This window comes from Trinickia violacea (assembly GCF_005280735.1).
In the GTDB taxonomy this organism is placed as follows: domain Bacteria; phylum Pseudomonadota; class Gammaproteobacteria; order Burkholderiales; family Burkholderiaceae; genus Trinickia_A; species Trinickia_A violacea.
Window position 1 is genome coordinate 2,115,605 of the sequence record NZ_CP040077.1, and the last position, 115,343, is coordinate 2,230,947.

Sequence of the window (115,343 nt, forward strand, 5' to 3'; positions counted from 1 at the left end):
TCGAGATTCTCTACAACGAGTACAACTTTTCGGCCGCGTTCGCGGTGGCGTCGCTGCTCGCGCTGCTCGCGCTCGTGACGCTCGGCCTGAAGCTCATCGCCGAACGCGGGATGGCCGCGGCGCGGCCGGGCGCAACCCAGTTGGACCAGTAAAGAGGCGTATCACGCATGGGCATCAACGTTCGCAATCTGCAAAAACGTTTCGGCGATTTCACGGCGCTCGACAACGTGTCGCTCGACTTCCCTCCGGGCGAGCTCGTCGCGCTGCTCGGCCCGTCCGGCTGCGGCAAGACCACGCTCTTGCGCGTCATCGCCGGACTCGAACACGCGGACGCCGGCCAGGTCCTGCTGCAAGGGCAGGACGTCGGCAGCGTCGGCGCGCGCGAGCGGCAAGTGGGCTTCGTGTTCCAGCATTACGCGCTGTTCAGGCACATGACCGTCTTCGAGAACGTCGCGTTCGGGCTGCGCGTGAAGCCGCGCAAGGAGCGCCCGTCCGAGGCCGTGATCCGCGAGAAGGTGCACGAGCTGCTCAAGCTCGTGCAGCTCGACTGGCTGGCGCAACGCTATCCGTCGGAACTGTCGGGCGGTCAGCGCCAGCGGATCGCGCTCGCACGTGCGCTCGCCGTCGAGCCGAAGGTGCTGCTGCTCGACGAGCCGTTCGGCGCACTCGACGCGAAGGTCCGCAAGGAGTTGCGCAGCTGGCTGCGGCGGCTGCACGACGATTTGCACATCTCGACGATCTTCGTCACGCACGACCAGGAAGAAGCGCTCGAAGTGGCCGACCGGATCGTCGTGCTGAACCGCGGGCGCGTCGAGCAAGTCGGCAATCCGCAGGACGTCTACGATCATCCGCAGACTTCGTTCGTCTACGAGTTCCTGGGCGCTGCGAACCGCTTGAGCGGCAGCGTCGGAGCGGGCGGTTTCATGGCGGAGGGCGCCGCGCAGCCGATCGCCGTCACGGCGGGGTTCGCGGGGCCGGCGCTGGCGTATGTGCGGCCGCACGACTTGGCGCTTTATCCTCGCGCCAAGGCGGATGGAAGCACTGACGAGAAGACGCGAGAGGGCATTGTCGTCGACGTGCGACGCGTCGTGACGCTGGGCGGCTCGGTGCGCGTCGAGCTCGAAGGGCGCGGCGGCAACGTGCTCGAAGCGGAGCTCGACCGCGATACGTGGCGTCAACTGCGGCTCGACGTCGGCGACGGCGTGACTGCGGTGCCGCGCTCGCTGCGCGTGTTTCCCGCGCGCTGAGCAGCAAAGGTGAAGCGCGCCTACATTCCAATAATCACTAAATAAACACTCTGGTCGACAGGAGAAGCACACATGAACTTCCAGCAACTGCGCTTCGTACGCGAAGCCGTGCGTCAGAACATGAATCTGACCGAGGTCGCCAACGTCCTCTACACGTCGCAATCGGGCGTGTCCAAGCAGATCAAGGATCTCGAGGACGAGCTCGGCGTCGATATCTTCATCCGGCGCGGCAAGCGGCTCACGGGCCTGACCGAGCCCGGCCGCGCGGTGCATCAGCTGATCGAGCGGATGCTGCTCGATGCGGAGAACCTGCGCCGCGTCGCGCGCCAGTTCGCGGACCAGGACAGCGGCCACCTCGTCGTCGCGACGACCCACACGCAGGCGCGCTACGCCTTGCCGAAGGTGATCCGGCAGTTCACCGAGGTGTTCCCGAAGGTGCATCTCGCGCTGCGCCAAGGCAGCCCGCAGCAGATTGCGCAGATGATCATCAACGGCGAGGCCGACATCGGCATTTCGACCGAGGCGCTCGACCGCTTTCCCGATATCGTGACGTTCCCGTGCTACTCGTGGCATCACATCGTCGTCGTGCCGAAGAACCATCCGCTCGTCGGCCGCGAGAACCTGACACTCGAGGAGATCGCCGAGTATCCGATCGTCACCTACGACCAGGACTTCACGGGCCGCTCGCACGTCGACCAGGCGTTCGCGCAGGCGGGTGCGCTGCCCGACGTCGTGCTGACCGCGATCGATGCGGACGTCATCAAGACTTACGTCGAGCTGGGCATGGGGATCGGCGTGGTGGCCGCGATGGCGTTCGATCCGAAGCGCGATACGGAGCTTGTCGCGCTCGATACGCAGCATCTGTTCGAGGCGAGCACGACGCGCGTGGGGTTGCGCAAGGGGGCGTTTCTGCGGGCTTACGCTTACAAGCTGATCGAGATGTTCGCGCCGCATCTGTCCGAGGCGGAGATTGCGGGGCAGCTGCGGGAAGTGGTCTGAGCCTGCGTCCTGTTGCTTGACGCAAAAAGACGCAACTGGGTTGGGTCGGCGGTCCAACGGGTTGTGCTAGCAGGTATGCCGTGTTCCGTTGCCAATGTTCACGGCATACCCATTGGTTAGCTGCTTAGCGTTTGCGCGGGTCTATACCGTGCTCGTGCAGGATGCGCTTTAGTCGCGAATTCTCGACGAAGAGCCCAACAAGCGTGATAGCGAGTATCGCCACAAACACCCAGTGACCGCCAGCGCGAAACGTAAGCGTAATGATGACTGCCGCAATCAAGCAGAAGGCGACGAGCGCCAACTTATCGAGTGCCCACTTCATTAAGCGGCCTTTTCTGGTGCGTGAGCGCGACTGCCAAATGAACGCGCGAACGGGGATTCGAACGGGTTGAGCACTTCTGGATGGCGCAGGAAAAAGAGCCGCATGGGTTCAGTCATGACAAGCCCGTTGAGCACAAAGAAGCGGCGAGCAGCCGCTTGTGCCTCGGAGCCATTCTTACAGCCTATTGCGGCATCGGTCGCAACGATCAGGCTTCCAATAACTGCGCCCGTGTAGTACGAAGCGTAGATGCCCGCGACCACGCTGAGCTTTTCTAGCATCGTCGTTGCACCGATCATCTCGGCTACGGTCGCGTTCTGTCCAACGTCCTTCAACGCCCTTAGCATTGCCGTGACTGTTGCCATTGCTGACGGGATCGTTGCGAACATGCCCGTAGGTGCGGGAAGACCCAACGCCTCCATGTTTCTTCTAAACGTTTCGGAGAAACCTATACAAGTTGTCTGACTCATTAACGCCCCCTGGTTATTTGATGTCGTCTACTCACAAAGCATGACGCCGACTGACTGTCACGCCGAGCATTGTATTAGACAGCTATTTGTCAGATTCCGTAAAGACAACGGTATACTTCTCCGCTTTTTAAAGGAGAGCCCATGAGCACCTTGCCCGCCTGCCCGCAATGCCAGTCCGAGTTCACCTACGAGGATGGCGGACTGTTTGTCTGTCCGGAGTGTGCTCACGAGTGGTCGTCCGAAGCCAGCACGCTCGCTGAAGCGGCTGTAAAGGTCTATCGGGATTCCGCCGGCAATGTTCTCCAGGATGGCGATACTGTCACCGTCGTCAAGGATCTGAAACTGAAGGGTTCCAGCGGCGTGGTCAAAATGGGAACCAAGGTCAAGAACATTCGACTGGTCGATGGCGACCACGACATCGATTGCAAGATCGACGGCTTCGGTGCCATGAGCCTGAAATCCGAGTTCGTAAGAAAGGTCTGACCCGCCGGTATTGGGTGCGTCTAAAATGGCGCCCATGAATACTCCGACCACTACCTCTTTCCCGCGCGCGCTGCCGCGCATCGCCGTGCTCGCCACCGGCGGCACGATTGCCGGCTCGGCGGCTGACTCGGCGCAGACGGCTGGCTACCAGGCCGGCGTCGTCGGCGTCGACAAGCTGCTCGCCGCGGTGCCCGGCCTCGCGAACGTCGCGCGCATCGATGCCGAGCAAATCGCCAGCATCGACAGCAAGGACATGCCGCTCGTGCTGTGGGCGACGCTCGCCGAGCGCGTCAACGCGTTGCTCGCGAGCGACGACGTCGACGGCGTCGTCATCACGCACGGCACCGATACGCTCGAAGAAACCGCGTACCTGCTCCATCTGACCGTCAAGCACGCGAAGCCCGTCGTGCTGACGGCGGCGATGCGGCCCTCGTCGGCGCTTTCGGCCGACGGTCCGCTCAATCTGCTCGGCGCAGTGACCGTGGCGGCAAGTCCGGCGGCGTGCGGGCAGGGCGTGCTCGTCGCGTTCAACAACCGGATTCACAGCGCGCGCGACATCGTGAAGACCAGCACCTATGCGGTCGATGCGTTCCAGTCGCCGGAGATCGGCGCACTTGGCTGGGTGCAGGATGGGCGTGTCGAATTTCAGCGCGGCGTGGTGCGGCCGCATACGTCGAGCACGCCGTTTTCGATCGGCTCGGTGGCGGCCGAGTGGCCGGTCGTCGAGATCGTCGCGAGCTATGCCGGCGTGGCGCGTGTGATGGTCGATGCGCTGGTGGCGGCGGGCGTGCGCGGCATCGTCGTCGCCGGAACGGGCAACGGCTCGATCCACGCGACGCTGCAAAGCGCGCTGGCCGACGCGGTGAAGAAGGGCATCGCGGTCGTGCGTTCATCGCGCGTGGGCTCGGGCCACGTGATGCGCAACGGCGCGGCGTCCGACGATGCGCTCGGTTTCGTGAGCGCGGGGACCTTGAACCCGTACAAGGCGCGCGTGCTGCTGATGCTGGCGCTGGCCTCGGGCAAGTCGAGCGCTGCGGAGCTGCAGCCGATCTTCGACCAATACTGATACGGATAAAAACGTAGCAATCCGACAGCCGGACACCCGACGACGACGTCTGACCGACCAAGGCTTCCCCGGCGCCGCCGGGTGCCGCTGCGGACCCCACCTGCCGCTCTCAGCCCAGAGCGGCTCGTTTTGCCCGTCCGGCGCGCGTGGCTCGATACCGCATGATTCACGCGCGCCGGACAAGGCGCCCCACATTCCGGGGCCGTGCGAAAAGCTCGGCCCCGCTGTTTCTACAACCTTTGCCTTTCTTAGGCGTTGGCGATTTCGAAGTTCGCCATGATTTCGAGCGCGCGAACCAGCGCCGAGTGATCCCAGGCCTTGCCGCCGTTCGCCGCGCACACGCTGAACAGCTGCTGCGCGCTAGCGGTATGGGGCAGGGCGATGCCGAGCTTGCGCGCGCCGTCGAGCGCAAGGTTCAGGTCCTTCTGATGCAGCTCGATACGGAAGCCCGGGTTGAACGTGCGCTTGGTCATCCGTTCGCCGTGGACTTCGAGAATGCGCGACGACGCGAAACCGCCCATCAACGCTTTGCGCACGCGCTCCGGATCGGCACCGGCACGCGATGCGAACAGCAGCGCTTCCGCCACCGCTTCGATGTTCAGCGCGACGATGATCTGATTGGCCACCTTGGCGGTCTGGCCGTCGCCGTTGCCGCCGACGAGCGTGATGTTCTTGCCCATGGCTTCGAAGAGCGGCTTGGCGCGCTCGAACGCTTGTTCCGGGCCGCCGACCATGATCGAGAGCGTGGCGTCGCGCGCGCCGACTTCGCCGCCCGACACCGGCGCGTCGAGGTAGTCGCAGCCGAGCGCGTTGATCTTCTTCGCGAATTCTTGCGTTTCGAGCGGCGAGATCGAGCTCATGTCGATCACGAGCTTGCCAGCCGAGAGACCCTTCGCGACGCCGTCGTCGGCGAACAGCACGTTCGCGACGTCAGGCGTGTCCGGCACGATCGAGATGACGATGTCCGCGGCTTGCGCGACAGCGGTGGAGCTCGCGACGACGGTCGTCGTCGAGCGCAGGTCGTCCGGCACCGGGTACGCGCCGTTCACGAACAGGGTATGCCCGGCCTTGATGAGATTGCGCGCCATGTGCGCGCCCATGATGCCGAGGCCGATGAAACCGATCTTTGCCATTTCGTTGTCTTCCGTATGTTTGATCTTGGAATGAATGCGCCGCGCGCGACGTGACGTACGCGGGCGGCGCCGTGAATCACGCCGCTTATCGGACCGCTTTCTGTCCCGCGACGCTCTGCCGCCAGCCCAAGCCCTCGACGGTCGTCGTGCGCGGCTTGTACTCGCAGCCGATGTAGCCGTCGTAGCCGAGCGAATCGAGCAGCGCGAAGAGGAACGCGTAGTTGATTTCGCCGGTGCCGGGCTCGTTGCGGCCCGGGTTGTCGGCGAGCTGGATGTGCGCGATCTGCGGCAGGTTCTTCTTGATCGTCGCGGCCAGTTCGCCTTCCATGCGCTGCATGTGATAGATGTCGTACTGCAGGAACAGGTTGTCCGAGCCGACCGCGCGAATCACGTCGAGCCCTTCGGACGAACGGTTCAGCGCGAAGCCGGGAATGTCGTACGCGTTGCACGGCTCGACGAGCAGCTTGATGCCTTCCTTCTTCAGCTCGCCCGCCGCGAAGCGCAGGTTGTCGACGATCGTCGCACGCGCTTTGTCGCGATCGACGCCGGCCGTCGGAATGCCGACGAGGCAGTTCAGTTGCGGGACCTTCAGCGCTTTCGCGTACTGAATCGCGCGGCCCACGCCCTCCTGAAACTCGCCGACACGGTCGGGCAGGCAAGCGATACCGCGCTCGCCGCCTTCCCAGTTGCCCGCAGGCAGGTTGTGCAGCACGAGGCGCAGCTGGTTCGCTTCGAGGCGCTCGGCCAGTTCCGCCGTCGAGAACGGATACGGAAACAGGAATTCGACGGCATTGAAGCCCGCGTCGGCGGCCGCCTTGAAGCGGTCGAGGAACGGCACTTCGTTGAAGAGCATCGTCAGGTTTGCTGCAAATTTCGGCATGGCTATGTGTCTCGTCGGTCGGTCAATGGTGTGTTGCGCGGCGAGCGCTCGGTGGTGATGCGCTAAGCGCTCGCCGGGGCGATCGAGGTTCAGTCGAGCATCGAGATCGCGGTCGGCGCGTCCTGCTTCTTCTCGGCCAGCTCTTCGAACTCGTTGATCGCGTCGATCTCGGTGCCCATCGAAATGTTCGTCACGCGCTCGAGAATCACTTCGACGATGACCGGCACGCTGAACTCGGAGAGCATCGACTGCGCTTTTTCGAGCGCGGGCTTGATGTCTTCCGGCTTGAACACACGGATCGCCTTGCAGCCGAGACCTTCGGCGACCGACACGTGATCGACGCCGTAGCCGTTCACTTCCGGCGCGTTGATGTTCTCGAACGCGAGCTGCACGCAGAAGTCCATGTCGAACGCACGCTGTGCCTGGCGGATCAGGCCGAGGTACGAGTTGTTCACGACGACGTGCACGTACGGCAGCTTGAATTGCGCGCCCACCGCCAGCTCTTCGATCATGAACTGGAAGTCGTAGTCGCCCGAGAGCGCAACGATCGGACGCTGCGGGTCAGCCGCCCGCACGCCGAGCGCTGCCGGAATCGTCCAGCCGAGCGGGCCCGCCTGGCCGCAGTTGATCCAGTTGCGCGCCTTGTAGACGTGCAGGAACTGTGCGGCGGCGATCTGCGAGAGGCCGATCGTGCTCACGTAGCAGGTGTCGCGCCCGAACACGCGGTTCATCTCTTCGTAGACGCGTTGCGGCTTGATCGGCACGTTGTCGAAGTGCGTCTTGCGCAGCATCGTGCGCTTGCGCTCCTGGCACTCCGCGACCCATGCGCCGCGGTCCTTCAGCTTGCCGGCCGCCTTCCATTCCTTGGCGACTTCGACGAACAGTTCGAGCGCGGCCTTGGCATCGGACACGATGCCGAGATCCGGCCCGAACACGCGGCCGATTTGCGTCGGCTCGATATCGACGTGCACGAACTTGCGGCCCTTCGTATAGACGTCGACGCTGCCCGTGTGGCGGTTCGCCCAGCGGTTGCCGATGCCGAGCACGAAGTCGGAGGCGAGCATCGTCGCGTTGCCGTAGCGGTGCGAGGTCTGCAGGCCGACCATGCCGACCATCAGCGGGTGATCGTCGGCGATCGCGCCCCACGACATCAGCGTCGGGACGACCGGCACGCCGACCGTTTCGGCGAACTGCACGAGCAGGTCTTCAGCGGCTGCATTGAGCACGCCGCCGCCGGAAACGATCAACGGCTTCTCGGCATCGTTGAGCAGCGTGAGCGCGGCTTCGATCTGCTTGCGGGTCGCCTTCGGCTTGTAGACCGGCAGCGGTTCGTAGGTGTCGATGTCGAACTCGATTTCGGCGAGCTGCACGTCGATCGGCAAGTCGATCAGCACGGGACCGGGACGGCCCGAACGCATCAGGTGGAACGCTTGCTGGAACGCGCGCGGCACGAGCGCCGGCTCGCGCACGGTGACGGCCCACTTCGTGACGGGCTTCGCGATCGATTCGATATCGACGGCCTGGAAGTCTTCCTTGTACAGACGCGCGCGCGGCGCCTGGCCCGTGATGGCGAGAATAGGAATCGAGTCAGCCTGAGCCGAGTAAAGACCGGTGATCATGTCGGTGCCGGCCGGGCCCGAGGTGCCGATGCACACGCCGATGTTGCCGGGCGCGGCGCGCGTATAGCCTTCGGCCATGTGCGAGGCGCCTTCGACATGGCGGGCGAGCACGTGGCTGATGCCGCCGGCTTTCTTCATCGCCGAATAGAGCGGGTTGATCGCGGCGCCCGGAACGCCGAACGCGGTGTCGATGCCTTCTTTTTCGAGCACGAGCACGGCTGCGTCGACGGCTCTCATCTTGGCCATGGAATGTCTCCTGAATATGGGCTAGGGGTGTTGAGGAGCACTGTAAGGCCGCGTCATAGGTTTGATAAGATCAGTCCGGGTCGTTTATTTCGAAACAAAAAGTATGGAATGTGCTGATGCCAAGTCAGCACCGGCGCCGCGCGCTTTGCCATGTCCAGCATGGCAGCCGCGCCTAGGCGGAAACCCTAGTGGGTGGAGACAAGACGATGGACCGCTTCAAGCAAATCGAAACTTTCGTGCGTGTCGCCGATGCCGGCAGCCTTGCCGCGGCGGCGCTGGAGGAGGGGGTCTCGCCGGTGATCCTCGGGCGGCGCATCGACGCGCTCGAAAAGCGGCTCGGCGTCAAGCTCATGTACCGCTCCACGCGGCGCCTGGTCGTCAGCGAAGAGGGGGCGTCATTCCTGGAGCGCTGCCGGGGGCTGCTCTCCGAATGGGACCAGGCCGAGAACGAACTCGCCGCGGGGCGGGGCTCGGTAGGGGGGCACCTGATCGTGTCGGCGCCGGCCGCTTATGGGCGCAAGCATGTCGCGCCGCTCGCCCCGGCGTTCCTGAAGGACAAGCCCGATCTGCAGATGTCGTTCAACCTGACCGACCGCGTCGTCGATCTGGTGCGCGAAGGCTACGACCTGTCGATCCGGATCGGCGGCGCGGTCGATCCTAATTTCGTCGCGGTGAAGCTCGCGTCGAACCGGCGCGTCGTGTGCGGCACGCCGGGCTACTTCAAGCAGTACGGCCGGCCGAAGTCGCTCGAGGATCTGCCGAGCCACAACTGCCTCGCGTTCAACCTGCAGGGCGGCCAGAACCGCGGCTGGTATTTCCGGCGCAACGGCAAGCTCGTGACGGTGCGCGTCGCCGGCACGCTCGACTGCAACGACGGCGAGTTGCTGCACCGCTGGGTGTCGGAGGGGCTCGGGCTCGGCTGGCGCTCGACCTGGGAAATCAATCAGCAGCTGGAACGAGGCGAGCTCGAAACGGTGCTCGACGAATACGCGCTGCCCGATTACGACATCCTCGCCGTCTATCCGCAGCAGCGGTATGTGCCCGCGAGAGTCCGTTACTTCATCGACTATCTGAAAGAGGCGTACGCGCGCCCAGGGTATTGGAGCGAGAACGAATAGTCTCGAACAGCCCGGGCGCGAGCGGAAGCTTGTCCGGCGTGAACGTGAATTTGCGCGTCTCTCTTGTCCTTCCGAAGCGCGCCGCGTCTTATTCCCGCTTTTTTTCGAGCGACTTCAATGGATGCCGGGGCCATGGGAATAAACTCGATCCGTCACCGGTATTCCAAACGTGGGCCTTTTGGGGACTAAGGGTGGGCGACACCAATCCATGCGCGGCTGATCAGCGCGCGCTCGACGAGCGCAACCGCCGCTTTCAGCAGATGGCGCTGCCGCATCTCGACGCGGCGTACAACCTGGCGCGCTGGCTGTGCGGCAACGCGAACGATGCGGACGACGTCGTGCAGGAGGCGTATCTGCGCGCGTTCCGCTTTTTCGACAATTTCCGCGGCGACAGCATGCGGCCGTGGCTATTCGCGATCGTGCGGCGCACCTGGTATACGGAGTGGCGGCGGCGCGCGTCGTCGCACGAGGTCCAGGCGTTCGAGGACGCCGAACCGGGCGACGAACCCGCCGACGAGACGTTCGAAGGCTGGTCGCGCTCGATCGAGGACCCGCAGACGGTGCTGATCCGCGACGAAGACGTGCGGCTCGTGCACGCGGCGCTCGAAAAGCTGCCGGTCGAGTTTCGCGAGGTGCTGATCCTGCGGGAGCTGGAAGACATGAGCTACCGCGACATCGCGGCGATCGCCGATCTGCCGGTCGGCACGGTGATGTCGCGGCTCGCGCGGGGGCGCAGGAAGCTGGCCGCCGTGCTGCATGCGCTGCAAGCCTCGGGCGCGGGGGCTGGGCAGGGTGCGCCGGCCTCGCGTGCGGCATCGGCGTCGAGGCGCGATGTCCCTCCCGACGCCGGCGCCGATTCGTGGCCGCCTCGGAGCCTGCCCGCCAGCCCCACAGCCGCAAAGGAGAATTCAGATGGACTGTAAAGAAGCGCGGCCGCTGCTCGATGCGAATGCCGACCGCGAACTCTCGGCGCCCGACGCCCAGCGCGTTCAAGGGCATTTGGCCGAGTGCCCCGATTGCCGCAGCGAAAGTGAAAACGTGCGCGCGCTCGGCGACACGTTGCGCGCGGCCGGTTACTACCGCGCGCCCGAATCGTTGCGCTCGCGCATTCTGGCCGGATTGCCGCCGCTGACGGAGCCAGAGGTCGAGCCTGCTGGTCAGCCGGAGGCTCAATTTCGACCCGAGCCCGCACGCTCCAAGCCGCGCGGCCGCCATCCGCTCGACGGCTGGCGCAGCTGGTTCGGCGGCCGCTGGCCGTCGTTCGGGCCGCAGCCGGCGGGCGGGGCCGCCTGGTCGCTGGGGTGGACGGGCGCCCTCGTTCTCGCGATTGCGGCCGCGGCGGCGGGGGTGACGCTCGCGCTCCATCGGCCGGCGGGCGTTGGCCCGATCGCCGACGAGCTGGTGTCGAGCCATGTCCGCGCGCTGATTTCGGACCGCGATATCGACGTGATCTCGACTGACCAGCACACCGTCAAGCCCTGGTTCAACGGCAAGATCGATTACTCGCCCCCGGTCGAGGATTTGGCGGCGAGCGGCTTTCCGCTGGTCGGCGGACGGCTGGACTACGTCGAGCACCGGCGGGTGGCCGTGCTGATCTACCGGTACAAGAAACACCCGCTCGATGTCTACGTCTTTCCCGAGACCGCCGACAGCGCGGGTCGCACTCCCGCGACGCTCGTACGCGACGGCTATTCGCTCTCGCGCTGGCAGGAGGACGGGATGACGTATTGGGCCATCACCGATGCGACGCCGGACGCGCTCGTCGCGTTCAAGGCCGCGCTGCAGGCGCGGCTGCATGGCGGGGGCTCTGGGGAAGCGGGGTAAGGGGGCGCTTCGGTACGCACCGATGCGCCAGCCCCTGAGTGGCTCCTCTCCCTGAGCCGCTCCGGAATCGCCTCCTCTAAATCCTTGAAAACACGGCCGAATCTGCAGAAGACAGTGTCATTTGGCTTGCATTCCGGCCGAAACCCGAGTTACAATCTCCGGCTTCTCACTTGCCACACCGGTTCCGACGCCCGGGTGGCTTTAATCCACAAGGAGTGTGTATGCGTCATTACGAAATCGTCTTCATCGTGCACCCCGATCAAAGCGAGCAAGTGCCCGCGATGATCGAGCGTTACAAGTCCACGATCACCACGCACGGCGGCCAAGTCCACCGTATCGAAGACTGGGGCCGTCGCCAACTGGCCTACATGATCGAGAAACTCGCGAAGGCTCACTACGTCTGCATGAACATCGAATGCGACCAAGCCACGCTCGACGAACTCGAGCACGCATTCAAGTTCAACGACGCCGTGCTGCGTCACCTCATCGTCAAGATGAAGAAGGCCGAAACCGGCCCGTCGCCGATGATGAAGGAAGTGCAGCGCGAAGAAGCCAAGAAGGCGGCTGCATCGTCGCAACCGTCCGAAGCGCAGGCTTAAGGACTCTGGTTTATTAAGCCACCAAGGCTCACTCTGCTCTCGTGAACCGGCTGCAACTCACGGCCAGCGTCGTCGAACGCGAACCGGTGCGGTACACCCCCGCCGGCGTTCCGATCGCAAGCTGCACGTTGCAGCACCGCACGGAAGTCGTCGAAGCGGGCATTGCCCGGCAAATCGAACTGACGATGCCGGCGGTTGCCGCGGGAGCTGCGAGCGGCAAGCTGGAAAGCTGCGAAATGGGCGTCGAGACGCTCTTCACCGGTTTCCTGGCAAAGAAAAACCGCAACGCGCGAACCTTGGTGTTTCACATCACTGAATTGCAGGACATTGGAAAGGACTGAACATGCCCCGCCCGACTGGTAAGAAATTCGACAAGCGTCGTCAGCAACAAAACCCGCTCTTCAAGCGCAAGAAGTTCTGCCGTTTCACGGCCGCCGGCGTCGAATCGATCGACTACAAGGACACCGAAACGCTGAAGGACTTCATCGGCGAAAACGGCAAGATCACGCCGGCTCGTCTGACGGGTACGAAGGCCCACTATCAACGCCAGCTCGACACGGCCATCAAGCGCGCACGTTTCCTCGCGCTGCTGCCGTACACCGATCTGCACAAGGCCTAATCAGACGACGCAATAAGGAGAATCCGAATGCAAATCATTCTTTTGGAAAAAGTCGTCAACCTGGGCAACCTCGGCGACATCGTCAAGGTGAAGGACGGCTACGCACGTAACTTCCTGATCCCGAAAAAGCAAGCGCGCCGCGCAACGAAGGAAGCGATCGCCGAATTCGAAGTCCGCCGTGCGGAACTCGAAAAGGTTGCGGCTGAAAAGCTGGCAGCGGCTCAAGCTCAAGGCGAAAAGCTGGCTGGCCTGACCGTGCAAATCGCGCAGAAGGCCGGCGTCGACGGCCGTCTGTTCGGCTCGGTGACCAATGCCGACATCGCCGAAGCGCTGACGAAGCAAGGTTTCGCTGTGGAAAAGGCGCAAGTGCGCCTGCCGGAAGGCCCGCTGAAGCTGGTCGGCGACCATCCGGTGCACGTTTCGCTGCACACGGACGTCCTGGTCGACGTCACGGTGTCGGTGCTGGGCGAGCACGCCTAAGCCACGCCGCCGCGCATTAGGCACGGCGCGTAGCACGAGCAGTATTGCGCCGAGCCGGTCATCGCCGGTTTGGTGCGCAAGGAAAAGGGCAGGGGCCGGGAAACCGGCCCCTGTCTTTTTTATTGCCATCGCCGCAGCCATTTCGCGATAATTCCTCCCCATGAACGCACCGCCGAAAGATCCCCAACTCGAATCTCTGAAAGTCCCGCCGCATTCGATCGAGGCCGAGCAGTCGGTCCTCGGCGGGTTGTTGCTCGACAACGCGGCATGGGACCGTATCGCCGACTTCCTGTCGCAGAGCGATTTCTACCGCTACGATCACCGGATCATCTTCGAGCACATCGGCAAGCTGATCGCCTCGACGCGGCCGGCCGACGTGATCACCGTCTATGAGGCGCTCGGCACCTCGGGCAAGGCGGAGGAGGTGGGCGGCCTCGCGTACCTGAATGCGCTCGCGCAGAACACGCCGAGCGCGGCCAATATCCGCCGCTATGCGGAAATCGTACGCGACCGCGCGGTGCTGCGCCGGCTCGTGTCGGTGGCCGACGAGATTTCCGCCGATGCGTTCAACCCGCAAGGCAAGGAAGTCCGCCAGCTGCTCGACGAGGCGGAATCGAAGGTGTTTTCGATCGCCGAAGATGGCGCGCGCGGGACGCAGGGCTTCCTCGAAATCGGGCCGCTGCTCACGCAGGTCGTGGAGCGGATCGACACGCTCTACCACACGGCCAATCCGAGCGACGTGACCGGCACGCCGACAGGCTTCGTCGACCTGGACCGGATGACCTCCGGCATGCACGGCGGCGAGCTGATCATCGTGGCGGGACGCCCTTCGATGGGCAAAACGGCCTTCAGCATGAACATCGGCGAATACGTCGCCGTCGAATATGGCTTGCCGGTCGCGGTGTTCTCGATGGAAATGCCGGGCACGCAGCTCACGATGCGTATGCTCGGTTCGGTCGGCCGGCTCGATCAGCACCGGATGCGTACCGGGCGCCTCACCGACGAGGACTGGCCGAAGCTCACGCACGCGGTGCAGAAAATGAGCGAGGCTCAGCTCTTCATCGACGAGACCGGCGGCCTGAATCCGATGGAATTGCGCTCGCGCGCACGGCGGCTCGCGCGCCAGTGCGGCAAGCTCGGCCTCATCATCGTCGACTACCTGCAGCTGATGTCGGGCTCTTCCCAGGGCGAGAACCGCGCCACCGAAATTTCCGAAATCTCGCGCTCGCTGAAAAGCCTCGCGAAAGAACTCGACGTGCCGGTCATTGCGCTATCGCAGCTGAACCGCGGCCTGGAGCAGCGTCCGAACAAGCGTCCGGTGATGTCGGACTTGCGCGAATCGGGTGCTATCGAACAGGACGCGGATGTGATCCTCTTCATCTACCGCGACGAGGTTTACAACCCCGACAGCCCCGACAAGGGCACGGCTGAGATCATCATCGGCAAGCAGCGTAACGGTCCGATCGGGCCGGTTCGGCTGACGTTCATCGGCCAATACACGAAGTTCGACAACTTCGCGGGCGCGCAGAATTTCTACGGCGGCGAATAAAGACGTTAACTAAGGACGTCAACCCGCGCAAAGTCGACAACGACGAGAACGAAGGTCTGCCGCAAAGTAAAGCGCCGCGTGAGAAAACGTTGCTTTCCACGTTTGCGCGGCACTTTGCGGGTTCGGCAGGGAATCCGGAACCGTTACAATGTTGCGGTTTTATGTCAGTCACACTGTGACCACTTTTTGGGATTCCAATGTTCGGCCGATTCATGCCCACCGAGGGCAAGTTCTTTGAAATCTTCAATGCGCACGCGAACTACATCGTGACCGCCAGCCAGGAGCTCGAGCTCCTGATCGACAATCTCGAAGACGCCGAGATTCACAAGCAGAACGTCCAGGCGAACGAAAAGGCAGCCGACAAGGTCACGCACGAAGCCATCGACCTGCTGCACAAGACCTTCATCACGCCGTTCGACCGCGACGAAATCCACAAGCTGATCACCACGATGGACGACATCCTCGATTTGATGGAGGACGTCGCCACCTCGATTTCGCTGTACGACGTGCAGAGCGTGACGTCGGAGGCGCGCGAGCTCGCGCATTTGTGCACGGCGACCGTCAAGCACGTGCAGGCGGCGGTAAGCCTCTTGTCGGACATGAGCCAGGCCGCGCAGATCCTGAAGGCGTGCGAGGAGATCGATCGCTTGGAATCGGACGCCGACCGCGTGCTGCGCTCGGCAATCTCGAAGCTGTTCCGCGAAGAAGACGATGTGAAGACGCTCATCAAGCTGAAGGCGATCTACGAGCTGCTCGAAACGATCACCGACAAGTGCGAGGATGTCGCGAACATCATCGAAGGCATCGTGCTGGAAAACGCGTAAGCGAGCGGACCGTCACCGATGCATTCGATCCAACTCGCCTTCTGGGCGCTTGCGACACTGGTCGTGGTCGCGCTCGTGTTCGACTTCATGAACGGTTTTCACGACGCGGCGAACTCGATCGCCACGGTCGTGTCGACCGGGGTTCTGAAGCCGCAGCAGGCGGTGGCCTTCGCCGCCGCGTTCAACGTCATTGCCTATTTCATCTTCCATCTGAAAGTCGCGCAGACGGTCGGCAAAGGCACGATCGATCCGGACATCGTCGACCACTACGTCGTATTCGGCGCGCTCGTCGGCGCGATCGGCTGGAATATCGTGACCTGGCGTTATGGGATTCCGTCGAGTTCTTCGCATGCGTTGATCGGCGGGCTCGTCGGCGCGGCGCTCGCGAAGTCGGGCTGGGCCGCGCTCAACTGGGACGGGCTCTTGAAGACCGTCGCGTTCATTTTCATCTCGCCGCTGCTCGGCTTTGTGCTCGGCTCGTTCTTCATGCTGGCCGTGTCGTGGATGTACTTCCGCACGCCGCCGAGCAGGGTCGACGGACGCTTCAGGCGCCTGCAGCTGGTGTCGGCCGGGCTCTATAGCCTCGGGCACGGCGGCAACGACGCGCAGAAGACCATCGGCATCATCTGGATGCTCTTGATCGCGACCGGCTACGCGTCGGCGACCGCCGACGCACCGCCGATCTGGGTGATCGGCGCGTGCTATCTGTCGATGGGGCTCGGCACGCTGTTCGGCGGCTGGCGCATCGTCCGCACGATGGGGCAGAAGATCACGAAGCTCAAGCCGGTCGGCGGTTTCTGCGCAGAGGCGGGCGGCGCGATCACGCTGTTCGTTGCGTCTTCGTTGGGTATTCCGGTGTCGACCACGCACACGATCACCGGCGCGATCGTCGGGGTCGGTGCGACGCAGAAGCTCTCCGCGGTGCGTTGGGGCGTGGCCGGCAATATCGTCTGGGCCTGGGTGTTGACGATTCCGGCGTCCGCGTTGCTCGCCGCCATCGGCTGGTGGTTCGGTCACCGGTTTATCTGAGCGCGGCGAACCAGGCGATTTCAGTACGCGCGACGAGGAGTAGGCGTCAGATAAGGGCGGTCGCGCCGCCGTCCATCGGCACGATGGCGCCCGTCACGTAGCTCGCCCGGCGGCTCGCGAGAAAGAGCGCGACGTCCGCGATTTCCTCCGGCTTGGCGTAGCGCCCGAGCGGCACCTGTGCTTCGCCGCGCGCTAGCGCTTCATCGGTGCTGATGCCTTGCCTCGATGCCTCCAGTTGTAACGCTTCTTGGACTCGCTCGGTCAGCGTCGAACCGGGGTTGATGGCGTTGATCCGAATGCCGAGCCGCGCGTAGTAGTGCGCGAGTCCGACGCTCGCGAGCATCAGCGCCGCATTGGCCGCGCCGCCCGCGATATGGATGTCGCTCGCGATCTTGCCGCCCATCCCGATGATGTTCACGACTGCGCCCGGTTCGGGCGCACCGCCCGTTTTCAGGCGCTCGGCCATGCGGCGCAGCACCGCCTGCTGGGTGTGAATGTACGGAAAATATTTGGCGTCCATCGCCGCCTTGAATGCCGCGGCGTCGAGCGTCGCCGGGTCGTAGCGTTTTGCGGCGCCGGCGCTGTTGATGAGGATATCGATAGGGCCGACGGCCGTTGTGGCTTCTTCGACCACGTCTTCGGCGCTGTGGGCTTCGTGCAGGTCGGCGCGGGCGAGGTGGATGTGATGGCCGTCCGCGGCAAGCACCTCGCGCGCTCGCGCGAGATTGGCCGGATCGCGCGAGACGATCGCGACTTTGGCGCCTTCCGCTGCGAACGCCCGCGCGCAAGCCAGTCCGATGCCCTTGCTGCCGCCCGTGATCAACACCACCTTGCCTTCGAGTCCGAGATCCATCGCCGTTCCTCGCCCATGAATGCGTTGTCGCGTAGGGAACGATAGCAGAACGATGTGGGCCGCGCTGTCGATTGGCGGACCAGCGTGGATTGGGCGTGCGGGCCTGGGCTCAATCGCCGCCGTTGGCGAAGCGGGCGATCGGGTCGTCGGAGGTCGAGGTCGGGGCGGGCATGCTCGGCGATGCCGTCGACGCCCGCATGATTCGCACGCTGCTCGTGGCAGCGGGCGAGGCCGGCGCTGCGGCTTGCCGCGCTTGCTGGGCCTGGCGTTCGGCGACGGCCGCTGGCGGTGGGGGCTCGAAGGCGTCGGCAGCCGCATCGATTGCGTCGGGGGCGTTGCGCGCCGGCGCCGCCGTCGTAAGCGATGAAGCCGGCGCACCCGCGGCGCCAGAGGCTTGAGTGGTCGCCGGTGCGATACCGGCTGGCTGCTGCGCAGCCGCCGTGACGGACGGCAATACCGCACCCGCCGCGCGCGCCTGGACTTGCGCCGCGCTCATGCCGGGCGGCGGCGGCTCGAACGGATCGGCCGCCGGGCCGGGTGGAGCAGCAGCCGGCGCGACGGCTACAGCCGTCAGATTGCGGTTCGGCGCTGCCACAGCCGGATTCGAGTCTGCGGGCGCACCCAACGGCGGCGCGGACGCGCTACCCGCCGTCGCATATGCGGTTCCAGCGGTCGTGGGCACTGGCGAACTCGGCGCCGGCGCTTCGCGCGGCGCTGCGAGGTAAGTCGGCGCATCGAGCGGCGCTGGTTTATCGAGCGCGGGCGCCACGCGTCGAATGCCGTCAAAGCGCTTCGCCCAATAGGCGTTCGTCAGATAGTCGAGCCGCACGGTCCCGCCGGTCGACGGCGCGTTGACGAAGCGCAACTTGCCGACATAGATGCCCACATGCGAATGCGGCCGGCCGGTCGTATTGAAGAAGATCAGGTCGCCGGGCGCGATTTCGTCGGGCTCGATCGATTCGCCGCGGCTGCTCATGTCGGCGGTCGTCCGGGGCAAATTGACCGAGGCGGCCCGCAGCACGACATAGCGCACGAGCCCGCTGCAATCGAAGCCGGCGTCGGGGGTATTGCCGCCCCAGCGATACGGCACGCCGACGAGGCCCATCGCCTGAATGGAAATTTCTTCGCGGCCGATGCTGTGATCGACGAAGTTGGGGAGGCCCGCTGTAGGGAATCCGGGCGGCGGTTCGGTCCGGTATGCGCCGCCCGCGCTGCCTGCGGAGCCCGAGCTGCGCGAGTACTGTTGCGGCGCGCTCGAACACGCGGCAAGCAACAGCACGATCAGCAACGGGAACCAAAGTCGGCGCATGGACAGGAGCGACAGGGCGAGAACAAGACTCGCCTATCGTATGGCTAACGGACGATGGGCCGATGGTAGCCCGCCAGACGGGCTTCCGGCAAGGATTCTTCAGAACTTACTTGAGCTTTCGCGGCTAAGTGTTGCTCTGCGAGCACGATGGAATCGCGCATGTCGTCTACTTATTAAGCATAAAAACAATGAAAAAAAACCGCATCCGGTTTCCCGGATGCGGCTTTCGAACTACGAAAAACGCGCTTTAGAGGATGTCTGACGCGTAGTCGGCCAACCGCGAGCGTTCGCCGCGCGCGAGCGTCACATGACCGCTATGCGCCCAGCCCTTGAAACGATCGACGACATACGTGAGGCCCGAACTGCCTTCCGTCAGATAAGGCGTATCGATCTGCGCGATGTTGCCGAGGCAGATGATCTTCGTGCCCGGACCTGCGCGCGTGATCAGCGTCTTCATCTGCTTCGGCGTCAGGTTCTGCGCCTCGTCGATGATCAGGTACTTGTCGACGAAGGTCCGGCCGCGCATGAAGCTCATGCTCTTCACCTTCAAGCGCGAGCGGATCAGCTCCTGAGTGGCCGCGCGGCCCCATTCGCCGGCCGCGTCATCGGTTTTCTGGAGCACTTCGAGGTTGTCGTCGAAAGCGCCCATCCACGGCTGCATCTTCTCTTCCTCGGTGCCCGGCAAAAAGCCGATGTCTTCACCGACCGGCACCGTCGCGCGCGTCACGATGATCTCGTTGTAGCGCTTGTCGTCGAGCACTTGCGCGAGGCCCGCCGCGAGCGCGACGAGCGTCTTGCCGGTGCCGGCCTGGCCGAGCAGGGTGACGAAGTCGATCTCCGGGTTCATCAGAAGGTTCAACGCGAAGTTCTGCTCGCGGTTGCGCGCCGTGATGCCCCACACGTTGTTCTTGTGGTGACCGTAGTCGCGCAGCGTTTGCAGCAGCGCTGTCTTGCCGTTCAGCTCTCGCACGAGCGCGTGGAACGCGGGCTCGCCGTTCTGCGGCTCGAGATAGACGAACTCGTTGACGAGCAGCGAGGGGCACAGCGGACCGGTCACGCGGTAGTACGTCGTGCCCGTCTTCGTGTCCTGCCAGCTCTCCATGCCCTTCGCGTGCTTGGTCCAGAAGTCCTGTGGCAGTGCGCGCACGCCGGCGAAGAGCAGGTCCTTGTCTTCGAGAACCTGGTCGTTGAAGTAGTCTTCGGCGGGCAGGCCGAGCGCGTGCGCCTTGATCCGCATGTTGATGTCTTTCGACACCAGCACGACCTGACGATCGACGCGATCGCGTTGCAGCGCGCGCACGACACCGAGAATCTGGTTGTCGGCCTTGCCTTGCGGCAGGCCCTCGACCGGCTCGATGTCCGTCAGCTTGGTCTGGAAGTACAGGCGTCCGAGCGCTTCGCGGCTGCCGAGACGCGAGAGCGGCAGGCCCTCGGCCATGTCGCCGGCATTGGCGACGAGCGAATCGAGCGTGCGGCTGACTTGACGCGCGTTGCGCGCGACTTCCGACATCCCCTTCTTGTGATTGTCGAGTTCTTCGAGCGTCATCATCGGCAGATAGACGTCGTGTTCCTCGAAGTGGAAGAGGCAGGTTGGGTCATGCATCAGCACGTTCGTATCCAGCACGAACAGCTTGCGGACTTCTGTCTCGCCGGTTTTGCGGGTGCGGGCTTTTTCCGCGCCGCGTGCCTTCGCCGCAGCGGCGGCGGGCGCATCCGCCGGTTTGTCTTTGTCCAGGCGTGCGACAGGCGTATGCACAGGCTGCGATGCCGGAACGGGCTGCAACAGCGCCGCTGTCTGCTTCGATTTTCGGCCGCGCACGACCGGCGCGGTGTCATCGGCTTCGGTGACCGGGGCGGCAGTCTTAACGGGACGCAGGCTCGTGGCGGTGTTGGCTGCGCGCGTCATCGGTTCGGCGACGCTTGCCGGGCCGCTCATCGAGCTGTAGTCGGCCGCTTCTGCTTGCTCCCCAACAGTGTCCTGTTTTTTCGCGTGTTTCGCAGGCCGTGCTTTGGCCTTGTATTCATCCGGTGACAACAGGTTGCCGAGCTTGCTGGGTGGGGTAGGCAAAGGCATGAGTTCCCTCGAAAAAATCGGGTCGCATATCGTGCGCTGCGTGATCGATCCGCACATTCCCCGTCGTGTGACGCACGCGGTTCTGACAAGCAGCGCGCTTTCAATTTCGAAACGCCGGTTCGCCTAGTTTTCGATCGACTCCTTGACAGTAAAAGGTCGCCGGCGTGCCAGGCCGGCTCGGTCCAAATAAAAGTAAAAAAGCCGCTGCCCCGTGACCGGAGCAAGCGGCTCGACTTCAAGTATCGCGCGGCGCCTGGCGACTACGAGATCAACGGCCCCGAGGCCGGCGCGGCAGCGAAAAAAATGGGGTGGACAGGCACTCATTGCAACCCAATATAACGCGCCTCAAAGCGCTTGTACAGCCTCCAACGCCGCGTCGACGTGGCCCGGCACCTTGACGCCGCGCCACTCGCGGCGCAGGACGCCGTCAGCGTCGATGAGGAACGTGGAGCGTTCAATTCCACGTACTTCTTTGCCATACATTTTCTTCATTTTGATGACGTCGAAGAGCCCGCAAAGCGATTCGTCGGCATCCGAGATCAGCGGGAACGGCAGTTCCAGCTTCGCCTTGAAGTTGTCGTGCGAGCGGATGCTGTCGCGCGACACGCCGACGATCTCGGCTCCCGCCTTCTTGAACTTCGGATAGAGGTCGCGGAATTGCAGGCCCTCGGTCGTGCAGCCGGGCGTGTTGTCCTTCGGATAAAAATACAGCACCACCTTCTTGCCCCGCAAACCTGACAGCGAGAGTTCGCCGCCGGTTGCAGCGGCGGTGAAATCGGGGACGGGTTGGTCGACTGCGATGGACACGTGGTTCTCCTGTTGTTATGGGGAGGGCTGCCAATCGATCGATAAGGCGGCCCGAGAGAGCTTGATGCGGAGGAGGCGACCCAGGCTTACGGTACGCGCTTGGCCAGACTGAATTAATCGGGTTGCACGATCAGCTCGCCGGAGCGGCCCGCAATTTCGCCCCATACGACAGGGTACGATGGCAGGGTGTCGCGGTCCAGCGCAGCATGATAGTCGCCCATCGTCGCAAATGTGTGACCTTGCGCGCGCCAGCCTGCCAGCAGTTGCTCGAATACCGGCGCCAGCTTTTGGCCTTCGAGTTCCGCGTGCAGCGTGAAGACCTGATCGTGCGGGTTGTGTTCGGTCTGCCGCAGGATGCGCGCGGCGACGTTGGTCTCGTCGACGCCGTCGATTCCGAGCACTTCGTCGAGGGTCGGCAGCGTGGTGGGCATTTGCACGTGCGTCAGCGTCTTGCCGTCGACGACGGGGAAGTACGGCGTGTGGCCGCGCCCGTCGGACGCGTAGCGCATGCCCCAGGCGTCGATCTGCTTGAACGCGTGGCCGTTCATCTGCCAGCCGGCCGCGCCGTGCGTGACGGGCGGCGTGCCGAAGATGCCGATGAAGCGCTCGTAGCTCTTCTGCATTTCATGCGCGGTCCAGTCGGATTCGCGCGTGCGCACGTTGTCCTGCCAATAGACGTGGTCCCACGTGTGGATGCCGCACTCGAAGCCGGCCTCGTGGATCGCGCGCATTTCGGCGGCCCCCTTGATGCCGATATCGGGCCCGGGCAGCAGCACGCCGTACATCAATTGCTTGACGCCGTAGTGCTCGACCACCGACGTGCGCGACACCTTCTTCAGAAACCCCGGACGCAGCACGCGCCGCATGGCCCAACCGGTGTGGTCGGGCCCGAGGCTGAACAGGTAGGTGGCGCGCGCCTTGAAGCGATCGAGCATGCGCGCAAGATTCGGCACGCCTTCGCGCGTGCCGCGCAGCGTGTCGACGTCGATCTTCAGGACGATGCGGGCCAAGGAGCGGTCCTTATTGCTGCTCGACGAGCGCGCGGGCGTCGGCGACGTGGCCGCGATACGCTTCGAAGATCTTGCGCAGCGCGTCGTCGAACGTGGCCAGCGGCGCCCAGTTCAACTCCTGCATCGTGTTGTCGATCTTCGGCACGCGGTTCTGCACGTCCTGATAGCCGTTGCCGTAGTAGGCGCCCGACGACGTTTCGACGAGCTTCACTTCCTTGGCCGACTCGGCGTACTCGGGGTACTCCGCCGCGAGCGCAAGCATCTTGTGCGCGAGCTCGCGCACGGAGAAGTTGTTCTTCGGGTTGCCGATGTTGTAGATCTTGCCCGACGCGACGCCGCTCGGATTTTCGATGATCTTCATCAGCGCGCTGATGCCGTCGTCGATATCGGTGAACGCACGCTTTTGCGAGCCGCCGTCGACGAGGCTGATGTTCTCGCCGCGCACGATGTGGCCGAGGAACTGCGTGACCACGCGCGAGCTGCCTTCCTTCGGCGTGTAGATCGAGTCGAGGCCCGGGCCGATCCAGTTGAACGGGCGGAACAGCGTGAAGTTCAGGCCCTCCTGCATGCCGTAGCCCCAGATCACGCGGTCCATCAACTGCTTCGAGCACGCGTAGATCCAGCGCGGCTTGTTGATCGGGCCGTAGGTGAGCTGCGAGGCTTCCGGATCGAATTGCTCGTCCGCACACATGCCGTAGACCTCGGAGGTCGACGGGAACACGAGATGCTTCTTGTACTTCACGGCTGAGCGCACGATCGGCAGGTTCGCCTCGAAGTCGAGTTCGAACACGCGCAGCGGCTGCTGCACGTAGGTGGCGGGCGTGGCGATCGCGACGAGCGGCAGGATCACGTCGCACTTCTTGACGTGGTACTCGACCCACTCTTTATTGATCGTGATGTCGCCTTCGAAGAAGTGCATCCGCTCGTGATTCGCGAGGTCGCCGAGACGGTCGGTCTGCATGTCCATGCCGAAGACTTCCCAGTTGGTCGTCTCGAGAATGCGCTTGGACAGGTGGTGGCCGATGAAGCCGTTGACACCCAGAATCAGGACTTTTTTGCCGGAACCTTCGGTTTTCATGAATGACGGGAAGAGTGAATGAGCTGGACGAACTGCGAGGGGGTGACGACCGGCTGGTCGTCGTCGCGCTGGTGCCGCAGTTCGGAAATGGCGACGGCTCGGCCGTCGCCGCAGACGCCAAGAAACGCATTATCGCTTACGTGGAGTCCCGGCGGCAAATCCGCCAGGCTTACCGAATGCGGCGTGCCGGGGCCAGCCAGGCGCGCCTGTGCGACGATGAAGCGCTCGTCGCCGATGTCGGTGAACGCGCCGGGATACGGCGGCGCGACCGCGCGAATCAGGTTGTAGACGCGTTGCGCTGTCTGCGACCAGTCGATGCGGCCGTCTTCGGGCTTGCGTCCGCCGAAGTAGCTGCCGTGCGCGAGGTCGTTGGGCAGATGTGGCGCTTCGCCCTTGAGGAGCGCGGGCAGCACGCGCCAGAGCGTTTGCTCGGCGGCGACGGTGACTTTGTCGAACACTTGCGCGGCCGTGTCATCGGGCAGGATCGGCACCGGCGTCTGCGCAACGATCGCGCCGGCGTCGGGCTTCGCGGCCATCTCGTGCAGCGTCGCGCCGGTTTCGGTTTCGCCGTTGAGCACCGCCCAGTTGGTCGGCACGCGGCCGCGGTACTTCGGCAACAGCGACCCGTGCATGTTGTACGCGCCGCGCGCGGCGATCGCGAGCAGGTCGACCGGCAGCATGTGCCGGTAGTAGAACGAGAAGATGAAGTCGGGCTTCGCGCGGCTCACGGCATCGCGCAGCTCGGCGCTTTTCGGGTCGGCTGGCGTGATCGTCGGGATGCCGTGCTCGGCGGCCACTGCGGCCACGCTGCCGAACCAGATGTTTTCGGTGGCGCTGTCCTCGTGCGTGACGACGAGTGCGACATCGACGCCGCGCGCGAGCAGCACCTGCAGGCAGCGCACGCCGACGTTGTGATAAGCGAAGACGACGGCGCGTGGTTTCATCGGTTGATGCCCTGATCGGCGATGTTGGCGGGCTGCACGGCTTGCACCGGCTGCTGGACGGGCGCGCTCACGACGTGCTCGCCGTTGCGCTCTTCGAGGATCGTCTGCACGAGATAGCGGGGCCGTGCGCGCACTTGCTGATAAATGCGGCCGATGTACTCGCCGAGCAGGCCGAGCGCGAAGATGATCACGCCGAGCATGAAGAACGTGATCGCGAAGAGCGTGAACACGCCTTGAACTTCCGCGCCGATCACGAAGCGGCGAATCAGCAGCAGCACGAACAGGCCCGCCGAGCCCATCGACAGAATCACGCCGATGAACGACAGCCACTGCAGCGGCACGACCGAGAAGCCGGTCACGAGGTCGAAATTCAGGCGGATCAGGCTATAGAGCGAGTACTTCGATTCGCCGGCAAAACGCTCCTCGTGGGCGACTTCCACTTCGATCGGGTTCTGCGCGAACGTGTACGCGAGCGCCGGGATGAACGTGTTGATCTCGCCGCAGCGGTTGATCGTGTCGATGATGTGGCGGCTGTACGCGCGCAGCATGCAGCCCTGGTCGGTCATCTTGATGCGCGTGATGCGCTCGCGCAGGCGGTTCATCGCGCGCGATGCCTTGCGGCGCCACAGGCTGTCCTGCCGCTGCAGGCGAATCGAGCCGACGTAGTCGTAGCCTTCGTGCATCTTCGCGACGAGCTTGCCGATCTCCTCGGGCGGGTTCTGCAGATCGGCATCGAGCGTGATGACGATGTCGCCGCGCGACTGCTCGAAGCCCGCCAGAATCGCCATGTGCTGGCCGTAGTTGCCGTTCAGCAGGATCACGCGCGTCGTATCGGGGCGCGCGCGGAACTGCTCGGCGAGCATCGCCGCGGATTTGTCGCGGCTGCCGTCGTTGATGAAGATGATTTCGTAGGTCGTCCCCATCGCGTCGAGCGCCGGATAAAGGCGCGAGAAGAGCGCGGCGAGCCCCGCCTCCTCGTTGTACACGGGGATGACGACCGAGACTTCCGGCGGCGCGATGCGCTGTTCCGTTTGACTCATTTCCGCTTATTTTCCGTATTGTTCGCAAATTTCATTGACCGCGGCGCACACGCGCGCCACGTCGCCTTCGGTCATCTGCGTGAAGAGCGGCAGCGTGACCGTGGTCGCCCCGAAGCGCTCCGCGTGCGGGAACATGCCCGGCTTGAAGCCGCGTTCGCGGTACAGCGTGAAGAGGTGGATTGCCGGGTAGTGCACGCCCGATCCGATCCCGCGCAGCTTCAGCTGCTCCATGAAGCCCGCGCGGTCGAGCTTCAAGCGCTCGAGCGGCAGCGTGATCTGGAACATGTGCCAGTTGGAGTTCTCGAAGTCGGCGACCGGCAGACCGATGCCGAGCTTCACCGCCGCGCCGCCTTCGAGGCGCTCGAAATACGCGCGCACGAGCTGGCGGCGCTGCGCGTTGAAGCGCTCGATATGCGCGATCTGGCCGAGGCCGACGCGCGCGGCGACGTCCGTCAGGTTGTACTTGCCGCCGAGCACGTCGCAGTCCATGCCGTCGAAGCCGGTGCGCGTGATGCCCTGCAGACGGTACTTCGTCGCGAGCGTCGCTTCTTCCTCGTTGTTCAAGACCAGCGCGCCGCCTTCGATCGACGTCAGGTTCTTGTTCGGATGGAAGCTGAACGAAACGATGTCGCCGAAGGCGCCGATGCGCTTGCCTTTCCAGGTCGAGCCGATGGCTTGCGCGGCGTCTTCGATCACGCGCAGCTGGTGGGCGCGGGCGATCTCGTAGAGCCGGTCCATGTCGACGGGCAGCCCTGCGAGATAGACCGGGATGATGGCCTTGGTGCGCGGCGTGATCGCTTTTTCGACGAGATCGAGATCGATGTTGCGCGTGACCGGATCGATGTCCGCGAACACCGGTGTCGCGCCCACTTCATAGATGACGTTGCTCGTCGCGACCCACGACGCCGGCGTCGTGATCACTTCGTCTCCCGGGCCCACGCCGGCGATGCGCAGACCGATTTCGAGCGTCGCGGTGCCGGAGTTGTACGCGCGCACCGGACGGCCGCCGAAGTACTCGGACAGCGCCGCTTCGAACTTCTGGTTCTGCGGGCCGGTCGTGATCCAGCCGGAGCGCAGCACGTCGGCGACGCCCTGAATCGTTTCCTCATCGATCTCGGGCTTCACGAACGGCAAAAAGGGGAGAGATTCCTGACTCATGGATGCGTGGCTCGTGTAAGGGTTGGCAAGCTGTTCGCGTCGCTCGTGACGTCGCGGCAGCCGTTTATGCATTTGCTTAAAGCACTGATAACGGCATCAGCGCTCGGGCTTTCGTCTCAATCTACGCGTGAATCGGCTTCGAAACGCGCAAGTCTCGAACCATCCGGCACGGTCCGGCGCGCTCAACTGCGCGCCAGCACGAACACGCCGATCAGGATGATGCCGATGCCGACGAGTCGCTGCACCGTCAGCACCTCGCCGAACAAATACCAGGCGGCGAACGCGTTGACGACGTAGCCGAGCGAGAGCATCGGATACGCAATCGACACGTCCACCCGCGATAGCCCGACGATCCACACGCCCACGCTCACCACGTAGCAAGCGAGGCCGCCGATGATCGGCAATTGCGTGGCGAGCTTGAACCCGATGGGCAGAATGTTCGCACGGGTGAAATCGAAGTGTCCAACGGCATTCACCCCCGCTTTGAGAAGCAATTGCGCGCCGGCGTTCAGCGCCACGCCGGTCAGGATGCAAAAGAGCGAGATCGGATTCATCGATAATCTGGGGTCGAGCGGGTTGGGATCAAGGTTGCGTCGAGGCGACGGGTTTTTCGGCGGCGGGCTTACCGACGATGACGCGCCGCGTGTCCTGAGCGATCACCTGCATCGGCAGATGATCGGCGGCGAGCGCTTTATAGCGGTCCATCGGAATCAGCGCAAGTGCATATTTGTCGGCCTTCCAGCGCGTTTCCCATTCGGCGATGGTCGGCACCCATTTCTGCGGTTCTTCCGTGACGCCAAAGCGCAGTTCGTCGGCATTCTCGACCATGATCATCGTATGGCCGACGTAGAACGGCACCGTATGGTCGAGCACGCCAACCGAATAGAACGGTGTGTCGGGCGGCAGCTTCGCGAGCGCCGCCTTGGCCGCCAGTGCGAGATCCACGCCCGAGCTCTGGCGGCCGAACACCTCGTGGCCGGTGCCGGCGATCGTGCCGAGCATGAGCCAGGCCGCGCCGAACGCGATCGCCGCCGGCATCACGCCGGATGGCTTGCGCCGCGTCAGCGCGATCGCGGCGAGCGTCAGCACGAACGCGACGCCGATCGCTGCCCAGACCCACACCTGATACTCGCGATAGAGCGCATTCGGCGTGCGCGCGTCGCCCTGCGTGCCGAGGAAGATCGTCCCGAGCGCGGCGATCACGAGGAAGACCGCGTAGCCGATCCAGTGTCGGCGCAACGTGTCGCGATCGAGCGACGTCAGGTACATCCCGAGCATCAGCGCGAGCGCCGGCGCGATCGGCAGCACGTACGAAATCAGCTTCGAATGCGATGCGCTGAAGAACAGGAAGATGAAACCCGACCAGATGAGCAGCATCGTCGCCGGGGCAAAGCCGTTGGGTTGCCGCGGCAGCCGCAGTGCGTGGCGCAGGCTCTGCCAGCCGATCGACAGCCACGGCAGGAAGCCCACCAGAATCACGACGGCGAAGTAGTAGAACGGGCCGGGACGGTTCTGCTCGGGCGTCAGGTAGCGCGCGAACTGCTGCACGATGAAGAAGAAGTTGAAGAACTCCGGGTTGCGCATCTGCACGAGCACGAACCACGGGGTCGTGATTGCAAAGAAGAGGATGAGACCGCTTCCCAGATACAGACGTTTCCAGATCGCCCAATCGCGCGCGATCAGCGTGTAGAGAACGAGCACCGCGCCCGGCAGGATCAGGCCGATGAGCCCCTTGGAGAGCACCGCGAGCGCCATCGACGCCCAGCACGCCCACATCCAAAGTCTTACCTGGCCTTTCGGCAGCCCCGGCCGCTGCGCGAGCAGGAGCGAGCACAGCGAGAGCGCCATCCAGAACGACAGGGCCATGTCGAGCGTATTGAAGTGGCCCATCAGGTTCCAGTACGGCGAGCACGCGAGAATGACGGCGGCGGCGAGGCCGGCGGCCGCGTTGAAGACGCGCGCGCCCGTGTAGCCGACGAGCAGCACGCCCGCAAAGCCGGTCAGCGCGGTGTAGAGCCGCGCCTGCCATTCGCCGAGGCCGAACCACGCGAACGTGAGCGCGTTGGCCCAGGTTTGCAGCGGCGGCTTCTCGAAATACTTGTAGCCGTTGTAGCGGGGCGTGATCCAGTCGCCGGTAACGAGCATTTCGCGCGCCATTTCGGCGTAGCGGCCTTCGTCGCTCGGGACGAGATGGCGCCAGCCGAGCGGGACGAACCACACGAGGGCGAGCGCGAGAATGAGGAACAGCAGGGCGGTGCGATTGAGCGGTAGCCGGGTAGGCGTATCGTTCATTTTTGTTGAGCCTGTCAGTCGATGCCGCACGAAGGCAGCGTGGTGAGCATGGGTGAAGCGCGGGTGTTCCCGCAATCCGGCCGGTGCCGTCGGCGAACCAAGCGGGTTCGCGCAAATCCGGCGGCGCACGAGCCGAGGGCCGTGCCGCAGGCGCTTGAACCTCAAGCGTCGACCGGCGGCGCGGATAATACACGCCCCAACTTAGCGGCGGCTTATGCTTCGATCAGCAGCGCGGCAGCGACCTTGCGGCCTTCGGCCATCAAGATGTTGTAAGTCCGGCAGGCCGCCATGAAATCCATGCTCTCGACGCCGATGCGCTTGGCCGCCAGCGCGGCCGTCAGGCGCGGATGCGGAAAACGCAGGCGCGAGCCGCTGCCGAACACGACGACTTCCGGCGCCGGCGCGATCAGGTACTCGAAATGCTCGAGCGTGAGCGCGTCGAACGACGACACGGGCCAGGGGATGACGGGACCTTCGGGCATCACGATGATGCTGCCTTCGTAACGCTGCAGATTGATTTCGACGTAGCCGGCGCCGTAACCGGTCACGGTATTGAGGGCGCCGCTCGAATCCTGATGTAATTTCAAATTGATTTTCCGTTGTGCCGGTGGATTTCGCGCTTGCCGCACGCCATTGGTGCATTGCGGAAGTCGGCCAAAATCCGCTAAATTATAACTTTTTAGCCGCCCCACTGCGGCTGCCGCCTCGTGCGCCGCCATAAGCCGCGCATCCAGCCGCGCGCAACCTTCTTCGGATAAGTCCGACATCTCATCAGACAAGTCCTTCGTGAGCGTGCTCGGACCGGCCGCTCGCGAGCGCCGCCGAGTACTATCGAGCATCACCCAGCGTCACCCAGCACCACCGAGCGCCGCCCGGTGCCAGGCTTCCCCGTCTTCAGGCTTTCCCAGGAATAGTGCCCGCCGTGAAACCGATTCTGAAATCGAACAAGCTGCTAAACGTCTGCTACGACATCCGCGGGCCCGTGCTCGAGCACGCCAAGCGTCTCGAGGAGGACGGCCACCGCATCATCAAGCTGAATATCGGCAACCTCGCGCCGTTCGGCTTTGACGCGCCGGACGAGATCATTCAGGACATGATCCGCAATCTGCCGGTTTCGTCGGGCTATTCGGATTCGAAGGGCGTGTTCGCGGCGCGCAAGGCGATCATGCACTACACGCAGCAAAAGGGCGTGCAGGGCGTCGAGCTCGACGACATCTACATCGGCAATGGCGCGTCCGAGCTGATCGTGATGGCCACCCAGGGCCTCTTGAACGACGGCGACGAAGTGCTGCTGCCGGCGCCCGACTACCCGCTGTGGACGGCCGCCGTGAGCCTGTCGGGCGGCACGCCCGTGCATTATCTGTGCGACGAGTCGAACGCCTGGATGCCCGATCTCGACGACATCCGCGCGAAGATCACGCCGAACACGCGCGCGCTCGTCATCATCAACCCGAACAATCCGACCGGCGCGCTGTATTCCGACGAGCTGCTGCTCGACCTGATCGAAGCCGCGCGCCAGCACGGCCTCGTGATCTTCGCCGACGAGGTCTACGACAAGATCGTCTACGACGGGAAGAAGCACACGTCGGTAGCGGCGCTGTCGGAAGACGTGCTGACGGTCACCTTCAATAGCCTGTCGAAAAGCTACCGCTCGTGCGGTTACCGCGCCGGCTGGATGTTCGTCTCGGGGCTGACCGGCGACAACCGCCGCCGCGCGAAAGACTATTTCGAGGGCCTCGGCATCCTTGCGTCGATGCGCCTGTGCCCGAACGTGCCGGGACAGTACGCGATCCAGACGGCGCTCGGCGGCTATCAGAGCATCAACGATCTGATCGTGCCCACGGGCCGCCTCTATAAGCAGCGCCAGATCGCGTACGACATGCTGACGTCGATCCCGGGCGTGACCTGCGTGAAGCCGGAAGCCGCGCTGTATATGTTCCCGCGCCTCGATCCGAAGATGTATCCGATCGAAAACGACCAGCAGTTCATCCTCGATTTGCTGCTCGAGGAGCGCGTGCTGCTCGTGCAGGGCACGGGCTTCAACTGGCCGAAGCCGGATCATTTCCGCGTCGTGTTCCTGCCGAACGCGGACGATCTCGCCGATTCGATCAACCGCATCGCCCGGTTCCTCGATGGCTACCGGAAACGGCATGCCGTTTGACGTGCTTCATTGACGCGCAACAGGCAATTTTCGGGTTTGCCGATGCCCTGGCTCGGGGGCGCCTTACCGGTCCTTTATCATTAACGCTTCACTCACATAGAACACACACGCTGCATGGAACCGATCAAAGTTGGCCTGTTGGGCTTCGGCACGGTGGGCAGCGGCACCTTTACGGTACTGCGCCGCAACCAGGAAGAAATCAAACGTCGCGCGGGCCGCGGCATCGAGGTTGCGCGCATTGCCGTGCGCAATCCGGCCAAGGCGCGCGCCGCGTTGAACGATGATGCGCTGTCCGCGCTCGTCACCGACAACTTCGAGGCCGTCGTCGACGATCCGTCGATCGGCATCGTCGCCGAAATGATCGGCGGCACGACGATCGCGCGCGATCTCGTGCTGCGCGCGATTGCGAACGGCAAGCACGTCGTGACGGCCAACAAGGCGCTCCTCGCCGTGCACGGCACCGAGATCTTCGAGGCGGCGCGCGCGAAGGGCGTGATGGTGGCGTTCGAAGCGGCGGTGGCGGGCGGCATTCCGATCATCAAGGCGCTGCGCGAAGGGCTCACGGCCAACCGCATTCAGTACATCGCGGGCATCATCAACGGCACGACAAACTACATCCTGTCGGAGATGCGCGAGCGCGGGCTCGATTTCGCCACCGCATTGAAGGGCGCGCAGGAGCTGGGCTACGCGGAAGCCGATCCGACCTTCGATATCGAAGGCGTCGACGCCGCGCATAAGGTCACGATCATGAGCGCGATCGCGTTCGGCGTGCCGGTGCAGTTCGACCGCGCGTATATCGAAGGCATCAGCAAGCTGGCCGCGATCGATATCAAATATGCCGAAGACCTCGGCTATCGCATCAAGCTGCTCGGCATCACGCGCCGCACCGAGCGCGGCATCGAGCTGCGCGTGCATCCCACGCTGATTCCGGCCAAGCGCCTGCTCGCGAACGTCGAAGGCGCGATGAACGCGGTCGTCGTGCACGGCGACGCCGTCGGTTCGACGCTGTACTACGGCAAGGGCGCGGGTGCGGAGCCGACGGCGTCCGCCGTCGTCGCCGATCTCGTCGACGTGACGCGCCTGCATACGGCGGATCCGGAACATCGCGTGCCGCATCTCGCGTTCCAGCCCGATAGCCTGTCGAACACGCCGATCCTGCCGATCGACGAAGTGACGAGCGGCTACTACCTGCGTCTGCGCGTGGCCGACGTGACCGGGGTACTCGCCGACATCACGCGCATCCTCGCCACTTCGGGCATCTCGATCGATGCGCTGCTCCAGAAGGAGTCGCAAGAGGTGGACGGCGGCGGCGAGACCGACATCATCATCATCACGCACGAAACGCTCGAGAAGAACGTGAACGCGGCGATCGACCAGATCGAAGCGCTCTCGACGGTCATCTCGAAGGTCACCAAGCTGCGCATGGAAGCGCTGAACTAGGTCTCCTCAATCACCCCCACGCTCCCAGTGGCCGCTGCCTCTCCCGACGGGGCAGCACCCTTGGAGCAGCCCGGCGAGTACTGACATGAATTACATCTCCACGCGCGGCGCCGGCATCGGCGAGCGCCATACGTTCTCCGACATTCTCCTCGGCGGTCTCGCGAAGGATGGCGGCCTGTATCTGCCCGCCGAATATCCGCGCGTATCGGCCGACGAACTCGCGCGCTGGCGCACGCTCTCGTACGCGGATCTGGCGTTCGAGGTGTTGTCGAAATTCAGCGACGACATCCCGGCCGAAGATCTGCGGGCGCTCACGCGCCGCACCTATACCGCCGAGGTCTATTGCAACGTGCGCAGCAGCGAGAGCGCTGCGCAGATCACGCCGCTCAAGCCGCTCGGCGTCGAGTCGGGCGCGCAGTTGTCCTTGCTGGAGCTGTCGAACGGTCCGACGCTCGCGTTCAAGGACATGGCGATGCAGCTGCTCGGCAACCTGTTCGAGTACACGCTCGGCAAGACCCGCCAGACGCTGAACATCCTCGGCGCGACTTCGGGCGATACCGGCAGCGCCGCCGAGTACGCGATGCGCGGCAAGAAGGGCGTCCGCGTCTTCATGCTGTCGCCGAACCAGAAGATGAGCGCGTTTCAGACCGCGCAGATGTACAGCCTGCAAGACCCGAACATCTTCAACATCGCAGTGGAAGGCGTGTTCGACGACTGCCAGGACATCGTGAAGGCCGTCTCGAACGACCACGCGTTCAAGGCGAACTACAAGATCGGCACGGTCAATTCGATCAACTGGGCGCGCGTCGTCGCGCAGGTCGTCTATTACTTCAAGGGCTATTTCGCGGCCACCCAGAGCAACGACGAGCGCGTGTCGTTCACGGTGCCGTCGGGCAATTTCGGCAACGTCTGCGCGGGCCACATCGCGCGCATGATGGGCCTGCCGATCGAAAAGCTCGTCGTCGCGACCAACGAGAACGACGTGCTCGACGAGTTCTTCACGAGCGGCATCTACCGCGTGCGCGGTTCGGCCGAGACCTATCACACGAGCAGCCCGAGCATGGATATTTCGAAGGCGTCGAACTTCGAGCGCTTCGTGTTCGATCTGCTCGGCCGCGATCCGAAGCGCGTCCTGCAACTGTTCCGCGATGTCGAGGAGAAGGGCGGCTTCGATCTCGCGGCGAGCGGCGATTTCGCGCGCGTGCGGGAGTTCGGCTTCGTATCGGGCAGCAGCACGCACGCGGACCGCGTCGAGGCGATCCGCGACGTCTATCAGCGCTACAACACGATGATCGACACGCATACCGCCGACGGTCTGAAGGTCGCGCGCGAGCATCTGCAAGCGGGCATTCCGATGATCGTGCTCGAGACGGCGCAGCCGCTCAAATTCGGCGAAACGATCCGCGAGGCGCTGGCGCGCGAGCCGGAGCGGCCCGCCGCGTTTGCCGGGCTGGAAGCGTTGCCGCAGCGGTTCGAAGTGCTGCCGGCCGATGCCCAGCAGATCAAAGAGTTCATCGCCGCGAACGTGCGCGACTGAACGGCGCCGATCCGAGTATCGAAGCGATCCGTCGCAACGGGCGAGAGAGGCGCAGCTTCGCTATAAGCGGCGCCTTGCACGGCCTCTTCATGAGGCCGCTACAATGGCCTTTTAAGACTCGCCCGTCACTGATCGATGTCCACGCCTTCTTCCCCGGCGCCTCGTGCGCCGATGCTGTCGACCGCCGAGGCGCTCGCCACGCTCCTTGCCGCAGCACGTCCCCTCGCCGAAACGGAAACCGTCGCCACGCTCGACGCGCTGAATCGCGTGCTGGCCTCCGACGTCGTGTCGCCACTCGACGTGCCGCCGATGCACACGAGCGCGATGGACGGCTACGCGGTGCGTGTCGGGGATCTCTCGCATGGCGATCGGCGTCTGCCGGTATCGCAGCGCATCCCCGCGGGCCATGCGCCGGAGCCGCTTGCGGCGGGCACGGCGGCGCGCATTTTCACGGGCGCCACGCTGCCTCCGGGTGCGGACGCTGTCGTGATGCAGGAGCAAACCCAGGCTGCCGGCGACGAGGTCGAGATTCTTCACACGCCCAAAGCGGGTGAGTGGATCACCGCACAAGGCGCCGACATCCGGCGCGATTCCGTGATCCTGCCGGCCGGCACGCGGCTCACGCCGCAGGCGCTCGGCCTGGCCGCGTCGATCGGATGCGCGCAATTGACGGTCACGCGGCGCGTGAAGGTCGCCGTGTTCTTCACGGGCGACGAATTGACGATGCCCGGCGAGCCGCTCAAACCGGGCGCGATCTATAACTCGAGCCGCTTCACGTTGCGCGGCCTGCTCGAGCGGCTCGATTGCGAGGTCACCGATTACGGCATCGTCCCGGACCAGCGCGAGGCGACGCGCGCCACGCTGCGCGAAGCGGCACGCGAACACGATTTGATCCTGACCTCGGGTGGCGTTTCGGTGGGCGAGGAAGACCATGTGCGGCCCGCCGTGGAGGCCGAGGGGCGGCTCGCGATGTGGCAGATCGCGATGAAGCCGGGTAAACCGCTCGCGTTCGGTGCGGTTCGCCGCGCCGACGAAGAGGGGCACCCGGGCGGCAACGCGAACGAGGCGTATTTCATCGGCTTGCCCGGTAACCCGGTCTCGAGCTTCGTCACCTTTCTGCTGTTCGTGCGGCCGTTCGTGCTGCGCGTCGCGGGCGTGCAGCACGTCGCGCCGCACACGCTGTCGCTGCGTGCGGACTTCACGCAGACGAAGGGGGATCGCCGCAACGAATTCCTGCGAGCGCGCGTGAATGCGGCCGGCGGTCTCGATCTGTTCCCGAACCAGAGCTCGGCGGTGTTGACGTCGACGGTATGGGGCGATGGCTTGATCGATAACCCGCCCAATCACGCAATCAGCGCAGGCGAAACCGTGCGTTTCATTCCTTTTTCCGAATTACTGAGCTGACGATGCGTGCGGCGCTTGTGCTAGCGAACCGAGAGGCACGGCGCCGCAACATCGAGGCACCCCGGCAAGATGAAGATTCAACTGAGATATTTCGCAAGCGTGCGCGAGGCGGTGGGTCTCGCGGACGAATCGGTAGAGCTGCCGGACGGCATCGCAACGGTCGGCGACGTACGCGCGTGGCTGCGCGTGCGCGGCGGCGTGTGGGCCGAGGCGCTCGCGGAGGGCCGCGCGTTGCGCATGGCCTGCAATCACACGATGACGGATGCGGCCACGCGCATCACCGACGGCTGCGAAGTCGCGTTCTTCCCGCCCGTCACGGGCGGCTGATACGCGTGGATGACAAGCGCGCCGCATCGCACGTTCCGATGAACACAGCAAGAGGTCCACGATGACAGTCCGCGTTCAAACCACCGATTTCGACTTGACCGCCGAGGTGGCGGCATTGCGCGCGGACAATCCGAAAGTCGGTGCGGTGGCGTGCTTCGTCGGCACGGTGCGCGACTTGAACGACAGCGAGCGTGTCGAGGCGATGGAGCTCGAGCACTATCCGGGCATGACCGAAAAGGCGCTCGAAGCGATCGCGGCCGATGCGCGCCGCCGCTGGCCGGGTTCCGACGTGCTGATCGTCCATCGGGTCGGCAAGCTCTATCCGCTCGATCAGATCGTGCTCGTCGCGACGACGGCAGCGCATCGCGGCGACGCGTTTGCTTCGTGCGAGTTCGTCATGGACTATCTGAAGACCCAGGCGCCGTTCTGGAAGAAGGAAACGACGGAAGCCGGCGAGCGCTGGGTCGATGCGCGCGTGACCGATGACGCGGCGCTCGCGCGCTGGGGCGTCGATTCGGGCAACGTGGGTGGATCGGCAGCGTCGGCGGCCCGCAGCAATGCGGATCGCGCCGAGTACGACGAATAGGGCGCCGGCCGGCGATTCGGCGGCGTTGAGGTGGGCGCCCGGAGGCGTCAGCGAGCCGGCGTGTCGCCGTCGTCGGCGGTTCGGCCGATGATCTTCGCCGGAAACGGCTCGCCGCGACGCTCGGGCACGTGCGCGTCTCGCGCCTCGTCTTTGCCTTGGCGCTTCGGCGCGACCAGATCGAGCAGCGCCTGCTGCTCGGCCGGAATCACATAATCCCAGCCGAAACGGCTCAACTGCAGGCTTTGCGCGATCCGCAGCGCCGGTTCCATGAAGCGCACGGCCGCGGCCGGCTCATAGCGGCTTTCGACCGTATCCAGAAAGAGATGCAGCCACCGGCTGAAATGGCGCGGCTCGACGCCGTCGAGCGGCGCATGCGCCTGCTGCACGTTGCCGCGGTATTGCTTCGCGCCCAGCACGAGACTGCCCCAGAACGTACACATCTTCGGGAGATGATCGTCCCAGCGGCCTGCGAGCACCGCGTCGAAGACCGGGCCGAGCAACGCGTCGGCGCGCACGCGGTCATAGAATGCGTAGACCAGTTCACGGATGTTCGCCTCGGTGGGCTCGGCATATCGGGAACTCGGCGGGACGTCCGGAGACAGCGGCGTGGAATCTGAATTCATCTGATGAAGGGCGCGAATTGAGATGATTCGGCGCGGGCAAAAAAAAGTGATAAAAAAGGTGAAGCGAATATCTGTTTGGTAAAACGTTAAATTGTTATACCAATTGCTCGACTAGGCGAAATATGAAGCACAATGGCGTTCTAGTAATCGTCTAACGTGTATTTAAAATGCATGTTATGGCGAAGTCAGATCGTCCGCAACCCTTTGGCCAGCACGGTTTTTGCCGAATGTTAATGGCGCGCGTCGCAATGTGCGCCTGTCACCATTGCACTCATGAGACTAACCGACTATACCGATTACGCATTGCGCGTAATGCTGTACCTCGCGGTGCGAGGAGACGGATTGGCGACGATTCAGGATATTTCGGATGCCTACGGCATTTCGAAAAATCATCTGATGAAAGTCGTGCAGCGGCTCGGCGAATTGGGCTGGATCGAAACGATTCGCGGCCGCAATGGCGGATTGCGGCTTTTCGAGCAATCGCGGCAGTTGAGCGTCGGCGAAGTGGTGCGCGCCACCGAGAGCGATTTCGCACTCGTCGGCTGTTTCAGCGGTGAGGGTGTTGCCCCTCGCGCGTGCGTCATCGAGCCGCAATGCCGTCTCAAGCATGTCTTCCACGAGGCGCGCAACGCGTTTCTCGCGGAGCTCGACCGCCACACGATCGAGGAGCTGACCCAACCGGCCGCACCGCTTGCCGCGCTGCTCGGTTTCCGGCAGCCCGTGGTGCCGATCGCCGTCAACGACACAGCGCCGCCCGACTGAGCGAGCAACGCTGACTCGGTTTGTCGTATCTCAATAGAAGCCGCCCATCTGCGCAAAAAATCGGAAAAAAGTGCTTGAAACACGCGGGAGACGCCTCATTTTGGTGATATTCGAAAATTGGAGGTCTCTTGATGAGAATCGACAAACTCACCACCAAATTCCAAGAGGCGCTGGCTGATGCGCAGAGCCTGGCCGTCGGCCAAGGCAATCAGTACATGGAGCCGGTCCACCTGCTGGCCGCGCTCGTCGCGCAGGAAGACGGTTCCGCGCGCTCGCTGCTCTCGCGTGCCGGCGTGCACGTGCAGGCGCTGCAAACGGCGCTGAAAGACGCGATCTCGCGCTTGCCGCAAGTGCAGGGCACCGACGGCAACGTGCAAGTGAGCCGTGAACTGAACGGCCTTCTGAACCAGGCCGACAAGGAAGCGCAGCAGCTCAACGACACCTACATCGCGAGCGAGATGTTCCTGCTCGCCGCCGCCGACGACAAAGGCGAGGCGGGCAAGCTCGCGCGCCAATACGGCCTCACGCGCAAGGCGCTGGAGTCGGCGATCGTCGCGGTGCGAGGCGGGGCGCAAGTGCACAGCCAGGACGCCGAGAGCCAGCGCGAGGCGCTCAAGAAATACACGATCGACCTGACCGAGCGCGCCCGCGCGGGCAAGCTCGATCCGGTGATCGGCCGCGACGACGAAATTCGCCGCTCGATCCAGATCCTGCAGCGCCGCACGAAGAACAATCCGGTGCTGATCGGCGAGCCGGGCGTCGGCAAGACGGCGATCGTCGAAGGGCTCGCGCAGCGCATCGTCAACGGCGAAGTGCCGGATTCGCTCAAGAGCAAGCGCGTGCTGTCGCTCGATATGGCGGGGCTGCTCGCCGGCGCGAAGTATCGCGGCGAGTTCGAGGAGCGCCTGAAAGCGGTGCTGCACGACATCGCGAAGGACGAAGGCCAGACCATCGTCTTCATCGACGAAATCCACACGATGGTCGGCGCGGGCAAGGCCGAGGGTGCGATGGATGCGGGCAACATGCTGAAGCCGGCGCTCTCGCGCGGCGAGCTGCATTGCATCGGCGCGACCACGCTCGACGAATACCGCAAGTACATCGAGAAGGACGCGGCGCTCGAGCGCCGGTTCCAGAAGGTGCTCGTCGACGAACCGTCGGTCGAGGCGACGATTGCGATCCTGCGCGGCTTGCAGGAGAAGTACGAGCTGCACCACGGCGTCGAGATCACCGACCCGGCGATCGTCGCGGCCGCCGAGCTGTCGCATCGCTACATCACCGATCGCTTCCTGCCGGACAAGGCCATCGACCTGATCGACGAAGCCGCTTCGAAGATCAAGATGGAAATCGATTCGAAGCCGGAAGAGATGGACAAGCTCGACCGCCGTCTCATTCAGTTGAAGATCGAGCGCGAAGCCGTCAAGAAGGAAAAGGACGAAGCGTCGCAAAAGCGCCTGCAGCTGATCGAGGAAGAGATCGAGCGTCTGAACCGCGAGTATTCGGATCTCGAAGAGATCTGGACCGCCGAGAAAGCGACGGTGCAGGGCAGTGCGCAGCTGAAGGAAGACATCGAACGGACGCGCGCGGAAATCACGCGCCTGCAGCGCGAAGGCAAGCTCGAGAAGGTCGCCGAGCTGCAGTACGGCAAGCTGCCCGAACTCGAGGCGCGTCTGAAGCAGGTGACGCAGGCCGAGGCGCGGGAGCAGAACAACCCGACGCGCCCGCGTCTGTTGCGCACGCAAGTGGGCGCGGAAGAAATCGCGGAAGTCGTGTCGCGTTCGACCGGCATTCCGGTGTCGCGGATGATGCAGGGCGAGCGCGAAAAGCTGCTGCAGATCGAAGAGAAGCTGCATGAGCGCGTGATCGGCCAGGACGAGGCGATCAACGCGGTGGCCGACGCGATCCGCCGCTCGCGTGCGGGTCTGTCCGATCCGAACCGTCCGTATGGCTCGTTTCTGTTCCTCGGGCCGACGGGCGTCGGCAAGACGGAACTGTGCAAGGCGCTCGCCGCGTTCCTGTTCGATTCGGAAGATCACCTGATCCGGATCGACATGAGCGAGTTCATGGAGAAGCACAGCGTTGCGCGCTTGATCGGCGCGCCGCCGGGCTATGTCGGCTACGAGGAAGGCGGGTATCTGACCGAGGCCGTGCGTCGCAAGCCCTACAGCGTGATCCTGCTCGACGAGGTCGAGAAGGCGCACCCGGACGTCTTCAACGTGCTGCTGCAGGTGCTGGACGACGGCCGGATGACCGATGGCCAGGGGCGCACCGTCGACTTCAAGAACACGGTGATCGTGATGACGTCGAACCTCGGCTCGCAGGTGATTCAGCAGATGGTCGGCGAGCCGCAGGAAGCCGTGAAGGACGCGGTCTGGGAGGAAGTGAAGCTGCAATTCAGGCCCGAGTTCCTGAACCGGATCGATGACGTCGTCGTGTTCCATTCGCTCGATCGTTCGAACATCGAATCGATTGCGAAGATCCAGCTGCAGCGCCTGCACGATCGCCTCGCGAAGCTCGACATGCAGCTCGTCGTGTCGGATGCGGCGCTCGAGCAGATCGCGAAGGTCGGCTACGACCCGCTGTTCGGCGCGCGGCCGTTGAAGCGCGCGATCCAGCAGGAGATCGAAAATCCGGTCGCGAAGCTGATTCTGGCCGGCAAATTCGGTCCGAAGGACGTCATTCCGGTCGAGGCGGACAACGGCAAGCTCGTGTTCGAGCGGGTCGTTCACTGACACTGAACGAGCGCGGCAACCTGCATCCGGCAGCGACTTGGCTCGGGTGGTTCGAGCGCCGCGCGCAAGCGCTGGAAAAACAAACACCCCGCCTTGGCGGGGTGTTTGTTTATGTGCGCGTTGAATGGGAGAGCCGGTGCCGTCGTCTGATTTGTTGGTCCGCACTTGATTGGCTTATAAACGAGTCATATTATGTAAAAACGACCTATTTATGAGTCATATATCGTGAGTAAGCCCGTCACCCGCAGCTATTCCCGCTACAACCAGGAAGCCGTCGAACTGTTGGCCCTTACCCTGCGCAGCGCACGTATTGAGAAAAAAATGACCGTAGCCAACTTGGCCGAACGGGCAGGGATGTCGCGCAGCCTCATCCAGCGTATTGAAAGTGGCGACATGGGGTGTGCTATCGGCGCGGTGTTTGAGGTCGCCGCAATTCTAGGGGTCCGCCTGTTCGATGCCGAGCCCAATGCGTTGACACGTCACTTGGTCCAGGCCCGCGAGAAGCTGACCTTGCTGCCCAAAGCCGTCCATACCCCCGCCAGGGAGGTGAACGATGAATTCTAAGCCTATGGGGGCGCCCAAGGGGGCTTTCGTATGGATCTGGTTGCCCGGGGCAACTGAGCCCGTCGTGGCTGGCAACTTGGTACGGGTGAACGACCAGTTGCTCTTCAACTACGGACAAAGCTATTTGGGCAGGGACAATGCCATCCCCATTTATCTGCCGGAGCTGCCTTTGCAGCGTGGCGCCATCGCTCCTGAACCTGGCAAGGAGATGGCAGGTTGCTTGCGTGATGCAGCGCCGGATGCATGGGGACGTCGCGTGATTCTGAACCACCTCATAGGCACGAGGGGGCGAGATGCAGGGGTCAACACCCTGGACGAGTTGACTTACTTGCTGGAATCCGGCTCCGATCGCATAGGCGCTTTGGATTTCCAGCTATCGGCCAAGAACTACGCGCCGCGCATGGCAAAAACGGCGTCGCTTGAAGAGCTCTTGAGCGCTGCCGAGATGGTCGAGAAAGGAATTCCTTTGACTCCGGAGCTGGAGCAGGCGCTGTTTCATGGGACCTCGCTCGGTGGTGCGCGTCCCAAGGCCATGATTGAAGAGGGCGACCGCAAATTCATCGCCAAGTTTTCTTCCTCTACCGACACAACCAACGTCGTCAAGGCCGAATTTGTCGCGATGCGGCTTGCTGCTTTAGTCGGTCTGAATGTCGCGCCGGTCAGCTTGGTGCGTGCCGCAGGGAAGGATGTGCTGCTGGTCGAACGATTCGACCGTGTTCGTGCGGACCAGGGATGGCAGCGCAAAGCCATGGTGTCTGCGCTGACTTTATTCGGTCTGGATGAAATGCAGGCGAGATACGCCAGCTATCAGGACCTCGCTGAAATCATCCGGCGTCGCTTTACCGAGCCGCGAAAAACGCTGCACGAGCTCTTTGGCAGACTGGTCTTCAACATCCTCTGTGGAAACACGGATGACCATGCGCGCAACCATGCCGCTTTTTGGGGGGGTGACATGCTCACGTGACGAAGGCATACGACATCTGCCCGCAGATGCGTGTCGGCAACGAAGCCAGTCAAGCGATGCTTATCCTCGGACAGGACCGCATGAGTCGGCTCGCCACGTGCCTGGAAGCCGCCGTGCATTTTCAGTTGGACGCGGCATCGGCTGAGAGCCTGATTGCGAAGCAAATCGAGGGCATCAGAGCGTATTGGGCATCTGTTGCTCAAGAGGCAGGGCTGTCCGAGATAGAACAAGGCATCCTGAGAGGGCGGGTATTTTTTAATCCTTATATTTTCGAGGATGCGCCGGAACGCTTGCAGGCCATGCAACCTGACTGAGACGTAAAAGTCCCGTTAGCACTGCGGATTGACGGCTTCGAGCCAAACGCGAAATGGCTGCGGACTCTAACTGCGGCACACGCAGATGACTGCCGCTGAAATGACAATGCCCCAGTCGTAAGGACTGGGGCATGAGGTTTGTTGACGGGCTTGGCGACTCATTCAGCGAACCGGCCGCGCGTTGGCTTGTGTGTGCCTTCAGGCGTCCTTCTTGCCGAACAACCCGCCCGCGAGCGATGCCAGGCCGCCGGCGCCGCCGAGCGCACCGAGCACGCTCGACACATCGAGCTGGCCGCCGGCCGGCACTTCGCCGTCAGGCGTTGCGTGATTGACGACGTGCGGCAGCACCTGCGCGAGCAGCCCGGACACCTGATCGGGCGACACGCCGGCCTTCTGCGCGATGCCGGAGAGCGCGTCGGAGCCAAGCACGTTCTGCAGCGTTTCCGGCGAGATCGCCTGGTTCGCGCCGTTGCTGATCCACGAGTTGACGATGTCGCCGGCGCCTTTATCGTTGAACTGCTGGACCAGGCCGCTCAAGCCGCCCGGCTGGTTGTTGACGAACTCCAAGGCGGCCTGGATCAGATTCTGGCTGCCTTCGGGCGACGAATTGTTGCCTAGCAGGGACGAGACGGTGTCGAGCAAGCTCATGACGGACTCTCTTTGCGAACGGCATCGCATTGGGTGCTTGATGCCGGTGGTAAATGGCGCCGCGCGCGAGGCGCGGCGGACGGGGGGATGCGGATGGCGGCGATCAGCCGCCCGATGCGGCGGCGGCCGACGCCGCCTTGCCTTTCTTCGACTTCTTCGATGCCTTGCCGCCCGATGCGGCCATCGGCGCGCTCGCGGCGGTGCTCGAGGAGGCCGCGGCCATCGTAGACGGCGCGGCGTTCTTCGACATGGCCTTGGCGGCCGGTGCCGAAGCGGCGGGGCTCATCGCGCCATTGGCGCTCTTCGTGCTCTTGCTGCCGGCGCCCGTCGGCGGCGCCGACGATCCGCCGATCGTCAGGCCCTCGGACTCGAGCTTCGTCACCGATTTCGTGCCGAGGCCCTTGACGCGATTCGCGAGGTCGTCGGCGTCCTTGAACGGACCGTTCTTGGTGCGCTCGTCGATGATGGCTTTCGACTTGACGGGACCGAGCCCCTTCAAGCTCTCGAGCGTGGTTTGGTCGGCGGTGTTGACGTCGACGGACGCCGCGAACGCCGCGGACATCGTCAGGAAGCAAGCAACGCACAGCAGTAACAGCTTCTTCAGCATGGCAACGACTCCATTGAGGGCAAAGGGAAACAGCCGGGAACGGACGACGCATTGCAGCAGGCGCTGCGGTTAAGCATAGGACAATTTGCGCGCCCTTTTTATGACCCGCGCAGAGTTTGCCGGGGCCGCCCGAGCGATGTAAAGCGCGTCTGACCTTATTTGACGATTCACTCTGGAACTAGTGGCGCGACGTTTCGCGAGTGCCGCCGCGCGCGGCGGCACGCTTCGCGCTGGCGCCGCGCACTTCGAAGCGCACGGTGTCGGCGACGTTGCCGCGCGCGTCGACGAGTTCGAGCACGTGCGTCCCGGGCCACGGCAGCCAGGCGACGCGCGCTGCGCTGCCGAATGGCTTGCCGTCGAGCCGCCAGGTGCTGCGCGCGGATGAGCCCGGCGCGCGCTCGAACCAGACGCGCTGGCGTGCGGGCGGGATGTCGGGGTCGAGCGCGAAGATCGTGCCGTCTGTCGGTCCGGCGATTTGCGGCGCGGCGGGTTGCGCACTTGTCGTGGCATTCATCGTGGCGTTCGCGGAGGCGGCGGTATTCGCGGCCAAGCCGACGAACGGCGTTTGCGTGCCGGCCATGAACCAATCGTCGCGCGCGGGCTCTAGCGCGTTCTCGAAGACGACGCGCGTCCTCACGACCCCCGGCGGCGCGGCGGGCGCGACGCTCGGCGTGTTCCGATGCAAATAGCCGGCGATCGCCGCCCACACGGGCGACGCCCCGGAGACGCCGGACACGTCCCACATCGGCGTGCCATCGGCATTGCCGACCCACACGCCGATCGTGTAGCGCGACGTGAAGCCGACGGTCCAGTTGTCGCGCATGTCTTTGCTGGTGCCGGTCTTCACGGCCGAGAAAAAGCGCGTCGCGAGCGGGCTGTCGAAACCGAACGTGCGCGTGCGGGCGTTGTTGTCCGACAGGACCGTCGTCACGATGAAGCTTGCATCGCGGCTGAAAACGCGGGTTTCCTTGACGGCCGATGCCGATGCCGATGCCGATGCCGATGCCGATGCCGATGCCGATGCCGATGCCGATGCCGATGCCGACGCCGATGCTGCTGCGGCGGACGAGTCGCGCGGAAGATCGAACGTCGGCCGCAGCACGCCGCCGTTCGCGAGCGCGCGATACGAGTTGGTCAGCGTGAGCAGGTTCACGTCCGCGCTGCCGAGTGCGAGGCTGTAGCCGTAGTAATCGCCTTCCTGCGTGAGCGGCAGGCCGAGCGCGGTGAGCGTCTTGGCGAAGCGGTGCGGCGTGACCATCACGAGCGTGCGCACCGCAGGCACGTTCAGCGACGACCCGAGCGCCGTGCGCACGCTGACCCAGCCCTTGAAGCCCTTGTCGTAGTTCTGCGGCATGTAGAGGCCGCCGCCGGCCGCGAGGTCGAGCGGGGCGTCGTCGAGAAGCGACGCGGTCGTCACGCGCCGCTCGTCGATCGCTTCGGCGTAGAGGAACGGCTTGAGCGTCGAGCCGGCCTGACGCAGCGCGAGAATCGCATCGACATCGCGCGCCTTCGACAACGCGCCCGACGAGCCGACGTAAGCAAGGATCTCGCCCGTTGCATTGTCGATGACGATGGCCGCGCCGTCCTGGACGTTGCGCCGATGGGCCGGCGCGTTCAGTTCGATCAGCGTGCGCGTGAGGGTGTCGCGCGCGAAGCGCTGCAGGCGCGCGTCGAGTGTCGAGCGCACGCGCATGCCCGCACTTGGGCGGACTTCGTTGGCGATGCGCCGCGCGAAGTGGGGCGCTAGCGCATCCGAATCGGTGGACGCGCTCGCAACGGTGGTCACCGAGGTGGTCACTGCAGCCAGCGCTGGACGCGCAAACGCAAGCTGCACAAAGCCATCGAGATTCGCGCAGCCGCTTGCCGAATTCATGTCGCGCAGGATGCGGCAGGCGCGATCCGCCACTTTGCGATAGGGCGCGTTCGGCGCGCGGATCAACGCGGCGGCCACCGCCGATTCGCGCTCGTCGAGCCCGGACGGCGCCTTGCCGAAGAGCGTTTGCGAGAGCGCCGAGAGGCCGACGGTCTCGCCGCGAAACGGCACGAGGTTCAAGTACGCTTCGAGGATCTGGTCCTTGCGCCAGGTCCGTTCGAGCCAGAGCGCGCTCGCGGCCTGCGTGGCCTTTTGCGCGATCGATCGTTGTCCAGAGCGTTTCGGATCGTCGTCGAGCAGGCCTGTGAGCTGCATCGTGACCGTCGACGCGCCGCGCGTGCGCGTATTCCACAGGTTGCCCCAGGCCGCGCCCGCGGCGCCGCGCCAGTCCACGCCGCTGTGCGCGTAGAAGCGCTTGTCCTCGGAAATGACGATCGCCTGCCGCAGCGCGGGCGACACGTCGGCGAGCGCGACCCAGTCGCCGCGCCGCTCGCTGCGGTCGATGCGCGTGCGTTCGAGCGGCTCGCCGTCGCGTGAGAGTAGTACCCAATCGGAGCTGCGCCAATCGCTTTTGACGGTGTCGAACGTGGGCAGCGCGAGGGCGTGGAGCGGGAGCAGCGCGAGCATCACGGCGGCGGCTGTAGCTATAGACAGCTTCGCCCGCGCCGCCGTTCGCCGTCCGACACGGCACGACGGCACATCGTCGTGCGCCGGGAGTCGTGGAGCGAACGTCACGATCGTCATCGCAGACTCACTTCGCCGCCGGGGCAGGCTGCACGACCAGTTGCGCATTCGGCAGCACGCCGAACGTCGACGGCGCATAGAGCGCCTCGACGCGCGTCGGCGGCAGCCCGAACGTGCCGACGTTGTTCAGGCGCACCGTGTATTCGACCGAGAATTTGCCCTTCGGCACGTACTCGTAGTACGCGCGATAGCCGTCGAAGCCGCGCTCGACGAACGCGGGCCAGGTGTCGCCGCGCTGCTTTTCGCCTTGCGTCGCGGCTTCCGAGTCGCGCCCGAGCCCCGAGCCGAGGATCGTCGCGCCGGCGGGAATCGGATCGTTGACGACGACCCAGGTCATGTCCGTCTGCGCGTCGATGTCGAGATGCACACGCACGATGTCGCCGCGAGCGAAGGTGCCTTGGGGGGCGCCTTTGACGGCGGGTTCGACCGGCGTCATGGTCTTCGTGATCCGGTAGCCGGCGGCGAAGGGGGCTTTCAATGCGACGGCTGCGAGGCTTTCGATCGTCGCCCATGGCTTGCCGCTGCCTTCCTGCGTCAATGTGAGCCGCGCCGTGGTTGAGGCAGCGGGCCAGGGCAGCAATTCGCTGTGCACGTTGCGGGTGCGCGTGACGGGCGATGCGTTGACGCTCGATGCGGCCTGTGCGGGCGTAGCCGCGGCCGGCGTCGCCGCGCTCCAGCCGATCGTTTTCGTCACGCCGTCGAGCTGAATCTTCGTCTGCCCCGTGACCGGCGTGCTCTCGAACACGCGCGAGAACCGCTCGACCGCAAGCGATCCATAGACGTTGGCGGTCGTCGTCTGCCATGCGCCGCGGCTCTGCAGCGCGAGCATGCCGGCCACGAGCCGCGGCATCTCGTCTTTCCAGCCAGGGTTGTCGACGAAGGCGAGCGCCGTGCGTGCGGCGTTCACTTCGGGATCGGTCATGAGCCACCAGAGGGTGTCGTCGGCTTCGGTCGAGAACGTGAGGCGCGTGCCCTGGTACGTGAGCCGCGCGCGCAGGATCTGCTCGGCTTGCGCGAGCTTCTCGTCGCCCTGCGGAACGCCCTTCATGCGCGAGAGGATCTGGTAGTAGTCGAGCACCGCCGAGGTCGGCCACTGGTTCGGCGCGATCTCGATCGAGCCGAGCATGCGCGCGTTGCCCGCGCCGTAGCGCGACAGCGCCTCGATCGCCGCGAGCTTGCGCAAGTCGAGATCTTTACGCGGCGCCCAGAAATTGCGCGCGATGCGGCCTTCGACAAAGCTCGTGAGGCCGGCTTCGAGCTTGCTGCGCAACTCGTCGGGGAGGGCGAAGCGCGGATCGAGCTTCGACGCTTCGTCGGTGACGGCGAGCAGATAGGCGGAGAGCGTGGGGCTGCCGTGGCTCGGGTCGTCGTCGCTCGGCGGGAAGTAGTTGGCGAGGCCGTCGCGATCGAGATAGACCGGCATGCGCGCGATCACCGATTGCCACTGCGCCGGGTCGCGCAGGCCGATCGCGCGCGAGGTCTGCTGTTCGAGGCAGCTATATGGGTAGCGCTCGAACCAGCGCGTGACGCCCGGCATGCCGTCGGAGAGCTTCGGCTGCAGCGAGACCGCGATGCCGCCGCGCAGGACGCCGGCTTGCGTCGATGTCGCGTTGGCGGGCGCAGCCACCGGGATCGACAGCGTGCCGTCCACCTGCGCGAGCGTGGCCTGCTGGACCGTGACGGGCACGGCGGCAGCCACGCGCTGCGAGAGCTTCACCGCATCGGCCGCATGCGCGCCGCCTTGCTCGGCGGCGTTCACGGTCCACGTGAGGGCGGGCGTCGGAGCGTCTGCCATGCCGTCGGGCGTGGTGACGGTCCACGCGATTTCCTGCGCCGAATTGGGGGCGAGGTCGATCGTCTGGGGCGCGAGCGTCAACGGCGCCGCGCTCGGCGTCACGACGACCTTCATCGTGCGCGCCGTCGTGTTGCGCACGGTGAACTGCGCGCGGAACTGATCGCCTTCGCGCACGAGCGGCGGCAGGCCCGAGATCAGCTGCAAATCCTGCGTGCTGCGGATCGATGCGCTGCCGCTGCCGAACTGGCCCGAGCCGACTGCCGCAATCGCGACGATCCTGAAGCTCGTCAGCGAATCGTTGAGCGGCACCTCGACGCTCGCTTGTCCGTTCGCATCGAGCGTCACGCGCGGGTTCCACAGGAGCAGCGTGTCGAACAGCTCGCGCGTGGCGCTATGTCCGCCGCCACCGCCCGCGGGCACCGCCTTGCGGCCGAAGTGACGGCGTCCGACGATTTCCATCTGCGCGGTCGAAGTCTCCACGCCGTAGGCACGCCGCTGCAGCATTGCATCGAGCACGTCCCAGCTTTGATTCGGCATCAGTTCGAGCAGCGCTTCGTCGACGGCGGCCACGGCGATCTGCGTGCCTGCCGGAACCGGCTTGCCGCCGGGCAATTGCACGCGCACGGTGACGTGCGACTTGCCGCGCACGGGATAGGACTTGGCATCGGGCGTGACCGTCACCGCGAGCCGATGCGACGCGGTGCCGACCTTGATCTCCGCGAGCCCATAGCGGAACGCGGGCTTCGAGAGATCGACGAGCGGCGTCGGCGCCTCGTATTGGCGGCCCTCGTACCAGAACGCGCGCACCCATTCGAGCGGCGCCTTCCAGCCCCAGGTGAAGAACGAGTACCACGGCACTTCGTGGATGCGCCCGCGCAGCGCGAGCACCGACACATACACGTTCGGCCCCCACGCTTCGTTGACCTTGAGCTCGATGGTCGGGTCCTTGCCGTCGAGCTGCACGACGTGCGTCTCGATGACGCCTTCGCGCTCGACCGCGACGAGCGCGGTCGCAAAACGGAACGGCATGCGCACCTGGAAGCGGGCGGTCTCGCCCGGCTCGTAGCTGGTCTTTTCCGGAAGCACATCGATGCGGTCGGTGTTTTCGCCGCCGAACCACAGCTCGTCTTCGCGCGTGACCCACACGGAGGTGCTGGCGGTCGAAGTGTGGCCGTCGCCGTCCTTCGCGACCGCGATCAGATCGATGTTGCCCGCGTCGCGCAGCTTGGCGTCGCACGAGAGGAGGCCGTGGTCGTCGCTCGTGCCGCTGCACAGCGTGCCGAGGTCGCGTGTTTCGGTGTGATTGTCGTAGGCATAGAAGCCGCCCACCATGCGCTTGCGCGAGGTCGTCATGATGCGCGCGACGCCGCGCACTTCGAGCGCGACGCCCGCGCGCGGCTTACCTTGAAGATCGACGGCGAGTGCCTTGACCGGCACCGTGTTGCCGACCGACACCCAGCGTCCCGATTTGATGCCCGCGACGACGGCCGCGGGCCACAGCGTCGCCTTGCCGCTGATCGTCTGCACCTCGCCGTTCGGATCGGCGAATGTGGCTTCGAGGGCGAGACGCTTCGGCGCATCGACGCTGGGCAGGTTCTTCAGCACGAGCGCGCCCGAGCCGTTGCGATCGAGCGTGACGGGCTCCTTGTCGGCGACGAGCTTCGCGACCTCCTCGGCCTCTTGCGTGTCGCTGTCTTCGTCGGATGAAGCGTTTTCGTCGCCTGCGTTGCTGTCGTCCGCGTGACGGCGGTACGGCGCGAAACTAAAGTCGGGGAAACGGTCGGTGAAGGAGGGCGTGGTCGGCTTCACGAGCGCCGACACCTGCACCGGCAGATTCGACGCCGGACCACCGGAGACGTAATCGATTTGCAGCGAAACGGGTGCTTCCTTGGCGGCGACGAGCGGGCTCGTTGTCTCGTTGCGTACGGCAATCGTGCCTTTGAATACGGGCAGGCGGAATTCTTCGACGCGAAAGCTCCCGCTGTCGTAACTCACGCGCGGGGAATCGCCGGCGTCGCCGCTGGTGTCGCTGTTGTCGTCGTCGCTTTGACTATCGCCGCTCGTGCTCTTGCTGGCGCCCGCGCCCGCGTCGCCGTCGTCGAGCGACACGCTGTACTCGCCGAGTTTCGCCGACGCCGGAATCGTGAACGTCGAATCCGCCGTGTGATCGGCTGCCCAGGTGAGCGGCAGATGATAGGTCTGGCCACTGCCGAGGTGGCGGATCGTGACGCGCGTCGGATACTGCTTCGGAAACGCGAAACCTTGCAGCGTTTCTACGCGGATCATGTGCTTCATCGACACCGATTCGCCCGCGCGCAACAGCGTCCGGTCGAAGACGGTATGGGCACGCACGGTTTGCTCGTTGCTGAGATCGGTCGGCACGTTGAAGCGCCACGATTCGATGCCGCGATTCCAGTCCGATTGGACGAAGGCCATGTCCGGGCCGGTCTTCGGATCGTCGATGCGCGCCGAGACGAAGAAGCCGTTGAAGCGATCGTCGTCGCAGCGCCGCTTGGCTTCGAGCGGGCCGTCGATGGTCAGGAGACCGCGCGCATCGGTCTTGCCCGAGGCGATCTCGTCGCCGTTGCAATCGGACACGTGCACGTTCGCGTTCGGCACGGGCTGCCCTTTGTCGAGCGTCGTGACCCACACGACGCTGTTCTCGCGCCCTTGCTTGAAATGCACGCCGAGGTTCGTGACGAGCACCGCCGTGCGCACGTACATCGGCGCCGGCTTGCCGAGCAGCGACGCGCCGAGCGCGGGCGACGCCAGCTCGATCACATAGAAGCCCGGCTTGCCGACCGGAACGCCGACGACTTCGAACGGCCGCAGCGCCTTCGGATCGGCCTTCGGCAAGTTCAGCGTTTCGACGCCCTGTTGCCCGGCGAGCAGCGAGAGCGAACGGACATCGATGAGCGGGTCTTTGCGGCTTGCGCTGTCGGCCTCATTGTCGTCGCCGGACGAATCTCGAGGTGGCGGCACGATCACCGCATTGGGGTTGCGCGCGAGCAAGCCCGGCGCGAGCTTGTCGATCGACGACTTGCTCATGCCGTACTCGTCGAAGCGCTCGACAAGCTGCATCCAGCGTCGGATATCGCTGTCCGCGCCGACTTGCAGTTTCGTGAACTGCGCGCTGCCCGCGTTGAGGCCGGCGATGTGCAGATCCGCTTCGACGTTGCGCAGCGTGACGGGCACGAGCGGCGGCATATCGGGCTCGGCGTAGCGCTCGATGATGCCGAACGTCGACGAAGAGAACTTCGCGAGCGGCGGCATCGGCGCAGTGCGCGTTTTGAGCGGGAAGAGGTCGGCGTTCGAGAGCGATCTGCCGCTCGCGTCTTTGAGCGGCTTGGGCACGTCGATCGTGAGTTCCGCGCGCTCGGGCAACGGCGCCGCGAATTCGACGGTGGCGGTTTCCGGGTCTTTGTCGTCAGGCGCGAAAGTCGGCGCGATGGCGCCGTTCGGGCCTTGCACGCGGATCTTTTCGGCATCGGCGCGCTTGATCGGCGCGTTGAATTGCAGGCGGATCGGCCGCAGCGGCGTGCACGGCGCCTTCGCGTTTTCGCGCTCGCACGAAAAGCTCGCGGCGAACGGCTCGCGCACCGTGTAGTCGAAGCGCCGCTCGACATCGTTCGCGATGCCGCTCGGGCTCGCGACCCCCTTGCCGTAGACGAGCTGCATCTTCGCGCTCGATGGCAGCGTCTGCTGGCAGGCCAGCGTCAGCACGCGCGCGCTTTCTTTCTTCAGGCGGAAGTGATCGAGGAGCGCGTTGCGCGTTGCGGCGTCGGCGTACTGCACGGGAATGCGATTGCCCAGGCCGTTCGATTCGCACCAGACATGGTCGCGCACCGACGCTTCGGTCGCCGGACCATTGAGCTTCACGACGAAAACCTGGTTCTCTTCGATTTCCCCGCCGCCCGGCATGACGTCGGTGGGGAACGGGCCGCCGGTTTCGAACGTGAACCGGCGCGTGCCCGTCACGGCGTTGCCGGCACTGGACTTCAAGCCGCCATTCAAGTCGAGCGTGCAGCGCACGCCCGGAGGGAGGTCGTTCGTGAAGTCGTAGGCCCAGGTCTTTTCGTCGATCCAGCGGCCTTGGCCGCTCGTCGCGGCGGCATCGTTGCAGTGAAGCTGCGCGGGATTGGGCAGATCGGGCGCACCGAACGGCACCATCGCTTCATCGAATTTGACGACGGCCTGCCGCACCTGAGCGACCTTGCCTTGCGGCGACACGCTGATGGTGCGCGCAGCGTCGGCTCGCCACGCCGTCATGCCGACGATACCGATGACCGCAGCCGTCGCGACGGCCCAAATGCATGATTGTTTTGTTTTGCCGCTTCGCATCGACCGCGCTCCTGATGGCTTTCAGAGTGCTGGCGATTCTACCTGAGCGCCGTAAGCGGTTGTAAGCAAAACGGCGCCCAAGCTGACAAGCATCGGCGCTTGACTTAGAGTGCACTCGAACTTCTAACCTTGGTGCTGTCATGTCAAACGCACTCACGATCGGCCAGATGGCCGCAGCCACCGGCGTCTCGACGCACACGCTGCGTTATTACGAACAGGCGGGCCTGATCCGGGCTGTCGCACGGACGGAGGCGGGGCACCGCCTCTACTCGGGCGCCGACCGCGACTGGCTCCTGTTTTTGATGCGGCTGAAAGCGACCGGCATGCCGATCGCCGGGATGCAGGCGTTTGCGGAGCTGCGTGCGCGCGGCAATGCGACGGTGGGCGAGCGGCGCGAGATGCTGGCCGCGCATCGCGATGCGGTGCGCGCGCAAATCGAGCAGCTGCGGACGAACCTCGCGGCGATCGACGAGAAGATCGTGTACTACGCGACACTCGAAGCGGACATGACAGGTCAGCATGAACACCACTCTCAACCTGCCAAGGACACGCCATGGAAAACACGAACGCACACGCTCAAGCCGACCGCTACGCACGAGGATGGGCAAGCTGAAGGAGATCGACGGCGAGGCCGGTCAGCGCGTCGTCGATGCGCTCGCACCGATCGCGCCGGATTTCGCGCGTCTTCTGATCGAGTTTCCGTTCGGCGATGTCTACAGCCGGCCGCAGCTTGACTTGAAATCGCGTGAGATCGCGACGATCGCGGCGCTGGCCGCGCTCGGCAACGCGCAACCGCAGTTGAAGGTGCACATCGAAGGGGCGCTGAACGTCGGCTGCACGCGTGAGGAGATCGTCGAGGTGTTCATTCAGATGGCCGTCTATGCCGGGTTCCCGGCGGCGCTGAACGCGCTCTTCGCGGCGCGCGAGGTGTTCGAGCAGCGCGACGCACTCGAGGCGGCGTGACGCGTGCCTAGCGCGGGGCCGGACGCCGGGGATGCGCCAAGCACGGCTGCGCAGCGCTCAGACGGCGTCCGTCGATGCCGTCTGAGCGGCATAGAGGCGCCGTGAACTCACGTGGCGCCAATACAGGAACAGCCCGCAACCCGCCACCGCGAGGCTCGCGGCGTTGGCTGACCAGAAGCCGCGCGCGCCGGTGAGCCAGGCTGGCGCGAAGCCGCCGACGTCGAAGCCGAGCCAGTAGCCGCCGCCGAGCCCGACGCCCCACAGCGCGACCGCATAGATGACGGTCGGCACGACGACAACCTTGTACGCGCGCAGCACGAACGCCGTGCTGACCTGCAGCGCGTCGAATACGTGGTAGATGGTCACGATCAGGACGAGCGGCATCGCTGCCGTCGCGACGTTCGCATTCGGCGTATAGCCGGCGATGATCAAAGGCCGCAGCACCGCCACGGCAAGACCGAAACAACACGCGATCGAGCACGCCATCATGATGCCGTGCCGCGACAGCGTGCGCGCGGCCTCCGGCCGATTCGCGCCGAGCGCCTGCGCGACGAGCGTCGAAGCGGCGATGCCGATCGACAGCGGCGTCATGTACAGCACGGCGCCGATGTTGCCCGCGATCTGATGCCCGGCGAGCGTCGTCGTGCCGAAACGCGCGATGAAGAGCGCCATGAACGTATAGGACGTCACTTCGATCAGATACGACAGACCCATCGGCAAGCCGAGCTTGAGCAGCTCGGCCTGACGCCGCCAGACCGGCCAGCAAAAGCGCGAGAAGATCGCGAACGGTTGGAACACGTCGAGCTTGGCGAGGAGCGCGAGGCCGGTCGCGGCGAGCGCCCAGTTGATTGCGATGCTCGCGAGCGCGCAGCCTGGTCCGCCGAGCGCCGGCACACCGAGCCCGCCGAAGATGAACCACGTATTGAGCGGAAACTTGACGATGAGCGCCGCGACTTGCAGGAACATGACGAGCCGCGGCTTGCCGACCGCGTTCGTGAGCGAGTTGTAGACGCGAAACACGAGTGCAGCCGGCAAGCCGAACGCAAGGATGCGCAGATAGGCGACGGTGCGATCGTGCAGCGCTTCCGGCGCCCGCGCGATGCTCAGGAGTGGTTCGGGCGAGAACAGAAACCAGAAGCCGACGACTGCGAGTGCCGCCGCGAGCCAGAGCGCTTGCCGGACTTCCTCGCCGATCTCCCGCTCGCGCTGCGCGCCGAAGAGCTGCGCCGCCACCGGCTGCAGCGCGACGAGAATGCCCGTCAGGCCGATATACACCGAGACATAGATCGAGGCACCGAGCCCCAGCGCGGCGAGATCGGTTGCGGAATAGCGGCCGACCATCGCCGTATCGATCACGCCGAACGCGATGATCGCAAGCTGCCCGATCAGCACCGGCCAGGCAAGGCTCGTGATTTTTCGCACGTCGGCGAACATGGCCTTAGCCCTTCGGGTGGCGATAGAGGGGGCGTTTGACGGCGGGCGGCGGCTTCGGACGGTCGACGCGCACATACAGACGGAAGCGCTCGTCGCGGTCGGCCGCGCGACGGCCTTCCCAGACCAGCTTCCACACGTAGCTCAGCATCGGGCTTGGCGCGCTGAAGTCTTGTGAATCCTGACGCAGGATCACGTCGCAGTCGTCGGCGAACGAGAACTGCATGTCGCCGAAGTACGCGAAGGTGGCGATCTGCGCGTCGCCCAAGCGGATCGGCGAGATGCACGTGTAATCGTCAGGCAGGTGCGCGGCGATTTGCTGGGCGACGTCGCGATAGGTCCGGCTGTAGTTGACCATCGGTAGCCACAGCGTCATCAGGAGCACCCACATCAGCGTCGTGCCGGCGCTCGAGAGCACCACGCTGCGCCAGAGCACCTTCGGGTGCCGCGCGAGACGCCAGCGCACGAGCGCGAACCAGCTCAGCGTCACGACTACGGCGCAGACGAAGCTGATCGCGCTGAATTGCCCGACGTAGCCCGGCACGATCCGCGAGAGATTGCGAGCGAGCTGGTGCGGCACACCCGTCAAGCTCGCGAGCCACACGAGCCAGACGAACGTGCCGAGGATCGTGAAGGAGAGGAGCGCGAACCAGTCGATCGCGTTGATTGCGCCGCGCTTCAACGTGGGCAGCGCGAAGGCCGCCAGCGTCGCGAGCGGCGGCAACAGCAGGATGTAGAGGAGGTTGCTCTGATGGCTTTGCAGCACGACCAGCACGAGCAGCGGCGCGAGCACGAGCAGCGGAATCGCGATGTGCGGCTTGCGGCGCAGGCCGCCCCAGCTGAACCACGCCCAGATCGCGAGCGGCCAGGCGGGCCACGTGAAAAGCGGCAGGTTCTTTAGCGCGTAGATCAGCACATAGCTCGGCGGCGCGGAAAAGCGGTTGAAGCTGCCGTTCGCCCATTGGCTGAGGAACCACGCGGCGTCATCGGGATAGGTGAGCAGCGCGGCGACCGGCCACGAGAACGCGAGCGCGACAGCGAACGGCAGGCCGATCAGAGGCCGCCAGACCGAACGCACTTCGGGAACGATGACGATCATCGCGATCGTGCCGGCGAGCACCGCGGCGACGACGAGCGGATTGCTCGCCATCGCGATCAGCCCGAGCGCGAGCCCCCACCACAGCGCGCCTTGCACGGGCTTGTCGATGCCGCGCACGAGCCCGTAGACGAGCATGCCGATGCAGACGAACTGCGCGAGCTGCGGCGTCGTTTCGTGGCCGCGCTCGGCCAAGCCGAAGCACGCGAGCAGGATCAAGAGCGCGCCGTCGGCGAGCGTGCGGCCATAGTCGCGCGGCTCGGGTTCGCCGCCGAACGCGTACTTGAACGGCTGCACCTCGGGGCGGCGGCCGAGCAGATAGGCCGTGTACCAGACGAACGCGCAAGCCGCGCAGAAGAGCAGGCCGGTGAAGAGTCGCGACGCGTTGCTCGCGTCGACCCACGGGCTGAGCGCGCGGATCGACGCCGCGCCGAGCCAGTAGCCGAGCGGGCCGTTGTCAGTGATGTACTTGCCGACGAGATTCGGCAGCAGCCAGTCGTGCGTGCCGCCGTTGGCCATCGTCCACATCACGCCGAAGCCCGCCGCGTCCTCGTTCTTCCATGGATCACGGCCGAAGAGACCGAACGCCGCATAGACAATGGTCAGCGTGAGCAGGAGCCAGCGCGGCAGCGCGCGGGTGGCGGAGGCGGTGAGGCGGACAACGGGTCTCATGCAGATTGAGCGGATATCGGTGAGCGGTTCATCCCGCTTAGGCGTTACGCGAGCGGGCTTTTTTGAGCATCCGGCATTGTAGACGGGGTGGACGCCGCGGGACAGCGCACCTTACAGCCGGCAACGATAAGCCGCGATTGGCAATGAGCCGAAAGTTCTGGAAACAGCTTCGCGGGTCCGCGTGCGGGCGTGGAGGTTCGCCAAGCGCGTCGCACGCCAACGGCCAAGCGCCCACGACAAAAAAGGGCAGCCGAAGCTGCCCTTTCTCGTTTCGTGCCGGCTTGCCGTCGACTGAGCGCCGACGCCCGAACCCGGGGTATTACTTCGCTGCCTTGGCGGTAGCGCGCATACCGAACTTCTTGTTGAACTTCTCGACACGGCCGGCCGTGTCCATGATCTTTTGCTGACCCGTGTAGAACGGATGCGATTCCGACGACACTTCGATCTTCGCGAGCGGGTAGGTCTTGCCGTTGTACTCGGCGGTTTCCTTCGTCTGGATGGTCGAGCGCGTCACGAACTTGAAGTCGATCGACAAATCGACGAACAGGACTTCGCGGTAATTCGGGTGAATGCCTTCTTTCATGGTCTTTCCTTTAGTCTGGCGGTAGCCAACCCGCTGCGGTCGTCCGCATTGCCGTGGACGTTCCCAGGCGCGAGCCACTTGCCTAAGGTCGAAAAACGGCGATTATGCCAGAAAATCAGTCGGTTGACGAATTTTTGGCGCCCCCGTCGATTTCGCCGCCTGCGCCTGCCAGCACGCCCGTGCGGGCGGGGTCCTGCCGGTAATAGCGCGCGAGCAGCCGGTACAGCTCGGGGTATTCGGCTTCGAAAGCGTGCGGCTTCACGAACAGGGCCTCCGTGCATACGGCAAAAAATTCCGATGGATGGTCGGCTGCATAGGGATCGATCAGCGATTCGCGCTCGAAGCGCGCCCAGCGCCGCTCGGGCACGGCGTCGACGCGCGCGCAGAACTGGTCGTAGGCATGATCGAACACGTCGGCCCAGCCGGCGGCGTCGAGCGGGGCGTGCCAGCGCCTGAAGAGCGGCGGATGGCCGTCGGTTTCGCCCGTCAGCATGTCGATCTTGTGCGCGAACTCGTGGATGACGACGTTGTAGGCGTCCTGGCCGTCGGTCATCTGCGCATCCTCCCAGGAGAGGATCACCGGGCCGCCTTCCCATGCCTCGCCGCTCGCGTCGTGCTCGACTTCGTGCACGACGCCGTCCTCGTCCTCGACGGTCTTGCGGATGATGAACTCACCCGGATACACGATCACGCCGACCCAGCCGCGGTATAAGTCGAGGCTCAGATTCAGCACCGGCAGGCATGCCTGCGCGGCGATCGCGACGGTCATCGCGTAGGTCAGCTCGAGCTCGTGCGCGGTGGAGAACTCCTTTTGCGCGATGAAGAGGCTCGTCAAGTCGCGCAGGCGGGCGACGTCGGCCGCGTCGAGGTGCGCGAGAAACGGCAGGCCGTCGAGCGTCGCCTGCCAGATATCGTCGGCGATCGCATGCTCGCGCAGTGCGCGGTCGCGCCGCCGGTTATCGAACCACTGAGTGAATTTGGAAAGCATCGTCGGAGAGGGTGCGGTGCACGCGGCAATCGGGCGCGCCGCATCGCATGAATCAGTCGGTGAAGGAAACGTAACTCAATCGATCTGCTTTTGCCACGCCGCAAATATACCGCCGCAGATGGCCACCCCCATCAGAAAGTAAAAGCCGTCGAGCGAACTCAGGAAGCTCGCCTGCTGCGACACCGTCTTGCTCACCTCGACGATCGCTAGCGAATGCGCCTGGCCAAGCGTATGGCCCGCTGCGGCGAAGCTCTGTGTCAGCGCGGCGACCGTGTTTTGAAATTCAGGGTTGTACGGATTCGCCGCTTCGGCGAGCCGCGACTGGTGCAGCGCCTGCCGATGCTGCTCGACGATGATGACGATGGCGGTCGCGGACGAGGTCGTGAGCTGCCGGACGATGTTCTTGATCCGGTAGCTGTGCGTGAACTCCTCGATCGCAAAGATGCTGAACGTTACGTTGGCAACCGGCAACACGATGAAGAGCAGCAGCAGGCCACGCATCAAGAGCGGAACCATCAGTGCCGGCTGCCCGACATCGGGTGTGAGGCGGGTCATCAGAAAGGCGGCGACGCCGGCGAGCGCGAACCCCGGCACGATGATCCATTTCTTGCGTGTGACGTACTTCGCAAAGCGCAGATAGGCGAAGAGGGCGGTCGCCGAAATCAGCGACGTAAGGCCGACGATACGTCCAGCATTCTCGACCGGATAGTCGAGCCCCTGTTCGAGAAAACGCGCGACGAGGTAGCTGAAGGCGGTCGTCTCGAAGTAGTAGAACATGTACAGCACGAGCCCGACCTGGAACGTCGCCTTGCCGAGCCCGTGCATACGCACGAGCGGCGCGGGATGGTGCCATTGGTGATAGGCAAACCAGCCGAGCGCGCCAATGCCGGCGACGGTCAGCAGGATCAGCATAGGGGAGCCGCTGAACAACTGGAAGCGCACTTGCTGAATGACGATTTGCAGCGCGCCTTGGGCGAAAGCGAAGACGATGTAAGGCCAGATATGGAAATCGCCTCGCGCCTCGGTGGCGACGTCGCCCGTGTTCGGCAGTGTCAAGAGCGCGAGTGCGGCGAATGCAAGGGCGGCGGGTGCGGTGCACATGAACACCATGCGCCAGTCGAATTGCGAGACGAGCAGGCCGCCGACGAGCGGCGCGAGCGCGGTGCCCGATACGATCAGCGTCAGGAACGCACGTGTTGCCTTGGGGCGCTCCTTCGGTGTGAAGCTGAGCTGTATCAGGATGCGGCAGGTCCCCATCATCGGTCCGATGAAGTAGCCCTGAAAGCCGCGTGCGAATGCCAGTTCGACCGATGTCTCGCTGGCCGCGGCCGCCAGCGCGCCGCAAGCGTAGAGCAGCATGCAGCCGGCGACATAGCGGCGATAGCCGAACCGCTCGACCCACCATTGCTGCTGCAGGATGCCGAGCACGGCGGCCACGGCGTAAGCGCTCGACGACCAAACGAGTTCGTCGGGCGACGCATCGACGCCGCCCGCGATGTAGCTCGTAAAGAAGGAAAAGATCGAGTTGTCGAAATAGTCGAGGCCGGTGACGAGGGCGAGCACCCACGGGAATGCGTCGCCGCACAGACGCTCGGAGAGGAAGGCGGATCTGCGGCTGGCAGTGGTGGTGCTCATGCGCGGCGGCCTCGTGTCGGCGCCTTTGTCGGGGGCGTATCGCCGCTTTTCTTGCCGGCGCCCTGTGCGCGGCGCTCTTCGATTAGCGCGTCGGCGTTCTCGCCGGCGAGACGCCGCTCGATGTAGTCGAGATCGCGGCCGAGTTCGGACTTGAGCGCCTGCGCTTCCTTCAATTCGCGCCGCACGCTTTCGATGCGCGCGTCCAGCGCCCGCACTTGCTCGGCCAGGCCGTCGCGGATTTGCTGCAAAGAGTCGGTCGAATAGCGCTTGCGCCCGCCTTCGGCAGATTCCAGCGGACGCTTGAGCATTTCGACGATCCCGCTGAGCGAAAACCCAAGCGAACGCAGGCGCAGGATACGTCCGAAGCGTTCGAGATCCTGCTCGTCGTAAAGCCGATAGCGTCCCTCGCTGCGCGAGGGCGTGACGAGCCCGCGCTCCTCGTAATACTTGAGCGTTCGGGGCGTTACGCCAAGCCGCTCGGCGGCATCTCGAACGGTCAGCAGGTCGGCGGATTCCTTGGTCATGGAGGGCTTGCAGGGGGCTGATCGAATGCGCGCAGTATAGCAAAACGTGAACGTTCACGTACAGGTTTGGGGGATCGTCCTGATCGAATAGTCCATCGTAGGGGCGAAAAAAAACCGTCCGCAGGGCGGACGGTTTTTCTGGGGCGGTGGGCTGTGCGTATCAGCCGCCGCGGCGCATCAGATCGAAGAACTCGGAATTGCCCTTCGTCTGGCGGATCTTGTCGAGCAGGAATTCCATTGCCTCGACTTCGTCCATATCGTGGATGAACTTGCGCAGCACCCAGATCTTCTGTAGGACTTCCGGTTTGATCAGCAATTCTTCGCGGCGTGTGCCCGACTTGTTCAAGTTGATCGACGGGTACACGCGCTTTTCCGCGAGACGCCGCTCGAGGTGCACTTCCATGTTGCCGGTGCCCTTGAACTCTTCATAGATCACGTCGTCCATGCGGCTGCCGGTTTCGATCAGCGCGGTGCCGATGATCGTGAGCGAGCCGCCTTCCTCGATGTTGCGCGCAGCGCCAAAGAAGCGCTTCGGACGCTGCAGCGCGTTCGCATCGACACCGCCCGTCAGCACCTTGCCCGACGCCGGAATGACCGTGTTGTAAGCACGTGCGAGACGCGTGATCGAGTCGAGCAGAATCACGACATCGTGCTTCATTTCGACGAGGCGCTTGGCCTTCTCGATCACCATTTCGGCGACTTGCACGTGACGCGTGGCCGGTTCGTCGAACGTCGACGCGATCACTTCGCCCGCCACCGAGCGCTGCATTTCCGTCACTTCTTCCGGACGCTCGTCGATGAGCAGCACGAACAGGACGACATCGGGATGGTTCTGCTTGATCGCGTGCGCGATGTGCTGAAGCATCACGGTCTTGCCCGACTTCGGCGAAGCGACGAGCAGGCCGCGCTGGCCTTTGCCGATCGGCGCGATCATGTCGATGATGCGGCCGGTGACGTTCTCTTCGCCGCGCATTTCGCGCTCGAGCAACAGCGGCTTGTTCGGGTGCAGCGGCGTGAGGTTCTCGAACATGATCTTGTGTTTCGAGGCCTCGGGCGGCTGCCCGTTGACTTTGTCGACCTTCACCAGCGCGAAGTAGCGCTCGCCGTCCTTCGGCGTGCGGACTTCGCCTTCGATGGTGTCGCCGGTGTGCAGGTTGAAGCGGCGGATCTGCGACGGGCTGATGTAGATGTCGTCGGTGCTCGCGAGGTACGACATTTCAGGCGAGCGCAGGAAGCCGAAGCCGTCGGGCAGCACTTCGAGCGTGCCGTCGCCGAAAATGGTTTCGCCGGTCTTGGCGCGCTTCTTGAGAATGGCGAACATGAGTTCCTGCTTGCGCAGGCGGTTCGCGTTTTCGATCTCGAGGCCGTTTGCCATCTCGATCAATTGCGACACGTGCTGAGACTTAAGCTCGGATAAATGCATACGGAGATCCCGTCGGGGAGAGAAGGTGCGACGAAATGAATTCTGGGAGGAGGAATCGAGCGGAACCGCTCAGGGACTTACACGTCTTCTTGAAGTCTTATGATTCTAGCATAGCACACGCGAAAACCCGCCCGGGCGGCGGATCGGCACGCATGGGCCGCGCGTGTTGTCCACTGACAACACGCGCGGAGAACAACGATTAAAGGTTGCTGTCGAGGAACGCCGTCAATTGCGACTTCGACAACGCGCCGACTTTCTGTGCAGCGACCGCGCCGTTCTTGAACAGGATCAGCGTGGGAATGCCGCGCACGCCGAACTTGACCGGCGTCGACTGATGTTCGTCCACATTGATCTTTGCGATTTGCAGGCGGTCGCCGTAATCCTTCGCGACTTCGTCGAGGATCGGGGCAATCATCTTGCAGGGACCGCACCACTCGGCCCAGAAGTCGAGCAGGACGGGTTTATCGGATTTCACGACGTCCTGTTCGAACGATGCGTCGCTAATGTGCTTGATTTGTTCGCTCATGTATGAATACCTCTTTCGGTTCGAGGCCCGCCTGAAAATTGCTCGCCACGATACACCAAAACTGGGAAAAGTTCCGTTCGCGCTACCGCTCGATGAGTCCCGGCAAAACGCGTTGGAGCATGGCTTCGAAGCGTTTTCACGTACCGGAAACCGCGGTTTGCGGGTCATCCGAGCGTCATATTAGCCTAAATTGCTATGCGTTGCCGGTAGCGATAGTACTCATTCGCACAGTAGGGTTGTCGGGGCTCCCATGCATCATCGGGCCTTCGTTCAGCTTGCGTCTCGGCTCGAAAATGGAGGTGCCGCGAACGAATGCAATAGGCGTGCTGCGCGATAATCTCGCGATTTAGATTCGCGCTGCGCGGTGACCGATGATAGAATGCGCCGTGACGGGCCTCCTCGCATGGAGGGGCGGTCAACCTGGTCAGGTCGGGAACGAAGCAGCCACAGCCGTTTTCCACCAGTGCCGAGGGTCGGGCTCGTCACCTTCCGCTTTATCTTCCGTTGTTCCTCATCTTCCGCTTTCCATTCCCTTTTTGCCTTTCGGCTTTTCAGCCTTTTAAAATCGTTGCTGGCCGACATTGGCGTGTCGCGTCTGTGTGTCGTTGTGTCCTGATACAATTTCCGGATGACCTATCAAGTTCTCGCACGCAAGTGGCGACCGAAGGATTTCGCTTCGCTCGTCGGACAAGAACACGTCGTGCGCGCGCTCACGCACGCGCTTGACGGCGGGCGTCTGCACCACGCCTATCTGTTCACCGGAACCCGCGGCGTCGGCAAGACGACGCTTTCGCGCATCTTCGCCAAAGCGCTCAATTGCGAAACCGGCGTGACCTCGACGCCGTGCGGCGTGTGCCGCGCGTGCCGCGAGATCGACGAAGGGCGCTTTGTCGACTACGTCGAGATGGATGCGGCAAGCAACCGCGGCGTCGATGAAATGGCGGCGCTGCTCGAGCGGGCGGTGTATGCGCCGGTCGATGCGCGCTTCAAGGTCTACATGATCGACGAAGTGCACATGCTGACCAACCACGCGTTCAATGCGATGTTGAAGACGCTGGAGGAGCCGCCCGCGCACGTCAAATTCATTCTCGCGACCACCGACCCGCAAAAAATTCCGGTCACGGTTCTCTCGCGCTGCTTGCAGTTCAATCTGAAGCAGATGCCGGCCGGGCATATCGTGTCGCACCTCGAGCGGATCCTCGGCGAAGAGCAGGTTGTGTTCGAGCCGCAGGCGCTGCGTCTGTTGGCGCGCTCGGCCGAGGGCAGCATGCGCGATGCGCTATCGCTGACGGATCAGGCGATCGCCTACTCGGCGAATCAGGTCACCGAGGAAGCGGTGCGCGGCATGCTCGGCGCGCTCGATCAGAGCTATTTGATTCGTTTGCTCGATGCGCTCGTCGCCGGCGACGGTCCGCAAGTGCTGGCGGTCGCGGACGAGATGTCGTTGCGCAGCTTGTCGTTTTCCAATGCGCTGCAGGATCTCGCGGGCTTGCTGCATCGGATCGCGTGGGCGCAGTTTGCGCCGACGTCGGTGCTCGACGAGTGGCCCGAGGCGAACGACCTGCGACGTTTCGCGGACGCGCTGACGCCCGAACACGTGCAGCTCTTCTATCAGATCGCGACGCTTGGCCGTAGCGAGTTGGGTCTCGCGCCCGACGAATTTGCGGGCTTCACGATGACGCTGCTGCGCATGCTGGCGTTCGAGCCGGCCGCACCGGGCGGTGGGGGCGCCGCGCCCGCGCCGCGAGCGGCGGCACCGGCTGTCGGCGGCGGAGCGGGCCGTCGGCCGTCCACCGCGCCGACGGTTGCCGCGCAGTCGGCTGCGCCTGTAGAGCGGCCAGTTGCTTCGCCGTCGGCCGCAGAGCCTTCGCGTGATGCGTCGCCAGCGCAAGCGTCGGCGGATCAGCAAGCTGCCGCCGCGCCACAGGCTGTTGAACTCGATCGCGGGGCCGTCAAGCCCGAGGCGGCTTCAGAAATAGCGGACGTGCCTCCAGAGGAGACCGTCAGGCGCGTGGAGCCGATCGCAATCCCGCCGGCAGCTGTAGCGGCGGAGCCGGCATCTCCGCCACCACCGCCGGACGCCGCGCCACGTTCTCGCGCGGGTGGCGCAAGCGCGGCGCTCGATGTGCTGCGTAACGCCGGCATGCGCGTGTCGGCGGATCGCGGCCGCGCAGCGGCTGCCGCAACAGGTGCGAAGCCCGCGCCGGCCGTCGCGCCCAAAGCGAGTGCACCCCAAGTCAAGGTGCCCACGCCGCGTGCCGTGACGCGAGACGAGCCGGCAAGCCCGTCGGCTTCGAATGCCGCGCCGACTCCCCCTTGGGACGACATCCCGCTCGACGACTACGTCCCGGCATCCGCCGAAGACGCGTACTTCGCGCAGCCCGACGACGGTTTTGTCCCTGCCTTCGACAGCGCTCGTGACGACATGCGGATCGAGCCGAAAGCCCCTCAAGCCACAGCGCCGGTCGACACGCGTCCGTTGCCGCCGGCGATTCCGCTCGACGCGATCGGTTTCGACGGCGACTGGCCGGCGCTCGCCGCCGGCCTGCCGCTGAAAGGGATTTCTTATCAGCTCGCGTTCAACAGCGAACTGACGGCACTGGAAGGGGCTACCTTGAAGCTGAGCGTTCCCGTGCCGCAATACGCGGAAAGCTCACAGGTCGCGAAGCTCAAGGCCGCGCTCGCCGAGAAGCTCGGCAAACCGGTCGACGTGCAAGTCGAGGTCGGGCCGGCGCGCCGCACGGCGGCGGCGCTCGATGCCGCCGCGCGCGCCGAGCGTCAACGCGAAGCCGAACGCGAGATCGGCGCCGACCCGTTCGTGCAATCGCTGATCCGCGAATTCGGCGCGAGCATCGTGCCGGGGTCGATCCGGCCGATTACGCCCGATGTGTCGGCGGGCGCCGGCAGCGCCGCGCGCTGAGCTGAAGCATCGACATCACTTCCCAACATTCGTGGCGCGCTGCCAACAGACAACGCGCCGCATTGAAAACCCAAACGAACACGAAGGAGCAAGTCCATGATGAAAGGCCAACTCGCGGGGCTGATGAAGCAAGCCCAGCAGATGCAGGAAAACATGAAGAAGATGCAGGAGCAGCTCGCCCAGATCGAAGTCGAGGGGCAGTCGGGCGCCGGTCTCGTCAAGGTGACGATGACCTGCAAGAACGACGTGCGTCGCGTCCAGATCGACCCGAGCCTGCTCGCTGACGACAAGGACATGCTCGAAGACCTCGTCGCTGCCGCGTTCAACGATGCCGTGCGCAAGGCCGAGGCCACCGCGCAGGAAAAGATGGGCGGCATGACGGCCGGCCTGCCGCTTCCGCCGGGCTTCAAGCTGCCGTTCTAAGCAGCCGCTATTTGATCGACAGCGCCGATTTGCATGAAACAACCCTCCGCCTTGTCGGCGCTCGTCGAAGCGCTGCGTGTGCTGCCCGGTGTCGGACCGAAGTCCGCGCAACGGATGGCGTACCACCTGATGCAGCACGATCGCGAAGGCGCCGAGAAGCTCGGACAGGCGCTGCTCTTCGCGACCGAGCATCTGCAGCACTGCGAGAAGTGCAACACGTTCACCGAAGCGCAGATCTGCGAGGTCTGCAGCGACGAGGAACGCGATCCGACGCTGTTGTGCGTCGTCGAGACGCCCGCCGATCAGATCATGCTCGAACAGACGCTGACCTATCGCGGGCTCTATTTCGTGCTGATGGGGCGGTTGAGCCCGCTCGACGGCATCGGCCCCAAGGAAATCCATTTCGACCGGCTCGTGAAGCGCGCGTCGGACGGCATCGTCAAGGAAGTTGTGCTGGCAACCAACTTCACAAATGAAGGCGAGGCGACCGCGCATTACCTCGGGCAGACGCTGAAGGCGCGCGGCCTTTCGGTGACCCGTCTTGCGCGCGGTGTGCCGGTGGGCGGCGAACTCGAATACGTCGACGCCGGCACGATCGCGCGTGCGATGCTCGACCGACGCGCGCTCTAGCCCGTTCTGCAGGAATCCCATGACCGCGACCACCACCGGCCCTCTGGCGGGCATCAAAGTCCTCGAACTCGGCACGCTGATCGCCGGGCCGTTTGCCGCGCGTTTTCTCGGCGAATTCGGCGCCGACGTCATCAAGATCGAAGACCCGAACGGCGGCGATCCATTGCGCAAATGGCGCAAGCTCTATCCGGAAGTCGGCGGCACCTCGCTGTGGTGGGCTGTCCAGGCGCGCAACAAGAAGTCGGTGACCGTCAACCTGAAAGCGGAAGAGGGCAAGGAGATCGTACGGCGGCTCGCGAAGGAAGCCGATATCGTCGTCGAGAATTTCCGCCCGGGGCTCCTCGAAAAGCTCGAGCTCGGCTACGACGTGCTGTCGGCTGAGAACCCCGGCCTCGTGATGGTCCGTTTGTCGGGCTACGGGCAAACGGGGCCGTACTGTGACCGCCCAGGCTTCGGTGCGATCGCCGAGTCGATGGGCGGGCTGCGCCATATCACCGGTTATCCGGATCTGCCGCCGCCGCGCATCGGCATTTCGATCGGGGACTCGATCGCGGCGCTGCACGGCGTGATCGGCGCGCTGATGGCGCTGCATCACAAGCAGGTGAACGGCGGCAAAGGGCAGGTCGTCGACGTTGCGTTGTATGAGGCCGTCTTCAACATGATGGAGAGCGTCGTGCCCGAGTACGGCGTGTACGGGATGGTGCGGGAGCGCACCGGCGCGTCGCTGCCGGGCATCGTGCCGTCGAATACCTACCCGTGCAAGGACGGCAGCATCGTGATCGGCGGCAACAGCGATCCGATCTTCAAGCGCCTGATGACGGCGATCGACCGCGCCGATCTCGCGGACGATCCCGGACTCGCGCACAACGACGGCCGCGTGCCGCGCACTCAGGAAATCGACGGTGCGATCGCGGCGTGGCTTTCGACCCGCACGATCGAAGAAGCGCTCGACGTGCTCAACGCGGCGGACGTGCCGGTCGGACGCATTTACAGCGTCGCCGATATGTTCACCGATCCGCAATACCTCGCGCGGCAGATGATCCAGCAGTTCAAATGGCAGGACGGGCGCGAGATCGCGCTGCCGAACGTGACGCCGAAGCTCTCGGAGACGCCCGGTGAGACGCGCTGGCTCGGGCCGGCGCTCGGCGAGCATACGGACGAAGTCCTGCAATCGCTGGGTTACGACGCGGACCGGATCGCCGCGTTGCGCGAGCGGAACATTATCTGAGCCGATCGCGCGCGTTTGTAACGCGTTGCTCGTCGCATGACGTTGCGGCGGACATCGAGGCCGGACGAATCGCGCGCGCGGCTTCCCCGGCACGCGCGACTCGCGAATGACCGCGCCGAGCGCTTACGGCACGATGACGATTTTGCCGGTCACGCGGCGCTCGGCCATGTCACGCAACGCGCGCGGTGCGTCCTCGAGCGCGTAGCGCGCCGAGATATGCGGGCGCAGCTTGCCTTCCTGCATCCACCCGATCATCTGCCTGAACGCGGCCGCATTGCGCTGAGGCTCACGCTTGGCGAAGTCGCCCCAGAACACGCCGACCAGACTGGCGCCTTTGAGCAGAGCGAGATTCAGCGGCAGTTTCGGAATCTCGCCGTTCGCGAACCCGACTATCAGATACCGCCCGCGCCAGCCGATGCTGCGAAACGCGGGCTCCGCATAGACGCCTCCGACAGGGTCGTAGATCACGTCCGGACCTTTGCCGTCGGTGAGCGCCTTGATGCGCTCGCGCAGGTCATCACGCGTGTAGTTGATTGTCGCGTCGGCGCCGTGCTCGACGCATACCGCGAGTTTCTCGTCGCTGGACGCGGCGGCGATCACGCGCGCGCCGAGCGCTTTGCCGATTTCGACGGCGGCCAGGCCGACACCGCCCGCCGCGCCCAGCACGAGCATCGTTTCGCCGGCCTGCAACGCGGCGCGATCGACGACCGCATGGTGCGACGTGCCATACGCGAGCGTGAACGCGGCGGCGACCGCGAGATCGGCTTCGTCGGGCAGCGGCACGCAGGCTCCGGCAGGCGCTGCCGCCTGCTCGGCGAACCCGCCCAGCGCCGTGTACGCCACGACGGGCATACCCGGCCGCACATGCTCGACGCCGGCCCCCACCGCGCGCACGATCCCGGCCACTTCGGCGCCTGGCGTGAACGGCAATTCCGGTTTGAGCTGGTACTTGTTCTCGATGATCAGCACGTCGGGGAAGTTGACGCTGGCAGCCTTGACGTCGATCACGACCTGACCGGCTTGCGGTTGTAGATCGGGCAGTGTCTCGACCGTCAGGTTTTCCGGCGGTCCGTATTGATTGCAGCGGATGGCGCGCATCATGTCTCCTTCGGTGCATGGCGAGTAGAAAGCGTAGCGAATCGGGGTGTCGGAATTCGGCTTGAGCCAGTGTAAACCACCGCGAACGACCGTCCGTTTTCCGACCGGCGCGACATACCCCGAAGCACCAGCCAGCCTGTCGTTCGCGTGCCTTCTTTCCTCGGTTACAATCGCCGCATGCGAATCCTACTGAGTAACGACGACGGTTATCTGGCGCCCGGGCTCGCCGCGCTTTACGACGCGCTCAAGCCGCTGGCCGATATCACAGTGATGGCGCCCGAGCAGAATTGCAGCGGCGCATCGAACTCGCTTACGCTGTCGCGGCCGCTGTCCGTGCTGCGTTCGGCGAACGGCTTCTACTACGTGAACGGCACGCCGACCGACTCCGTGCACATCGCCCTGACCGGCATGCTCGATCACAAGCCCGATCTCGTCGTTTCAGGCATCAACAACGGCCAGAATATCGGCGAGGACACCCTGTACTCGGGGACGGTCGCCGCCGCGACGGAAGGCGTGATGTTCGGCGTGCCGTCGATCGCTTTTTCGCTCGTCGACAAAGACTGGGTGCATCTGCAAGACGCGGCGCGCGTGGCGGTCGATATCGTCAAGCATTTCCTCGAGAATCCATTGCCGGGCCATCCGCTTTTGAACGTCAACATCCCGAACCTGCCGTATGAGCAGTTGAGCGATTGGCAAGTGACGCGGCTCGGCAAGCGTCATCCCTCGCAGCCGGTAATCCGCCAGACCAATCCGCGCGGCGAGCCGATCTACTGGATCGGACCGTCGGGTGCCGCGCTCGACGCGAGCGAAGGTACCGATTTCCACGCGGTCGCCAATGGCCGGGTGTCGATCACGCCGCTGCAACTCGATCTCACGCATACGCACATGCTGGCCGCGACGCGCGAATGGGCGCGCGCCGGGCGTCACGCTTCATGACGAGCGAGCGCGCCAAGCGTTTTCCCCTGGAACTCGCCGATCTCAAGCGCGAGTCGCGCAAGCCGCAAGGCCACGCGGGGGAGTCGCGCAAACCGGCAACGGTGCGGACCGAGCCGTCGCGCGCCGTCGCGCGCGGGCATGACGCTCGCGTCGAACGCCATCCAGCCAAAACGGCCGATAAGAGCAGCGCGCCGAATGTCGCTTTGAACGGCACGCTTGCGCTGACATCGGAACGCGTGCGCGAACGGATGGTCGAACGCCTTCGAGCAAACGGCGTGACCGATCCGCGCGTCTTGAACGCGATGTCGGTCGTGCCGCGCCACATGTTCGTCGATCCCGGCCTCGCAACTCAGGCATACGAGGATGCGGCGCTGCCGATCGGCCACCACCAGACGATTTCGAAGCCATCTGTCGTCGCGCGGATGATCGAACTCGCGGCGGCCGGCCGCAAGCTCGAACGCGTGCTCGAAATCGGCACGGGCTGCGGCTATCAGGCAGCCGTGCTGAGCCAGGTGGCGCGCGATGTGTATTCGATTGAACGAATCAGGCCGCTTTACGAGCGCGCGAAGACCAACTTGCGGCCGCTGCGCGTGCCGAACATCCGCTTGCATTACGGCGACGGGCGCGTCGGCCTGCCGTCGGTGGCGCCGTTCGATGCGATCGTGATCGCCGCTGCGGGGCTCGACGTCCCGCAGGCGCTGCTCGAGCAGCTTGCCGTGGGCGGACGCCTGGTCGCACCGGTCGGCGCGCAAAGCGGACAGGCTCAGGTGCTCACGCTCGTCGAGCGTCTCGGGCCCAGCCAGTGGCGCGAGTCGCGGCTTGATCGCGTTTTCTTTGTCCCCTTAAAATCCGGAGTGATTTGACACCGATGAGTATGTTGCGCGCGATGCATAGTAATAGTTCAAATGTCCGGTTCACCGTAGCTCAGCGTGCCTTCTGCGTAGTGGTGCTCTCGGCGCTGACGGCTTGCGCGACGCGGCTCGATAACGCGCCGGTCGTCGACCGCTCGTCTTCCGGTCAGGCGGGGGCCGCCGCCGCTCTGGCTCCCGTGCCGCTCGGCCCGCCACCTCCTGGCTACTACCGTGTGAAGCCGGGCGATACGCTTTACCGGATCGCGCTCGAGAACGGCCAAAATTATCGCGACATCGCGACGTGGAACAATCTCGCGAATCCGAACCAAATCGAAGTCGACCAATTGCTGCGCGTCGCGCCGCCGGGGGCGAACGTTGCGGCGGTTACGCCGGGCGTTGCGACCGCGCCGATCGGCGGCGGCGCCGTGCAGAGCGCACCGCTTGCGAACAACGCACCGGCCGGTGCATCGGGCGTGAGCGCGGCTCAGCCGCCGATGTACGGCTCCGCACCCGCCGTGACGACGATTCCGCCGCAACCCGCCGCAAGCGATGCGGCCGCGGCGGTCGGCAACATCGCTTTCGCGTGGCCGGCGCGCGGGCCGATCCTCGGCACGTTCGACGATGCGAACAACAAGGGCATCAATATTGGCGGGGCAGCGGGTACGGCGGTGCAGGCCGCGGCGGATGGACGTGTCGTTTACGCTGGAAATGGGCTGCGCGGCTACGGCAATCTCATTATCATCAAGCATGACGCAACTTATCTCACCGCGTATGCACACAACCGCGCTTTGATGGTAAAAGAGGGGGACGCGGTGACCAAAGGGCAGAAGATCGCCGAAATGGGCAATAGCGATTCGGACCGCGTGATGTTGCATTTCGAAGTTCGCCGGCAGGGCAAACCTGTCGACCCGCTGAAGTACTTGCCGCCGCAATAAGCGAAACGACCATGCCGAAATCGAAGCGCCGCCCGCAGCAAGATGAGACCGAAACGCTCAGCCGCGTCGCGCGCGCCTCGGAGTCGGACTCCGGCGCTTCGACGAGCGAGCCCGAGGAGGAGCTCGTCGAGAACGAGCCCGAGCTCGAAGAGCGTCACAACGGTGCGGACGATTCCGGCGACGCGGCCGATTCAGCAAGCGAACCCGCACCCGATCCCGACGACTTCCGGGCGCTGCTGCAGGCCGAGCTGACTGCTGACACGATTCAGCACTATCTGAACCGCATCAGCGTGAAGCCGCTCCTGACCGTCGAGGAAGAGCAGCGCTATTCGCGGCTCGCCAAAGCGGGCGAGTTCGAGGCACGACAGGTGATGATCGAGCGCAACCTGCGGCTTGTCGTCAGCATCGCGAAGGGCTATCTGAACCGTGGTGTGCCGTTGCTCGATCTGATCGAAGAAGGCAACCTGGGCCTCATGCACGCGATCGAGAAATTCGACCCGACGCGCGGCTTCCGTTTTTCGACGTATGCGACCTGGTGGATTCGCCAGAGCATCGAGCGCGCGATCATGAACCAGGCGCGCACGGTGCGGCTGCCCGTGCACGTGATCCGCGAGCTCAATCAGGTGCTGCGCGCCAAGCGTCACCTGGAAAAGAATTCGATGAATTCCGGCGAAGCGGCAGACCGGCGCGACGCGAGCATCGACGATATCGCCTACCTGACCGGCAAGACGACCGACGAAGTGACCGATATCCTCGCACTGAACGAGCACACGGCGTCGCTCGACGCGCCGCTCGATCTCGATCCCGCAAGCAGCCTGCTCGATCTGCTGTCGGACGACCAGAGCCAGTCGCCCGATGCCGAAGTCCAGCACCGCGAACTCGAAACGCTCACGCGCGCGTGGCTGTCGCGTTTGTCGGACAAGCACCGGCACGTGATCGAACGCCGCTTCGGGCTGAATCACATCGAGCCCGCGACGCTCGAAGAGCTTGCCGATGAAATGGGCCTCACGCGCGAGCGCGTGCGGCAAATCCAGCAAGAAGCGCTCGTGCGGTTGAAGCGCTTCTTTGCGTCCAACGGCGTGCGCAAGGACGCTGTTCTCTAATCGATGACCCCCATTCTCGTTTTCGACATCGAGACGATTCCCGATGTCGCCGGCATTCGCCGTCTTGAAGATCTTCCCGCCACGCTGACCGATGCCGAAGTCGCCGAGCACGCCTTCGCGGCGCGCCGCGAAAAGACCGGCAGCGATTTTCTGCCGCACCATCTCCAGCGCATCGCCGCGATCTCGTGCGTGTTTCGCGACCGCACGGGTTTGCGCGTGCGCTCGCTCGGCACCCCCGAGGACTCGGAAGCGACGCTGATCCAGTCGTTCTATCGCGTGATCGAAAAGTACACGCCGCAACTCGTTTCCTGGAACGGCGGCGGATTCGATTTGCCGGTGCTGCACTATCGCGCGCTGGTCCACGGCGTTGCCGCGTCGCGCTATTGGGATCTCGGCGAGGACGATCGCGAATTCAAGTGGAACAACTACATCAGCCGCTACCACTCGCGCCACACGGATTTGATGGACGTGCTCGCGATGTATCAGGCGCGCGCGAACGCGCCGCTCGATGCGCTCGCGAAGCTGTGCGGCTTTCCCGGCAAGCTCGGGATGGACGGCGGCCAGGTGTGGACGGCGTTTCAGGAAGGGCGCATCGAAGAAATCCGCAACTACTGCGAAACGGATGTCGTCAACACGTACTTGTTGTACTGCCGCTTTCAATTGATGCGCGGGGCGTTTTCGCAAGACGAATACACCGATGAGATCGCGTTCGTCAAAAATGCGCTCGCGCAGGAGCCGGCGTCGCACTGGGCCGAATATCTCGAAGCCTTCGAGAGTTGAGAAGCGGCGGCGGCTGGCAACGTTTCAGTCGAGTTCGAGTAATACCGGCTGGTGATCCGAGGCGCGCGTCGCGCTATCGATTTCGCAACGTTTGAGGCGCGGCCGCAAATCCTCGGTGACGAACACGAAATCGCACGCCATCGGCCCGGACGACCACTGTACTGTGTCGTAGACGCCAGCCGTCATCGGCGGCGTCTTGCCGGGGTGCAGCGTCGTCCAGGCGTCGATAAAGGCTGGGGCGTCGTGCGGATTCTCCGTGAGCGGAGCGACGAAGCGCTGGTACGCCTCGCTCTCGAACGCGCTGTTGAAATCGCCGCAGACGATCGCGCTGACGGGGCGAGCGGTTGCGGCAAACGGTCCGGCCGCGTTTTCGGCAGGCGCCGGGCGGGCCGCATGCGCGGCAGCTTCCAGATGTAGCCGGCGCAGCTCGTCGACTTGCGCGAGGCGCTGCTTCAGCGAATAGAACTCCAGATGCGTGGTCACGACCCGGACCGATCCGCCCGGCGCGCGCAACACCGCTTCCAGCGCCACGCGCTGCATCGATGGCGCGTCGGGGTCGGCCGGCCAGGGCAGCGTATGCCGGAACACTTGCTCGACCGGCAGCCGCGTCACGATCGCATTGCCGAATTGCCGTCTCGGCGCGTTCGCTTCGAGCGGCGGCAGATCGACGCCGATCGCGTCGAGCACCGTGAAGCCGGGCAGTGCGCCTTCGAGTTCGGCGAATTGATCGCCGGACGGCCGGCCCGGCAGCGCGCCGAAGCCGCGCGTGATCTCCTGCAGGCAGAGCACGTCGAAATCGGCAATCCGCTTCGCTTCGGCGAGCGTTCGCGGAAGATCGACGTCGCCGCTCGCGTCGCGTCCCCACTGGACATTCCAACAGATCAGTCGCATCGTCAAATCTCCGTTGCGGTTTGCCGTTCGTCTACAATCTCGCCTTTCATAAACGTCTGTCAGGAATCCGCAGGTGTCCGAATCCCCCAACCGTAGCGTGCGCAAGCTGAAAAGCGCGCCGGCGCCGTCCGCCGCTCCCGTTAGTGCCCCGATTATCGAGATCGAATCGCTCGATATGGAAGCGCGCGGCGTGGGTCGCCTCGTGACGGAAACCGGCGAGCCCGGCAAGGTAATCTTCGTCGAAGGCGCGCTGCCTGGCGAGCGTGTCAGCTATTCGAGTTATCGCAAGAAGCCGAGTTTCGAGCAGGCGCAGGTTGTCGACGTGTTGCGTGAAAGCGTGCTCCGCACCAAACCGCAATGCCGTTTTTTCGGCACCTGCGGCGGTTGTTCGATGCAGCATCTGGACGTGCGCGCGCAGGTCGCCGTCAAGCAGCGCGTGCTCGAAGACAATCTCCAGCATCTCGCGAAGTTGCGCGCCGAAACGGTGTTTAGGCCGATTCACGGGCCCTCGTGGGGCTACCGCTATCGTGCGCGCCTGACTGTGCGCAACGTGGCGAAAAAGGGCGGTGTGCTGGTCGGCTTTCACGAGCGCAAAAGCAGCTACGTCGCCGATATGACGAGCTGCGAAGTGCTGCCGCCGCATGTGTCGGCGATGCTCGTGCCGTTGCGCCGGCTCGTCGAGGGGCTGTCGATTCGCGATCGGATGCCGCAGATCGAGCTGGCGGTCGGCTCGCAAGTCACGGCACTGGTGCTGCGCGTGCTCGAGCCGATCAACGCCGCCGACGAGGCGCTGCTGCGCGAGTTCGCGGATGCCCATCAGGTGCAATTCTGGCTGCAGCCGAAGGGCCCTGACACGGTCGTGCCGTTCTATCCGCTCGACGTCCCGCTCGACTACACGCTGCCGGAATTCAACATCCGGATGCCGTTCAAGCCGACCGATTTCACGCAGGTCAATCACCCGATCAACCGCGTGCTGGTGGGCCGGGCATTGCGGCTGCTGGCGCCTGCGCGTGGGGACCGCGTGCTCGATCTCTTTTGCGGAATCGGCAACTTCACGCTGCCGCTGGCGCGCCTTGCACGCGAGGTCGTGGGGATCGAAGGCAGCGAAGCGCTGACGACCCGCGCGCTCGCGAACGCCAAAGAAAACGGTGTCGACGGGCATACCTCGTTCGCCTGCCGTAATTTATTCGAGGTCACGGCCGACGACCTGCGCGCGCTTGGCGCATTCGACAAGTTTCTCGTCGATCCGCCGCGCGAAGGCGCGCTGGCTGTCTCAAAGGCGCTCGCCGAGATCGCCCAGAGCGGCGACGGGCCGCTGCCGGCGCGCATCGTCTACGTGTCCTGCAACCCGGCAACGCTGGCGCGCGACGCGGGCCTGCTCGTCCACGAGGCGGGCTACCGGCTGAAAGGCGCGGGCGTGGTCAATATGTTCCCGCACACGTCCCACGTCGAATCGATCGCGCTGTTCGAACGCGACTAAGCCGGCGATTCGAAAATCTTTCGTGCATGAAAAAACCGGCCCGAAGGCCTGGCCCGAAGGCCGGTTTTTTTACGCTGCAACAGCGTTCGAAATCAGTTGCGGTTGCCGCCGAAGATGCCCAGCAGCGCCAGCAGGTTCACGAACACGTTATACAGATCCAGATAGATCGCCAGCGTGGCCGTGATGTAGTTGGTTTCACCGCCATTCACGACGCGCTGCACGTCGAACAGCATGTACGCCGAGAAGATCGCGATCGCCAGGACCGAAACCGTCAGCATCAGCGCCGGCAGTTGCAGGAACATGTTGGCGACCATCGCGAGCAGCAGCACGATCACGCCCATGAAGAGCCACTTGCCAAGGCCGGAGAAGTCGCGCTTGCTGACCGTGGCAACGGTTGCCATCGTCGCGAAGATCACACCAGTGCCACCGAATGCGAGCATGATGAGCGACGGCCCGTTCGTGAAGCCGAGGATGAAGCTCAGCAGGCGCGAGAGCATCAGGCCCATGAAGAACGTGAAACCGAGCAGCACGACGACGCCCATGCCGCTGTTCTTCGTGCGCTCGATCGCGAACATGAAGCCGAAGGCAATGGCGAAGAACGCAAGCATGCTCATCGCCGGGCTGGTGGCGGCGAACAGCGAGAAGCCGGTCGCGACACCCACCCACGCGCCGAGCACGGTCGGCACCATCGACAGCGCGAGCAGCCAATAGGTGTTCCGTAGTACGCGGTTGCGGGTTTCGGCCGTGATGACGCTGCCGCCGCGGCCAAAGTTATAGGGGTACTCGTTCATGGTTTCTCCTTGCGTCAAACGCAGTGATGCTCTGTGATTATGCCGCGGCGCCTGCACGATGCGGCGCCGCGTGGATAGAGCCGTACCACTCCATAAGATATGCGCGGCAGCCTAGAGTTTCAACGGCCGCGGCCAGTGGAAGAGCGATGCGGAATACATCCTTTGAACCTTACGGTCGTGTAAGGGTTCAATCGCAATAATACACGGGATCATGCTACAATTGCGGATTCATTTGAATCTGTAACCTATTAATTTTCTGGAGTTTTTATGGCGATCGAACGCACCCTGTCGATTATCAAGCCGGACGCAGTGGCCAAGAACGTGATCGGCCAGATCTACAGCCGTTTCGAAAACGCTGGCCTGAAGATCGTGGCGTCCCGCATGGTGCACCTGTCGCGCGCCGACGCGGAGAAGTTCTACGCGGTTCACGCCGCGCGTCCGTTCTTCAAGGATCTGGTTGAATTCATGATTTCGGGCCCGGTGATGATTCAAGTTCTCGAAGGCGAGAACGCGATCCTGAAGAACCGCGATCTGATGGGCGCGACCGATCCGAAGAAGGCAGAAAAGGGCACGATCCGCGCCGATTTCGCCGACAGCATCGACGCCAACGCCGTGCACGGCTCGGACGCAGCGGAAACGGCTGCTGTCGAAGTGGCGTTCTTCTTCCCGGCGCTCAACGTTTATTCGCGCTAATCGTCCAACGGAAGCGCTAAAGTAGAACTCGCAGGAACTGGCGCGAACGGCACCGTGCATGCGGTCCAGTGTCCAATCAGCAGTTGAATGGGCACGGCGGCACGCACGGTTTTTCGCACTGAAATGGCAGGAATCGATATGACGAGCAGTTCAACCGTCAACCTTCTCGACCTCGACGCCGCGGGCCTCGTCGCGTATTGCGACAGCCTCGGCGAGAAGCCGTTTCGCGCCAAGCAATTGCAGCGCTGGATTCACCAATACAATGCTGCCGATTTCGACGGCATGACCGACCTCGCCAAGTCGCTGCGCGAAAAGCTCAAGGGCCGCGCGACGATCACGATGCCGGGCATCGCCAGCGACCACACTTCCGCCGACGGCACCCGCAAGTGGCTGATCGACGTCGGCAATGGGAATGCGGTCGAAACCGTGTACATCCCCGAGGAAACGCGCGGCACGCTGTGTGTGTCGTCGCAGGCGGGGTGCGCGGTCAACTGCCGGTTCTGTTCGACCGGCAAGCAAGGTTTTTCCCGCAATTTGACGACCGGCGAAATCATCGGCCAGTTGCGGATGGCGGAGTTTGCGCTGCGCGCCATGCGGCGCGAGGCGAACGGGCTCGACGCCGCCGAGGAAGGCAAGGGCGAGCGCGTCATCACGAACGTCGTGATGATGGGCATGGGCGAGCCGCTGCTGAATTACGATGCCGTCGTGCCGGCCATGCGGCTGATGCTCGACGACAATGCTTATGGGCTGTCGCGCCGCCGCGTCACGCTCTCCACGTCGGGCGTCGTGCCGATGATGGACCGTCTCGGCGCCGATCTTCCCGTGGCGCTGGCGGTGTCGCTGCACGCGTCGAACGACGCGCTGCGCGACGAACTGGTGCCCCTCAACAAGAAATATCCGCTGCGCGAGCTGATGGCTGCCTGTGAGCGCTATCTGAAAGTCGCGCCGCGCGATTTCATTACCTTCGAATATTGCATGCTCGACGGCGTCAACGACAGTGAGGCGCATGCGCGCGAGCTACTGGCGGTGACGCGCGACGTCCCGTGCAAATTCAATCTGATTCCGTTCAATCCGTTTCCGGAGTCGGGGCTGATTCGCTCGAAGCCGGAACAGATCAAGCGTTTCGCGCACGTGCTGATCGACGCGGGTGTCGTGACGACCGTGCGCAAGACGCGAGGCGACGATATCGACGCGGCGTGTGGCCAGCTCGCCGGCGCGGTGAAGGATCGCACTCGCCTTGCCGAGCGCATGGGGCGCCCGGGCAAGGTGATCAAAGTGCGGCAGGTGCATTAATCGGTGTGGATGGTGGCGCAGCTCTGGCTGACGCAGCGCTCGCTGAAAACGGGGCAGCGGGCAGTAAGGCAGGCAGCAAATCGATCGGAAGCGGCTTTCAAGCCGCACATTTTGTGATAAACGGTCTGCGAATCCGGGCTTTGACATTCCGGAGCGCACAGGTCAAAAAGAGAATCGACGCGAGGATTTGGGATGAGTGAGCCGCAGCATCCGCAGCCACACGATAACGATACGAGCGCTGGGCCGTCTGAGCCGGCCTCCGGACAAGGCGTCACGCCAATTGCGTCGCAGCCCGCGAGCGCCCAGGCGGCGCCTGACTCGCTGGCGGCGGTAGGAGCCCGCCTTGCGCAGCTTCGGGAGGCCAAGGGCTGGTCGATCGACGACGTTTCTGCCCGGCTCAAGGTGGCCTCGCAGAAAATACGTGCGCTTGAATCAGGTGATATCAGCCAGCTCCCCGACACGACATTCGCTGTCGGCGTCGTGCGCAGCTACGCGAAAATGCTCGGTGTCGATCCGGCACCGTTTACCCAGGCGCTGCGCCGGGAAAAGGGCGTGCCGGAGCCCGATCTTTCTATGCCGGCTTCGGCGGGCACGGGCTTGCCGCGCGGGAAGGTGTCGGTGTCGCTCGGCGGCGGTCCGAAGCATCGGTCGTGGCTGTGGGGCGTGGCGGCAGTCATCGTCGCCGTGATCGCGCTTGCGATGTGGCACACGGGCGGCGGCGATTCGTCGGCGTGGCTTGCGCGCCTGCGGGCCGGCGCCAATGGCGCGACCGGCGGCGCGAACGGGGCATCGGCGTCCGTGGTCGAAGGGCGGACGGCTGCTTCGGCTGCGGGGGCGGTCGAAAACGGCGCATCGGCTGATGCCGCGGCATCGGCCGCGCCGGCACCCAACGAAGCGAGTGACCCGGCGGCTGCCGCCAGCGCGGCCGAGCAAGTCCCGGCGTCGGTGCCTGTGGCGGCACCCGCGCCGGCAACGCCCGCCGCGGCCTCGTCCAGCGCTCCCGTGGTCGCTCCGAGCGCAAGCGCGCCGCAAGCGGCTGCGCCGGCCGCCAAGGCGGCATCGGCTGCCGTTGCGGCTTCGTCGGCCGCAGATGCGGCGTCTGCCGCTGCCGACGCGCCAGCCGGCGAATCGATCGTCGCGCTGCGCGTGACGCAGGACAGCTGGTTCAACGTGCGCGACAAGAGCGGGAAAGAGGTATTCTCCGGTCTCGTTCACGCCGGCGATGCGAAGGAAATTTCCGGTGAGCCGCCGTTCAAGGTGACGGTCGGCAACAAAGCGGGGCTCGATTCGTTGACGCTCGACGGTCAGCCGGTCGATTCCGCGAAGTATTCGGCAGCAAAGGGCAACGTGGCTCGCTTCTCGCTGCCTTGACGGCAGGCGCCCCGGCCGGCGGCCAGGGCGCTTTTTCAATTTAGGCGGCGCGCTTTCGGGCGCGCCGCATCCGGTGTCAATGGGTCTTTCGATGCACTCCGAAGCACATTCCGAAAGCAGCAGTCAGATTTGTTCCTCCGAGCCGATTTTCGGCGGTCATGCGCCGCGCCGCGTGTCGCACGCAGTCGATGTCCGCTGGGGTGGCCAGCTCGTGACGATCGGCGGCGACGCGCCGGTGCGCGTGCAGTCGATGACGAACACCGATACCGCTGACGCGATCGGCACCGCCATCCAGATCAAGGAACTGGCGCAAGCGGGCTCCGAACTCGTGCGCATCACGGTCAACACGCCGGAAGCGGCGGCGGCCGTGCCGGCGATCCGCGATCAGCTCGATCGCATGGGCGTGTCGGTGCCGCTCGTCGGCGATTTTCACTACAACGGCCATTTGCTGCTGCGCGACCATCCGGCTTGCGCCGAGGCGCTGTCGAAGTACCGGATCAATCCGGGCAACGTCGGCCAGGGCGCGAAGCGCGACACGCAGTTCGCGCAGATGATCGAAGCGGCGATCAAGTACGACAAGCCGGTACGTATCGGCGTGAACTGGGGCAGTCTCGACCAGGACCTGCTTGCGCGGATGATGGACGAGAACGCCTCGCGCGCCGAGCCGTGGGAAGCGCAGAGCGTGATGTATGAAGCGCTGATTCAATCGGCGATCGGCTCTGCCGAACGTGCGGTCGAACTGGGCCTCGCGCGCAACAAGATCATTCTGTCGTGCAAGGTGAGCGGCGTGCAGGACCTGATCGCCGTCTACCGCGAGCTCGCGCGCCGCTGCACGTTCGCGCTGCACCTCGGGCTGACCGAGGCCGGAATGGGCTCGAAGGGCATCGTTGCGTCGACGGCGGCGCTTGGCGTGCTGCTGCAACAGGGCATCGGCGACACGATCCGTATTTCGCTGACGCCGGAACCGGGTGCGTCGCGCACTGGCGAAGTGATCGTCGGCCAGGAAATCCTGCAGACGATGGGCCTTCGCTCGTTCACCCCGATGGTGATCGCGTGTCCGGGCTGCGGGCGCACGACGAGCACGCTGTTCCAGGAACTCGCGTCGCAGATCCAGACCTACCTGCGCACGCAGATGCCCGTCTGGCGTGACCAGTACCCCGGCGTCGAGAAAATGCACGTCGCCGTGATGGGGTGCATCGTCAACGGTCCGGGCGAGTCGAAGCAGGCGAACATCGGCATCAGCTTGCCGGGCTCGGGCGAGAATCCGGCCGCGCCGGTGTTCATCGACGGGGAAAAGGTCAAGACGCTGCGCGGCGAGCGCATCGCCGAAGAATTCCAGCAAATCGTGAGCGACTACGTCGAGCGCCGCTATGGCCGCGCGACCGCCACCCATTAATTCGTCAACCGAAACCAGATGACTGAACAGAAGAGAAAGCTCGAGAAGCTGACTGGCGTAAAAGGCATGAACGACATCCTCCCGCAGGATGCCGGGTTGTGGGAATTCTTCGAAACGACGGTGAAGTCGATGCTTCGCTCGTACGGGTATCAGAACATCCGTACGCCGATCGTCGAGCACACGCAGCTCTTTACGCGCGGCATCGGTGAAGTGACCGACATCGTCGAGAAGGAGATGTACAGCTTCACCGACGCGCTGAACGGTGAAAACCTGACGATGCGTCCGGAGAACACCGCGGCCGTCGTGCGTGCCGCCATCGAGCACAATCTTCTGTATGAAGGCCCGAAACGCCTGTGGTACGTCGGGCCGATGTTCCGGCACGAGCGTCCGCAGCGCGGCCGTTATCGACAGTTCCATCAGGTCGGCGTCGAGGCGCTCGGCTTCGCGGGGCCGGATGCCGACGCGGAAATCATCCTGATGTGCCAGCGTTTGTGGGACGACCTGGGGCTGATGGGCATCCGCCTCGAAATCAACTCGCTGGGTCTCGCCGAGGAGCGCGCCGCACACCGTGTCGAGCTGATCGCCTACCTCGAGAAGCACGTCGATGCGCTTGACGACGACGCCAAGCGCCGCCTGTATACGAACCCGCTGCGCGTGCTCGATACGAAGAACCCGGCGCTCCAGCAGATCGCCGAGAACGCGCCGAAGCTGATCGATTTTCTCGGCGACGAGTCGCGCGCGCACTTCGAAGGGCTGCAGCGCATCCTGAAGTCGAACAACATTCCGTTCACGATCAACCCGCGGCTCGTGCGCGGTCTCGACTATTACAACCTGACCGTGTTCGAGTGGGTCACGGATAAACTCGGCGCGCAAGGCACGGTCGCGGCGGGCGGCCGTTACGATCCGCTGATCGAGCAGCTTGGCGGCAAGCCGACGGCGGCGTGCGGCTGGGCGATGGGCGTCGAGCGGATTCTCGAGTTGCTGAAGGAAGACGATCTCGTTCCGGAAGACGAGGGTTGCGACGTCTATGTCGTCCATCAAGGCGATGCGGCGCGCGAGCAGGCATTCATCATCGCCGAGCGTCTGCGCGACACGGGGCTCGACGTGATCCTGCATTGCAGTGCGGACGGCGCATCGGCGAGCTTCAAATCGCAGATGAAGCGTGCCGACGCGAGCGGCGCGGCATTCGCGATTGTCCTCGGCGAAGACGAAGTCGCGAATGGCACAGTCGGCGTCAAACCGTTGCGTGACGCGGCGCAAAGTGGTGAAAAGAACGAACAACAGAACGTGCCGGTCGAAGACTTGACCGAATTTCTGATCAATGCGATGGTTGCAACCGCCGATGACGGCGACGACTGAATAGCGCCCGTCGCTCGATAAACACCAGGCACGTAGAAGAAGGAATCGCTTAGCGATGAGTTACCACGACGAACAAGAATCGATAGAAAGTTTCAAGGCATGGTGGGCACAGTGGGGCAATGCCGCCACTTGGATCGTGCTCATCGCGCTCGTCGCCGCAGCAGGCTGGAACGGCTGGAATTTCTGGCAGCGGCGCCAGGCGGCGCAGGCCGCCGTGCTCTACGAACAGGTCCAGCAGGCCGTCGCATCGGGCGACAAGGCGAAGGTCAGCCGCGTCGCCGCCGATATGGAAGATCGGTACGGCAGCACGGCCTATGGGCAGATGACGGCGCTTGCGGCGGCAAAGGCCCTCTACGACGCGGGCGACGAAGCCGCGGCGAAGGCGCAGCTGCAATGGGCCGTCGACCATGCCAAGGATGACGAGTACAAGGAAATTGCCAAGCTGCGCTTGGCGGGGCTGTTGCTCGACGAGAAGGCTTATGACCAGGGCCTCGCGCTCCTGGGCGATACGCCGCCGGACGCGTTCAAGGCTCTCGTGGCAGACCGCCGTGGCGATTTGCTGGCGGCTCAAGGCAAGCGCGACGACGCCCGCACGGCCTATCAGCTCGCACTCGACACGGTGGCGAAAAACGATACGTCAGCGCGCCAACTGATCCAGTTCAAGCTGGACGCGCTGGGTAGCTGACCGGGGCCGTATGCGCCGCGCGTCGCTCCCATTCCATTGACCAACCTTACCTAGCTTGCCCACCGATGAATTTGCTGAAACGTTACGCTGCGCCCGTTGTCTGTGCGATGACCGTCCTCGCTCTGGCGGCTTGCTCATCCACGAAAGACGAGCGCCGCGTGCCGACGCCGCTGACCGACTTCAAGCCCGTGCTCAACGTGCAGCAGGCTTGGAAGGCGAGCGTCGGCAAGGGCGGGCGCTATTTGTTCTCGCCGGTCGCGGTCGGTGACGCGGTCTACGCCGCGGGCACGAACGGCTCGGTCGAGAAGATCGATGCGAAGACCGGCCAGGAAGTGTGGCGCACGAAGGTGGGCGTGGACCTGACGGCGGGCGTCGGCAGCGACGGCACGCTGACGGCCGTTGGCGCGGAAAAGGGCGGCGTCTATGTGCTGGGCGCGGACGGCAAGCTGCTGTGGAAGGCGACGGCGCAAGGCGAGATCATTTCGCCGCCGCTCGTCGGCAACGGCCTCGTGATCGTGCGGACGATCGACGGCGCAATCAGTGCATTCAATGCGGACACGGGCGAGCTGAAGTGGGTGTATCGCAATCGTGCCGTGCCGCTCAATCTGCGCGTGTCGGCCGGCATGATCTTCGCGGGCAATGCCGCGGTGCTCGCCGGCTTCCCGGGCGGCGGCCTCTCGGCGATCAACCTGCAAACCGGCGACGAGTACTGGGAAGCGCCGGTCTCGTATCCGAAGGGCGTGACCGAAGTCGAGCGGATCAACGACGTGACGGGCGCGCCGACGCTGATCGGTGCCGAAACCTGCGCCGTGACGTTCCAAGGGCAAATCGGCTGCTTCGACGCGAACTCGGGCCGTCCGGTGTGGCAGAAGGCGTTCTCGAGCGCGCGCGGCGTGGCGCAGGACGATGCGATCGTCGCGGCGCCTGACGACTGGTCGGTGATCAGCGCGTTCGACGTTCAAAGCGGCAAGAAGCTCTGGAGCAACGACAAGCTCAAGAGCCGCGATCTCGGCGTGCCGTTCCTGCTGGGGCCGTCGGTGGTGGTCGGCGACTACGAGGGCTATGTGCATTTCCTGTCGCGGGACGACGGTTCGTTCGTCGCGCGGATGAAGACGGACGGCAGCCCGATCATTTCGGCGCCGGTAATGGCGGGCGACACGCTCGTCGTGCAAACGACCGACGGCGACCTGTACGGTTTCCGGCCGCGCTAAACGCGGCGGCTTGTCACGGTTCGCAACCGTTTTCTGTGCGTACGCGTACAGGCCGGCCCATGCCGGCCTGTATGCTTTTTTATCGGCAGTGCGAAGGCATGGGGCGCCGGCCCGCCGTACCTTCGGCCGAACTATCGCCCGCTTGAGACACGGCGGCCGGCCAGTGCTGGGCCGCGATGATTTCGTGATAATTTTTGTCACACGCAGCGTGTCGGTTGCCGGGCGGCCTCGCCGCGGCAGCAAGGGGACGACGCCTCTGCGTTTCACTTTAGACAACATCAGATGAAACCCGTAATTGCCCTCGTCGGGCGCCCCAACGTGGGGAAATCCACTCTGTTCAACCGCTTGACGCGCTCACGAGATGCGCTCGTCGCGGACCTGCCGGGTCTCACGCGCGACCGCCACTATGGCGAAGGGCGCGTGGGCGACCGGCCGTATCTGGTGGTCGACACCGGCGGCTTCGAGCCGGTCGCGAAAGACGGCATCCTGCACGAGATGGCGCGCCAGACCCGTCAGGCGGTCGAAGAGTCGGACATCGTCGTGTTCATCGTCGACGGTCGCAACGGCCTCGCGCCGCAGGACAAATCGATCGCGGACTATCTGCGCAAGACTGGCCGGCCGATTTTCCTCGTCGTCAACAAGGCCGAGGGGATGAAGTACACGTCGGTCGCGGCCGATTTCTACGAGCTCGGTCTCGGCGATCCGCGCGCGATTTCCGCCGCTCACGGCGATGGTGTCGCGGAGATGATCAACGAGGCGCTCGGCGTCGCCTACGCCGGTCATCCGGAGGAAAGCGAAGAGGAAAAGGCGCATCGCGGCGTGAAGATTGCGATTGTCGGGCGGCCGAATGTCGGCAAATCGACGCTCGTCAATACGTTGATCGGCGAGGACCGTGTCATTGCATTCGACATGCCTGGCACGACGCGCGATTCGATCTACGTCGATTTCGAGCGGCAGGGCAAGAAGTACACGCTGATCGACACGGCGGGCCTGCGCCGCCGCGGCAAGGTGTTCGAGGCGATCGAGAAATTCTCGGTCGTGAAGACACTGCAATCGATCGCGGACGCGAACGTCGTGATTCTATTGCTCGACGCGCAACAGGACATTTCGGATCAGGACGCGCACATCGCCGGCTTCGTCGTCGAGCAGGGCCGTGCGCTCGTCGTCGGCGTGAACAAGTGGGACGGGCTCGATTCGCATGTGCGCGAGCGCACGAAATCCGACCTGACGCGCAAGCTCAAATTCCTTGAATTTGCGAAATTCCACTACATATCGGCAGTGGAGAAGACGGGGATCGGCGCGCTCATGCGCTCGGTCGACGACGCGTATGCCGCGGCGATGGCGAAGCTGCCGACGCCGAAGCTCACGCGCGCGCTGATCGAGGCGGTCGAGTTCCAGCAGCCGCGGCGCCGCGGTCCGGTGCGTCCGAAGCTGCGCTATGCGCACCAGGGCGGACAGAATCCGCCGATCATCGTCATTCACGGTAATGCGCTCGACGCGGTGACGGAAACCTACAAGCGCTACCTCGAGAACCGCTTTCGAGAAACTTTCTCGCTGACTGGGACTCCATTGCGCATAGAGTTTCGTTCGTCGACGAACCCTTACGCGGAAAAAGGCTGAAACCCGCGTGCATCAAGGGTTTGGCCGAATGGCTAGCCCGCTGGTGCGATAACGAAAATCGGCTATAGTGTAGCGATTGACGGGGAATTTCTTTTTCTTCGCCGCTCAATCACGATCAACCTGCAAAAAAATGACGGAGTTTGCTATGAGCAACAAAGGGCAATTGTTACAAGACCCGTTTTTGAACGCGCTGCGTAAAGAGCATGTGCCGGTGTCAATCTATCTGGTCAACGGCATCAAGCTCCAGGGGAACATCGAATCGTTCGACCAGTACGTCGTGTTGCTCCGGAATACCGTGACCCAGATGGTCTACAAGCACGCTATTTCGACTGTCGTGCCTGCTCGTCCGGTCAATTTCCACCCGGATACCGAACAGTCCTAAAACCCATCGTCGCGGCCGGCATTGCGTCGCCGTCGGCGATACATGCCGGTCGCTTTATTTTGACATCCACCAATTTGATCAACGCTGCACTCGTCGGCATCGACTTTGGAAAGATCGATTTCCAAGCCAGTCTAGAAGAACTCAGCCTGCTCGCGCAGAGCGCGGGCGCCCATCCCGCCGTCACGCTCACCGGACGACGTTCCAGCCCCGATGCCGCGATGTTCGTCGGCAGCGGCAAGGCCGAAGAGCTGCGCCTTGCCTGCGAGGCGAACGACATCGAAATCGTCATTTTCAATCACGCGTTGGCTCCCGCGCAGCAGCGCAATCTGGAGCGTGCGCTTAACAGGCGCGTCGTCGACCGTACCAGCCTGATTCTCGACATCTTTGCGCAGCGCGCCCGAAGCCATGAAGGCAAGCTGCAGGTCGAGCTCGCGCAGCTGCAGTATTTGTCGACGCGGCTGATTCGCGCGTGGACCCACCTCGAGCGGCAAAAAGGCGGTATCGGCCTGCGCGGTCCCGGCGAAACCCAGCTCGAAACCGACCGCCGGCTGATTGGCGAACGCATCAAGATGCTGAAGTCGCGGCTCGATAAACTGCGGCGCCAGCACGGCACGCAGCGGCGCCAGCGCGAACGCAACCGGACAATGTCGGTGTCGCTCGTCGGCTATACCAACGCCGGTAAATCGACGCTCTTCAACGCATTGACGAAGGCGCAAGCCTACGCGGCCGATCAGCTGTTCGCGACGCTCGACACCACCTCGCGTCGCGTCTATCTCGGCGACGAAGCCGGGCAGGTAGTCGTGTCCGATACCGTCGGCTTTATCCGCGAATTGCCGCACCAGCTCGTCGCGGCATTTCGCGCGACGCTCGAAGAAACGATTCATGCCGACTTGCTGCTGCATGTGGTCGATGCGTCGAGTGCGGTGCGCCTCGATCAGATCGATCAGGTGAACGACGTGCTGCACGAGATCGGCGCCGACTCGATTCGCCAGATTCTCGTCTTCAACAAGATCGACGCGGTGCCCGAGTTGGCGGCGCGCGGCGAGGCGGTCGAAAGGGACGAGTATGGTAATATTTCGCGCGTCTTTTTGAGCGCGCGCACGGGCCAAGGATTAGATACGCTGCGCGCCGCGATCGCCGAAATCGCGACTTCAGAAAATCTTCCAGACACTGGGCGAGCACTGCCGGAAGACGACCGGTTGGCAGAACAACACGAAGAACTCAAGGTCACGCTGGACGCCGGAAACGAGGTGCTGACCCGTTCTAATTTGCTTTGACGACCCTCCCAAGAAAACGCCGGGCTGCGCCAGGTTTTCCGCCCTTGTAGGAAGTCCCCTTGGGGGATTGTCCCCCTCGGGTCGAATGGCGCGTAGCGGCAGGTCTGGGGGCCCTCACTACTCTAGTGAACGAACACTGGTGAACGAATACAAAGAGCGGAGTACCTGGCTGCGTTTGCGCGCCATTCTTTCGATCAACGATCCTCGATGGGGGCGTAGCGAAGGCAATGGCGACAAGCAGCGCCCGAATGAGCCCAAGCGCCCGCAAGGCGACGGCGAAGGGCCGCCCGATCTCGACGAGATGTGGCGTGACTTCAATCGCCGTCTGAGCAGCTTGTTCGGCGGCAAGGGTAAAGGCAAAGGTCTGGGGCCGGGCGATCGCCGTCCGGATAACGGCCGCGCGGCGCGCGTCGGCGTCGGTATCGTGATCGGCGTGCTCGTCGCGATTTATCTCGGCAGCGGCATTTTCATCGTGCAGGACGGCCAAGCCGGCGTCGTGCTGCAATTCGGCAAGTACCGCGGAACCGTCGAGCAAGGCGTGCACTGGCGCCTGCCCTATCCGTTCGAAACGCAGGAAATCGTCAACGTCAGCCAGGTGCGCGCGGTGGAAATCGGGCGCAACAACGCCGTTGCCGGCGCCAACGTGAAAGACTCGTCGATGCTTACGCGCGACGGCGATATTCTCGACGTGCGCTTTGCGGTCCAATACCAAGTCAAGACGCCCATCGACTATCTGTTTCGCACGACCGATCCCGATCAGAGCGTGACGCAGGCCGCGCAGGCCTCGGTGCGCGAGATCGTCGGCACGCGCAGCACGGAAGACATGCTTTATCAGGACCGCGAAGCAATGCGCCAGCAGTTGCAGGACGCGATTCAGCGCAAGCTCGATCAATATAAGACCGGTCTTGCCGTTACGGGCGTCACGATCGAGAGCGTGGCGCCGCCCGAGCAAGTGCAAAGCGCGTTTGACGATGCCGCCAAGGCCCGCCAGGACCGTGAGCGCGCCAAGCACGATGCGCAAGCCTACGCGAGCGATCTGGTGCCGCGTGCGCAAGGCGACGCCGCGCGCATGATCGACGACGCGAAGTCCTACTCGGATCGCGTCGTGGCCGAAGCGCAGGGCGATGCCGAGCGCTTCGAGCAAGTGTATGCGCAATATTCGAAAGCACCTGCGGTGATCCGCCAGCGCATGTACCTCGAAACGATGCAGCAAATCTACTCGAACGCGACGAAGGTCTACATCGGCGGCAAGACCGCCGCCAACGTGATCTTGCCGCTCGACAAGATCGTCGAGGAGAGCCGTCAGCGTGCAAGCGAAGCGGCACGCGGCGCTTCCGCGCCTGCTGCAGCGGGCGCGAGCGAAGCGGCCAGCGCGGCTGCCGCCACGTCGTCCGCCGCGGTCTCTGCGCCGAGCGCCGCAAGTCAGGCGGCGGCGGCAAGCGACGTCCTGCGTTCGCGCGATGCGTTCCGCAGCCGCGGCCGCGAAGACGATCTGCCGCAATAAGGAGCGCAAAGACATGAACCGAATCATTGCGCTCGTCGTGGTTGTCGTGGCCGTCCTGTTTGCAGGGTCGTCGATGATTTATGTCGTCGATCAGCAGCAAATGGCCGTCGTTTCATCGCATGGCGGGGAGAACCCGCTGGTCGAAGGTCCGGGGCTGCACTTCAAGCTGCCTTCACCGCTGCAGACGGCGGTGCTCGTGGATACGCGCATCCAGACGCTCAATTCGCCCGATGCCGACCGTTACGCGACGTCCGACAAAATCGATCTTCTCGTGAACCCGGTGCTCAAATTCCGTGTTTCCGATCCGCTGAAACTGTTCGTCGAAACGAAGGGCGATCCGCAAAGCGTGTCCGAGCAGCTCGTCACGCGATTGCGCGGCGCGCTTGGCGATGCGTTCGCGAAATACGCGCTTGCCGATGCGCTCGGAAAGCAGCAGGCGATCGCCGGCGAGGCACGCGAGGCGATGCAGAAGCAGGCGAGCCCGCTCGGCATCGATATCGTCGACATCGAACTGACGCGTGTCGATTTTCCGGCTGCGATGGCGGACACCGTCTATAAGCGAATGATTGCCGCGCGCCAACAGGCGGCGGATCAGGAGCGCGCGCAGGGCGCGGCGGAAGCCGAGCAGATCAAGGCCGACGCCGAGCGCAAGCAGCAAGCGGTGCTGGCCGATGCGTACAAGCAAGCTCAGTCGATCAAGGGCGAGGGCGACGGCAAGGCTGCGGTGATCGCCGCGGATGCGTTCAGCCGCGATCCGCAGTTCTATCAGTTCTACCAAAGCCTGCAGGCGTACCGGAGCATTTTCAAGCCGAACGACGTGATCGTCGTCGATCCGGACAGCGACTTCTTCCGCTTCATGCGCAGCCCCGACGGCAGTGCTCCCGCGCCCGCAACGGCCTCACGCAAACACTGATTCAGGAGCGCCGCACACGTGTTGCGGCGCTGGCATTCGAATGAATATGGCCGGCTCGTTACTGCTTGCGATCGCACTGATGCTCATCATCGAGGGCATGTTTCCCTTCGTGTTTCCCACCGCGTGGCGGGAGACGTTTCGTAGAATAGCGGATCGGCCGATCAACCACATCCGGATCGGCGGGCTGATCATCATGGCGCTCGGGCTGTTGCTGCTGCTCGCGGCGACCTGAGCGCTTCGGCGCCGCGCACGACCTGCGCAGCGCCATCGCGCCGGCGTGGGGGTGCCATCACACGCGACCCACGCTTTGCGCCGAATTTGGCCCCTTTGGGTTTGGACCGCCTCTGGCGGCCCCGTCTTGGGCGGGCGCGTTTTGCCGCCTGATCGGCGGTTTCATCGAATCTTCATATCGTGGCATGCGCTGGCATGCCGCTCATTTACGCCGTAGGACTGTACCGATGTCGACCTGGTTGCTTCCTGAAAATATCGCCGACGTGCTTCCGTCGGAGGCGCGCAAGATCGAGGAGTTGCGACGCGCGTTGCTCGATCGCTTTCGAGCCTACGGCTACGAAATGGTGATGCCGCCGTTGCTCGAATACCTGGAGTCGCTTCTGACGAGCGGCGGCAGCGACCTGAGCCTGCGCACATTCAAGCTCGTCGATCAACTGTCGGGCCGCACGCTCGGACTGCGCGCGGATACGACGCCGCAAGTGGCGCGTATCGACGCGCACCTGCTCAACCGCCAAGGCGTGACGCGTCTGTGCTACGCGGGCAACGTGCTGCATACGCGTCCGCGCGGTCTGCACGCCACGCGCGAACAGATTCAGGTCGGCGCGGAAATCTATGGTCATGCGGGACTCGAAGCGGACCTCGAAATTCAGCAGTTGATGCTCGACGTGCTGCGGCTGACGGGTCTCACGACGATTCGACTCGACTTGTGCCACGCGGGCGTGTTGTCCGCGATCTTTGCTCAGGACCCGGCCGCCGCCGCCGCGGGTGAAGCGCTTTACGAGGCGCTCGCAGCGAAAGACGTCGCACGCCTGGACGAGTTGACGCAAGGGTTGAGCGACGTGGCGCGCGACGCGCTGCGCGCGCTGCCCGCGCTATACGGCGACGCGTCGGTGCTCGCGCTCGCGCGGCAGCGCTTGCCGAATCTGCCGGAGATCGCGAACGCACTCGACGATCTCGAGTTTTTGGCCGCACAGGTGGAGAGCGCCGAGGTCACGATCGATCTGGCCGATTTGCGTGGCTATGCGTATCACAGCGGCGTGATGTTTTCGGCCTATGTCGATGGCGTGCCGAACGCGGTCGCGCGCGGCGGCCGTTATGACCACGTCGGGCAAGCGTACGGCCGCGCGCGTCCTGCGACGGGCTTTTCGCTCGACCTGCGCGAAGTCGCGCGCATTTCGCCGATCGAGGCACGCAGCAGCGCGATCCTCGCGCCCTGGAAGCACGACGAAGCGCTGCGCGCGAGTGTCGCATTGCTGCGCGACGCGGGCGAAGTCGTCATCCAGGCGCTGCCCGGTCACGATCACGCATTGGATGAATTCGCCTGCGACCGTGTGCTCGTCGAGCGCAACGGCGTGTGGGTCGTCGAGGCCCGCTAGCCGCGCGTAGGAAGCCGCGAGAGGCGAGCGGCAGCGGGGATGTGCCGTCCTCGGCACCATCCCCGCAGGCGTCGCGAAAATGACCCATATCGTTGAGCCGAAACGGAAAAACTCGGAACCTTCAGCGAACATGGGTAGAATACGTTTTTAACCAGCTAACGAATCAACATGTCTGCCAGCGCTGTGAATGTGACCCCCGGCCGCAACGTCGTCGTCGTGGGAACTCAATGGGGTGATGAGGGCAAGGGCAAGATCGTAGACTGGCTGACGGACCACGCTCAGGGCGTCGTGCGTTTCCAGGGCGGTCACAACGCCGGTCACACGCTCATCATCGGCGGCAAGAAAACCATCTTGCGCCTCATTCCTTCGGGCATCATGCGTGCGGGCGTTGCCTGCTACATCGGCAACGGCGTCGTGCTGTCGCCCGAGGCGCTCTTCAAGGAAATCGGCGAGCTCGAAGCCGCTGGTCTCGACGTTCAAAAGCGTCTGTTCATTTCCGAAGCGACCACGCTGATCCTCCCGTATCACATCGCGATCGATCAGGCGCGCGAAGCCCGTCGCGGCGCCGGCAAGATCGGCACGACCGGCCGCGGCATCGGTCCGGCGTACGAGGACAAGGTCGGCCGCCGCGCGTTGCGCGTGCAGGATCTGTTCGAGCCGGAGGCATTCGCCGAGCGTCTGCGCGACAACCTCGATTTCCATAACTTCGTGCTGACCCAGTACCTGGGCGCCGCGCCTGTCGATTTTCAGCAGACGCTGGATACGATGCTGAGCTATGCGGATCGCCTCGCGCCGATGGTCACCGACGTTTCGCGCCGGTTGTACGACGAAAACGCAGCCGGCCGCAATTTCCTGTTCGAAGGCGCGCAAGGCACGCTGCTCGACATCGATCACGGCACGTACCCGTTCGTCACGTCGAGCAACTGCGTCGCCGGTGCGGCGGCTGCAGGCGCAGGCGTCGGTCCGCAGAAGCTCAACTACATCCTCGGCATCACGAAGGCGTACTGCACGCGCGTGGGCGCGGGTCCGTTCCCGAGCGAGCTGTACGACAACGACAACCCGGCCCGTCAGGACCAGATCGGCGTGACGCTCGCGAACGTTGGCAAGGAATTCGGCTCGGTCACGGGCCGTCCGCGCCGCACCGGCTGGCTCGATGCCGCCGCGCTGCGCCGCTCGATTCAGATCAACGGCGTGTCGGGCCTCTGCATTACGAAGCTCGACGTGCTCGACGGCCTCGACGAAGTCAGGCTGTGCGTCGGCTACAAGATCGACGGCAAGGACGCCGACATCCTCCCGCGCGGCGCATCCGAAGTCGCGCGCTGCGAGCCGGTGTACGAGACGTTCGGCGGCTGGAAGGAAAGCACGATCGGCATCACGCAATGGGACAGGCTGCCCGCGAACGCGCAAGCTTATCTGACGCGCGTGCAGGAAGTGGCGGGCGTGCCGATCGACATGGTGTCGACCGGCCCGGATCGTGACGAGACGATTCTGCTTCGCCATCCGTTCAAGGTTTAACGATGACGCAGAGCATGACCATGATCGCGATGACGGATCCGCGCAACGACGACAAGAACCTCTGGGTCGGCTGGGACGAGTATCACCGGCTGATCGAGTTGCTCGCCCTGGCCGTGCACGAATCCGGCTGGAAGTTCGACAAGATCCTGTGTCTCGCGCGCGGCGGGCTTCGCGTTGGCGACCAGCTGTCGCGTATCTACGACCTGCCGCTTGCGATCCTCGCGACGAGTTCCTATCGCGAAGCCGCCGGCACGGAGCAGGGCGACCTCGATATCGCCCAATACATCACGATGACGCGCGGCGAGCTGTCGGGCAACGTGCTGCTCGTGGACGACCTCGTCGATTCGGGCGTGACGCTGTCGCGCGTGCAGCAGCATTTGAAGGACCGCTATCCGGCGATTACCGCCGTGCGTTCCGCGGTGCTTTGGTACAAGGGCTGCTCGAAGGTCAAGCCCGACTACCACGTGCAATTCCTGCCGACGAACCCATGGATTCACCAGCCGTTCGAGGAATGGGATACGGTGCGTCCGCACAATCTCGGTGCATGGATCAAGCGCGGCCTGGCACGAAATTCGACGCCGAACGAGTGACCTTTCGCATGGCCCAGCCGTGCGGTCGTTGGTGTCAAGATAATCAAGCGGAGTCTCACGACTCCGCTTTTTTTATGTGCAAGTGCTTTCGCCAGACCGTTAACCGCGGTTATGCTGCAATGCGCAAAACTTACCTGACTCCGACGCGCTGCGATGCTAAACTTCGGCGGCTGCCGCTCGTAGCGTATGCACAACACGCACTGCGGCACGTCTGCGTGCCCCGCTAGAATTGCGCTCGTTTCTTCAGCCCAATCCGAGAACGGATTTACCCCGCGTTTATGACAGACAACAACCAGGCACATACGCATAAGCAGCCTTTGCATTCACTTGCCATTGCGGCGATCGGCGTGGTTTTCGGCGATATCGGAACCAGTCCTCTTTATTCGTTGAAGGAAGCATTCAGCCCGGCGCACGGAATTGCGCTCACGAATAACTCGATTCTCGGCGTGATTTCGCTGCTGTTTTGGGCGATCGTGATCGTGGTCGGGATCAAATATGTGCTTTTCGTGATGCGCGCCGACAATAACGGTGAAGGCGGCGTGCTCGCGTTAATGGCGCTTTCGCTGCGTTCCTTCGATACGAAAAGCAAGGCGGCTGCGACATTAATGGCGCTGGGGATCTTCGGTTCCTGCATGTTTTATGGCGACGCGGTCATCACGCCGGCGATTTCGGTGATATCGGCTGTCGAGGGGTTGGAGATTGCGACGCCGCAGCTATCGCATCTCGTCCTGCCCATTACGATCGTCATTCTGATCGCGCTGTTCTGGATTCAACGGCATGGCACGGCGCTCGTGGGCAAGCTGTTCGGGCCGATCATGATTCTCTGGTTCATCACGATCGGTCTTCTGGGTCTTTATCACATCATCCGCGCGCCGGGCGTCATTGCCGCGCTCAATCCTTATTACGCAGCGTCGTTCATGTCGGCGCACGTGCTGCAGGCCTACGTCGTGCTCGGTTCGGTCGTGCTGGTGCTGACCGGCGCCGAAGCGCTCTACGCGGATATGGGCCACTTCGGCGCCAAGCCGATCCGGATGGCCTGGTATGTGCTCGTGATGCCGTCGCTCGTGCTGAATTACTTCGGCCAGGGCGCATTGCTGATGCAGGACCCGAAGGCGATCGAAAATCCGTTCTTCCTGCTCGCGCCCGACTGGGCGCTGCTGCCGCTCGTCGTGCTGTCGACGGTGGCAACCGTCATCGCATCGCAGGCCGTGATTTCGGGCGCGTATTCGCTGACCGCGCAAGCGATCCAGCTCGGCTACGTGCCGCGGATGAAGGTGCTGCACACGTCGGAGTTGGCGATCGGCCAAATCTACGTGCCGGTCGTGAACTGGATGCTGCTCTTCATCATCTTGTGCATCGTGATCGGCTTCAAGAGCTCCGACAATCTCGCCGCGGCGTACGGCATTGCGGTGACGGCCACGATGGTCATCACGACGATCCTCCTGTGCGTCTCGATGGTGAAGGTTTGGAAGTGGAACAAGGCGCTGGTGGCCCTCATCATCGGCGCTTTCATGATCGTCGACGTCGGCTTTTTCGGCGCGAATCTGCTGAAGGTCGAGGAGGGTGGCTGGCTGCCGCTCGGCATCGGCGCGGTGCTGTTCTTCCTTTTGATGACCTGGCACAAGGGGCGCATGATCGTGAAGGAACGCACGGCTGCCGACGGCATTCCGCTTGCGCCGTTCCTACAAGGCTTGCTCGCGCATCCGCCGCATCGCGTCTCGGGTACCGCGATCTATTTGACGGGCAGCGATACGCTCGTGCCGGTGAGTCTCCTGCACAACCTGAAGCACAACAAAGTGCTGCATGAGCGAACCATTTTCCTGACTTTCGTCACGCGCGATATTCCGTATGTGAATGACGAAGACCGCGTGACGGTGCGTGATGTCGGCGGCGGGCTCTATGTCGTGAGGGCGGCATACGGCTTCAACGAAACGCCGGACGTCAAGGCGACGCTGCTCGAAGTCGGCCGCATGTACGACTTGACCTTCGAGCTGATGGATACGTCGTTCTTCCTCGCGCGTGAAACGGTCGTGCCGACGCAGTTGCCCGGTATGTCGGTGTGGCGCGAGCGCGTGTTCGCATGGATGCATCAGAATGCCGCGAAACCGACTGACTTCTTCGCGATTCCGGCGAATCGCGTGGTCGAACTCGGGACGAAGATCGAGATTTGATCGTGTTGAGATAGCACTGCGCAGCGGGAACACTTCCGTTGCGCACGCAACAAAAAGCCCACGCTGTGACGCGTGGGCTTTTTGTTGTCAGCTGGCAGGGCGCTGCCAGCCCCTACGTTGCTTAGCGCTGCTTGAGCTTCGCAAACGCCGCTGCCATTGCGCCGGCCGGTTCCGGATCGCGCGAGCGCTGGGGGCGTGCACCGCCGCCCGGGCGGCCGCCGCGGTCCTGCTGAGCACCGCTGCCACCGCCGCCGCCACCGCCGCGCGACGGCGAGCCTGCGGCGGCATCGTCGTCGAGGCGCATCGTCAGCGCGATGCGCTGACGCTTCACATCGACTTCGAGCACCTTCACCTTCACGACCTGGCCAGCCTTGACGACTTCGTGCGGGTCCTTGATGAACTTGGTCGACATCGCCGACACGTGCACGAGGCCGTCCTGATGCACGCCGACGTCGACGAACGCGCCGAACGCCGCGACGTTCGTCACGACGCCTTCGAGCACCATGCCCGGGATGAGGTCGGAGACCTTTTCGACGCCTTCGCGGAACGTCGCCGTCTTGAACTCGGGGCGCGGGTCGCGGCCGGGCTTCTCGAGTTCGGTCAGGATGTCGCGCACGGTCGGCAGACCGAAGCGCTCATCGACGAATTCCGCCGGCGACAAACCGGAGAGCGCGTCGCGATTGCCAAGCACATCGCCGATCTGCTTCTTGATCTTCGCGAGCATCCGTTCGACGACCGGATACGCCTCGGGGTGAACGGACGAGCGATCGAGCGGGTTCTCGCCCCCGTTGATGCGCAGGAAGCCTGCGGCCTGCTCGTAAGTCTTGTCGCCAAGACGCGGGACCTTGCGCAGATGGTCGCGTGACGGGAACGGGCCGTTTGCGTCGCGATACTCGACGATGTTGCGCGCGAGGGTCGAATTCAAGCCGGACACGCGCGCAAGCAAGGCGACGGAAGCCGTGTTCGCATCGACGCCGACTGCGTTCACGCAATCCTCGACGACCGCGTCGAGCGAGCGCGCGAGTTCGCGCTGGTTCACGTCGTGCTGATACTGGCCGACGCCGATCGCCTTCGGCTCGATCTTCACGAGTTCGGCGAGCGGGTCTTGCAGCCGGCGCGCGATCGACACCGCGCCGCGCAGCGATACGTCGAGTTCCGGAAACTCCTTGGCAGCGAGTTCGGACGCCGAATAGACCGATGCGCCGGCTTCGGACACGACGATCTTCTGCAGCTTCAGCTCTGGATGGCGAGAGATCAGCTCGCTCGCGAGCTTGTCGGTTTCGCGCGAGGCCGTGCCGTTGCCGATGCTGATGAGCTCGGCCTGCGTCTGCGCGGCGATGCGCGCGAGCTTCGCGAGCGAGCCGTCCCAATCGCGGCGCGGCTCATGCGGATAGATCGTGTCGGTGGCGAGCACCTTGCCGGTGCGGTCGACCACGGCCACTTTCACACCCGTGCGCAGGCCCGGATCAAGCCCGATCACGGCCTTCGGGCCAGCGGGAGCCGCGAGCAGCAGATCCTTGAGATTGCGCGCGAACACGCGAATCGCCTCGTGCTCGGCTTCGTCGCGCAATTGCGTGAGCAATTCGTTTTCGAGGTGCGGCTGCACCTTGACGCGCCAGCACCAGCGGCACACGTCGGAGAGCCATTTGTCGGCGGGACGGTTCTGATTCGCAATGCCGAAATGGCGCGCGATCATGGCTTCGCCCGGATGCGGCACCTGGGCGTCGAGTTCCTCGCCCAAGCCGAGCTTCACCATCAGCACGCCGGCGTTGCGGCCGCGGAAGAGGGCGAGCGCGCGGTGCGACGGCACGGTCTTGATGGTCTCCGAGTAGTCGTAGTAGTCGCGGAATTTCTCGCCTTCTTCGCCTTCCTTACCCTCGACGACGGTCGACGACACGACGCCCTGGCTGTGCAGGTAATCGCGCAGCTTGCCCAGCAGCTCGGCGGTTTCGCCGAATTGCTCGGAAAGGATGTCGCGCGCGCCGTCGAGCGCCGCCTTCACATCGGCGACGCCCTTTTCGGCGTCCACGTAGGCGGCGGCTTCTGTCTGCGGGTCGAGCAGCGGGTTCGCGAGCAGCGCCTGCGCGAGCGGCTCCAGGCCCGCTTCGCGCGCGATCTGCGCGCGCGTGCGGCGCTTCGGCTTATAGGGCAGGTACAGGTCTTCCAGCACCTGCTTGCTGTCGGCGGCTTCGATTGCCGTGCGCAGTTCGTCGGTGAGCTTGCCTTGTTCCTCGATGCTCGCGAGGATCGAGGCGCGCCGGTCTTCCAGCTCGCGCAGATACAGGAGTCGTTCTTCGAGCTGGCGCAGTTGCGTGTCGTCGAGATTGCCGGTCACTTCCTTGCGGTAGCGGGCGATGAACGGAACAGTCGCCCCTTCGTCGAGAAGCTGAACCGCCGCCGCGACTTGGCGCGGCTGGACGGTCAATTCAGTGGCGATGCGCTGTACGATCTTGAGTGCTACGGTATCCGTCATGTGAAGTACGTCTGCCTGCGAGGCTCAATCGGGGTCCCAACCTGGAGATCCGCAGCCGGGGATGGCGCGGGAGGCGGGAGCCAGGGTTGTCGGAGCGGGGCATTTTGCCATAAATGCCCGAGCGCTCAAGCGCGGGGTGTTAGAATTTCGAGCATGTTCCGATGCCTCCCTACGACGTTGCCAACCTCCCGTTTTTTGCTTGCTTCGCCCGCTGCGTGGGTTACCGCGGCTGCGTTTGCGTTGCCGCTCGGACTGCCGTCCGCGGCCTTCTCGCAAGATCTGCCGGCCTCGGCGGCAAAGGCCGTCACGCTTGGTGCAGCGGCCCCGCAAGGCGCTTCCGACACGGCTTCTCCTGCTGCGCCCAATGATTTCGACGTACGCCAAAAGGCGCTCGATCGCCGCACCGAGCAGAACGACTACGAGTACGGCGTGGCAGTTCACAATTGCTACAGCACGTTCTTCGTGAACCATTGCCTCGGCAATGCGCGCGACAAAATGCGCGATGTCCGCGAGCAGATCCGCAAAGAGCAATTGGCGCTCAATGACGAGCAGCGCGTCGTGCGCGCGCAGCAACGCGACGATCAGGCGGCGATCAAGCGTGCGCAGGACGAAGCCAACGCGCCTCAGCGCGCCGCGAACGAGGCGCAGAGCCAGCAGCAGTTCGAAGACAAACAGCGTCAGCACGAACTCGATCAGGCGAAGCGCAATGCGGAAGGCCCGCAGCGCGCGGCTAACGAGGCGACGTACAACCAGAAGCAGGCCGACTACCAGCGCAAGCTCGACGAAGCGCACGCGCAAGCCGCGCAGAAGGCTCAGGAGCGCGCGGAAAACGCGCAGCGCTATCAGCAGAAACAGACCGATGCCGCGCAGCACAAGGCGGACGTCGAGACGCGCCAGAAGCAGGCCGCCGACAAGCAGAAACAGCAGCAAGAGCAGCAGTTGCAGGAGCAACAGCAGCAGGAGCAGCTCAAGCAACAACAGCAGCAAAGCGAATAACGCGTTTTTTGCCGTACAGCAACCTCAGACGCCGGGGCCGCGACGAGCGGTACGACGCCTAATCGACCGAGGAGGCCAGCATGCGCGAGCAGCAAGCGATCAAACCGGATGTGCTTCGTGACCGGATTTTGCAATTGCAGTCGGAGCACAGTGAGCTCGATCGCATGATCGACCAACTGGCGACCTCGTCGGATATCACCGACCTCGAGCTGCAGCGCCTCAAAAAGCGCAAGCTCAAGGTCAAAGACAACATTCTCTTGCTGCAATTGCAGCTCGAACCGGATACGCACGCGTAAGCTGCGGCCTGGCAAGCGCTGGTGTCGCGCCGGGTGCACCGGTCTTTGCAGGAACCGCTTGCCTTGAACTCACCGCACGATGCTTCTTCTGACAAGCCGCGCGCCGGCGCTTCCGACGTGCGGACATCCGCGCGCGAGCCGCTTGCGCTGAATCCGAAACGCGGCACCGAACTCGACGCGATCTTCGCCGCCGATGGCCTGCTCGCGCAGCGCATCGACGGCTACCGGCCGCGTGCTTCGCAGATCGAAATGGCGCGCGCCGTGGCGGCCGCGATGGAGGCGTCGGGGCGCGCGATGCCTGAGCCGGCGATGTTCGAGGCGCACGCGCGTCCGGCGCGCCGCCTGCAAAAGAGCGGCGAATCGGGCGACCGAGGTGGCACCGATACGGCTGAGATCGCGCGCGAGGTCGCGGAAGACACCGGCGACAACACGCTGATCGTCGAGGCCGGCACCGGCACGGGCAAGACCTATGCGTACCTCGTCCCGGCGATGCTGTGGGGCGGCAAGGTCGTCGTCTCGACCGGCACCAAGCACTTGCAGGATCAGCTGTTCCAGCGTGACATCCCCACCGTGCGCGACGCGCTTGCCGTGCCGGTTACGGTCGCCATGCTGAAGGGGCGCGCGAACTACCTGTGCCATTACTACCTGCAGCGCACGGCCGACAACGGCCGCATGCCGACGCGTCAAGACACCGTCTATCTGCAGGAAATCGTCCGCTTCGCGAAGATCACGCGCACCGGCGACAAGGCGGAACTCGCCAGCGTGCCGGAGACGGCGCCGGTCTGGTCGATGGTCACGTCGACGCGCGACAACTGCTTAGGTCAAGAGTGCCCGCACTACAAGGAATGCTTCGTGATGCAGGCGCGCCGCGAAGCGCAGCAGGCCGATATCGTCGTCGTCAATCACCACCTCTTTTTCGCGGACATCATGTTGCGCGACACGGGGATGGCGGAGCTGCTGCCGTCGGCGAACACGATCGTCTTCGACGAAGCGCACCAGTTGCCCGAGACCGCCACGCTCTTTTTCGGCGAGACGCTGTCGACCGCGCAGATCCTCGAACTCGCCCGCGATTCCGTCGCGGAGGGCTTGAGCCATGCGCGCGACGCCGTCGAGTGGGTGAAGCTCGGCGCCGCGCTGGAGCGGGCGGCGCGCGACGTGCGGCTCGCGTTCAAAGAGGATTCGGTGCGGCTGTCGCTCAGCCAGATGCACGGCGACCATCCGCTCTTCGCCGCGCTCGATGCCTTGGAAACCGAACTGAATGCGCTCGCGGTGGCGCTGGCGGGACAGGCCGAGCGCGCGGAGTCGATCGCCGCTTGCCAGCGGCGCGCGCGCGAACTGCAGGATTTGCTCAAGGGCTGGACGGTGCTGCCGGAGGCGGAGGCGCCGAGCGCCGAATCGGATACGAAGAAAGACTCAGCCGACGATCCGAACGAAAAGGTGCGCTGGATCGAAGTGTTTTCGCACACGGTGCAGTTGCACGAAACGCCGCTGTCGGTCGCACCGATCTTCGCGAAGCAGCGCGCGGGCGTGCCGCGTGCGTGGATTTTCACCTCGGCGACGCTGTCGGTGCGCGGCGACTTCACGCACTACGCCGCACAAATGGGCCTGAGCGCGCGGCGTTCGATGACGCTGCCGAGCCCGTTCGACTACGGCACGCAAGGTCTGCTCTACGTGCCGCGCAACCTGCCGCAGCCATCGTCGCCGATGTTCACCGACGCCGTATTCGACGCTGCGCTGCCGGCGATCGAAGCATCCGGGGGCGGCGTATTCATGCTTTGCACCACGCTGCGGGCCGTCGACCGGATCGCCGCCAAGTTGCGCGACGTGATCGAATCCCGCGGTTGGAAGACGCCTCTGCTCGTGCAGGGCGATGCGAGCCGCACCGAGCTGCTCGACCGCTTCCGCGCCTACGGCAACGCGATCCTGGTGGGCAGCCAGAGCTTCTGGGAAGGCGTGGATGTACGCGGCGACGCGTTGTCGCTCGTCGTGATCGACAAGCTTCCGTTTGCGCCGCCGGACGACCCGGTGCTGTCCGCGCGGCTCGACGCACTGGCGAAGAAGGGCTTGAGCCCGTTTGCAGTCCATCAATTGCCGCAGGCGGTGATTACGCTCAAGCAGGGCGCCGGGCGTCTGATCCGCGCGGAGACCGATCGCGGCGTGCTGATGATCTGCGATACGCGTCTCGTCGATAAACCCTATGGCAAGCGCATCTGGCAGAGTCTCCCGCCGTTCAAGCGAACGCGCGAGATCGACGTCGTGCGGGAGTTCTTCGAGGAGCGCACGGCAGAGGGCGAGTGATCGGGCCAGATAGGCCGGCCCATTTGGGCCGGACCACTCAATCAAGCGCACTGACGCGCGAAAAAGCAGGTCATAAAAAAACCCGGCATCAGCCGTAATGCCGTTCAGTTAAGCGACTGAACGGCATTTTTGTTGGTGGAGCAAACCTGTTGTAAACAGGGCGTGGCGATGTTAACTTTCGTCGCCATGCTGGTTGACGACCTTCCTCTTCTTGTCGATTCACACCCACCGTTCGAATGGGACCGGCTGGGCGAGCATCTGCCGTACGAATGGATCGAGCAGGCAGTTCAGGCCAGCGGCAGTGCCAGCCTGCGCCGTCGTCGTCTGCCAGCGCAGCAGGTGGTGTGGCTGGTGATCGCACTGGCGTTGTACCGGCATCAGTCAATCAGCGAGGTCGTTGACGGGCTGGAACTTGCGCTTCCCGCGCCCGATGCGTCGTTTGTCAGCAAGAGCGCCATCACCCAGGCACGGCAACGCACCGGCGCCGCGCCGCTGGCGTGGCTCTTTCACGAGTCCGCCAGGAACTGGGTTGCCCAGGATCAGGCGCAATACCTCTTCAAGGGATTCTCGCTGTTCGCCATGGACGGCACCACGCTGCGCACGGCCGACAGTGCCGCCAACCGCAGGCACTTCGGGGCATCCGCGGCCGTGCATGACCGGGTGGGCAGCTATCCCCAGTTGCGTGCCGTTACGCTCACCGCCATTCCCACGCATCTGGTACGCGATGTCGAATTCGGCCCTTATGACGTCAACGAGATGATCTCGGCGCGTGAACTCATGCCGCGTGTGCCGGAGAACTCCATTACGGTGTTCGATAAAGGGTTCCTGTCCGCCCAGCTGCTGTGCAGCCTGGTCGCGGGCGGGGAGAACCGGCATTTCATCATTCCGGCCAAGTCCAATACACGCTGGGAGGTGCTCAGTGGTGAGTCCGGCGATCAGATGGTGCGCATGCGCGTGTCGCCGCAGGCGCGAAAGGCGTGTCCGGAGCTGCCCGAGTCCTGGCAGGCCCGTGCCGTGCTCGCCGTCGATGCCGGTGGCCGGCAGCGGGTATTGCTGACTTCCCTGAGCGATCGGCAGCGGTTTAAGGCCGGTGACATCGTGTCCTGCTACGAACGTCGCTGGCAAATCGAGACCAGCTACCGTGAATTGAAGCAATCGATGCTGGGCATGGAGTTGACCCTTCGCAGTCAGACCGTGGAAGGCGTCTACCAGGAGTTCTGGGGCGCTTTGATCGCCTACAACCTGATTCGCCTGGAGATGGCGAAGGCTGCCCTGGAGGCCGGCCGCACACCCGAGGAGCTGAGCTTCATCAGGGCGTTTCACACGATCCAGTACGAAATGACGTGGGCGGCCGTCACGCGCTCGTACGGCAAACTCCCTGCGCTACTCGCGCGCCTGCGCGAGCGCCTCAAGCAGCTTCCCAACGAAAAACGGCCCGGGCGCTCATGCGCTCGGGCCGTCAAGTCCAGACCTTTCCGTTACACCGTCCGGTACCTGAAGCGGGACCTTAACTGAACGGCATTACGGCATCAGCCGGGTTTTTTATGTGCGGGTCGCCGCTATCGGAGCAGTCAGATCACCAGATCTGCCACCACGACTTCGACGCGCCGGAGCGCGAATGCCCCGTGATGTACGGGCTATCGGGGAAGGTGGCGGCGAGCACGCGCTTCGTATCTTCGGCCAGCTGCGGCTCGTTCAATTGCGTGTACGACAGCATCATGATGTGCAGCGCATCTTCGATCGCCGGCGCGTTCTTGTATTCCTTGATCGCGAGCTGGGCACGGTTGATCGCTGCCACGTAAGCGCCGCGGCGATAGTAGTAGTCGGCGGCGTGCACTTCGTGCGACGCGAGCGCGTTCACGATATAGCGCATGCGGGCGGCCGCATCCGGCGCGTACTTGCTGTTCGGGTACTTGTCGACCACGACCTTGAACGCGTCATACGACTCGCGCAGCGACTTCGGATCGCGCTCGCTCATGTCCTGACCGGAGAAGCGGCCGAAGAGACCGAGGTCGTCGTTGAAGTGGATCATCCCCTTCAGATAGTACGCGTAGGCGATATCGGGGTGATCCGGGTGCAGCTGGATGAAACGGTCGATGGCGGTGTCGGCGGCGGCCGTTTCGCTGTCTTTCCAGTTGCAGTAGGCAACGTTGATCTGCGCCTGCTGAGCGAAGTGGCCGAACGGGTCGCGGCCCTCGAGCGCTTCGAAGTACTTCGCGCACTTGCCCCAATCCCCGCCGGTCAAGGCGTCTTGGGCCTCCGAGTATAATTTGTTGTTCGACCAGGTCGCCGTCTCATCGGTCTTTTGCGGCAGGCCGTGGCAAGCTGCCACGAGCGCAACGACTGCGCCCAGTGCCAAATAGGTGCTAGCGGGTTTGATTGCGCGCTTTGCCGCATGGGCGGCCGCGCCGAGGGCCGATTTGATGATGGTGTTCAGGGCTCGCATTTCCTAGCAATAAGTCTCAGTGACCCAGTCTAAATGACCCGCTCAAGTGCTTCAGGCGCCAATTCGCGAAACAAATCCGGCCCCAAAGATCGCGACAAAGATTATAGCCCAAGCGCCGCCCCCGCCGACGCGCCGGCAGGGGAACCCCTAAATGATGATTTTTCGGCCGACACGTCCGGGTCCCTAGCCGCGTCCGGGGATGACGCACCCGTCGCCGCGGGGCGCCATGCCGGCGACACCGCACCGCGAGTCGCGCATGTCCCTCCCGAGCTCTCCGGCGAGCGGCTCGACAAGGTGCTCGCGAAGGTGTTTCCCGAGTTCTCGCGCAGCCGCTTGCAAAGCTGGATCGAAGCGGAGCGCGTGCTTGTCGACGGGGTGCCCGCGAAAGTGCGCCAGCCGGTGCCGCTCGGCGCGACCATCGAACTGACGCCCGATTTGCTGCCCGAGCAGCTCGCGTTCGCGCCCGAGCCTGTGCCGCTCGACATCGTCTACGAAGACGACACGCTCGTCGTCATCAACAAGCCCGCGGGGCTCGTCGTGCATCCGGCTGCGGGCAACTGGAGCGGCACGATCCTCAACGGCCTCTTGCATCGCTACGGCGACGCGGCGGCCGGCCTGCCGCGCGCGGGCATCGTGCACCGGCTCGACAAGGAGACCTCGGGACTCATGGTCGTCGCGCGCACGCTCGAAGCACAGACCGATCTCGTGCGCCAGTTGCAGGCGCGCACGGTCAAGCGCCGCTATCTCGCGCTCGTGTGGGGCAACATGCCGTCCGAAGGCACGATCGACGCGCCGATCGGCCGCGATCCCCGCGAACGCACGCGGATGGCCGTCGTGACCGGCGCTTCGGGCAAGCGGGCGCGGACGCATTTTCGTACGGTCGACGAAACAATTTGGGAGCGCCAGCCTGTGTCGGCGATTCATTGCGATCTGGAGACCGGCCGCACGCATCAGATCCGTGTGCACTGTGCGCACATCGGCCACCCGCTGCTCGGGGACCCCGTCTATGGACGCGCGCGCGGCAAGCGTTCGGTGACGCCGCTGCCGGGCGGCTTCGCGCGCCAGGCGCTGCACGCATGGCGGCTTGGCCTGATCCATCCGCAGACCGGACGCCCGATGCAATGGCGTGCCGACCCGCCCGAGGACATGGTCGCGCTGGCTGAGGCGCTGGGCCTCGGCGGCGGCGAGCCCGAACTCGACGACGACTATGATGTCTACGACGACGAGTTCGACGGCGCGGGCGAAGGCTACGAATCGTCCTACGACGAAGACGAGAACGAATAAGTCTCACGACGCGTCGGCGCTCATCAAGCCCGCCGCCGACAACGATAACGAGGATCGATCCGCATGACCTTGCCGAACCTGACGTTCGCTGACTGCCTGCAACCCGAATGGCGCGTGTCGCCGCGCGTGCGCGCGCTCGTGACGACGCGCAACGGCGGCGTGAGCGAACCGCCTTACGGCCGCTGGACTGCGGGAGCCGATCAGGCTGGCGGCTTGAACCTCGGCCTGCACACGGGTGACGACCCGGTCGCGGTCGTCGCCAATCGCGCGCGCTTGCTGTCGCTTGCCGACACGCGCGCCGCGTGGCTCGAACAAGTCCATGGCAACGAAGTCGTGCTCGCCGACGACGTGATCGCCGCTGCCGCAAACGGTGCGGCGCCGACCCGCGCCGATGCCAGCGTCACCGCGACACCCGGCGTGGCGTGCCTCGTGATGGTCGCGGATTGCATGCCGGTGCTGCTGTGCGATGAAGCGGGGCGCGCCGTTGGCGCCGCGCACGCGGGATGGCGCGGGCTTGCCGCCGGCATCATCGAGAGGACGGCACAGCGCGTGGCGGACCTGGCCGGCACGCATCTCGAAAACGTCTGTGCTTATCTCGGGCCTGCCATCGGTCCCGACACATTCGAAGTCGGAGCAGACGTGCGTGACGCCTTCATGACCGAGGCCCGCGCCGACGAGCGCGATCTCGTCGCTCGAGCGTTCGTCGATCATCCGTCGACGCCCGGCAAGTCCCTCGCCGATCTCTATGCGCTAGCCCGCGTGCGACTCGCGCGCCTCGGCATCGCGCGGATCGACGGCGGCGGCGCATGTACGGTGACCGAGCGCGAACGTTTCTATTCCTATCGCCGCGACCGCGTGACCGGCCGCATGGCCGGAATGATCTGGCTAGCCGACTGAGAACGATTTCGTGGTGCCAAATGTTTGTGCGCTATGCAAAATGCATCGCCGCCGCATAACGCCGCAGACGCTTGAAATCGGGCAATAGTCTGACAGTCGCCAGCGTTTTTTGCTGCGACGCGCCGCGCCAAATCATGCCTATGCGGCGTTGCTTCGGTTGTCGCAATTGCCGGCAGCAGCGACCGGCGAATCAAGCGCGAGCCACGCCTGGATTGCCTCATTGGCTAAACCGTGAGGACCACGACGGACACGCCGCAAAACAAGGCAAGAACGCATCAATCGACATGGGGAAAACGATAATTAAAAAACTATCGCACTGCGGCAAAATCGGAATGAAGCATTGACACGCCTTGCGGCGGGGAGCAAGAATGACCCCTCGCCAGGGCGAGCGTGTCGTAGGTTGCGAGAATTCGCCCGCGTGCGCGAACGCCCGCCTCTCAATCAGTCTTCCGAGACTCACAGGTCAAAAGCGGGTATGACTGCATCAAAAAATTCTTCGACTTCCTCTCACCCGGGGACTTCGTCGGGTAGCGCGCCGCAGCAAGCCGGAGCAGGCGCCGCCGACATGCAGCAAATGTTTGACGCCTGGATGAACAACTGGCGTTCGCTCGCGAATCCCGCAAACTGGCAGCAAGCCGGCCAACAGGCGGCAGCTCAGATGAGCGCCGTGGGCAACGGCGGGTCGTTTCCGTTCTCGGTGCCGCAGATGCCGTCGATGCCCTCGATCCCAGGGATGCCGAATTTCGGTCCTGCGGCCTTCGGTCAGGCGGCATCGCAAGCGCTCGCTGGCCTGAAAGTTCCCACCGCAGCCGTTCCTCCGGCCCGTCTGCAGCAATTGCAGGCGGACTACTCGCGCGATTGTCTCGAACTCCTCAAGCAAGCCAGCGGCGCAAGCAGCACGGTGCCTGAGTTGAAGGACCGGCGCTTCAGCGCGGACGCGTGGAGGTCCACGCCGGCTTATGCGTACACCGCGGCGTGGTACCTGCTCAATGCGCGCTATCTGCAGGAACTGGCCGACGCGATCGAGACCGATCCGAAAACGCGCGAACGCATCCGCTTCGCCGTTCAGCAATGGACGGCAGCCGCGGCCCCCAGCAATTTCTTTGCGCTGAATCCCGAGGCGCAGAAAACCTTGCTCGAGAGCCAAGGCGAGAGCTTGCGGCAGGGCGTGCTGAACCTGCTCGCCGATTTGCAGCGCGGAAAGATTTCGCAGAGCGACGAAACGCGCTTCATCGTCGGCAAGAATTTGGCGACGACCGAAGGCGCTGTCGTCTTCGAAAACGATTTGATCCAGTTGATTCAGTACAAGCCGCGCACGGGGACCGTCTTCGAGCGGCCGCTTCTGATCGTGCCGCCTTGCATCAACAAGTACTACATCCTCGATCTGCAGCCCGAAAGTTCGCTCGTGGCGTATGCCCTGGAAAGCGGGCATCCGGTGTATTTGATTTCGTGGCGCAATGCCGACGCATCGATCGCCGGCAAGACGTGGGACGACTACATGGAAGACGGCGTGCTTGCCGCCATCGACGTCGTCAAGCGAGTGAGCGGGCGCGAGCAGATCAACACGCTCGGCTTTTGCGTCGGCGGCACGATGCTCGCGACGGCGCTCGCGGTGCTGGCCTCGCGCGGCGAGCATCCGGCGGCGTCGATGACGCTCCTGACCGCGATGCTCGACTTCTCCGATACCGGCGTGCTCGACGTCTTCGTCGACGAGCCGCACGTGCAGATGCGCGAGCAGACCATCGGGGGCAAGAATGGCACGCCTCCCGGCTTGATGCGCGGTGTCGAATTCGCCAATACGTTTTCGTTCCTGCGTCCGAACGACCTAGTGTGGAACTACGTCGTCGACAACTATCTAAAGGGCCGCACGCCTGCGCCGTTCGATCTGCTGTTCTGGAACAGCGACTCGACGAATCTGCCGGGGCCGATGTATGCGTGGTACCTGCGGCATACGTATCTGGAGAATCGCCTGCGCGAGCCCGGTGCGTTGACCGTCTGCGGTGAAGCCGTCGATCTGTCGCGCATCGACGTGCCGACCTTCATCTACGGTTCACGCGAGGACCATATCGTGCCGTGGCAAACGGCCTATGCGTCGGCGCCGCTGCTCACCGGGCCCCTGCGCTTCGTGCTGGGCGCGTCGGGGCATATCGCGGGCGTTATCAATCCGCCCGTCAAGAACAAGCGTAGCTACTGGGTGGTCGAAGACTTAGAGAAGACGCTGCCGGAAGATCCCGACGACTGGTTTGGCGAAGCGACCGAAAAGCCGGGCAGTTGGTGGCCGGAATGGACCAGTTGGCTCGATCAATACGGCGGCAAGAAGGTGAAGCCGCCGGCGCAGCTCGGTTCCGCGGAGTATCCCGTGGTCGAGGCGGCGCCGGGGCGCTATGTGCAGCAGCGCGACTGAACTCGCAGCCGGCAGAAAAGCGCCGTCGGCCGGCCCCCGGAAGCATGGTTTCGGAGCGCCGGCCTCCAACGAGTCGCGCAGAATGGGTTTTTAACTGTACGAGTTGCGGCGCCATGCGCCGCTTTGCTCGGAGGACTTGGAAATGACTGACGTAGTGATCGTATCGGCCGCCCGTACCGGGGTTGGCAAATTCGGCGGTTCTCTCGCCAAGATCGCGGCGCCCGAACTCGGCGCAACGGTGATCCGCGCGGTGCTCGAGCGTTCGGGCATCAAGCCTGAGCAAGTGAGCGAAGTCATCATGGGGCAGGTGCTGGCGGCCGGTTCCGGTCAGAACCCGGCGCGCCAGTCGCTGATCAAGGCCGGGCTGCCGAGCGCGGTGCCGGGCATGACGATCAACAAGGTGTGCGGCTCGGGCCTAAAGGCCGTGATGCTGGCCGCCAACGCGATCATCGCGGGCGATGCGGACATCGTCCTCGCCGGCGGTCAGGAAAACATGAGCGCGGCGCCGCACGTGCTGCTCGGTTCGCGCGACGGCTTCCGCATGGGCGACGCGAAACTGACCGACACGATGATCGTCGACGGCCTGTGGGACGTCTACAACCAGTACCACATGGGCATCACCGCGGAAAACGTCGCCAAGGAATACGGCATCACGCGCGAAGACCAGGACAAGTTCGCGGCGCTGTCGCAGAACAAGGCGGAAGCCGCGCAGAAGGCCGGGCGTTTCGACGACGAAATCGTGCCGGTCGAGATTCCGCAGAGGAAAGGCGAGCCGCTGCGCTTCGCCACCGACGAATTCGTGCGCCATGGCGTGACGGCCGAATCGCTCGCGGGCCTGAAGCCCGCGTTCACGAAGGAAGGCACGGTGACGGCGGCTAACGCGTCGGGCCTCAACGATGGCGCTGCGGCGGTTGTCGTGATGTCGGCGAAGAAGGCCGAGGCGCTGGGCCTCACGCCACTCGCGCGCATCAAGGCGTACGCGAGCGCGGGCGTCGATCCGAAGGTGATGGGCATGGGCCCGGTGCCGGCGTCCAAGCGCTGTCTCGAGCGCGCGGGCTGGTCGGCCTCGGATCTCGACCTGATGGAGATCAATGAGGCGTTCGCGGCACAGGCGCTCGCCGTGCACAAGCAAATGGGCTGGGATACGTCGAAGGTCAACGTAAATGGCGGTGCGATCGCGATCGGCCACCCGATCGGCGCGTCCGGCTGCCGGATTCTCGTCACGCTGCTGCATGAAATGCAAAAGCGCGACGCCAAGCGCGGTCTCGCGTCGCTGTGCATCGGCGGCGGGATGGGCGTGGCGCTCGCAGTGGAACGCGCCTGATTCTTCGGGCCGCTGCGCCCGGCGCCGGCAGGCGCAACGGGCGCGGGTTCAGGCAGGGCAGACTAGGTGGGGCAAGGAGCGGCCCCTAGCCGCTTCCGATAACGATAATGGAGTGTGATTCATGACTCAGCGTATTGCGTACGTAACTGGCGGCATGGGCGGCATCGGTACGAGCATCAGCCAGCGCCTGCACAAACAGGGCTTCAAGGTCGTCGTGGGCTGCGGCCCGAATTCGCCGCGCCGGGTGAAGTGGCTCGAACAGCAGAAGGCGCTGGGCTATGACTTCATCGCGTCGGAAGGCAACGTCGGCGATTGGGAGTCGACCAAGCTGGCGTTCGACAAGGTAAAATCCGAAGTCGGCGAAGTCGACGTGCTGGTCAACAATGCGGGCATCACGCGCGACGTCGTGTTCCGCAAGATGACGCACGAAGACTGGACGGCCGTGATCGACACGAACCTGACGAGCCTCTTCAACGTGACGAAGCAGGTGATCGACGGGATGGTCGAGCGCGGGTTTGGCCGCGTCATCAACATTTCGTCGGTGAACGGCCAGAAGGGCCAGTTCGGTCAGACCAATTATTCGACCGCCAAGGCCGGCATCCACGGCTTCACGATGGCGCTCGCGCAGGAAGTGGCGACCAAGGGCGTGACGGTCAATACGGTGTCGCCGGGCTATATCGGCACGGATATGGTCAAGTCCATCCGCCCGGATGTTCTGGAAAAGATCGTCGCGACGATTCCGGTGCGCCGTCTGGGCTCGCCGGACGAAATCGCGTCGATCGTGGCGTGGCTCGCTTCGGACGAATCGGGGTTCTCGACGGGCGCCGATTTCTCGCTGAACGGCGGGTTGCATATGGGCTGATTCGTGTTGCGCCGCCCGGTTTTTCCGGGTGACGCAGCCGCGTCAGAGGGTTAGGGGGCGCTTGGCCGGTCGCGAGCGCCGCCACTGCGCTTCGTTTGCGCTCAAAGGCGTTACATGTCCACCACTACAAAGAAAACAGCCGAACGACTGATCAAGAAATATCCGAACCGTCGGCTCTATGACACTGAGACGAGCACCTACATCACGTTGAGCGACGTGAAGCAGCTTGTGCTCGAGCAGGAGGACTTCAAGGTCATCGATGCGAAGAGCAACGAGGACCTGACGCGCAGCATCCTGTTGCAGATCATTCTCGAAGAGGAGAGCGGCGGCGTGCCGATGTTCTCCTCTTCGATGCTGTCGCAAATCATCCGTTTCTACGGCCATGCGATGCAGGGAATGATGGGGACGTACCTGGAAAAGAACATCCAGGCGTTCATCGAGATCCAGAACAAGCTCGCCGATCAGTCGAAGAACCTGTATGAAGGCAATGCGCTGAACCCGGAAGTGTGGTCTCAGTTCATGAACATGCAGGCGCCGATGATGCAGGGCATGATGACGAGCTACATCGAGCAGTCGAAGAACATGTTCGTGCAGATGCAGGAGCAGATGCAGAACCAGGCGAAGAATATGTTCAGCACGTTCCCGTTCAAGCCGAATCCGGAGCCGGAGAAGAAGTAACGGCTTTTGAGGCGATTGGCGAAAGAGCCGGCCTGATGGCCGGCTCTTGTTTTGTGCGCACGGTAGGGCGCACTCACTCAACGATGCGGCGTGGATCCGACAAGCGTAAGCGCATCAAGCCGGTCGGTCTTTGCACGCCGCCTGTGACGCTGTACCCGAATCTTGCTCGCCGGTATCAGGCTGATGCATACGATCGCCAATGGACAGATGCAGTGTTCTCGCGGAGCCCATCGGTCCACCGCCGATCAATTCTACGATCTAGCAATATAAGCACTACTTCACATATCGATCTCCCTCGCCACCTTCGGCAAAACGGACGGCGTGTGCGCACCGGTTTGGACGGTCAGTCGTGCCAACTTCACGGTTCGGTGATCCGGAAGCCCACCTTTGCAATTCACGAATAGCTGTCCGGCCACGTCTGCGCGAAAGTTACCCCACCCGGGTCAAAAAGGGGCGGCATAGCCCTGTCGCACAGAGATAAACGTGGAGATCGTATGGAAGTCAAGTCCAATGAGCCGCTCGCAACGGGCGAATCAGGCGTTACCGCGCGCGGCAACAAGGCCAGCAACCGCATCTGGATAGTGGTGTTCGTGTTCGCGTTCCTCGGCATGATGGTCGATGGCGCGGACCTCATGGTGCTGTCCTACACCCTGTCGAGCCTGAAGGAGGAGTTCGGTCTCACCCACGTCGAAGCCGGGATGTTCGGCACCATCACGATGGCCGGCATGGCCATCGGCGGGATCTATGGCGGCTGGGCGGCCGACCGCTTCGGTCGGGTGCGTACCGTCGTCGGCACCATCCTCGTGTTTTCGGTCGGCACCGCCATACTTGGCCTGACACAGAACTTCTGGCAGTTCGCCATTGTCCGTTTCATTGCATCGATGGGCCTCGGCGCCGAATATGTGGTCTGCAATACGTTGATGGCCGAGTATGCGCCTACTAAGCGACGCACGACGATCCTCGGCACGCTGCAGGCGTCGTACTCGGTTGGCTATATCATGGCGACGCTCTTGGCGGGCGCCATCCTGCCGGCGTACGGGTGGCGCTGGCTCTACTACATCGCCATCGTACCCGTGGTGCTGGCCGTGCTGACGTACCGCTACGTGCCGGAGCCTGCAAGCTGGCTGGCGGCAAAGGCGAAGGGCTTGGCCGGCAAGTCGGTACAAACCGCCAAAGAGAGTGCCTGGAGGCGGATCGGCTCCAATCCCGGCGCACGTCGCATGTTCCTGCTCTGGTCAATCACCGCGTGCGCACTGCAGTTCGGCCACTTCGGCGTGAATACTTGGATGCCGACCTATCTCGAAAAAGAGCTTCAGATGAAGTTCAGTTCGATGACGGGCTACATGGTCGGCGCCTACACGGCGATGATTCTGGGCAAGATCGCGGCCGGCTGGCTTGCCGATCGCTTCGGCCGGCGCGTGGTCTTTTCGCTGGGTGCGCTGGGTGCGGCAGTGTTCCTGCCAGTCCTCGTGTTGCACCACACGCCGGGCAACATCGTCTACCTAATGACGATCTTCGGCTTCCTTTATGGCATTCCGTACGGCGTGAATGCCACTTACATGACCGAGAGCTTTGAAACGCACATTCGTGGCACTGCGGTGGGCGGCGCGTATAACGTGGGTCGCATCGGCGCTGCCGTGGCGCCGGCGGCGATCGGATTCCTCGCCACGAACGGCTCCATCGGCGCGGGGTTCCTCATGATGGGCTGTGCGTATTTCGTGTGCGGGTTGATCCCGGCGCTCTGTATCAAGGAAAAACTGTACGATCCGCTGGAATGACGCATGACAGAAATCACCCGCTGTGGCGGGAGTGGAAAGTCGTGCGGGCGCTCGAAAATTAGGACTGTCAGGATCCTCATGTTTGAGGCGAGGCAGTCATTCAGATGGATGTCCGAATATTTCTATATTTACATAGGATAACGAACTGATATCGTTGTCTTCTATTGATGAGCGGCACGGCATAAATCGGCCGCGATGTTAGGTCGGGTCAGCATACATGGCCTATTCGCAATTGCCAAAGCCCATATTTTGTAATCGAAAATAGCGCATAGCGTGCTTTGTCGATACTCTTTCAGCAGTTTCATGACGAGCAGATTTGACAATTAGCAGTATGGAATACTAAACATATCGGACTTAACCCATTCATCTTTAAGTTGTTTCGCCTATCTGCATAACGGGCAGGCTGCCCCAGTACCACAATGACATATTCAACCATTGACTCTCTATCGGGATTGCCCACTCCTTCTCCGCGCACCGGCGCCTTGAGTCACCTGCGCGTGCTTGATCTCTCGCGCGTGCTGGCCGGGCCTTGGTGCACTCAGAACTTAGCGGATATGGGCGCCGATGTAATCAAGATCGAAAAGCCTGGTGAAGGCGACGATACCCGCCGTTGGGGGCCGCCGTTCCTGCTTGACCAAGATGGCGTCGCTACCCAGCAGGGCGGCTATTTCACGGCTGCAAATCGCAACAAGCGCTCGGTCACTGTGGACATTGCCACGCCCGCGGGTCAAGAACTGATCCGCGAGCTGGCACAGAAGAGTGATGTGGTGGTGGAAAACTTCAAGACGGAGGGGCTTAAGCGCTACGGGCTAGACTACGACAGCTTGAGCACGCTCAACCCGCGCTTGATCTACTGCTCGGTCACGGGTTTCGGTCACACCGGCCCCTATGCGGCGCGTCCTGGCTATGACCTGCTGATTCAGGCCATGAGCGGCCTGATGAGTATCACCGGCCATGCCGACGCCGAACCCGGTGGCGGCCCGATGAGGGCGGGCGTGGCGGTAATCGACCTATTCAGCGGCATGTACGCAACTACCGCGATCCTTGGTGCGCTGGAGGCGCGCCACTTTACTGGCCGTGGCCAGCATATCGATATTGCCCTGCTCGACGTCGCTATGGCAGTGCTTGCCAACCAGGGCGCGGGATTTCTGAACGCCAATGACGTGCCCCAGCGCCTAGGCAATGCCCACCCCAGTGTGGTGCCCTTTCAGGATTTCCCCACGGCCGATGGCAACATGGTGCTGGCTATCGGCAACGACGCGCAGTTCGCGCGCTTTTGTGACGCCGCCGGCGTGGATTGGGCGCGCGACGAGCGCTATGCCTCCAACAGCGGTCGCGTCAACAACCGCAAAGCGCTGATCGCGATGCTCATCGAACTCACACGTACTCGGTCGACCGCAGATTGGATCGCGCTACTCGAAGCCAGCGCCGTACCGTGCGGACCGATCAACAACATCGCTCAAGCCTATTCCGATCCGCATGTGCAATCCCGCGGCCTACGAATTCAACAGGAGCGCTATCCCGGAGCACAGCTGCCTGCCGGCCACGTCAATCGGGTAGTGACGGCCGCCAGCCCGCTGCGCTTGTCGGAGACTCCGACCACGCTGCGCTACGCCCCGCCGGCG

General features: G+C 64.0%; 99 protein-coding genes, 1 other RNA gene and 3 pseudogenes (2 of these 103 running past the window's edge). 69 read left to right on the forward strand and 34 right to left on the reverse strand.

Annotation, left to right across the window (positions count from 1 at the left end; all coding sequences use genetic code 11):
* From cysW to FAZ95_RS09610, 3 genes are all read left to right on the forward strand, one after another.
* Positions 1-152: the end of a sulfate ABC transporter permease subunit CysW gene (cysW, locus tag FAZ95_RS09600; protein WP_137332231.1), read on the forward strand. Its footprint begins 748 nt before the window's first position; 152 of the gene's 900 nt are visible here — the last part of the coding sequence; the start codon falls outside the window, past its left edge; it ends in the stop codon at positions 150-152.
* A 15-nt stretch (positions 153-167) separates the two neighbouring features.
* On the forward strand, positions 168-1,247 hold the full coding sequence (locus FAZ95_RS09605; RefSeq protein WP_137332232.1) for a sulfate/molybdate ABC transporter ATP-binding protein: 1,080 nt from the start codon (positions 168-170) through the stop codon (positions 1,245-1,247).
* A 72-nt stretch (positions 1,248-1,319) separates the two neighbouring features.
* Positions 1,320-2,246 (forward strand): CysB family HTH-type transcriptional regulator, encoded by a 927-nt coding sequence (locus FAZ95_RS09610; RefSeq protein WP_137332233.1) that lies wholly within the window; start codon positions 1,320-1,322, stop codon positions 2,244-2,246.
* Positions 2,247-2,567: 321 nt separating this feature from the next.
* On the opposite strand, the gene FAZ95_RS09615 is transcribed toward FAZ95_RS09610, so the two are convergent.
* Positions 2,568-2,954 carry a hypothetical protein gene (locus FAZ95_RS09615; protein WP_254699866.1) on the reverse strand — a complete coding sequence of 129 codons (387 nt, stop codon included), beginning with the start codon at positions 2,952-2,954 and terminating at the stop codon, positions 2,568-2,570.
* A gap of 222 nt (positions 2,955-3,176) precedes the next feature.
* Here FAZ95_RS09615 and FAZ95_RS09620 point away from each other — a divergent pair, with 222 nt between their 5' ends.
* Entirely contained in the window at positions 3,177-3,518 is a 342-nt protein-coding gene (locus FAZ95_RS09620) for a zinc ribbon domain-containing protein YjdM (protein WP_137332235.1), read from the forward strand.
* A 34-nt stretch (positions 3,519-3,552) separates the two neighbouring features.
* Positions 3,553-4,584, forward strand: a complete 1,032-nt coding sequence (locus FAZ95_RS09625) for an asparaginase (protein WP_137332236.1) — start codon at positions 3,553-3,555, stop codon at positions 4,582-4,584.
* A gap of 248 nt (positions 4,585-4,832) precedes the next feature.
* Here FAZ95_RS09625 and glxR read toward each other — a convergent pair whose 3' ends face one another.
* The 3 genes from glxR to gcl form a co-directional block, all read right to left on the reverse strand.
* Positions 4,833-5,717, reverse strand: a complete 885-nt coding sequence (glxR, locus tag FAZ95_RS09630; protein WP_137332237.1) for a 2-hydroxy-3-oxopropionate reductase — start codon at positions 5,715-5,717, stop codon at positions 4,833-4,835.
* An 85-nt stretch (positions 5,718-5,802) separates the two neighbouring features.
* On the reverse strand, positions 5,803-6,597 hold the full coding sequence (gene hyi / locus FAZ95_RS09635) for a hydroxypyruvate isomerase (RefSeq protein ID WP_137332238.1): 795 nt from the start codon (positions 6,595-6,597) through the stop codon (positions 5,803-5,805).
* An 89-nt stretch (positions 6,598-6,686) separates the two neighbouring features.
* A complete protein-coding gene (gcl, locus tag FAZ95_RS09640) occupies positions 6,687-8,462 on the reverse strand; it encodes a glyoxylate carboligase (RefSeq protein WP_137332239.1) in 1,776 nt (591 codons plus the stop codon).
* 206 nt (positions 8,463-8,668) lie between these two features.
* Between gcl and FAZ95_RS09645 the strand changes: the two genes are divergently transcribed.
* The 10 genes from FAZ95_RS09645 to FAZ95_RS09690 all read left to right on the forward strand — a co-directional run bounded on the left by FAZ95_RS09645 (position 8,669) and on the right by FAZ95_RS09690 (position 16,504).
* Complete coding sequence (locus tag FAZ95_RS09645) at positions 8,669-9,580, forward strand: LysR family transcriptional regulator (protein WP_137332240.1); 912 nt, start codon at positions 8,669-8,671, stop codon at positions 9,578-9,580.
* Between the two features lie 191 nt (positions 9,581-9,771).
* On the forward strand, positions 9,772-10,503 hold the full coding sequence (locus FAZ95_RS09650; RefSeq protein ID WP_137332241.1) for an RNA polymerase sigma factor: 732 nt from the start codon (positions 9,772-9,774) through the stop codon (positions 10,501-10,503).
* The gene (locus tag FAZ95_RS09655) at positions 10,493-11,404 is read left to right on the forward strand and encodes an anti-sigma factor family protein (protein WP_137332242.1); all 912 of its coding nucleotides are present in this window, start codon (positions 10,493-10,495) and stop codon (positions 11,402-11,404) included. The genes FAZ95_RS09650 and FAZ95_RS09655 overlap by 11 nt, the downstream gene beginning before the upstream one ends.
* 221 nt (positions 11,405-11,625) lie before the next feature.
* Complete coding sequence (rpsF, locus tag FAZ95_RS09660) at positions 11,626-12,003, forward strand: 30S ribosomal protein S6 (protein ID WP_137332243.1); 378 nt, start codon at positions 11,626-11,628, stop codon at positions 12,001-12,003.
* Positions 12,004-12,044: 41 nt separating this feature from the next.
* Entirely contained in the window at positions 12,045-12,344 is a 300-nt protein-coding gene (priB, locus tag FAZ95_RS09665; protein WP_137332244.1) for a primosomal replication protein N, read from the forward strand.
* A 2-nt stretch (positions 12,345-12,346) separates the two neighbouring features.
* A complete protein-coding gene (gene rpsR / locus FAZ95_RS09670; protein WP_137332245.1) occupies positions 12,347-12,622 on the forward strand; it encodes a 30S ribosomal protein S18 in 276 nt (91 codons plus the stop codon).
* Positions 12,623-12,649: 27 nt separating this feature from the next.
* A complete protein-coding gene (gene rplI, locus FAZ95_RS09675) occupies positions 12,650-13,102 on the forward strand; it encodes a 50S ribosomal protein L9 (protein ID WP_137332246.1) in 453 nt (150 codons plus the stop codon).
* A 160-nt stretch (positions 13,103-13,262) separates the two neighbouring features.
* Positions 13,263-14,651, forward strand: a complete 1,389-nt coding sequence (locus tag FAZ95_RS09680; protein ID WP_137332247.1) for a replicative DNA helicase — start codon at positions 13,263-13,265, stop codon at positions 14,649-14,651.
* 197 nt (positions 14,652-14,848) lie between these two features.
* The gene (locus FAZ95_RS09685; protein ID WP_137332248.1) at positions 14,849-15,475 is read left to right on the forward strand and encodes a DUF47 domain-containing protein; all 627 of its coding nucleotides are present in this window, start codon (positions 14,849-14,851) and stop codon (positions 15,473-15,475) included.
* Positions 15,476-15,493: 18 nt separating this feature from the next.
* Complete coding sequence (locus FAZ95_RS09690; protein ID WP_137332249.1) at positions 15,494-16,504, forward strand: inorganic phosphate transporter; 1,011 nt, start codon at positions 15,494-15,496, stop codon at positions 16,502-16,504.
* 46 nt (positions 16,505-16,550) lie between these two features.
* Here FAZ95_RS09690 and FAZ95_RS09695 read toward each other — a convergent pair whose 3' ends face one another.
* The 12 genes from FAZ95_RS09695 to FAZ95_RS09750 form a co-directional block, all read right to left on the reverse strand.
* Positions 16,551-17,357 carry an SDR family oxidoreductase gene (locus FAZ95_RS09695; protein ID WP_137332250.1) on the reverse strand — a complete coding sequence of 269 codons (807 nt, stop codon included), beginning with the start codon at positions 17,355-17,357 and terminating at the stop codon, positions 16,551-16,553.
* Between the two features lie 109 nt (positions 17,358-17,466).
* Positions 17,467-18,666: a C40 family peptidase gene (locus FAZ95_RS09700; RefSeq protein ID WP_137332251.1), complete on the reverse strand. Its 1,200-nt coding sequence runs from the start codon at positions 18,664-18,666 to the stop codon at positions 17,467-17,469.
* A 247-nt stretch (positions 18,667-18,913) separates the two neighbouring features.
* Positions 18,914-20,740, reverse strand: a complete 1,827-nt coding sequence (locus FAZ95_RS09705; protein WP_137332252.1) for a PhoH family protein — start codon at positions 20,738-20,740, stop codon at positions 18,914-18,916.
* 345 nt (positions 20,741-21,085) lie between these two features.
* Positions 21,086-21,547 carry a peroxiredoxin gene (locus tag FAZ95_RS09710; RefSeq protein ID WP_137332253.1) on the reverse strand — a complete coding sequence of 154 codons (462 nt, stop codon included), beginning with the start codon at positions 21,545-21,547 and terminating at the stop codon, positions 21,086-21,088.
* A gap of 113 nt (positions 21,548-21,660) precedes the next feature.
* Positions 21,661-22,557, reverse strand: a complete 897-nt coding sequence (locus tag FAZ95_RS09715; RefSeq protein ID WP_137332254.1) for a polysaccharide deacetylase family protein — start codon at positions 22,555-22,557, stop codon at positions 21,661-21,663.
* 10 nt (positions 22,558-22,567) lie between these two features.
* Positions 22,568-23,635 (reverse strand): bifunctional UDP-4-keto-pentose/UDP-xylose synthase, encoded by a 1,068-nt coding sequence (locus FAZ95_RS09720; protein WP_137332255.1) that lies wholly within the window; start codon positions 23,633-23,635, stop codon positions 22,568-22,570.
* Positions 23,632-24,579 carry a formyltransferase gene (locus tag FAZ95_RS09725; protein WP_137332256.1) on the reverse strand — a complete coding sequence of 316 codons (948 nt, stop codon included), beginning with the start codon at positions 24,577-24,579 and terminating at the stop codon, positions 23,632-23,634. The genes FAZ95_RS09720 and FAZ95_RS09725 overlap by 4 nt, the downstream gene beginning before the upstream one ends.
* Positions 24,576-25,619 (reverse strand): glycosyltransferase, encoded by a 1,044-nt coding sequence (locus FAZ95_RS09730; protein ID WP_137332257.1) that lies wholly within the window; start codon positions 25,617-25,619, stop codon positions 24,576-24,578. The genes FAZ95_RS09725 and FAZ95_RS09730 overlap by 4 nt, the downstream gene beginning before the upstream one ends.
* Before the next feature lie 6 nt (positions 25,620-25,625).
* Positions 25,626-26,777: a DegT/DnrJ/EryC1/StrS family aminotransferase gene (locus tag FAZ95_RS09735; protein WP_137332258.1), complete on the reverse strand. Its 1,152-nt coding sequence runs from the start codon at positions 26,775-26,777 to the stop codon at positions 25,626-25,628.
* Between the two features lie 182 nt (positions 26,778-26,959).
* Positions 26,960-27,331, reverse strand: a complete 372-nt coding sequence (locus tag FAZ95_RS09740; RefSeq protein WP_137332259.1) for an EamA family transporter — start codon at positions 27,329-27,331, stop codon at positions 26,960-26,962.
* Between the two features lie 28 nt (positions 27,332-27,359).
* A complete protein-coding gene (locus tag FAZ95_RS09745; protein ID WP_137332260.1) occupies positions 27,360-29,069 on the reverse strand; it encodes a glycosyltransferase family 39 protein in 1,710 nt (569 codons plus the stop codon).
* 212 nt (positions 29,070-29,281) lie between these two features.
* The gene (locus FAZ95_RS09750) at positions 29,282-29,656 is read right to left on the reverse strand and encodes an Mth938-like domain-containing protein (protein ID WP_137332261.1); all 375 of its coding nucleotides are present in this window, start codon (positions 29,654-29,656) and stop codon (positions 29,282-29,284) included.
* Between the two features lie 326 nt (positions 29,657-29,982).
* Here FAZ95_RS09750 and FAZ95_RS09755 point away from each other — a divergent pair, with 326 nt between their 5' ends.
* From FAZ95_RS09755 to FAZ95_RS09780, 6 genes are all read left to right on the forward strand, one after another.
* Positions 29,983-31,230 carry a pyridoxal phosphate-dependent aminotransferase gene (locus tag FAZ95_RS09755; RefSeq protein ID WP_137332262.1) on the forward strand — a complete coding sequence of 416 codons (1,248 nt, stop codon included), beginning with the start codon at positions 29,983-29,985 and terminating at the stop codon, positions 31,228-31,230.
* Between the two features lie 114 nt (positions 31,231-31,344).
* A complete protein-coding gene (locus FAZ95_RS09760; protein WP_137332263.1) occupies positions 31,345-32,670 on the forward strand; it encodes a homoserine dehydrogenase in 1,326 nt (441 codons plus the stop codon).
* A gap of 85 nt (positions 32,671-32,755) precedes the next feature.
* Complete coding sequence (thrC, locus tag FAZ95_RS09765; protein WP_137332264.1) at positions 32,756-34,207, forward strand: threonine synthase; 1,452 nt, start codon at positions 32,756-32,758, stop codon at positions 34,205-34,207.
* Positions 34,208-34,342: 135 nt separating this feature from the next.
* The gene (locus tag FAZ95_RS09770; RefSeq protein ID WP_137332265.1) at positions 34,343-35,611 is read left to right on the forward strand and encodes a molybdopterin molybdotransferase MoeA; all 1,269 of its coding nucleotides are present in this window, start codon (positions 34,343-34,345) and stop codon (positions 35,609-35,611) included.
* 69 nt (positions 35,612-35,680) lie between these two features.
* Complete coding sequence (gene moaD / locus FAZ95_RS09775; RefSeq protein ID WP_137332266.1) at positions 35,681-35,938, forward strand: molybdopterin converting factor subunit 1; 258 nt, start codon at positions 35,681-35,683, stop codon at positions 35,936-35,938.
* Positions 35,939-35,999: 61 nt separating this feature from the next.
* Complete coding sequence (locus FAZ95_RS09780) at positions 36,000-36,524, forward strand: molybdenum cofactor biosynthesis protein MoaE (protein ID WP_137332267.1); 525 nt, start codon at positions 36,000-36,002, stop codon at positions 36,522-36,524.
* 47 nt (positions 36,525-36,571) lie between these two features.
* Here FAZ95_RS09780 and FAZ95_RS09785 read toward each other — a convergent pair whose 3' ends face one another.
* Entirely contained in the window at positions 36,572-37,147 is a 576-nt protein-coding gene (locus FAZ95_RS09785) for a group III truncated hemoglobin (RefSeq protein ID WP_137332268.1), read from the reverse strand.
* Positions 37,148-37,420: 273 nt separating this feature from the next.
* Here FAZ95_RS09785 and FAZ95_RS09790 point away from each other — a divergent pair, with 273 nt between their 5' ends.
* The 5 genes from FAZ95_RS09790 (at position 37,421) to FAZ95_RS39745 (ending at position 42,480) form a co-directional block, all read left to right on the forward strand.
* Complete coding sequence (locus FAZ95_RS09790; protein ID WP_137332269.1) at positions 37,421-37,909, forward strand: Rrf2 family transcriptional regulator; 489 nt, start codon at positions 37,421-37,423, stop codon at positions 37,907-37,909.
* 131 nt (positions 37,910-38,040) lie between these two features.
* A complete protein-coding gene (gene clpB / locus FAZ95_RS09795) occupies positions 38,041-40,638 on the forward strand; it encodes an ATP-dependent chaperone ClpB (protein WP_137332270.1) in 2,598 nt (865 codons plus the stop codon).
* Between the two features lie 225 nt (positions 40,639-40,863).
* Complete coding sequence (locus FAZ95_RS09800) at positions 40,864-41,202, forward strand: helix-turn-helix domain-containing protein (RefSeq protein WP_137332271.1); 339 nt, start codon at positions 40,864-40,866, stop codon at positions 41,200-41,202.
* Between the two features lie 64 nt (positions 41,203-41,266).
* Positions 41,267-42,166, forward strand: coding sequence for a type II toxin-antitoxin system HipA family toxin (locus FAZ95_RS09805; RefSeq protein WP_217497434.1), 900 nt, complete (start codon positions 41,267-41,269; stop codon positions 42,164-42,166).
* Positions 42,163-42,480 (forward strand): hypothetical protein, encoded by a 318-nt coding sequence (locus FAZ95_RS39745; RefSeq protein WP_217497435.1) that lies wholly within the window; start codon positions 42,163-42,165, stop codon positions 42,478-42,480. Before FAZ95_RS09805 ends, FAZ95_RS39745 begins: the two co-directional genes overlap by 4 nt.
* Before the next feature lie 198 nt (positions 42,481-42,678).
* Here the strand turns inward: FAZ95_RS39745 and FAZ95_RS09810 are convergent, their stop codons facing one another.
* The 4 genes from FAZ95_RS09810 to FAZ95_RS09825 form a co-directional block, all read right to left on the reverse strand.
* Entirely contained in the window at positions 42,679-43,128 is a 450-nt protein-coding gene (locus FAZ95_RS09810; protein ID WP_137332272.1) for a YidB family protein, read from the reverse strand.
* Between the two features lie 103 nt (positions 43,129-43,231).
* Positions 43,232-43,735: a ComEA family DNA-binding protein gene (locus tag FAZ95_RS09815; RefSeq protein WP_137332273.1), complete on the reverse strand. Its 504-nt coding sequence runs from the start codon at positions 43,733-43,735 to the stop codon at positions 43,232-43,234.
* Between the two features lie 178 nt (positions 43,736-43,913).
* On the reverse strand, positions 43,914-46,235 hold the full coding sequence (gene pbpC, locus FAZ95_RS09820; protein WP_254699899.1) for a penicillin-binding protein 1C: 2,322 nt from the start codon (positions 46,233-46,235) through the stop codon (positions 43,914-43,916).
* A 124-nt stretch (positions 46,236-46,359) separates the two neighbouring features.
* The gene (locus tag FAZ95_RS09825) at positions 46,360-52,488 is read right to left on the reverse strand and encodes an alpha-2-macroglobulin family protein (protein WP_137332275.1); all 6,129 of its coding nucleotides are present in this window, start codon (positions 52,486-52,488) and stop codon (positions 46,360-46,362) included.
* 167 nt (positions 52,489-52,655) lie between these two features.
* Between FAZ95_RS09825 and FAZ95_RS09830 the strand changes: the two are divergent.
* Together FAZ95_RS09830 and FAZ95_RS09835 are read left to right on the forward strand one after the other, a co-directional pair.
* A pseudogene (locus FAZ95_RS09830) lies at positions 52,656-52,898 on the forward strand (MerR family transcriptional regulator); the annotation flags it as partial.
* A 143-nt stretch (positions 52,899-53,041) separates the two neighbouring features.
* Positions 53,042-53,451 (forward strand): annotated as a pseudogene (locus FAZ95_RS09835) (carboxymuconolactone decarboxylase family protein).
* Positions 53,452-53,508: 57 nt separating this feature from the next.
* Here the strand turns inward: FAZ95_RS09835 and FAZ95_RS09840 are convergent.
* From FAZ95_RS09840 to trxA, 8 genes are all read right to left on the reverse strand, one after another.
* Positions 53,509-54,885, reverse strand: coding sequence for an MATE family efflux transporter (locus tag FAZ95_RS09840; RefSeq protein WP_137332278.1), 1,377 nt, complete (start codon positions 54,883-54,885; stop codon positions 53,509-53,511).
* A gap of 4 nt (positions 54,886-54,889) precedes the next feature.
* A complete protein-coding gene (locus tag FAZ95_RS09845) occupies positions 54,890-56,650 on the reverse strand; it encodes an ArnT family glycosyltransferase (RefSeq protein ID WP_137332279.1) in 1,761 nt (586 codons plus the stop codon).
* A 319-nt stretch (positions 56,651-56,969) separates the two neighbouring features.
* Positions 56,970-57,233, reverse strand: a complete 264-nt coding sequence (locus tag FAZ95_RS09850; RefSeq protein ID WP_137332280.1) for a type B 50S ribosomal protein L31 — start codon at positions 57,231-57,233, stop codon at positions 56,970-56,972.
* Between the two features lie 115 nt (positions 57,234-57,348).
* Positions 57,349-58,221 carry a M90 family metallopeptidase gene (locus tag FAZ95_RS09855; protein WP_137332281.1) on the reverse strand — a complete coding sequence of 291 codons (873 nt, stop codon included), beginning with the start codon at positions 58,219-58,221 and terminating at the stop codon, positions 57,349-57,351.
* A 75-nt stretch (positions 58,222-58,296) separates the two neighbouring features.
* Positions 58,297-59,856, reverse strand: a complete 1,560-nt coding sequence (locus tag FAZ95_RS09860; RefSeq protein WP_137332282.1) for an MFS transporter — start codon at positions 59,854-59,856, stop codon at positions 58,297-58,299.
* Positions 59,853-60,380, reverse strand: coding sequence for a MerR family transcriptional regulator (locus FAZ95_RS09865; protein WP_137332283.1), 528 nt, complete (start codon positions 60,378-60,380; stop codon positions 59,853-59,855). The genes FAZ95_RS09860 and FAZ95_RS09865 overlap by 4 nt, the downstream gene beginning before the upstream one ends.
* 160 nt (positions 60,381-60,540) lie before the next feature.
* Positions 60,541-61,803: a transcription termination factor Rho gene (rho, locus tag FAZ95_RS09870; RefSeq protein WP_136893545.1), complete on the reverse strand. Its 1,263-nt coding sequence runs from the start codon at positions 61,801-61,803 to the stop codon at positions 60,541-60,543.
* Positions 61,804-62,002: 199 nt separating this feature from the next.
* Entirely contained in the window at positions 62,003-62,329 is a 327-nt protein-coding gene (gene trxA, locus FAZ95_RS09875; RefSeq protein WP_137332284.1) for a thioredoxin TrxA, read from the reverse strand.
* 388 nt (positions 62,330-62,717) lie between these two features.
* Here trxA and ffs point away from each other — a divergent pair.
* The 5 genes from ffs (at position 62,718) to FAZ95_RS09900 (ending at position 67,530) form a co-directional block, all read left to right on the forward strand.
* Positions 62,718-62,816: signal recognition particle sRNA small type (gene ffs / locus FAZ95_RS09880), an RNA gene on the forward strand.
* 141 nt (positions 62,817-62,957) lie between these two features.
* A complete protein-coding gene (dnaX, locus tag FAZ95_RS09885) occupies positions 62,958-65,249 on the forward strand; it encodes a DNA polymerase III subunit gamma/tau (protein ID WP_137332285.1) in 2,292 nt (763 codons plus the stop codon).
* Between the two features lie 96 nt (positions 65,250-65,345).
* Positions 65,346-65,672 carry a YbaB/EbfC family nucleoid-associated protein gene (locus tag FAZ95_RS09890; RefSeq protein ID WP_136893548.1) on the forward strand — a complete coding sequence of 109 codons (327 nt, stop codon included), beginning with the start codon at positions 65,346-65,348 and terminating at the stop codon, positions 65,670-65,672.
* A 33-nt stretch (positions 65,673-65,705) separates the two neighbouring features.
* Positions 65,706-66,302 (forward strand): recombination mediator RecR, encoded by a 597-nt coding sequence (gene recR / locus FAZ95_RS09895; RefSeq protein WP_137332286.1) that lies wholly within the window; start codon positions 65,706-65,708, stop codon positions 66,300-66,302.
* A gap of 19 nt (positions 66,303-66,321) precedes the next feature.
* The gene (locus FAZ95_RS09900) at positions 66,322-67,530 is read left to right on the forward strand and encodes a CaiB/BaiF CoA transferase family protein (RefSeq protein WP_137332287.1); all 1,209 of its coding nucleotides are present in this window, start codon (positions 66,322-66,324) and stop codon (positions 67,528-67,530) included.
* Positions 67,531-67,653: 123 nt separating this feature from the next.
* Here the strand turns inward: FAZ95_RS09900 and FAZ95_RS09905 are convergent, their stop codons facing one another.
* Positions 67,654-68,628, reverse strand: coding sequence for an NADPH:quinone oxidoreductase family protein (locus FAZ95_RS09905; protein ID WP_137334492.1), 975 nt, complete (start codon positions 68,626-68,628; stop codon positions 67,654-67,656).
* Between the two features lie 177 nt (positions 68,629-68,805).
* Here FAZ95_RS09905 and surE point away from each other — a divergent pair, with 177 nt between their 5' ends.
* From surE to FAZ95_RS09930, 5 genes are read left to right on the forward strand one after another with little or no spacing between them, the layout of a single operon-like run.
* Positions 68,806-69,564, forward strand: coding sequence for a 5'/3'-nucleotidase SurE (gene surE, locus FAZ95_RS09910; protein ID WP_137332288.1), 759 nt, complete (start codon positions 68,806-68,808; stop codon positions 69,562-69,564).
* Entirely contained in the window at positions 69,561-70,427 is an 867-nt protein-coding gene (locus tag FAZ95_RS09915) for a protein-L-isoaspartate(D-aspartate) O-methyltransferase (protein ID WP_137332289.1), read from the forward strand. Before surE ends, FAZ95_RS09915 begins: the two co-directional genes overlap by 4 nt.
* A gap of 5 nt (positions 70,428-70,432) precedes the next feature.
* Positions 70,433-71,350, forward strand: a complete 918-nt coding sequence (locus tag FAZ95_RS09920; RefSeq protein WP_137332290.1) for a peptidoglycan DD-metalloendopeptidase family protein — start codon at positions 70,433-70,435, stop codon at positions 71,348-71,350.
* Between the two features lie 11 nt (positions 71,351-71,361).
* Entirely contained in the window at positions 71,362-72,453 is a 1,092-nt protein-coding gene (rpoS, locus tag FAZ95_RS09925) for an RNA polymerase sigma factor RpoS (protein WP_137332291.1), read from the forward strand.
* Positions 72,454-72,456: 3 nt separating this feature from the next.
* Positions 72,457-73,233: a 3'-5' exonuclease gene (locus FAZ95_RS09930; RefSeq protein ID WP_137332292.1), complete on the forward strand. Its 777-nt coding sequence runs from the start codon at positions 72,457-72,459 to the stop codon at positions 73,231-73,233.
* Positions 73,234-73,257: 24 nt separating this feature from the next.
* On the opposite strand, the gene FAZ95_RS09935 is transcribed toward FAZ95_RS09930, so the two are convergent.
* Positions 73,258-74,124, reverse strand: a complete 867-nt coding sequence (locus tag FAZ95_RS09935) for an endonuclease/exonuclease/phosphatase family protein (RefSeq protein ID WP_137332293.1) — start codon at positions 74,122-74,124, stop codon at positions 73,258-73,260.
* A gap of 73 nt (positions 74,125-74,197) precedes the next feature.
* Between FAZ95_RS09935 and rlmD the strand changes: the two genes are divergently transcribed.
* A complete protein-coding gene (rlmD, locus tag FAZ95_RS09940; protein WP_175425556.1) occupies positions 74,198-75,604 on the forward strand; it encodes a 23S rRNA (uracil(1939)-C(5))-methyltransferase RlmD in 1,407 nt (468 codons plus the stop codon).
* Positions 75,605-75,696: 92 nt separating this feature from the next.
* Here rlmD and FAZ95_RS09945 read toward each other — a convergent pair whose 3' ends face one another.
* The gene (locus tag FAZ95_RS09945; RefSeq protein ID WP_137332294.1) at positions 75,697-76,395 is read right to left on the reverse strand and encodes a Bax inhibitor-1/YccA family protein; all 699 of its coding nucleotides are present in this window, start codon (positions 76,393-76,395) and stop codon (positions 75,697-75,699) included.
* A gap of 267 nt (positions 76,396-76,662) precedes the next feature.
* On the opposite strand from FAZ95_RS09945, the gene ndk reads away from it, so the two are divergent.
* The 17 genes from ndk to FAZ95_RS10030 all read left to right on the forward strand — a co-directional run bounded on the left by ndk (position 76,663) and on the right by FAZ95_RS10030 (position 95,982).
* Positions 76,663-77,088 carry a nucleoside-diphosphate kinase gene (gene ndk / locus FAZ95_RS09950; RefSeq protein WP_137332295.1) on the forward strand — a complete coding sequence of 142 codons (426 nt, stop codon included), beginning with the start codon at positions 76,663-76,665 and terminating at the stop codon, positions 77,086-77,088.
* Positions 77,089-77,226: 138 nt separating this feature from the next.
* The gene (gene rlmN, locus FAZ95_RS09955; protein WP_137332296.1) at positions 77,227-78,381 is read left to right on the forward strand and encodes a dual-specificity RNA methyltransferase RlmN; all 1,155 of its coding nucleotides are present in this window, start codon (positions 77,227-77,229) and stop codon (positions 78,379-78,381) included.
* A gap of 192 nt (positions 78,382-78,573) precedes the next feature.
* Entirely contained in the window at positions 78,574-79,752 is a 1,179-nt protein-coding gene (locus FAZ95_RS09960; protein ID WP_137332297.1) for a helix-turn-helix domain-containing protein, read from the forward strand.
* Between the two features lie 79 nt (positions 79,753-79,831).
* Positions 79,832-81,148 (forward strand): flavodoxin-dependent (E)-4-hydroxy-3-methylbut-2-enyl-diphosphate synthase, encoded by a 1,317-nt coding sequence (ispG, locus tag FAZ95_RS09965; protein ID WP_137332298.1) that lies wholly within the window; start codon positions 79,832-79,834, stop codon positions 81,146-81,148.
* An 18-nt stretch (positions 81,149-81,166) separates the two neighbouring features.
* Positions 81,167-82,507, forward strand: coding sequence for a histidine--tRNA ligase (gene hisS, locus FAZ95_RS09970; RefSeq protein ID WP_137332299.1), 1,341 nt, complete (start codon positions 81,167-81,169; stop codon positions 82,505-82,507).
* A gap of 55 nt (positions 82,508-82,562) precedes the next feature.
* Positions 82,563-83,192 carry a tetratricopeptide repeat protein gene (locus FAZ95_RS09975; RefSeq protein ID WP_137332300.1) on the forward strand — a complete coding sequence of 210 codons (630 nt, stop codon included), beginning with the start codon at positions 82,563-82,565 and terminating at the stop codon, positions 83,190-83,192.
* Between the two features lie 65 nt (positions 83,193-83,257).
* A complete protein-coding gene (gene bamB / locus FAZ95_RS09980) occupies positions 83,258-84,403 on the forward strand; it encodes an outer membrane protein assembly factor BamB (protein WP_137332301.1) in 1,146 nt (381 codons plus the stop codon).
* A gap of 282 nt (positions 84,404-84,685) precedes the next feature.
* Positions 84,686-86,023, forward strand: a complete 1,338-nt coding sequence (gene der / locus FAZ95_RS09985; protein ID WP_137332302.1) for a ribosome biogenesis GTPase Der — start codon at positions 84,686-84,688, stop codon at positions 86,021-86,023.
* A 145-nt stretch (positions 86,024-86,168) separates the two neighbouring features.
* Complete coding sequence (gene hfq, locus FAZ95_RS09990) at positions 86,169-86,405, forward strand: RNA chaperone Hfq (RefSeq protein ID WP_063496600.1); 237 nt, start codon at positions 86,169-86,171, stop codon at positions 86,403-86,405.
* 59 nt (positions 86,406-86,464) lie between these two features.
* A complete protein-coding gene (hflX, locus tag FAZ95_RS09995; RefSeq protein ID WP_137332303.1) occupies positions 86,465-87,682 on the forward strand; it encodes a GTPase HflX in 1,218 nt (405 codons plus the stop codon).
* A 139-nt stretch (positions 87,683-87,821) separates the two neighbouring features.
* Complete coding sequence (gene hflK, locus FAZ95_RS10000; protein WP_137332304.1) at positions 87,822-89,186, forward strand: FtsH protease activity modulator HflK; 1,365 nt, start codon at positions 87,822-87,824, stop codon at positions 89,184-89,186.
* A gap of 13 nt (positions 89,187-89,199) precedes the next feature.
* A complete protein-coding gene (hflC, locus tag FAZ95_RS10005; protein WP_137332305.1) occupies positions 89,200-90,099 on the forward strand; it encodes a protease modulator HflC in 900 nt (299 codons plus the stop codon).
* A gap of 40 nt (positions 90,100-90,139) precedes the next feature.
* Positions 90,140-90,331: a DUF2065 domain-containing protein gene (locus FAZ95_RS10010; protein ID WP_137332306.1), complete on the forward strand. Its 192-nt coding sequence runs from the start codon at positions 90,140-90,142 to the stop codon at positions 90,329-90,331.
* Positions 90,332-90,557: 226 nt separating this feature from the next.
* Positions 90,558-91,706 (forward strand): ATP phosphoribosyltransferase regulatory subunit, encoded by a 1,149-nt coding sequence (locus FAZ95_RS10015; protein ID WP_137332307.1) that lies wholly within the window; start codon positions 90,558-90,560, stop codon positions 91,704-91,706.
* A 168-nt stretch (positions 91,707-91,874) separates the two neighbouring features.
* Positions 91,875-93,221 carry an adenylosuccinate synthase gene (locus tag FAZ95_RS10020; RefSeq protein ID WP_137332308.1) on the forward strand — a complete coding sequence of 449 codons (1,347 nt, stop codon included), beginning with the start codon at positions 91,875-91,877 and terminating at the stop codon, positions 93,219-93,221.
* 2 nt (positions 93,222-93,223) lie between these two features.
* The gene (locus FAZ95_RS10025) at positions 93,224-93,811 is read left to right on the forward strand and encodes a phosphoribosyltransferase (protein ID WP_175425557.1); all 588 of its coding nucleotides are present in this window, start codon (positions 93,224-93,226) and stop codon (positions 93,809-93,811) included.
* A 278-nt stretch (positions 93,812-94,089) separates the two neighbouring features.
* Positions 94,090-95,982: a potassium transporter Kup gene (locus tag FAZ95_RS10030; RefSeq protein WP_137332310.1), complete on the forward strand. Its 1,893-nt coding sequence runs from the start codon at positions 94,090-94,092 to the stop codon at positions 95,980-95,982.
* Positions 95,983-96,103: 121 nt separating this feature from the next.
* Here the strand turns inward: FAZ95_RS10030 and FAZ95_RS10035 are convergent, their stop codons facing one another.
* Positions 96,104-98,455, reverse strand: coding sequence for a Tex family protein (locus FAZ95_RS10035; RefSeq protein WP_137332311.1), 2,352 nt, complete (start codon positions 98,453-98,455; stop codon positions 96,104-96,106).
* Between the two features lie 153 nt (positions 98,456-98,608).
* Between FAZ95_RS10035 and FAZ95_RS10040 the strand changes: the two genes are divergently transcribed.
* The 4 genes from FAZ95_RS10040 (at position 98,609) to FAZ95_RS10055 (ending at position 103,560) form a co-directional block, all read left to right on the forward strand.
* Entirely contained in the window at positions 98,609-99,451 is an 843-nt protein-coding gene (locus FAZ95_RS10040) for a hypothetical protein (RefSeq protein ID WP_137332312.1), read from the forward strand.
* An 80-nt stretch (positions 99,452-99,531) separates the two neighbouring features.
* On the forward strand, positions 99,532-99,747 hold the full coding sequence (locus FAZ95_RS10045) for a DUF465 domain-containing protein (RefSeq protein ID WP_137332313.1): 216 nt from the start codon (positions 99,532-99,534) through the stop codon (positions 99,745-99,747).
* Positions 99,748-99,810: 63 nt separating this feature from the next.
* Positions 99,811-102,045 (forward strand): DNA repair helicase YoaA, encoded by a 2,235-nt coding sequence (gene yoaA, locus FAZ95_RS10050; RefSeq protein ID WP_437437723.1) that lies wholly within the window; start codon positions 99,811-99,813, stop codon positions 102,043-102,045.
* 186 nt (positions 102,046-102,231) lie between these two features.
* The gene (locus tag FAZ95_RS10055; protein WP_175425684.1) at positions 102,232-103,560 is read left to right on the forward strand and encodes an IS4 family transposase; all 1,329 of its coding nucleotides are present in this window, start codon (positions 102,232-102,234) and stop codon (positions 103,558-103,560) included.
* Positions 103,561-103,621: 61 nt separating this feature from the next.
* On the opposite strand, the gene FAZ95_RS10060 is transcribed toward FAZ95_RS10055, so the two are convergent.
* Complete coding sequence (locus FAZ95_RS10060) at positions 103,622-104,491, reverse strand: outer membrane protein assembly factor BamD (protein ID WP_137332315.1); 870 nt, start codon at positions 104,489-104,491, stop codon at positions 103,622-103,624.
* A gap of 33 nt (positions 104,492-104,524) precedes the next feature.
* On the opposite strand from FAZ95_RS10060, the gene FAZ95_RS10065 reads away from it, so the two are divergent.
* The 9 genes and pseudogenes from FAZ95_RS10065 to FAZ95_RS10105 all read left to right on the forward strand — a co-directional run.
* The gene (locus FAZ95_RS10065; protein ID WP_137332316.1) at positions 104,525-105,775 is read left to right on the forward strand and encodes an RluA family pseudouridine synthase; all 1,251 of its coding nucleotides are present in this window, start codon (positions 104,525-104,527) and stop codon (positions 105,773-105,775) included.
* Between the two features lie 63 nt (positions 105,776-105,838).
* On the forward strand, positions 105,839-106,672 hold the full coding sequence (gene pgeF / locus FAZ95_RS10070) for a peptidoglycan editing factor PgeF (RefSeq protein ID WP_137332317.1): 834 nt from the start codon (positions 105,839-105,841) through the stop codon (positions 106,670-106,672).
* A gap of 475 nt (positions 106,673-107,147) precedes the next feature.
* Positions 107,148-109,076, forward strand: coding sequence for a class I poly(R)-hydroxyalkanoic acid synthase (phaC, locus tag FAZ95_RS10075; RefSeq protein WP_137332318.1), 1,929 nt, complete (start codon positions 107,148-107,150; stop codon positions 109,074-109,076).
* 142 nt (positions 109,077-109,218) lie between these two features.
* Positions 109,219-110,400, forward strand: a complete 1,182-nt coding sequence (locus FAZ95_RS10080; protein ID WP_137332319.1) for an acetyl-CoA C-acetyltransferase — start codon at positions 109,219-109,221, stop codon at positions 110,398-110,400.
* 121 nt (positions 110,401-110,521) lie between these two features.
* Positions 110,522-111,262, forward strand: coding sequence for a 3-ketoacyl-ACP reductase (locus tag FAZ95_RS10085; RefSeq protein ID WP_137332320.1), 741 nt, complete (start codon positions 110,522-110,524; stop codon positions 111,260-111,262).
* Between the two features lie 114 nt (positions 111,263-111,376).
* On the forward strand, positions 111,377-111,940 hold the full coding sequence (phaR, locus tag FAZ95_RS10090; protein WP_137332321.1) for a polyhydroxyalkanoate synthesis repressor PhaR: 564 nt from the start codon (positions 111,377-111,379) through the stop codon (positions 111,938-111,940).
* Between the two features lie 147 nt (positions 111,941-112,087).
* Positions 112,088-112,210, forward strand: a pseudogene (locus tag FAZ95_RS10095) (IS6 family transposase); the annotation flags it as partial.
* Between the two features lie 224 nt (positions 112,211-112,434).
* A complete protein-coding gene (locus FAZ95_RS10100; protein ID WP_137332322.1) occupies positions 112,435-113,718 on the forward strand; it encodes an MFS transporter in 1,284 nt (427 codons plus the stop codon).
* 419 nt (positions 113,719-114,137) lie between these two features.
* Positions 114,138-115,343 carry the 5' portion of a CaiB/BaiF CoA transferase family protein gene (locus tag FAZ95_RS10105; RefSeq protein ID WP_137332323.1) on the forward strand. 90 nt of this gene lie beyond the right edge of the window, so the window shows 1,206 of its 1,296 coding nt (coding positions 1-1,206); it begins with the start codon at positions 114,138-114,140; its stop codon lies off the right edge, out of view.

Bases quoted from the DNA above. Each gene is read 5' to 3' on its own strand.
- FAZ95_RS09605 (WP_137332232.1), top strand. From the start codon at position 168: ATGGGCATCAACGTTCGCAATCTGCAAAAACGTTTCGGCGATTTCACG.
- FAZ95_RS09610 (WP_137332233.1), top strand. From the start codon at position 1,320: ATGAACTTCCAGCAACTGCGCTTCGTACGCGAAGCCGTGCGTCAGAAC.
- FAZ95_RS09615 (WP_254699866.1), bottom strand. From the start codon at position 2,954: ATGTTCGCAACGATCCCGTCAGCAATGGCAACAGTCACGGCAATGCTA.
- FAZ95_RS09620 (WP_137332235.1), top strand. From the start codon at position 3,177: ATGAGCACCTTGCCCGCCTGCCCGCAATGCCAGTCCGAGTTCACCTAC.
- FAZ95_RS09625 (WP_137332236.1), top strand. From the start codon at position 3,553: ATGAATACTCCGACCACTACCTCTTTCCCGCGCGCGCTGCCGCGCATC.
- glxR (WP_137332237.1), bottom strand. From the start codon at position 5,717: ATGGCAAAGATCGGTTTCATCGGCCTCGGCATCATGGGCGCGCACATG.
- hyi (WP_137332238.1), bottom strand. From the start codon at position 6,597: ATGCCGAAATTTGCAGCAAACCTGACGATGCTCTTCAACGAAGTGCCG.
- gcl (WP_137332239.1), bottom strand. From the start codon at position 8,462: ATGGCCAAGATGAGAGCCGTCGACGCAGCCGTGCTCGTGCTCGAAAAA.
- FAZ95_RS09645 (WP_137332240.1), top strand. From the start codon at position 8,669: ATGGACCGCTTCAAGCAAATCGAAACTTTCGTGCGTGTCGCCGATGCC.
- FAZ95_RS09655 (WP_137332242.1), top strand. From the start codon at position 10,493: ATGGACTGTAAAGAAGCGCGGCCGCTGCTCGATGCGAATGCCGACCGC.
- rpsF (WP_137332243.1), top strand. From the start codon at position 11,626: ATGCGTCATTACGAAATCGTCTTCATCGTGCACCCCGATCAAAGCGAG.
- rpsR (WP_137332245.1), top strand. From the start codon at position 12,347: ATGCCCCGCCCGACTGGTAAGAAATTCGACAAGCGTCGTCAGCAACAA.
- rplI (WP_137332246.1), top strand. From the start codon at position 12,650: ATGCAAATCATTCTTTTGGAAAAAGTCGTCAACCTGGGCAACCTCGGC.
- FAZ95_RS09680 (WP_137332247.1), top strand. From the start codon at position 13,263: ATGAACGCACCGCCGAAAGATCCCCAACTCGAATCTCTGAAAGTCCCG.
- FAZ95_RS09685 (WP_137332248.1), top strand. From the start codon at position 14,849: ATGTTCGGCCGATTCATGCCCACCGAGGGCAAGTTCTTTGAAATCTTC.
- FAZ95_RS09690 (WP_137332249.1), top strand. From the start codon at position 15,494: ATGCATTCGATCCAACTCGCCTTCTGGGCGCTTGCGACACTGGTCGTG.
- FAZ95_RS09695 (WP_137332250.1), bottom strand. From the start codon at position 17,357: ATGGATCTCGGACTCGAAGGCAAGGTGGTGTTGATCACGGGCGGCAGC.
- FAZ95_RS09700 (WP_137332251.1), bottom strand. From the start codon at position 18,666: ATGCGCCGACTTTGGTTCCCGTTGCTGATCGTGCTGTTGCTTGCCGCG.
- FAZ95_RS09705 (WP_137332252.1), bottom strand. From the start codon at position 20,740: ATGCCTTTGCCTACCCCACCCAGCAAGCTCGGCAACCTGTTGTCACCG.
- FAZ95_RS09720 (WP_137332255.1), bottom strand. From the start codon at position 23,635: ATGAAAACCGAAGGTTCCGGCAAAAAAGTCCTGATTCTGGGTGTCAAC.
- FAZ95_RS09725 (WP_137332256.1), bottom strand. From the start codon at position 24,579: ATGAAACCACGCGCCGTCGTCTTCGCTTATCACAACGTCGGCGTGCGC.
- FAZ95_RS09730 (WP_137332257.1), bottom strand. From the start codon at position 25,619: ATGAGTCAAACGGAACAGCGCATCGCGCCGCCGGAAGTCTCGGTCGTC.
- FAZ95_RS09735 (WP_137332258.1), bottom strand. From the start codon at position 26,777: ATGAGTCAGGAATCTCTCCCCTTTTTGCCGTTCGTGAAGCCCGAGATC.
- FAZ95_RS09740 (WP_137332259.1), bottom strand. From the start codon at position 27,331: ATGAATCCGATCTCGCTCTTTTGCATCCTGACCGGCGTGGCGCTGAAC.
- FAZ95_RS09745 (WP_137332260.1), bottom strand. From the start codon at position 29,069: ATGAACGATACGCCTACCCGGCTACCGCTCAATCGCACCGCCCTGCTG.
- FAZ95_RS09760 (WP_137332263.1), top strand. From the start codon at position 31,345: ATGGAACCGATCAAAGTTGGCCTGTTGGGCTTCGGCACGGTGGGCAGC.
- thrC (WP_137332264.1), top strand. From the start codon at position 32,756: ATGAATTACATCTCCACGCGCGGCGCCGGCATCGGCGAGCGCCATACG.
- FAZ95_RS09770 (WP_137332265.1), top strand. From the start codon at position 34,343: ATGTCCACGCCTTCTTCCCCGGCGCCTCGTGCGCCGATGCTGTCGACC.
- moaD (WP_137332266.1), top strand. From the start codon at position 35,681: ATGAAGATTCAACTGAGATATTTCGCAAGCGTGCGCGAGGCGGTGGGT.
- FAZ95_RS09780 (WP_137332267.1), top strand. From the start codon at position 36,000: ATGACAGTCCGCGTTCAAACCACCGATTTCGACTTGACCGCCGAGGTG.
- FAZ95_RS09785 (WP_137332268.1), bottom strand. From the start codon at position 37,147: ATGAATTCAGATTCCACGCCGCTGTCTCCGGACGTCCCGCCGAGTTCC.
- FAZ95_RS09790 (WP_137332269.1), top strand. From the start codon at position 37,421: ATGAGACTAACCGACTATACCGATTACGCATTGCGCGTAATGCTGTAC.
- clpB (WP_137332270.1), top strand. From the start codon at position 38,041: ATGAGAATCGACAAACTCACCACCAAATTCCAAGAGGCGCTGGCTGAT.
- FAZ95_RS09810 (WP_137332272.1), bottom strand. From the start codon at position 43,128: ATGAGCTTGCTCGACACCGTCTCGTCCCTGCTAGGCAACAATTCGTCG.
- FAZ95_RS09815 (WP_137332273.1), bottom strand. From the start codon at position 43,735: ATGCTGAAGAAGCTGTTACTGCTGTGCGTTGCTTGCTTCCTGACGATG.
- pbpC (WP_254699899.1), bottom strand. From the start codon at position 46,235: ATGCTCGCGCTGCTCCCGCTCCACGCCCTCGCGCTGCCCACGTTCGAC.
- FAZ95_RS09825 (WP_137332275.1), bottom strand. From the start codon at position 52,488: ATGCGAAGCGGCAAAACAAAACAATCATGCATTTGGGCCGTCGCGACG.
- FAZ95_RS09840 (WP_137332278.1), bottom strand. From the start codon at position 54,885: ATGTTCGCCGACGTGCGAAAAATCACGAGCCTTGCCTGGCCGGTGCTG.
- FAZ95_RS09845 (WP_137332279.1), bottom strand. From the start codon at position 56,650: ATGAGACCCGTTGTCCGCCTCACCGCCTCCGCCACCCGCGCGCTGCCG.
- FAZ95_RS09850 (WP_137332280.1), bottom strand. From the start codon at position 57,233: ATGAAAGAAGGCATTCACCCGAATTACCGCGAAGTCCTGTTCGTCGAT.
- FAZ95_RS09855 (WP_137332281.1), bottom strand. From the start codon at position 58,221: ATGCTTTCCAAATTCACTCAGTGGTTCGATAACCGGCGGCGCGACCGC.
- FAZ95_RS09860 (WP_137332282.1), bottom strand. From the start codon at position 59,856: ATGAGCACCACCACTGCCAGCCGCAGATCCGCCTTCCTCTCCGAGCGT.
- FAZ95_RS09865 (WP_137332283.1), bottom strand. From the start codon at position 60,380: ATGACCAAGGAATCCGCCGACCTGCTGACCGTTCGAGATGCCGCCGAG.
- rho (WP_136893545.1), bottom strand. From the start codon at position 61,803: ATGCATTTATCCGAGCTTAAGTCTCAGCACGTGTCGCAATTGATCGAG.
- trxA (WP_137332284.1), bottom strand. From the start codon at position 62,329: ATGAGCGAACAAATCAAGCACATTAGCGACGCATCGTTCGAACAGGAC.
- dnaX (WP_137332285.1), top strand. From the start codon at position 62,958: ATGACCTATCAAGTTCTCGCACGCAAGTGGCGACCGAAGGATTTCGCT.
- FAZ95_RS09890 (WP_136893548.1), top strand. From the start codon at position 65,346: ATGATGAAAGGCCAACTCGCGGGGCTGATGAAGCAAGCCCAGCAGATG.
- recR (WP_137332286.1), top strand. From the start codon at position 65,706: ATGAAACAACCCTCCGCCTTGTCGGCGCTCGTCGAAGCGCTGCGTGTG.
- FAZ95_RS09900 (WP_137332287.1), top strand. From the start codon at position 66,322: ATGACCGCGACCACCACCGGCCCTCTGGCGGGCATCAAAGTCCTCGAA.
- FAZ95_RS09905 (WP_137334492.1), bottom strand. From the start codon at position 68,628: ATGCGCGCCATCCGCTGCAATCAATACGGACCGCCGGAAAACCTGACG.
- surE (WP_137332288.1), top strand. From the start codon at position 68,806: ATGCGAATCCTACTGAGTAACGACGACGGTTATCTGGCGCCCGGGCTC.
- FAZ95_RS09915 (WP_137332289.1), top strand. From the start codon at position 69,561: ATGACGAGCGAGCGCGCCAAGCGTTTTCCCCTGGAACTCGCCGATCTC.
- FAZ95_RS09920 (WP_137332290.1), top strand. From the start codon at position 70,433: ATGAGTATGTTGCGCGCGATGCATAGTAATAGTTCAAATGTCCGGTTC.
- rpoS (WP_137332291.1), top strand. From the start codon at position 71,362: ATGCCGAAATCGAAGCGCCGCCCGCAGCAAGATGAGACCGAAACGCTC.
- FAZ95_RS09930 (WP_137332292.1), top strand. From the start codon at position 72,457: ATGACCCCCATTCTCGTTTTCGACATCGAGACGATTCCCGATGTCGCC.
- FAZ95_RS09935 (WP_137332293.1), bottom strand. From the start codon at position 74,124: ATGCGACTGATCTGTTGGAATGTCCAGTGGGGACGCGACGCGAGCGGC.
- FAZ95_RS09945 (WP_137332294.1), bottom strand. From the start codon at position 76,395: ATGAACGAGTACCCCTATAACTTTGGCCGCGGCGGCAGCGTCATCACG.
- ndk (WP_137332295.1), top strand. From the start codon at position 76,663: ATGGCGATCGAACGCACCCTGTCGATTATCAAGCCGGACGCAGTGGCC.
- rlmN (WP_137332296.1), top strand. From the start codon at position 77,227: ATGACGAGCAGTTCAACCGTCAACCTTCTCGACCTCGACGCCGCGGGC.
- FAZ95_RS09960 (WP_137332297.1), top strand. From the start codon at position 78,574: ATGAGTGAGCCGCAGCATCCGCAGCCACACGATAACGATACGAGCGCT.
- ispG (WP_137332298.1), top strand. From the start codon at position 79,832: ATGGGTCTTTCGATGCACTCCGAAGCACATTCCGAAAGCAGCAGTCAG.
- hisS (WP_137332299.1), top strand. From the start codon at position 81,167: ATGACTGAACAGAAGAGAAAGCTCGAGAAGCTGACTGGCGTAAAAGGC.
- FAZ95_RS09975 (WP_137332300.1), top strand. From the start codon at position 82,563: ATGAGTTACCACGACGAACAAGAATCGATAGAAAGTTTCAAGGCATGG.
- bamB (WP_137332301.1), top strand. From the start codon at position 83,258: ATGAATTTGCTGAAACGTTACGCTGCGCCCGTTGTCTGTGCGATGACC.
- der (WP_137332302.1), top strand. From the start codon at position 84,686: ATGAAACCCGTAATTGCCCTCGTCGGGCGCCCCAACGTGGGGAAATCC.
- hfq (WP_063496600.1), top strand. From the start codon at position 86,169: ATGAGCAACAAAGGGCAATTGTTACAAGACCCGTTTTTGAACGCGCTG.
- hflC (WP_137332305.1), top strand. From the start codon at position 89,200: ATGAACCGAATCATTGCGCTCGTCGTGGTTGTCGTGGCCGTCCTGTTT.
- FAZ95_RS10010 (WP_137332306.1), top strand. From the start codon at position 90,140: ATGAATATGGCCGGCTCGTTACTGCTTGCGATCGCACTGATGCTCATC.
- FAZ95_RS10015 (WP_137332307.1), top strand. From the start codon at position 90,558: ATGTCGACCTGGTTGCTTCCTGAAAATATCGCCGACGTGCTTCCGTCG.
- FAZ95_RS10020 (WP_137332308.1), top strand. From the start codon at position 91,875: ATGTCTGCCAGCGCTGTGAATGTGACCCCCGGCCGCAACGTCGTCGTC.
- FAZ95_RS10025 (WP_175425557.1), top strand. From the start codon at position 93,224: ATGACGCAGAGCATGACCATGATCGCGATGACGGATCCGCGCAACGAC.
- FAZ95_RS10030 (WP_137332310.1), top strand. From the start codon at position 94,090: ATGACAGACAACAACCAGGCACATACGCATAAGCAGCCTTTGCATTCA.
- FAZ95_RS10035 (WP_137332311.1), bottom strand. From the start codon at position 98,455: ATGACGGATACCGTAGCACTCAAGATCGTACAGCGCATCGCCACTGAA.
- FAZ95_RS10040 (WP_137332312.1), top strand. From the start codon at position 98,609: ATGTTCCGATGCCTCCCTACGACGTTGCCAACCTCCCGTTTTTTGCTT.
- FAZ95_RS10045 (WP_137332313.1), top strand. From the start codon at position 99,532: ATGCGCGAGCAGCAAGCGATCAAACCGGATGTGCTTCGTGACCGGATT.
- FAZ95_RS10055 (WP_175425684.1), top strand. From the start codon at position 102,232: ATGCTGGTTGACGACCTTCCTCTTCTTGTCGATTCACACCCACCGTTC.
- FAZ95_RS10060 (WP_137332315.1), bottom strand. From the start codon at position 104,491: ATGCGAGCCCTGAACACCATCATCAAATCGGCCCTCGGCGCGGCCGCC.
- FAZ95_RS10065 (WP_137332316.1), top strand. From the start codon at position 104,525: ATGACCCGCTCAAGTGCTTCAGGCGCCAATTCGCGAAACAAATCCGGC.
- pgeF (WP_137332317.1), top strand. From the start codon at position 105,839: ATGACCTTGCCGAACCTGACGTTCGCTGACTGCCTGCAACCCGAATGG.
- phaC (WP_137332318.1), top strand. From the start codon at position 107,148: ATGACTGCATCAAAAAATTCTTCGACTTCCTCTCACCCGGGGACTTCG.
- FAZ95_RS10080 (WP_137332319.1), top strand. From the start codon at position 109,219: ATGACTGACGTAGTGATCGTATCGGCCGCCCGTACCGGGGTTGGCAAA.
- FAZ95_RS10085 (WP_137332320.1), top strand. From the start codon at position 110,522: ATGACTCAGCGTATTGCGTACGTAACTGGCGGCATGGGCGGCATCGGT.
- phaR (WP_137332321.1), top strand. From the start codon at position 111,377: ATGTCCACCACTACAAAGAAAACAGCCGAACGACTGATCAAGAAATAT.
- FAZ95_RS10100 (WP_137332322.1), top strand. From the start codon at position 112,435: ATGGAAGTCAAGTCCAATGAGCCGCTCGCAACGGGCGAATCAGGCGTT.